Below are 115,343 nucleotides of genomic sequence, written 5' to 3'. Positions count from 1 at the left end.
TCATCTGCCCCTTGGTCGATCACTTTTAATACATCTTTGCGGCCAATCAGGCTGGCGGTCAATTGAATGCCACCGGTGCCCCAACCATAAGGCATCGGCATTTCCCGCCCGCCGAACGGCACTTGATAACCGGGGATCGCCACTGCTTTTAGCAGCGCGCGGCGTAAAGTCCGTTTGGTTTGCTCATCCAGGTATCCCAGATTATAACCGGTGAGAACCTCAGTCATGGCGTGGTTCCTGTTCTTGAGAGGATGGCTGTTGCGAGGCGAGTAAGTGCTCACGACGCAGGCGTTTTAGCAATTCCAGTTCCGCTTGAAAATCTACGTAATGCGGCAGTTTAAGATGAGAAACAAACCCCGCGGCTTCGACATTATCGGCATGGGAGAGCACGAATTCTTCATCCTGCGCCGGGCTGGTGACCTTTTCGTCATATTCGCGGCTTTGTAAGGCTCTATCCATCAGCGCCATCGACATCGCTTTGCGCTCACCACGGCCAAACACCAGACCATAACCACGTGTAAAGTGCGGAGGTTCTGATTCCGGGTTGACAAAGCCATTCACCATCTCGCATTCGGTCAGTAAGATTTCGCCGATATCAATAGCAAATCCCAGTTCTTCAGGCTGAATTGAAACGGTCAGGTGACCGGTGCGGATCTCGGCGGCAAAGGGATGGGTGCGGCCATAACCACGTTGCGTGGAATAGCTCAGCGCCAGCAGAAAGCCTTCGTCACCACGGACCAATTGTTGCAGCCTGGCCGAGCGATTGCAGGGATAAACGGGGGGATTGCGGGTGATATCTTCCGGCGGAGTACCGTCATCTTGCTCTGTCAGGGCAAGTTGCTCTTGAACTAATAAATCAAACACATGGGCACAGTTATTGCGTAATAAGTCATCGGATAATGTTTCGCCATCGTTGCGCGCTTGCGGTGCATCGCCTGCGGCCAGCAGGGTAAAATCCAGCAGCCGGTGGGTGTAATCATAGGTTGGGCCGAGCACTTGCCCGCCGGGCAAGTCTTTGTAAATGGCCGAAATACGGCGCTCTAGCCGCATATGCTCGCTTGCTAGCGGTTGGCTGACGGCCAAACGGGGCAAGGTTGTGCGGTAAGCGCGTAGTAGGAAAATGGCTTCTACTAAATCGCCGCTGGCTTGTTTAATTGCCAGTGCAGCCAGCTCGCGATCATAGATGCCCCCTTCGGTCATCACCCGATCAACCGCCAGACCGAGTTGTTGCTCAATTTGCTCACAATCGATCGCCGGGATCTGGCTGTCGCCACGCCGTTGCTGTTCCAGCAATTGATGGGCTGCTGCAATCGCTTTTTCGCCCCCTTTGACTGCAACGTACATCAGCACACCTCCACATGGGTGGTTCGTGGGATTGCCATCAGGTTCTCGCCACAGGTAAACAGAAAATCGATGCCAGCCGGAAATGCAGCAGGGCGGTTAAGCAGATAATTCAAGACGGTGGCGGGCAGGTGTGGTGCAACAGTGCGGCTGTGTTCAATACCTGGCCCGCGTAACCGTAATGGCATGCCGTGGTGTAGGCTGTCGGTCTGAATCACCACCGTAGTGGATTGTTCCGGTGACAGTTCATTACCTGCCGGGCAGGTGGCGAGTTGCTCTGCTGTTATCTCATTATTAAATAATGAAAAAGAGGATTTATCACCGCATGTCGTTAGGGGCGCACCGGTATGAAAACGCACATTGTGTTGCACGCTGTCACTATTAAGTGCTGCGTCGAGATAGAGTGGCGTCTCTTGGTCGGCCAGCGTGAGCAAAACACTGGTGGTTGCTGGGTTCAGTGGTTGCCAGCCGGTAGCATGGGGCAGTGTTACCAGCACGCCCGGTTCACTCAACGCTTTGAGAATACGACGAAAAGTGTGCTGCGCATCATCCACCGGATGCTCAAAATGGGTTAATAAGTTCATCAGTCCTCTCCCCGCACCAAGGTGAAGAAATCAACCTTACTGGCGGTGATAGCATCAGCGCGTAATTGCCGCCGTTCTTGTTGTATTGCGGCCAGTGGGTGAATCACGGTTTTCAGCAATAATTCATTCAACCCGGCGGGTTTACCCTTGACGGTGGAGAGTTGTAACAAGGCATCCAGCACGGCGCACAGCTCGGCATGAGGCTTATTACGCCCGGCAATGTAGCTGTAACCATAAATATCCGTGCTGTCGTTAAGCTTGATAACGGCACGCGTTATGGTCATATCACCAAGGATAAAACGGCGACCAGTAGCCCCCATCCGGGCCTGTAATTGGTTTAAACCTATCTCTGGGGCGCGGATCACCTGATATTCCGGTGATAAATTCAAGGCTTGCCAGTGAGCGAGCAACTCTGCTGGCTGGCAGTGGGCTAACACCGACATCCAGTTTTGCCGAGTGGTATGGCGAGTTTCCATTCAGTGCTCCATCGTCAATTCAATCATGTCGGCCCGCGTCAGGCTGACGGAGTATTCCGCCACCTGCTGGCTATCAACACAGATATTTAAGGTTCGCACACAGAGCAGCGGCGCATGAGTCGCAATCTCGAGTAAGCGGCTCTCTTTTGCCTGCGCACGACGTGCGCTGATGCGGGTTTGGCTACGACTCAGTGGTTGTTGTAAATGCTGGGTGATGAATTGATGCAATGAACCGGAGTTGAATTGTTGTAAAGCAGGCCACCAGCGCAGGTCTGGCAGGTAGTGATCGATAACACAGACTGGTACGCCATTAACCCGCCGCAGAGTACGTAAATGGATCACGGTGGTGCCTTCTGCCAGTGAGAGCGCTTTGGCTACATGCTCTATACACGGGCGCAAGACTGCGAGTAAGCGCTCACTGGTGGGGTCACTACCTTGATCCAGCAAGTTCTGGCTAAAGCGAGCATTAGCATGCAGTGGATAGTCATACGGGCGCATTAATACCAGCGTGCCGATGCCCTGGCGGCGTTGTAGCCAGCCACGTTCAACCAGTTCATCCACTGCCCGACGCAAGGTATGGCGATTAACTTGATAGCGATCAGCCAGTTGTTGTTCAGAAGGCAGGTAATCGCCACAACGATAGGCACCACGCAATTCCTGTTCTAATTGGGCCGCAATTTGTTGATAGCGGGTGGGGTAGCTGGTCGGTGGTCTAGATAAGTGCATGGTAGATATACCCTCTCAGTGCTATCCCCCTCATGGCCGTTTCTAGCCGCAGCGAAGCAACAGAAGTAGCAAAACGGACGAGCAGATGGCGGATAGTCATAGTGATAACCGGTAAGTGATCTCACCGCTATGCTGGCTGTTTTTGATGACAGTAGGGTTAAGCTGAGATGGTGGAACGATGAAGTTTTTGCGTTTATCGGTGCGGGTTTTATTGAGAAAATAGAGATTTTTATAAGAAAAAGTTTTATCGCATTATCAAAATGATACATATCCAGCCGATAAATTTTCATTTAAAACAAAAAATAAACATTACCTTAACCTGAGTGAAACATAAGTGTCTCTTATAGTTATTTTACGCCGCTGTGGCGTTCTCTCTGGGGGGTTATGCTATGAGCCCTAATAATATCAGCCGTCTGAGCACAATCAGTTTGGTAATATTGCTTGCCAGCTCACTTGCGGCATGTAGTGGAAGTGGTGGTGGTTCTCACAATACTGCGAAGAATAATGCGGGTCAGGCCGCCGGTGGAACTGGTTCTGGTAGTGATGGCAGTGGCGGCGATGGTAATGGTGGCACTGGCTCTGGTGGCGGCTCTGGCGGCGGAACGGGCGGAGGAACAGATAACGGTGGTGGGACAACCGCGAATAATTCCGCGGTCGGGAATGTGGTTAGTGGTGTCGGTACCGCCGTAGATGGTGTCGGCAATACGGTCAGTGATGTTGTCAGCCAAACACCTGTCGGCAGCTTGCCAATCGTCGGTGGTGGTTTGGTCACCGTGGTTGACAGTGCAGGTAATGCAGTCAGTGAGGTTGGGACCGGATTACAGAATGGCGTCGGCCAATTAGGAAATAATCCTAATGCTTTAGGCACGACAGCCGCCAGTGTACCGAAAGCAGTCGCTGATGTCGGTACTGGTGTTTCAGGATTGGGAGGCACGGTCTCAGGTATCGCTGCTAATACACCATTGGGCGGTGTTACTAGTACGGCAGGTGGGCTGGTGGATAAGACCGGTGGTGCGGTAACGTCCATTGGTAATGGGCTGGCGCAAGACCTGCAAACCGGTACCACCAGTAAGTTGACGACCGCAGCGACCGGCATAGTGACGCCGGTGGTGGGTCAGGTACAAGACATTACGCAAACCGTAGGTGGAACCACGGGGATTGGCGCGCCGGTTAATAACTTATTGACCGCGGTCGGCGGCACCGTTGCGGCGACGGGGACACAAGTGGGTACGAGTGTGCCAACCTTAGCGGGCGTGGGCCAGGTATTACAAGGCACCGGGCAGGCAGTTGAGAAGGCCGGTGGTCTGGTCACTCCTCCTGCGTCAACTGGCGGTTCGAATGGCTTATTGGCGGGCGTTACCACGACCTTGACTCCCAGCACCGGTGGCAGTAATAGCGGGTTGCTGGCAGGTGTGACTAACACCGTTGGTGGCATTACCGGTGGGTTGACTGCGGGCGTCTCCGCTAACGCAAATGCCAGTGCGGGGGGAGGCTTGGGCGGAATATTAAAACCAAAAACCAATTAAAAATATAATGAGATTTGCTCTCCCTTACTCTCTGGGGAGAGCCTCGCTGTCTGACGATAATAAAAATAGGCTATTAAAATTATAATTTAATGTGCGCATAAGGAAATATTCTATGAATAATAGAGTGTGGCTGTTATTGTTATTTGGCACTGGTGGTATATGGCAATATAGTGCATGGGCCAATACGGTTCCCATGTTGATTGATCAGAATAATCCGTCCAGAATATCACGTGACATTGCTAAGCCCCAAACCACACGAACAGTACCACCTGCTATTTCAGTGTCTGCTCCCAATGCTAAGTTAACACTTGAAACCTTAATTGATGTGCAGCATATTCAATTTATTGGCGGTACACGTTATGATCTTAAGTTACTTCGTGAACCGTTCAACGGTTATATTGGTAAAAAAGTACCGTTAAAGAATTTATTGGTGGCAACTCAATCTATTACTACATTATATCAGCAAGACGGTTATATTCTCTCTTATGCTTATTTACCCTCAGATAACTTTATTAATGGCACGGTAAAAATAGGCTTGGTTGAGGGTTACATTGCCAATACGCGGATTCAAAGTGAAAATGTTGCGATAGGCCGCTGGCTAACCAAGCTATCACAGCGCATCATGGCAGAGAAGCCACTGACGCAGGACACCTTTGAACGCTACAATATTTTGATGAGCCGGACCCCGGATACCAAAATCATTGCCACGGCTAAAAACCCGGATAATATTTATGGCGCGACACTACTGGACGTTAAAGCCGAACATCCACGTAACTGGAATGTTAGTACTGCGCTGGATAGTCGCAAAGGAGTATACAGTGGTGTACTTAATGCAACCTTAAGTGGATTTACACCCTATGCCGAACAATTTGGTGTGGCAACGTTATTACCGCTCGACAGTAAAAATCGCGACCAATATCTTGGTTTAAACTATCAACAATATCTAGGGAGCAATGGATTATTACTACAAACCCGTGGCAGCTATTATAAGCAGGTTCCCAAAGACTATACCGATGTACTGACATTGTATCCGCAAGATATTACCTTATCAACGCGTTCCGAGCAGACGCAATATACCGGTGGTGTGGTATTGAGTTATCCATTGCAATTAACGCGCAAGCGGCAATGGACCCTGAGTGGTGGCGTAGATTATCTAGAGAAAAGTTACAATTTAAAAACTCGCGCCCGATTTAATACTGTTAATAATTATTTGCTGGATTTAGAAGAGCAGAATCAGCGAATGCGTTATCCGGCGGCTGAATTAGCACTGGCGGGTTATCAGGAATATACCCAATCTTATTGGAGCACCCGCGCCAGTGTGCGCAAAGGGATCAATGGTGCTCTGGCATCCAGTTCGGTACCGTGGGGCGACTTGGGCTTTACCCGCTGGAAACTCACCGGTGACGGGGCATATCTGATGGACGAGAAATGGCGCTTGAGTGCCTCGGCAGAAGGGGATTGGTCGGACAATGATTTACCCGAGGCCGAGCATGTCACTTTTGGCGGACTGCGCTTCGGCCGTGGTTATCCAGACAGTGACGCAACCGGGGATTATGGTTATGGCGGGCAGGTAGAAATGCGCTATCTGCATAACCGGGAACAGGGCAACTGGTTGAAGACGGTCCAACCTTATGTGGTTTTGGATACAGCCCACACGTGGTACAACTCTGCCATTTTCCCCGCGAAGAAGCTGGCTTCATATGCCGTTGGGGTGACCTTTGGTGACAACAAACACTATTCACTGTCATTGGAAGGGGCGAGGCCGATTGGCGACCTCCCCAGTGATAGCACACGCCGTGATTGGCGGTTTAATGCTACTTTGACCTATAATTTTGCCAATTAACGCAGGTGATGGATAACCTGATTACCGCTGCCACGCCAGATAAGCGAGGGATCTTTTAGATCTTGCACGAATTTGCCGTCAACCAACACGTTGATCAGATCAACCACTTGCTGTTGTTCGTCGGTCAGTTCAGCCAGGGTGTAGCCCGTCCAGACCCAAATATCTTTGCTATCGCACTCATTACGCACTCGCTTAACCAGTTGCAGTATCGCAGACAGGTTTTGCGGGTGCAGCGGATCACCGCCGGAGAGGGATAACCCTTGCCGATGGATGCGGGCGTCATTGAGATCAGCCACTATCTGATCCTCTAGTTCACGAGTAAATGGCTTACCCGAATTCAGTCGCCAGGTACTTTTGTTATAACAACCCACACACTCGTGCATGCAGCCAGAGACGAACAGCGTGCAGCGGGTGCCGGGGCCGTTGATGACATCGACCGGGTAGTATTGATGGTAATTTATAATCAGTGCCTCCCTTTGTACTTGGCGCTGCGGGGGTGTTGGCTGAGTTCGCAAACCCGAATCACTTGACTACTATGTAAGTTCATCGGGATGAGTTCGCTTGCCGGCTACCTGCAACTCCAATTACTTTGGGTAATATCGTATTAAGTGGTTAGCCCAGTTGTCCGTTCGCCAGATGTTTCACGCGCCGCTTCACTTCTTCTTGCTTACCGGCATTGAATGGTCGTGCATCCGGGCTCCCCAGATAGCCACATACTCTGCGGGTTACCGAGACTTTCGATGGCTCATGATTGCCACATTTCGGGCAGGTAAAACCTTTACTGGTACAAGAGAATTCACCGGTGAAGCCACATTCGTAGCACTCATCAATTGGCGTGTTAGTACCGTAATAAGGCACCCGACTGTAGCTGTAGTCCCAGACATCTTCCAACGCTCTGAGGTTGTGCTGCAAGTTAGGGTATTCGCCGTAACAAATGAAGCCACCGTTCGCCAATGGTGGGTAAGGTGCTTCGAAGTCCAGTTTGTCGTATGGGTTAACTTTCTTCTCAACATCCAGATGGAAGCTGTTGGTGTAATAGCCTTTGTCGGTGACGCCGTCCACCACACCAAATTCAGCGGTATCAAGGCGGCAGAAACGGTCACACAGGTTTTCACTTGGTGTGCTGTACAGGCTAAAGGCGTAGCCGGTTTCATTTTTCCAGCTATCTGTTGCTTGTCTCATCCGTTCGACGATAGCCACGCCTTTTTCACGCAACTTTTCGTCATCAAAGACATGGGTCTGATGACCAAACAGCGCATTAACCGTTTCATGAATACCGATAAAGCCCAGCGAGATGGATGCGCGGCCATTTTTAAAGATCTTAGAAACGTTGTCGTCGGCTTGTAAGCGCACGCCGCAAGCCCCTTCCATATACAGAATCGGAGCCACACGGGCTTTAATCCCTTCCAGACGGGCAATACGGGTCATCAGGGCTTTCTTGGCTAACAGCAGGCGTTCATCCAGTAATTGCCAGAACTGGGCTTCATCGCCTTTGGCTTCCAGCGCAATACGTGGCAGGTTGAGACTGATAACCCCGAGGTTATTACGGCCATCGTGGATCTGTTTACCCTCTTCTTCATACACTCCGAGGAAGCTGCGGCAACCCATTGGTGTTTTAAAGGAACCGGTTACTTTTACTACTTGGTCGTAATTTAGAATGTCCGGGTACATGCGTTTAGTCGCACACTCCAGCGCCAGCTGTTTGATATCGTAATTGGCATCGCCAAACTTGTGATTAAGACCGTCACGGATAGCAAACACCAGTTTCGGGAATACCGCGGTTTTGCGATTTTTGCCCAAACCGGCAATACGGTTACGCAGAATGGCCTGCTGGATCATGCGCGATTGCCAACTGGTGCCTAAGCCAAAACCGAAAGTGACAAAGGGGGTCTGACCATTGGCGGTGTGGAGGGTGTTAACTTCATATTCCAGCGACTGGAAGGCGTCGTAACACTCTTTCTCGGTGCGCGACATGGCATAACCGGCGGCATCAGGAATTTGCCACTCTTGAGCCACAGATTTATGTTTGTTAAAACTTTCAGTGACAAACGGGGCCAGAATTTCATCGATACGGTTAATGGTTGTACCACCATAGATATGGCTGGCAACCTGCGCGATAATCTGTGCGGTCACTGCGGTGGCGGTAGAAATGGATTTCGGTGGTTCAATTTCCGCATTACCCATTTTAAAGCCTTGGGTTAGCATGCCATCGAGATCAATCAACATACAGTTGAACATTGGGAAGAAGGGCGCGTAATCCAAATCGTGATAGTGGATTTCACCACGTTCATGCGCTAACACCACATCCCGTGGCAAGATATGCTGTTTGGCATAGTGTTTCGCCACAATACCGGCCAGCAGATCGCGCTGGGTGGGGATCACTTTACTGTCTTTATTGGCATTTTCGTTAAGCAGCGCTTTGTTACTTTGCTCAACCAATCCACGGATTTCCTGATTCAGGCGACCACGCAGCTCCCGCGAGATATCCCGGTCATGGCGATATTCAATATAGGCGCGGGCTAACTGCTTGTATTGACCGGCCATCAGTTGGTTTTCTACCGCAGTTTGGATGTCGCGGATATCAACTTTAGGCTGGTTTTCCATCGTCTGAGCGACCACACGGGCAACAGTTGCACAATAATCTGCGTCCACAACGTCAACAGCCAAGGCTGCGCGCTCGACGGCTTCCTTGATCCGCACCTCATCAAAAGGTACCTGACAACCGTCCCGTTTAATCACTACTGTTTTCACAATGCCTGCTCCTGTAGCCGGTAATAATTATCCACAAGAAATCTTATCCACAAGGCAAGCCGCAGCGGGTAAGGGCTGCGAGGGAGGTGTGGATGGTTTTGTGGATAACTACTACATATAGATGTTTGAATTCCTACAACCACTATATATGGGTAATGGCAGAAGTGACAGTCAACTAATTTGACTTAGAACAAGGAAATCGACGTTAGGTCTATTCCCTGCTCAGTGCGTCACAAAAACGATATTTTTATGTGACTTATTGTGCGGATAAAGCGTGATGTGGGCCGAAATGTTTTAACAGGAAATCAACCCAAACACGGACTCTGGGTGGTAAATCGGCAGAAGCATAATAAAGCCATACTGGGGTCGGGGCGGGCCAGTAACTCACCAATACCGGCATAAGGCTGCCATCGGCAAAGTGTGGCGCTGCATGCCATTGTGCCACATAGGTGATCCCCATATCCGCTAATGCGGCATGTAGCAGCATATCCGGCTGGGAAGAGATCAAACGACCTGATAACTCTAAGGATTGAACCTCATTATTCTGCTGCAATTGCCATTTTACTCTCCGGCCATTTGATGGATTACGGTGTATTAAACACTGATGTTGATAGAGATCCTGTGGGTTGGCGGGTGAACCATTGCGGGCCAGATAAGCAGGGGATGCCGCCAGCAGCATTTGCATTGGGTAAAACTGACGAGCAATCAAGCGGCTATCGGGATCGATGCGAGTGCCGATGCCGACATCAAATCCTTCTCCGACCAAATTCACCACTCTGGCCTCCAGTGAAAGATCCAAATCAATCTGCGGATAACGCGCCATAAATTTTGGAATAAGTGGCATCAACAGTTGGCGGCCAAAGCCGGGAATGACACTGACCCGCACCGTACCACTGGGTTGTTGCTCATCATTACGTACCGTATCCAGAGTGTTGGAAAGTGCCTGCCACAGTGGTGCCACTCGTGCCAATAATGTTTTGCCTTCATCCGTTAGCACCACGCTGTGGGTATTGCGCTGAAACAGACGTAGCGCCAGTTTTTCTTCCAGTACACGAATATTCTTGCTGACCGCAGCAGGTGTGATACCTAGCTGCCTGGCTGCGGTGGAGAAGTTGTCACTCTGAGCTGCGGTGAGAAAAGCGGGCAGTAAACGATGAATATCCAGAGGCAGCGACATAGTGGTTGATACCTTTAGTTGAAATTAATGTGACTGATAGCAGCCTACACCGACCAGCCGGAAAATGAAAAAATAGGTTTATCAAACTGGTTGGAGAAGTGCTATGCCCGCTATTTTAGTCTTAACATCCCATCGTCACCCGGATGAGTCTCGTATTAACCGTCGGTTGATAGAGGCCATCCGCCCATTAGCGAATGTCACGGTGCATGAATTGATGCGTGAATACCCTGATTTTCAGATAGATGTGGCGCGGGAACAGGAGTTGTTGAAGTCACATGATGTGATTGTGATGATGTTTCCGTTTTACTGGTACAGCTCACCGGCTATTTTAAGTGAATGGCAGGATGCGGTATTAACCCATGGTTTTGCCTACGGCAGTGGTGGCAATAAGCTACAGGGTAAGCCGTTGCGGTTGGTGGTCTCCACTGGAGGGAAGGCTCAGGATTATACGCCACAGGGATATAACCGTTATCCGGCGTTAGATCTGTTATTGCCCTTCCATGCCATGGCGAACCTAACCGGAATGGATTATTTACCACCGTTTTTGGTGCAGGGGGCAAATGAGATGGAGGAGGAGACGTTGGATGGCTATGTTCAGGGTGTGGTGGGGTTGATGAAGGGGTTTTAGTCACTAGTCCTGGTGGTAAGTGATCCGGTTCATTATTTTGGTTGATTTGGTGATTTGGTGATTTGGTGATTCGGTGCTCGGATTTGGTTGTTAGAGTAGATCGGATCATTATTTCGGTTGATAATCGTTCAGTGCTCAATTCATTTCCGCCACCTCAACCGAGTTAAGGCCCATAAGCGTGGGCCTTAACAATCCGCGCTTGCGCACGTATCGCTGGCCTGCTGCGCAGGTACCCTCAATCATCGTTCCGGCTAACGGACGGCTTTATTCGCGTCCCTGCTCATGACGCCTCAACCCGCCGTCCTTGGCGGGTTGCCTTGTCTACTCTCTTCACTCGGCGGCTCAAATGTGCTTTTAAACATCAAAACCTAAAGAAAAGGTTTTGATTTTGACGTTGGGCGCAATCAGGAATATTGCCGACAAAGATTGCAGGCCGAATGAGCTGCATGGACGCGGCGAAAGGGGCTGTCGAGCTGGGAGCGAGTCGGCCCCGGTTCGATTAGCCTGCAAGCGGCCGGAGGGCATGGCGAAGCCACAATATTTCGCGCAAGCGCGGGATTCCACAAGGGGGCGCGCCCGCCCCCTTTGGCGGTTGAGGCGACTAAGGTTAGGTTAGCCGTAAAGTTATAACAACCGAATCCGAGCACCGAATCAACCGAAACAGTGATCCGATCTATTCTATAAACCAAAACTTAACCCTCGAGTGAACGGCAAAACGCTATCCCATAAAATGCTCAGCCAGCTCTAAATCCCGCCGGGCAAACTCTCTTACTATCTTCCCGCTCTCCATCAGGGCCGCACGTTCAGACATATGGGCCACCACATCGCTGTCGTGGCTGACCAATAAATACGTCATGCCATGTTCGCGTTTCAAGTGATTGAGCAAATTGAGGATTTCCGCCTGAACCGACATATCTAATGCTGAAGTAGGTTCATCCAACAACAACAGTTTAGGGCGCAGCAGCAAGGCGCGGGCAATAGCAATGCGTTGGCGCTGGCCGCCAGAGAACTGATGAGGGTAACGCTGGGCGGCAGAAGCAGGCAGACCTACTTGCTCTAATGCACTTACAATTCGCTGCTGGATATTCTTTTCACCGTGAATCTGTAATGGCTCACCCAATGTGCGTTGAATATTATGCTGAGGGTGCAGCGAGGCATAGGGGTCTTGAAACACCATCTGCACATCTTTACGCAGTTGGCCGGTGAAACGTTGCCCTGGCCGTAACGGCGTACCCAGCAAGGTTATCTCTCCTTGCCATTCTCGCTGTAGACCGGCCAAAGTACGTAATACTGTAGATTTACCACAACCGGATGCGCCGATCAGGCTGAAGGTTTCACCCGCTTCAACCGCAAAGCTTACTGATTCAACTGCGGTTTTCACCTGATTTCTCTGCGGAAAACTGACCCGGAGATTATTGACTTCAATCAGTGCCATGGGAACCTCCAGAGAAATCAGCGCTGCGATCTAATACTGGCAAGTCAGTGCCATAGGTACCGGCACTCGGACGGCAGGCCCATAACGTATGGGTATAAGGATGAGTTGAATAAGGCAAATCTGCCGCCGCCCCTTGATCGACCAGTTTCCCTTGATACATCACCAGCACGCGATGGCAATGCTCAGCGACCAACGGCAAATCGTGGCTTATTAACAGTAAACTCATATTGCGCTGCTCGGTTTGTTCAACAATCAATTCAAGAATTTGATTACGCAGTTTGGCATCCAAGGCTGATGTTGGTTCGTCGGCAATTAATACTCGTGGGTTATTCACCAACGCTATAGCTAACATTGCCCTCTGGCCCATTCCGCCGGAGAGTTGACCAGGATAGCTGTGGTAAGCACCTTCATTCAGCCCGACGGCGGCCAGTGCATTTAATACTCGTTCATGAGCATCGGCCCCTGAAAGAGCATTATGTAACAGCAGGGATTCTTCAATTTGCTTACCCACGGTTCGCACCGGATTCAGTGCGTAGCGGGGATCTTGCAGCACCATAGCAATTTCACTGCCACGTAACGCCCCCCACTGTTTCGGCTTAAGGGATGTCAAATCGTGTTCGACGATCTTACCGGGATTTCCTTGTTCATCGGTATTGTCAGAGTAATAACTCAGCTTTTTGGCGCTGACTTTGCCCGGTGAGCGAACTAACCCCATCAGTGCTCTGGCAGTAATGGATTTACCGGAACCGGATTCACCGACCAGTGCTACGCGCTCATGGCCGAGCTGGAAGGAGATATTATCCACCACCCGCTGTTGTTTAAAGTCGACACTCAAGCCTTCAACGGCGAAAATTTTATCAGTCATGGTGAGGGTCCAAAATATCGCGCAGGCCATCGCCTAACAGATTAAAAGCCATGCTGCTGAGCAAAATGGCGCAGCCTGGAATCGCGGCGATCCACCATTGATCGAAGATAACCTGCATTCCGTCGGCAACCATTGATCCCCATTCGGACATGGGCGGTCTGGCTCCTAGCCCGAGGAAACCTAACCCGGCAGCGGCCAAAATAATGCCAGCTAAATCCAGCGCCAGACGCACCACCGCCGAGGGGAGACACATGGGTAAAATATGGCCCCACAACAGCCGAAGACCTTTAATTCCCATCATTTCAGCGGCGGCCAGATAATCACTTTTGCGCAATAATTGGATCTCGGCTCTGGCCTGACGGGCATAGGCCGGCCAGGTAGTCAGCGCCAATGCCAATGCACCGTTAATCAAACCGGGGCCGAGCATCGCCACGAAGGCAAAGGCCAGAATCAGCCGTGGCATCGACATCACTACATCAGTGATGCGCATCAAAATGCGTTCGAGCCAGCCACCGTAATAGCCGGACAGCACGCCGACCAGCAACCCCAATGGTAGCGTGATCACGGTAACCAGCAGTACCAGCCCTAAGGTTGGGCGGGTGCCGTAAATCAGGCGCGACAGCATATCGCGGCCATAACTATCAGTACCGAGCCAGTGGTGTGCACCTGGCGGTAATAAACGGTCGGCTGCGTTTTGCCAGTTGGGATCTTGTGGCGCTAACCACGGAGCGAAAATCGCAATGATCACCAGCGAGGAGAGAATAAACAGCCCAATGCTGGTGGAGGGGGAACGCTTTAGCGCGTGGCAGAAGGTTATCATCGACATATCAACGCGTTCTCGGATCCAGCAGGCGGACCAGCAGATCCGTCACATTGTTAATCAAAATAAAGCAGATACCTAGCAGCAGTGTCCCGCCCATAATCGCGGTGGTATCGCCAGCAAATAGTGCGCTGGTCAGGTAACGGCCAATACCCGGCCAGGCAAAAACGGTTTCGGTTAACACCGCGCCTTCCAACATACTGGTATAGGCCAGCGCAATCACGGTCAGTAATGTGCCACGGATATTGGGTAGTACATGCATCAGCAGAATTCGCATTTCGCCCGCGCCTTTCGCTCGCGCCAATGTAATGTACTCTTTATTCAACTCGCTCAGACAGGCTGAGCGGGTCAGGCGGGTGATACTGGCTAGGGCATAATAAGAAAGCAGGGAAACCGGCAAAATTAAATGGGCGATGGCATTACTAAAGGCACCAGCATCATCGGAGCGCCAGGTGTCGATCAGCGCAAACCCCGTCTTCGCTTCCACAGTATATTGATAAATATCGTCAAGGCGGCCGGGGCCCGGGCTCCATTGCAGGCGCGCATAAAACAACAGCAACATCAGCAGGCCAAGCCAAAATATAGGTACCGAGTTACCCAGCAGGGTGATAAAGCGAATCGTGGCATCCAGCTTGCTGCCTGCCCAGCGGGCGCACAACAAGCCGAGGATAACCCCCAGTGCTGCGCCAATCACTAATGACAAGGTGGCCAATTCTAACGAGGCAGGGAAAACTGTCAGCAGATCCTGTAACACCGGTTGGCCGCTGGCACTGGCAGTACCCAGATCGCCATGCAGCAGCCGCACCAAATAGTGCCAGAACTGTACGGCTAATGGCTGATCCAGCCCAAGTTGGTGTTTAACTTGCTGATAGGTAGCCTCACTGGCGTGGTCCCCCACGATTTGTAATACCCTATCTACCGGCGACAGCGCCGACAGGAAAAAGGTAATTACCAGCAGACCGAATAAGGTCAGGGCCAGGGTAAATAAACCCTGTAAAAACCCCCAAAGACGACGCCGGGATTGGGTTCCCGGCGTATTATTTAGTGCTACAGACATCGACTAGCAACTCACTATTTCACAAATAAATTTATCAATATATCAACCAGCTATGCCCAAGATCTTGGCGTTACAGGTAGGCGGCAAGTGAACGAGTCCCGATGAGCTTACACTGGTAAGTGATTCGGGTAAGTTCACGCAGCTAACAACCCTGCAACTTCAAGTACGCAGGGAATAGGCTATTTGCTGACACGGTCATAATAGACCATATCCGCATTCAGACCTTGCTGGTAGCCTTTTACGTTATCGCGCAGCACAACTTGTGCTTTGGCTTGATCAATAAAGATATAAGGCGAGTTCTGTTGCAGCTCTTGTTGCAACTGGGTATAGAGCGCAGTGCGTTTCGCCGGATCGGCTTCTGCGACGGCGGCCAGTGTTTGTTTATTCAGCTCAGGAATAACCCAACCGTTTAAACCGGCAACAGTGCTGCTCTTGCCGTCGTTATAGGCAAAGGCGCTGGCATTGGAGTGCGCATCAAAGTAATCCGGGATCCACAAGCGGATAGCCGACTGATGTTGTTTAGCGCGGACTCGACCATATACTTGGCTGCCTGCTGCTGGCAGTAACACCAGTTTCACGCCACCTTGGGCAAAGCTTGCCTGTAACGACTGAGCGATAGTGATAAACGGAGGTTTGTTCTCAACATCCAGTGTCAATGTGGCATCTTTAATGCCTGCTTTGGCCAAAATCTCTTTAGCTTTAGCCGGATCAAAGGTGAATGGATTGCTTTCGAGAGCACCTGGTAAACCGACCGGCAGGAAACTTTGATGCACGAAATATTGGCCTTTCAGCAGATCTTTGGTAATTCCTTCATAATCAACCAAATAGCGTGAAGCGAGCCAAAATTCAGGTTTGCTCAATAGTGGGTTAGCAGGGTTGGCGGTGTTGAATACCAAATAGTTTTGTTCCGCTGAAGGGATCTCAACCACCTTAACGCCAGCTTGTGTTTTCAGCGCGGCGGTCTGATCTGGTCCCAATTCACGGGCAATATCGGCATCACCCTGCTGAATAAGCAGGCGGCGGGCACTTGGGTCCGGTACGTTCTTGATAATAATATTTTTAATCAGCGGTTTATCACCCGGAGATGTCGGGTTGGCATCCAGCACGATGGCTTGGTGCGGCTGATATACCCGCATTTTGAACGGACCACTACCGGCGGAATGCATTTTCAGCCAGGCATTACCATAGTCGTTTTCTTTAACATTGGCGGTGACGGCTTTCTTATCAACAATTGAGGCGATTGGGGTTGATAAGATATTCAGAGCAACCGCTGGGCTGACATCAGCGCTCCAGCTCAGTTGAACGGTCTTGTTATCAATCTTTTTCAGATGTTGATCGATGTTGCTAGCATCCCAGCCCAGTACGTTAAGGATGAAAGCCGGTGAACGGTTCATTTTTATCGCACGGGTAAAGGAGTAAATCACGTCATCGGCCTGCACTGGATTACCAGAAGCAAATTCAGCCTGCGGACGTAATTTCACGGTAAGGGTTTTGGCTGCGGCATCACCTTGCCAACTTTCAGCAAGGATCGGCACCACTTTTGCCGGATCATCACGATCAGCCTGTACCAGCCGCTGGTAGAGACTTGGAACCGTTTGAATACTCGACAGTTCATTACTTTCAGCCGGATCAAGGCTGACGATATCATCCAGGGATTGTACTACGACCAGAGTATCTGGTGGCGTTGCTGCCAATGCACCGCCAGATAGTGCTGTCAAAACCAATAATGACAGAATTTTAGCTTTCATTGTGACTCCCCGAAATGGGCTACAACCACGAATGTTTTTCGCGTTAATAGCAAGTATAGATAGTTAACATCGCTAGGAAATTATTGTTTTTTCGACTATTTCATCGCAGTTTCTCACGATAATGGCTTTACTGTCTGTGGTCAAAGTCTCAACAGTTATTTGTTATAACAATTAGTGATAAAAAAATTTTACAAAAACGTAATGATTATTAATTCGCCCAGCAGCAGCACAATCTTTATTCCAGATTAATAAATGTTAAACACTTCCCACTAAATGAACAGTGAACTGGTTATAATGAAACGTTATTTCATTTTATTTACACGAAAGGGAAAGCCATGATTACCGGAAATATTCATCATTTGGAATTGTTGCCTTATCTGCCTGCACAATTAAAAGAAGCTATTGAGTATGTGAAGAGCCATATCACCGCAGAAACCCCATTGGGTAAGCATGATATTGATGGTAATAATCTATTCGTATTGATCTCCAATGACTGCACGGATTATCTGGAAAATCGCCGTGCGGAATATCACGCTAAGTATCTGGATATTCAGATTGTTTTGGCGGGCGTCGAGGGGATGACGTTCAGTAATCAGCCTGCCGGTAAGCCGGACACTGACTGGTTAGCGGACAAAGACATCGCTTTTTTACCGGCGGGTGTTGATGAGAAGCAGTTTGTCATGCAGACCGGTGATTTTGTTGTGTTCTACCCAGGTGAAGTGCATAAACCACTGTGTGCGGTGGGGGAACCGGCTAATGTGCGTAAAGCTGTTGTGAAGATATCTGTAAAATAAGCTATTTCACTTGTCAGCTTGAACTTCGGGCAGTGCTCGCCGCCGTCACATACTCCGTGTATGCTCCGTTGGCTGCGCGCTGTCCGCACTCAATCTGCCTGCGCCAATAACGCTTATTGATTAGATGTGAAAATAATTAAAAGCCGACACATCAGATGATCGGCCCTGTTATGTTTAGTCTTGACCCAATGTCGCGACCATCACTGCTTTGATGGTATGCAGGCGGTTTTCTGCTTGATCAAATACGATGCTGTGAGCAGATTCAAACACCTCTTCGGTAACCTCCATTCCCCCCGGCAAATCATACTGTTCGGCCATTTGTTTGCCCACGGTAGTTTGGTCATCGTGGAACGCAGGCAGGCAGTGCAGGAATTTGACCTGCGGGTTACCAGTGAGTTTTACCACCTCCATATTGACCTGATAAGGTTTCAGTAAGGCAACACGTTCTTGCCACACCTCTTTCGGCTCACCCATTGACACCCAAACATCGGTGTACAGGAAATCAGCGCCTTTTACCCCTTCGGCAATATCTTCTGTCAGTGTTATTTTTCCGCCCGTTTTCTGTGCCTGCGCCCGACAAGCCGCCACCAGACTGGCCTCTGGCCAACATGCTTTTGGTGCAACCAGGCGTAGATCCATCCCGACCAGCGCCGCCGCCTCCAGCATGGTGTTACCCATGTTGTTACGTGCATCTCCAAGATAGGCAAATTTCATTTCACTCAGCGCCTTACCCGGCAAATGTTCTTGCATGGTCAGCAAATCAGCCAGTAGCTGGGTTGGATGGAATTCATTTGTCAGACCATTCCATACCGGGACGCCGGCAAATTCGGCCAACGTTTCAACGATTTGTTGCCCGTGACCGCGATATTGGATACCGTCATACATGCGGCCTAGCACTCTGGCGGTATCTTTAATTGATTCTTTATGCCCAATTTGGCTCCCACCTGGGCCGAGGTAAGTCACGCGAGCACCTTGATCATATGCGGCAACTTCGAAAGAGCATCGGGTACGAGTTGAGTCTTTTTCGAAGATGAGCGCGATATTCTTACCTGCTAATTTTTGCTGCTCACAGCCTGATTTCTTGGCTTGCTTGAGTTCAGCAGCTAGGTCCAGCAGGGCCGTAATCTCGGTGGGGGTAAAATCCAGTAACCTTAGAAAGTGACGTTTATAGAACTGACTCATCTGTTCATCTCCATTTGCCCTTCATATTTGCTGTCTGGCTACAACACCAATTATTGGGGGGATTAATTGAACTTCAATGTGAATTTAAATTCAATTTATACGTATAAATATTCAATTACAACCCTAATCAATAAATCTTTCTCGTTTATAGTGGAGGCATTAGCGTGGGTGTGGGAAAATAGCATCATACAAAGCCCATTGACTGAGGATAAAGGCATGGCAAACCGCGAAATGCTGGACGAACAACGTGACGAGACCCGCCTGATCATCGAAGAACTGCTAGACGATGGCAGTGACCCAGATGCGCTATACACCATTGAACATCACCTTTCCGCTGAGAAGTTCGACGTGTTGGAGAAGGCTGCCGTTGAAGCATTCAAGCTGGGTTATGAAGTGACAGATGCTGAAGAGCTGGAAGTGGAAGATGGCTCATTAGTGATGTGTTGTGACGTGATCAGTGAAGTTGCACTAAATGCTGAAATCATTGATGCACAGGTTGAACAACTTATTGCACTGGCCGAAACCTGTGGCGTTAACTACGATGGTTGGGGCACCTACTACGAAGACCCGAACGCCGAAGATGACGAAGACGGTGATTTCGACGGTGAAGAGTTGGTGGACGAAGACGACGACGGTAAGCGCCACTAAATTACCCTTCGTCCTTGACGCTATAGCGGTGTTAGCTGCACTCACTCACCCGAATCACTGACTTGAGTCAGCTCATCGGGATTTGCTCGTTTGCTGCCTTGCTATAGCGCCAATGACTTTGGGTAATTGCCTTGGTGCTTGATGCTATAGCGGTGTTAGTGGCTCTTACTCACCCGAATCACTGACTTGAGTCAGCTCATCGGGATTTGCTCGTTTGCTGTCTTGCTGTAGTGCCAATGACTTTGAGGAATCCCCTTTGCTCTTGGCGCTATAGCCGCGTTAGCGGCATTTTCCAGCTAATACTATCAGGGCGCTTGATGCGCCCTGAATAATCACAGTTTTTTTAGCATCGTCACTTCGCAGTCCACATGGCCGGTATTGCCCATCGAACAGTCAATATGCTCAAAACCCAATTTCTCATATAAGCCAATGGCGCTGGTCAGGCTGGCAGTGGTTTCCAGATAGCAGCGACCAAAACCCTGCTGACGAGCAAACGCCAACGCTTGTAACGCTAACTGTTTTGCCAAACCTTTACCGCGTAATATGGGCAGGAAATACATTTTCTGCAATTCACACAGATCGGCTTCGCCACCTGACAACGGTGCTACGCCGCCGCCGCCAGCGATATTACCGTCGACCTCGATCACCCAATAAGCGCTACGTGGCTGACTATATAGCTCAAACAAGTGATCCAGATTAGGATCAGATACGGTATAGCCTTTATCTGCGGTCAAGCCGAATTCAGCCGAAACATCACGGATAACATTGGCGATAGCGAGATTGTCTGCGACGGTGATAGGGCGCACCAGCAGACGGATCGGTGTGGCAGTGGTCATGGCGTATTACTCTATAAACCAATGGGTAATAACATAGTAATAATCTGTAATACCATCTATACCCGTCATACTTCAAGCTGTATGTGCGTTGGTTGCACTCAATAACCCGAATCACTTACTACCAGTAAGCTCATCGGGATGAATGAGGCTCATCCTGCGAGCTAGCATAAATGCTGTTCAAATCGGTTCCCGACCGATTTGTCTCTCGCTTGCCGTCTTCCTACAACTCGGATTATTTATGGTATGACACTGAATGAATGTAATGATAAAAAAAACAGCGGCTAAATAATTAGCTCGCTGTTCTTATCAGGCTGTCGGGACTCGGGTTAATTACAGAGCAGCGATGACTGCCTGCTGTTCAATTAACTTTTGTTTGGCTTCAGCACAGGCCGCCATTCTTTCACGCTCTTTGGCAACTACCGCTTCAGGCGCGCGCGCCACAAAGCCTTCGTTACCCAGTTTGCTTTCGATACGCTCAATCTCGGCTTCCAGTTTTGCGACTTCCTTAGCCAAACGATCCAGCTCAGTAGCTTTATCGATCAAGCCCGCCATTGGAATCAGCACTTCTGCGCCTTCAACCAGTTTGGTCACCGACACCGGGCCTTTATCACCATCAGCGAGCAGAGTGAGAGAGGACAAGCGTGCCAGCGACTGGATGAAACTCTGGTTTTCCAACACACGGCGCTGAGCTTCAGCACTGGCTCCACGCAGTATGACTTCCAGCGGCTTACCTGGCGCGATGTTCATCTCTGCACGGATATTACGCACCGCAATGATGGTTTGCTTGATCCACTCCAAATCACTCAGGGCTTTCTCATCTACCTGGCTGGCATCATATTCTGGGAAAGGTTGTAGCATAATGGTATCTGCTGTAATGCCTTTCAGGGTTTTAACCCGCTGCCAGATAGTTTCAGTGATGTAAGGAATGATTGGATGCGCCAGGCGCAGCAATGCTTCCAGCACCTCAATCAGGGTATGACGGGTACCGCGCAGTTCAGCATCAGAACCACTGTTCATCACCGGCTTGGTCAGCTCCAGATACCAGTCACAGAACTGGTTCCAGGTAAACTCATACAAAATACCCGCCGCTAGATCGAAGCGGTAAGTATCCATCGCTTCACGGTAGGCTTTGATGGTCTGATTGAATTCCGCCAGAATCCAGCGGTCAGCCAGTGATAGCACCATTTCGCCGCCGTTCTGCCCGCAATCTTGTCCTTCAGTATTCATCAGCACGAAACGGCTAGCATTCCACAGCTTATTACAGAAGTTACGATAGCCTTCCAGGCGTTTCATGTCCCAGTTGATATCACGGCCGGTAGAGGCCAGCGCTGCCAGCGTAAAGCGCAGGGCATCAGTGCCGTGCGGTTCAATACCGTTCGGGAACTGTTTCTCGGTGCGCTTGCGGATTTTTTCCGCCAACTGTGGCTGCATCATGTTACCGGTACGTTTTTCCAGCAACTCTTCCAGTGAAATACCGTCAACCATATCCAGTGGGTCGATGACGTTACCTTTCGACTTGGACATTTTCTGCCCTTCGTCATCGCGAATAAGACCGGTCATATAGACGGTCTTAAACGGCACCTGCGGTTTACCATTTTCATCTTTCATAAAGTGCATGGTCATCATGATCATGCGGGCAATCCAGAAGAAAATAATGTCGAAACCACTGACCACAACACTGGTCGGGTGGAAGGTTTTCAAGGCATCGGTTTGCTCAGGCCAGCCCAATGTGGAGAATGTCCACAGACCGGATGAGAACCAGGTATCCAGCACGTCTTCGTCTTGACGCAATGCCACGTCTGCGCCCAGATTGTTTTCGCGGCGCACTTCAGCTTCATCGCGGCCGACGTACACTTTACCTTGCTCGTCATACCAGGCCGGAATACGGTGGCCCCACCACAGTTGGCGAGAGATACACCAATCCTGAATGTCGCGCATCCATGAGTAATACATGTTTTCGTACTGCTTAGGCACGAACTGAATTTCACCGTTTTCTACCGCTTCAATGGCAACTTTAGCCAGCGGTGCCGTGCGTACATACCATTGGTCGGTCAGCATCGGCTCGATAACCACGCCGCCACGGTCGCCATAAGGCACCGTCAGGTCGTGCGGTTTAACCTCTTCCAGCAGGCCAAGTTTATCAAATTCAGCGACGACAGCTTTACGGGCAGCAAAACGTTCCAGACCCTGGAATTGTTCTGGGATTGCACCGCTGCAAGCATCGGTAGCTTCACCGTTAGTATCAAACACTTCAGCTTCAGCACGGATATCACCGTCGAAAGTCAGAATGTTGATCATCGGCAGGGCGTGACGTTTACCTACTTCATAGTCATTAAAATCGTGCGCTGGGGTGATTTTCACGCAACCAGTGCCTTTTTCCATATCGGCATGTTCGTCACCGAGGATCGGAATACGGCGGCCAACTAACGGCAGGTAAACTTCTTTACCGATCAGATCTTTATAGCGCGGATCTTCCGGGTTCACTGCAACACCGGTATCACCCAATACGGTTTCCGGGCGAGTGGTGGCGACCACCAGATAATCTTTACCTTCGGCGGTTTTGGCACCATCGGCTAGCGGATAACGCAGATGCCACATGGAACCTTTGGATTCGCGGTTTTCTACTTCCAGATCAGAAATAGCGGTGCGCAGTTTTGGATCCCAATTCACCAGGCGCTTGCCACGGTAAATCAGATCTTCTTTGTGCAGGCGAACAAACACTTCTTTAACTGCATTAGACAGGCCATCGTCCATGGTGAAACGCTCACGTTCCCAATCCACAGAGTTACCCAGACGGCGCATCTGGCGAGTGATGGTGCCGCCTGACTCGCCTTTCCACTGCCAGATTTTATCTATAAACGCATCGCGGCCATAATCGTGGCGGGTTTTGCCTTCTTCTGCGGCAATCTTACGCTCAACCACCATTTGGGTTGCGATACCAGCATGGTCGGTACCCGCCTGCCAGAGGGTATTTTTCCCCTGCATGCGCTGGTAGCGAATCAAGGTATCCATAATCGTCTGCTGGAAAGCATGGCCCATATGCAGGCTGCCGGTTACGTTTGGCGGCGGGATCATGATGCAATAGCTTTCTTTACTGGTATCGCCGTTCGGTTTGAAATAGCCCTGTTTTTCCCAGTGTTCATACAGCGGCTGTTCGATTTCTTGCGGGCTGTATGTTTTATCGAGGGACGGCTCAGTTTTGTCGATATTAGAAGGTGTGTTTTCCATTTTCTTTTTATTTCAATTAGTTGGCGGCGTTGCCGTAGTCAAGTGGAAGCCGACGCTGCGATAAGACTTATATCGGTCGCGCGCCAACTGTTTCAAATTTTCTTCGTAAGGGACGAAGTCTACCACTTCATGGAAAGCGGTGGCAAAACCTGCGAACTCTGGCAGCAGGCTGATAAGCAGGTCGCGGGGTGAATTACCGCGCCGTTCCGGCCAGGCAAGTTCGACTGGCGCGCCATATTTTGGCCCTTCACCGGCCAGATTGTGTGGCACAAATTGGTCTGGTGCTCGTTGCCACAGGGCTTCATCCAGCCGCTGAGCCTGTTCCTGACTTTCACAGGCGATTAGCACCCGTTTGCCCGCCCGCCAATGGACAGCTGCAACTTCGCAGGCCAACGCCTCATGAGCACGTAGTTCACCGGCGGGCGTGTCGTGTTCGAGCAGGTAGAAGGTGGCGTTTTTCATAGGTTCTCAGCACTCTTCGTCCTTGACGCCGCAGGGGTGTTGGTTGCACTCACTCACCCGAATCACTTACTGATGTAAGCTCATCGGGATGAGTTCGTTTGCCGCCTACCTGCAACCCCAATGAGCTTGGGTGTATATCAAATGGAATACATCAAACGATTAATCGTCGCCGTTTAGTCCTGCACGATTTAGCAGGAACTGAGACAACAACGCGACCGGACGGCCTGTTGCACCTTTGTTCTTGCCTGAACGCCATGCAGTGCCGGCGATATCCAGATGCGCCCAGCTATATTTACGGGTAAAGCGCGACAAGAAGCAGCCTGCGGTAATGGCTCCACCAGCACGGCCGCCAATATTTGCCATATCGGCAAAATTGGAGTCCAGTTGCTCGGCGTATTCATCACCCAGCGGCAAGCGCCATGCACGGTCACCGGCTTGTTCGGACGCCCCAATCAGCTCATGAGCTAATGGATTATGATTCGACATTAAACCGGTAATGTGGTGCCCTAATGCCACCACACACGCGCCGGTCAGTGTAGCGATATCAATCACCAGTTCTGGATCAAAACGCTCAACGTAGGTCAGCGCATCGCACAGTACCAAACGGCCTTCAGCATCGGTATTCAACACTTCGACTGTTTGGCCGGACATGGTGGTTAGAATATCACCAGGGCGATAAGCACGGCCACCCGGCATATTCTCACAACCCGCCAATACACCAATTACGTTCAACGGCAATTGCAGCTCAGCCACCACCCGCATCACGCCATAAACGGTTGCTGCACCGCACATGTCGTATTTCATCTCGTCCATGCCTTCGGCCGGTTTGATGGAAATACCACCAGAGTCGAAGGTCAGCCCCTTGCCTACCAGCACAATTGGCTTAGCGTCAGGGTTCGGATTACCCTTATATTCTATCACCGACATTAATGATTCATTCTGCGAACCATGGCCAACAGCCAGATAAGAGTGCATTCCCAGCTCTTTCATCTGCTGCTCACCAATGACGCGAGTAATGATATTGGTGCTAAACGCATCGGCCAGTTGGCGCGCCTGAGACGCCAGATACGCGGCGTTACAGATGTTGGGTGGCATATTGCCCAAGTCTTTAGCGGCTTTGATACCAGATGCCACAGCCAGACCGTGCTGTATTGCGCGCTCACCGCTGGTCAATTCGCGGCGGGTTGGCACATTGAACACCATTTTACGCAACGGGCGGCGAGGCTCGGTTTTATTACTTTTAAGTTGATCGAAGGTGTAAAGCGTTTCTTTGGCTGTTTCTACCGCCTGACGCACCTTCCAATAAGTATTGCGGCCTTTAACATGCAGTTCAGTCAGGAAGCAGACTGCCTCCATTGAACCGGTGTCATTAAGGGTATTGATGGTCTTCTGGATCACTTGCTTGTACTGGCGTTCATCAAGCTCACGCTCTTTACCACAACCAATTAACAAGATGCGCTCGGAGAGAATATTCGGCACATGGTGCAGTAACAGCGTCTGCCCGACTTTGCCTTCAAGTTCACCACGGCGCAATAAAGCGCTGATGTAGCCATCACTAATTTTGTCGAGTTGTTCGGCAATTGGAGATAGACGACGAGGTTCGAAAACGCCGACTACAATACAGGCACTGCGCTGTTTTTCCGGGCTGCCGCTCTTTACACTGAACTCCATGCACTCTCCTGAATCTTAAAGACAAAGGCGGAAGCTACCGCTAGAATGTAGCGCTCCGCAACGATCTCTCTCCGTTGTGTTAACGACGTGTGTTAACCTTAACGGCATAAGTTGTTTTGTTTTGGCGACTATAAGCATGTTCCTATAGGACACCTAAACGCTAGATGCTGTAATACTATTTTAGCTGTGAAGGTTGCCATATGATGAGAATAAATGGCGGATTAACGATGAAACTATCGATTTTCCTGCAAAAAGACAAGTTTTCACAGGCGTATTAGCGTGATCATCATTAGATATCTGGTACGGGAAACACTTAAGAGCCAAATTGCGATTCTGTTCATCCTGCTATTAATCTTCTTTAGTCAGAAGTTAGTACGGATATTAGGCGCTGCGGTCGATGGTGAAATACCGACAAACCTGGTTTTATCCCTTTTAGGGCTCGGTGTGCCGGAAATGGCACAACTTATCCTGCCATTGAGCTTATTCCTTGGCCTGCTGATGACGTTGGGCAAATTGTACACGGAGAGTGAAATCACCGTGATGCATGCCTGCGGCATGGGCAAAAAATCCCTCATAATGGCTGCATTGATTCTGGCGCTGGTGACTTCTGCTCTGGCGGCGGTTAATACCATCTGGCTTGGTCCGTGGTCTTCTAAACATCAAGATGAAGTATTGAACGACGCCCGCGCTAACCCAAGTTTGGCCGCTTTGGCCGGTGGGCAGTTTAAGTCTTCAACCGATGGCAATTCAGCCTTATTTATCGGTAATGTGACAGGCAAAGAGTTTAACCGTGTATTTTTGGCACAATTGCGGCCAAACGGTAACCAACGCCCCTCTGTGGTTGTAGCAGATAGCGGCCATATGACCGAACGACCAGATGGCTCACAAGTGGTTATTTTAAACAAAGGTACCCGCTATGAAGGCACCGCGTTGTTGCGCGATTTCCGCATCACTGATTTTGTTGATTACCAAGCAATAATCGGCCATCAGGAAGTGCAACAAAACAACAATGTGGCTGAACAGATGACTATGAAACAGCTATGGCGTGCAAATGAACCCGATGCCCGCGCAGAGTTTCATTGGCGTCTGACACTGATTGTATCGGTGATTATCATGGCGCTGTTGGTGGTGCCACTGAGTGTTGTCAATCCACGTCAGGGGCGAGTGCTGAGCATGTTGCCGGCAATGTTGCTGTATTTGATTTTCTTCCTGTTACAAAGCTCCCTGCGCTCTAATGCAGGTAACGGCAAGCTGGACCCACTTGTCTGGATGTGGACCGTAAACGGTGCATATCTGGCGGTTGCGGTGGTATTGAACCTGTGGGATGGCCTGCCGGCTCGTAAGTTACGTGCGCGATTGAGAGGTGCTGCCTGATGTTTGGTGTATTAGACCGTTATATCGGACGGACTATCCTCAATACCATTTTGATGACGTTATTCATGCTGGTATCGCTCTCTGGCATCATCAAGTTTGTCGATCAGCTACGTAAAGTTGGGCAGGGTGACTACTCAGCAGTTTCCGCTGGCATGTACACTCTACTGAGTATCCCTAAGGATATTGAGATCTTTTTCCCGATGGCGGCGCTATTAGGCGCATTGCTGGGTCTTGGGTCATTAGCGACTCGCAGTGAACTGGTGGTGATGCAGGCATCAGGTTTTACCCGCATGCAAATTGCCGCGTCGGTGATGAAAACCGCGATTCCGCTGGTATTGTTGACAATGGCGATCGGCGAGTGGGTTGCGCCTCAAGGTGAGCAGATGGCGCGTAATTTCCGCGCTCAGCAGATGTATGGTGGTTCACTCTTATCAACGCAATCGGGTCTGTGGGCGAAAGACGGTTCTGACTTTATCTATATCCAGCGGGTATCGGGTGACAATGAACTGACCGGGGTTAACATTTACCATTTTGATAAACAAGATCGCCTGCTTTCAGTGCGTTACGCCGCAACAGCCACTTATGACGACAATATTTGGCGTTTATCGCAGGTTGATGAATCTGATCTTACCAATCCTAAGCAAGTGACTGGCTCTCAGACCTTGACTGGCGAGTGGAAGACCAATCTGACCCCAGAGAAACTGGGGGTGGTTGCGATGAATCCCGACTCGCTCTCCATTCGTGGTTTATACGATTACAGTAAGTACCTGCGGCAAAGTGGGCAGGAATCGAGCCGTTACGAGTTGAACATGTGGGGCAAGATATTCGCACCATTCTCAGTCGCGGTAATGATGCTAATGGCGTTGTCATTTATTTTTGGCCCATTACGTAGTGTACCGATGGGTGTTCGGGTGGTCACCGGTATCTTCTTCGGCTTTGTTTTCTACGTACTGGATCAGATTTTTGGTCCACTTAGTTTGGTTTACAGCATTCCACCGGTCATCGGTGCGCTGTTACCGAGTATACTTTTCCTCCTAATCAGTGTTTATTTGCTGCTAAAACGGCGTTGATGGCGTTTTTTTCGACACTTAGACTAAACTTGGTGGGATAACAGTTGCATGCGGATCATTGCTAGGTATAATTCACCTCGTTCTCCGCATACTACTTCAGTGCCGAAGTGGCGAAATCGGTAGACGCAGTTGACTCAAAATCAACCGCCGCGAGGCATGCCGGTTCGATTCCGGCCTTCGGCACCATTAGTATGTAAATAGACCTCAACTGAGGTCTTTTTTTATGCCTAAAATCCAGTCCCAGCAAGGCTTTGCCCCGCTTTTCAGTCAACCGACGTCAATCTGAGTTACCCCACATCAACATGCTTGTGAGTATAGAACCGAGTATATATGCTGGTTCGATAATGCTTATATACTCACGGCAGCATATGGAAGGAATACCATCATGGCCCTGACTGATACCAAGGTGCGTTCGGCAAAACCTGAAGCAAAGGAATACTCGCTAGTAGACGGCGATGGCATGTTTTTGTTGATACACCCTAACGGCTCCAAATACTGGCGCTTTCGTTTCCGCTTTGGCGGTAAACAACATCTGATGGCTTTTGGTGTTTACCCAGAGACATCTCTTGCTGATGCCAGACATAAAAGAGAAGCTGCCAGAAAACTGGTTGCGGCAGGTATTGACCCTCGCGAACAAAAACGTGCAGTAAAAGAAGAGTTGGCTAAAGAAGTCTTCACCTTCGAAGTGGTTGCCAGAGAATGGCATGCGACTAATAAGAAGTGGTCAAAAGATCATAGCTCCCGAGTTTTGAAAACCCTGGAAGACTTTCTTTTCCCCTCTATCGGTAAATGCAATATTACCGAACTTAAAACCCGCGATTTGCTGGCACCCATCAAAGTGGTAGAGAAATCAGGGCGTCTTGAAGTGGCTTCGCGCCTACAACAGCGCACCACAGCAATCATGCGCTACGCCGTACAAAGCGGTTTGTAATGGTCAACTAAAACCGGACACGGATTTAGGCACATTGTTGTAATCGGCGTTCATATTCATTCGGCGATATATTGCCCAGCCGGTAATGCCGACGCTTCAGATTATAAAAACTGTCGATATAATCGATAACGTCCGCAATGCCCTGACTTCGGGTTTCATAGCGACGGTAGTTAACTCTCTCTGCTTTCAGGCTGCGGAAGAACCTCTCCGTAACGGCATTATCCAAACAGTTACCCTTGCGGCTCATACTGCCCGTCACATCAAGTTCCTGCTGGCAGGACTGGAACTGGGCGCTAGTATACTGAGCACCTTGATCGCTATGGAATACGACTGGGCCTGTTGGCCGTCGTTTATTAACCGCCAGTCGTAATGCCCGGATAGTCAGGGCGCTGTCCGGTTTGTCCGAGAAGGCCCAACTCACTATTTTTCTTGAACATAAGTCCATGACAATAGCCAGATATAACCAGCCCTGAGCGGTACGAAGATAGGTGATATCACCTGACCACCAGGTATTTAATGTCTCTGGATTAAACTGTCGATTCAACAGATTAGCCGCCACTACAGCCGGTTTACCACCACGTGGATAGCGATGACGTCCGGGACGCTTCGCAACCAGCATCAGGGTCTTCATTATCTGACGGACACGGTATCGGCCAACGTTAAAACCCTGTTCACGCAGCTCAATACACATGCGCCGACTGCCATACGTCGCATCCATTTCAGCATGAACATGCTTAGCCGCCGCATGAAGCATCAGAACATTTGCTCTGAGGGCTGGCCGCCGGCTTCGGGCGTAAAATACACTGCGCGTGAGCGACAGGCATCGACATACTTGCTGGATGTTTGCCCCGGCCTTCTTCAGCTTCACCGCGACTTTTTGTCGTTGTTCATTTCCATGGCGAAGAAGGCTGAAGCCTTTTTTAACAGGTCATTGTCGCTTTGCAACTGACGTACCTGCTTTTCAAGTTCCTGTATTCGTCGTTGTTCAGACGTGATCGCGGTGGCGATGGGAGTATCTCCCCTCACTTCTCCGCGATATTGGCGTAACCAGCGTTGTAATGTTGAAAGGCCTATATTCATCGTTTCAGCAGCCTGGGTCACCGGGTACTTATGCTGCAGAACCAAATTGACACATTCCTGCTTGAACTCATGGGTAAACGTTTTTCTTCGCATTTTCACCTCGTTAGCGTTGCTCATTATATCTCTAACAAAGTGTCCGAAATGATTAGACCATTACAGTTTGACCGATTATAATCCCGCGCAGGAAATGGCAGGAGCTGTCGCTACAGCAAAAAGGCAACATCGTGCCGCTTTAGAACTTAGCCGAACTTCTGAGCTCCTTCATCGTATTGACACATACACCGGTAGACCGCTCACTCGTTTAGCTATAGAAATAACGTTGCTTACCTTTATCCGTTCCAGCGAAGTGCGTTTCGCCCGTTGGTCAGAGATCGACTTCGAGACAGCAATGTGGACGATACCGGCAGATCGCGAACCATTGGAAGGGGTTAAGCATTCTCACCGTGGATCTAAGATGCGAATGCCGCACCTGGTACCGTTATCTCGTCAGGCCCTTGCAGTCCTTGAGAAAATAAAACGACTAAATGGTAATCGCGATTTAATTTTCGTTGGCGATCATGACCCGCGTAAACCAATGAGTGAAAATACGGTAAACAATGCACTCCGGGTGATGGGCTATGACACGAAAGTTGAGGTTTGCGGGCATGGATTTAGGACTATGGCATGTAGTTCGTTGATCGAATCAGGGATGTGGTCGAAGGATGCGGTCGAGCGGCAGATGAGTCATCAGGAGCGTAACTCTGTACGTGCGTCTTACATTCATAAGGCAGAGCACTTGGATGAACGCAGGTTAATGCTGCAGTGGTGGGCTGATTTTCTGGATGCGAATCGGGAGAAGGGGATTAGTCCGTTTGATTTTGCCAAATTAAATACAGGCTGATTAAGAAATCTATAAGGTATGTATCAGACATGCCTTTTTTTTGAAAAAAATTCAGGCTTCTACCGAACTGGAACCTTGCCAGACACATAAAAAATGCCATCTGCTGCGCAATGCCAAAAAACTCTTATTGTGAGCTTGGTTCGAGCGAGAGGGAGTTTTACACTGTGTCATCTTAAAAGCAGAATCCAAAAATTTAGCATGTGAGAAAGAAGCGTTCTTACTGTTATATCTAAGGCAGGAGCCATGACTAGTCGCCCGCAAATGATTATTAATGTTCTTCAAGCTAATCCTGACGAACAATTCACAGCTCGCCAGCTCGCCCAAAAGATCATAGATCACTATGGTGCAGAGCTTGCAGACAAGCGCCAAAACCCTCGTTTTGCCAGCGAAGAAGATTTCTTGAGTCAAATAGCAGCTGAAGTTGGTGGGAGCAGAACCGTGCAGGCAAAAGCAATGTGCCCCCAAGTTATGACGCGTGACAAGCCTCGACCTAGACTATTTTACTGGGGTAAGGAAATTGATAATGGTGTGCAACAAGAGTCATCTTTTGATTTCGCTCCGACTCCATCTGCTGAGACGGTAAGTTTTTCAGAGCATGCCCTTTACCCGCTTTTGATTGAATATCTTTCTGAAGAAGAAGAATTGCTTTGCCGCCGTATCGATGAAAAGCGTTCAAGTAACAATAAAGGCCTTGGGGCAAACCATTGGCTTTATCCTGATATTGTTGCATTGCAACCCCTCGATAAGGGCTGGGATACCGTAGTGCAAAACTGCGTTCGCCATAGCGAAGGGCGTTTAACCCGTCTGTGGTCGTTTGAAGTAAAACGCCAACTTAACCGTAGCAATGTTCGAGAATGTTTCTTCCAGGCAGTGAGTAATTCAAGTTGGGCCCACTTTGGCTATCTGGTCGCGACCGAAATTAATGAAGATAAGCAGCGTGGCGTTGAAAGAGAGCTGCAGATGTTGTGTGCATTGCATGGTATAGGTGTGATCCTGCTTAACCCGCAAGATCCAGGTAATAGCCAGACTCTCATCCCGGCACGAGAACGAACCAGTATTGACTGGCAATCCGTTAACCGTCTGGTGGTAGAAAACAAGGATTTTAAAGAATTTATCGATTTGGTTTCTGATTATCATCAGACAGGAAAAATACATAAAGCGTTGTGGAATAGATAACTCGACCCAAGATTTCAATCACAAATATAAAAATGAGATGGAAGTAAAATGGGAAATTTGCAATGAGTTAATAAGAAGATAAAAACTGTACATAGTTGAATCTAAGGTTTTTAAACTAGGTGACAGCTTGAACTGTCACCTTTATTTTGTTGATCGTTACGCCTGATGGACAAGCTATCTTACAGTAAACTTCCGCCTGATATGGGACTCATTGTTACCTAACGGTTACCTGTCCATTAATTAGCATCGGAAGCAGCCAGTCACGGAGTTTTATAAGCTGCTTATTCTCTCGCTCAAGATTCTCTTGACGACGGAATATATTAATGACAGTTTTAGTAAATTTATCTGTAATGTTTATTTCAGGAAGGATAATGTTGATTTCCTTGAGCGCTGAACCTGATATTTCTTTAAACGTAGATCCTGAAGCATGCTGTTCAATGATAGGAATACATTTCTTTACTGAATAATATACATATTCTGTAGAATATCCCTTGGTAGGGATAAAGGATTTAAAACCCTGATTGGTTGTAACTTCATTTATGGCAATTGCCATATAACCAATTGGCGCACGTGAGCTTAACAATACAGTCCCTGCTGGATATTTTTTCAGAGATGTTCCTTTAATCCCAGCCTCAGATACGTCCTGAGCTCCGTGAGATATAAACTTATATCCTTGGTTATTTGATAGATCATTTGGCGTAATCCAGGCAGTTCCATTTAATGTGAAATTTTCTGGATTATTTGTAGATGGGGTACTACCACCTACGATATGGCCTAAATCATCTAATGTTCCTGGTACCCAACCTATGGGAATTTCTCGTTTCAACTTCGGGTTATAAACCATCTTCCCACCCGAGTTTTTATACGGATTACCATTGATGTCAGGGAAATCAAACTGCACAAACCAGTATTCATACAGCATTTGTGCCATAGTCTCCAATTCGGTGTTGATACGGAGATTGAGATCGATTTTTTCTTCAATTAAATTAAAAAAATCAATAATTCTTTGCTGCTCTTCTACGCTCGGCAGTGGAACTTTGACATCATAGATCCTATCTGGTGAGGTGTGTTTTACCTTGGAACCTGATGATGTAAGTCTAATTTGCTCTCTGACTATATTTGTTCTAAATAGATGATAAATATAATCTTTAAGTAAGTATTTAGGATCTGTTGTTATTAATCCTAATCGCTGATTGTGCAAATAAATACCAGATTCAGGGATGCGCGCGCAACTCCCAAGCAGGCCTGGGGTTTGTTCTGTCATAGCAACAATCAAATCACCTTTTTCATGTAAATATCCTTCTGGAATTTCTCCCGAGTAATATTTTTCTTTCCCTGCTTGCCTCTTAAATCCCCCCTCTTCAAAGAAATTTCCAGGAGTTAATACAATGTAATCAGTCTCTTTTTCTGAAAAAAACTCGCCTTTAAAAGGGAAACCATGTTTTATGTTTATTTTGCCTTTCAGTTTTTCGATGTTCCAATTACTCATACTTCAATCCTGCTAGCTGATTATTAATATCCATCTCCAGATCGCGAGATTTACTAAATAAATTATTCAGATTATCGGTAAATCCTTTCATTTTCTCCGCAAACTGTTCCGGAGTTATATCGGTATATTCAATTTTTACATCAAAATATTGTCCGGCACTAAGTGAATACTTTTTGGCTGCAATGTCATCGTAAGAAACCACTACGGAGAAATCTTCTTCACTCCACTTTTTATTAAATACTTCGCAGATGTGCTGCTCTTCTTTTTCGCTTAATACCGTTTTCTGGTTTTTGCCATCTTTGACCTTTTCCCCTAAGCTAGAGGCGTCGATCAGTACCACTCCCTCTTTATTACTGTCATCGATAAACAGAATCGACACGTTTGTACCGGTAGTCGCAAAGATATTCGATGGCATAGAGACTACGCCCGCGAGCATCTTGTTATTTACCAGATGCTCACGAATACCTTTATCGATGCCAGATTGAGCAGTAATAAAGCCTGTTGGTACTACCACTGCAGCTTTGCCACCCGGTTTTAGCGAGTAAATGATGTGTTGCAGGAACAACTGGTAAATGGACATTTTGTCCTTTGCCGCTTTTGGTACTTTTGGGATACCGGCAAAGAAGCGTTCCTGATTCTCTTTACTGTCCAGAGCGTCACGGAAGTCGCTAAAATCCATCTTAAAAGGTGGGTTGGAGACAATATAATCAAAGCGTTTTATCTCCCGGCCGTCTTTGTGATACGGGTGCAAAATCGTGTTGCCCTGAACCACATTCGGGATGGAGTGCACCAGATTATTAAGGATTAAGTTTAAGCGCAGCAAGCTGGAAGATTTCTGTGAAATATCCTGAGCAAAAATACTGCAACGATCCTCGCCGATAGCGTGGGCTACGTTCATTAACAACGTACCGGAACCGGCTGATGGGTCATAACAACTCACGTCACGTACTTTGCCCTGTTGCTCTTTTGGCACCAGAATCTCAGCCATAATGCGTGCCACGGCATGCGGCGTGTAGTACTCGGCGTATTTGCCACCAGAGTTGCTGTTGTAGTCTTTGATCAGGTACTCAAAGATGGTGGCGTAGAAATCAAATTTTTGGGTAAAAATACGCTCAAAACTGAACTGACCGAGCTTATTGATGATGGCGCGGCAGAAGTCATCACGTTTTGATTCATCCGCAATGTATTGGCTAATGCGGTCAAACAGCACCACTTTCGCACCACCGTCAGTTTTCACCGCAAAGACATCATTGTTCGTTACGGCGATATCCAGCAAGGTATCGTCGAAAGTCTTAGCAAAATCAGCAGCATTTTGATTATTGAACAGATAGCTGATGAAGTGGTGCGGTTTCAGAGTTGCAGTATCCGCACTCATCTTGAGTTGCAGTTTGTTTAACTGCTCTTCACTCATGGCGCTTAGCACATCTTCCCAGCGCTTCTCATCAGCTAGCTTTGGATCAACTTTTTTCGCCTCAAAGGCAAATTTATCGTTCAGGAATTTGTACAGGAATGCCTGCGTGATGATTTTGAATTCGTTACCATCGTTACCCAGACCGTAGTTGGCGCAAATGCTTTTCAGGTTGTCGATTAGGGTCTTAGTTTTATCTCTAAATTCTAGCTCTACCACGTTCTTGCTCCGGTATTAAATTCGTTCAGGTACTCTGCGACAATCAGGCGGTTGATGTCTCTGGCTGCGTCGGCACTCAGGTTGATATGGTGCACATCTTCAAAATGGTTGATCACGCAAGACACCAACTGTTTTTCAAAGTAACTTTCGTTGTTCAGTATCTGGCTGTTGTTCAATACTTTTTCATCAGCATCCTGTTTCACACCAAACAACGCCTCAAAAATTCTACGCTCTGGCTCACCAAATGCGCCGCGCTCCTGTAACCGCTTATGAGTTCGGGCATACTTCCGGTCTCCCCGATACTTCTGGCGGAGCAGGTTGTTCTGGCGGTTCAGCTCCTTGATGCGGTCATGAATTCTATTGAGTGTGCCAATATTCGCAACCATTTCGTGCTGCGTGACGTCACTGAGTTTCTTTTTCTTAAACAGGCGTTCCAGCTCTTCTTTGAGCGTAATGAAGTGTGGGTCTTGCTGATCAAAGTTGCTGGCTAATGCTTCACGGGTACGGCGTAGAGTCTGCTTCAGCTTGTCGGCCAGAACCAGCTCCTCTTCGCCCACCTTCACGAACTCGAAAATGACATCTTCCAGCGCGCGATTTAGTAACCCGGAGATATCTTCACCCTGTTCCAGATTCTCTCTCAGATTGAGCAAGTCAAGGCGTGCACTGGCTACGCGGTAGAGGACATTGAGTCGGTTAAAATCAAGCTCAGTGAGGAAGTCGTAGTCACCCTGCAGACGAATAACGTTATATAGGCTTCTGGCATCGGCCAGAGCATTTTTGATCACCAGCGCGGTTTCACGATCCTGGATTTCGTTGATTTGGTCGGAGAAGATTTCGGCATTTTCGGTATCAAACTGGAACAGTACATCCTTGATGTGTTCGATTTCCTGGCGAATTTCCTCCTGAGATTTGAATAACTGGGAGTAGTTCGCCATCTCGTCGCCCAGTTCATCCTGCAGCTCTTCAAAGTAAGCTTTATTGGTGGCATCAAATTCTTGACTAATGTCGGCAAAATCCACCACATAACCATAACGAAAATTCTTGTAGGTTCTATTTACGCGGGTTAGCGCCTGTAAAAGACCATGTTTTCGGATCACGCGCCCGAGATAAAGCTTTTTCAGACGTTTTGCATCAAAGCCAGTAAGCAACATGTTGTAGACAAACAACAAATCGATTTTCCCGGCTTTAAAATCATCTACCCAATCTTTTCGCTCTTGCTTTGTGCCAACATCATGAAGAATTAAGGCAGCGTGCTTAATAGAGCTCTTCTTACGACCGGGAACGCTGTAAAGCGCCTGAGGCTCGGCAGCCTGAGGATAGCATACGATCTCTTGCTGTTCAGATTGCTTATCAGGAGAAGCAAACTCTTCATTAAAAAGTTCAAACATCTGTTTAGCCTGCTCAGAGCTGGAGCAGATAACCATCCCACCAATGGAGTCGTCATTGTAGGTTTTACGGCTATTTTCGAAATCAGTAGTAATGTAATCCAGCATTGGTTTAACAAAGCTTGGGTGCGAATAGACTTGAGTCTGCTGCCCGCTACCCATTTGTACCTCAGCATCTTTTAGCGCTTCCAGTAACACTATTCTGTAGTTACTGGCAATTTCTTCGCGGATAAGGCGCAGTGTATATCCGTCTGCAATAGAAGCATCGTAATAGTATTTGTGGATATATTCACCAAACAGTAACCGCGAGTTGTAGTCGCTTCCTAGAAGTGGTGTTCCGGTCAAGCCTATTTTAATCGCGTTGGTATCTGACAGGGTTAGATTGGCCAGGAAACTGCCCGTTGGATTATAACTACGATGAACTTCATCCAGAAAATAGACTCGCTGAATACTGACATCGTAATCTTTGGTCGTAACGATATCAGGGTCATCTTTAAATTTCTGAATGTTGACGACGGTGATTTCAGGCTTTCCAAGATGGTTATGAATAACCTGTGTTGCTTTAATATCACGAGAAAAGTCTTCACGAGAATCGATAAGATGAACCGTCAATCCTCGAGCTGTGAACTCACGATGCGCCTGTTGTAATAAATCCAGTCGGTCAACAATAAAATAGAATTTAGGGATCACCTGTTTTTTCTGAAAATAATCCGTCAGAAAGCTCACGTTGTAATAGGCCAGCGCAGTTTTGCCACTACCTTGTGTATGCCAAACGATTCCTTTTTTGAGTCCTGCATCTAACTTGCGTGCTATCGCCTTTGTAGCAAACAACTGCGGGTAGCGCATGATGTGCTTCTCAAGTCCAGTGGACTCTGTGACATAAACCAGCGCATAGCGCAGAATAAATGCCAGACGATCTCGGCTCAGGAGCGAAGTACAAATGCGATTAGTCGGTCGATTATAATCTTTATTGATCTGGAACTCAGGGCTGTTACGAATTACTTCAAGGTTATTGTCTTTTAACACAACTAATTCAGATTCTTCAGACAACGGCTTTAACATTGCCGTCAGGTCAAAAATCTCTTCTTCACGGAAATAGTTGAATACTGGCTTATGATACGAACTGCTGGCGTAGAATGCTCCTTGAATCGGTTCCGGATCGCCGTCGTCATACTCCATGTTATTGGAGAAAATCATAAATTGGGTGATGTTGGCAAAACGCCTAAATTTCGGGTTCTGAAAACGTTCGTTGATACGTCTTCGTTCATCTATAATGCCTTCCCGATTATTTGGCTTTTTAACCTCGATGAAAACCAATGGCATACCATTTATCAGCAATGTGATATCAGGGCGGAATTCTTCATCGCCATTTACACAAGTTAGCTCGGTAACAACATGGAAGCTATTGTTGTTGAAATTATCAAAATCAATAAGTTTTATATTAGAGCGGTCTGTTAGTTTTTCGAAAAATGCGCGCCCCAAATCTTCGTTATCTAGTAAGAGTGATATCTCTTTAAGAAAGCGCTCTACGTTATCCGGGCTAGTACTGGGGTTGATCCTGGCAATCGAGGTTTTGAAGATCTCAGGGAAAATATTAGTTCCCTTATCCCAATCCTGCCCTTTGAGTGACAGATAGGTATAACCCAACCTAATGAGATGAAGAATCGTTGGGATTTTTACGCGAGTATCTTCAGTAAATTTCCCTATTTTGGTAGGCGTTATCATTCCTCAAGTATCCTCTCAAACAATTTGCTTATGTCGCATTGGAAGAGTGCACAAAGCTTATCTACCGCCTCCAAATCAACCTTTTGAGCAGTTTCTTTGTACATCAGCGTTATGGTATTGCGGCTGATGCCGGTTTCTCTGACTACATCAGCGATGCGCATTTTGTGCTCACCCATTAGTCGGGCTAGATGGCAACGGATCATTGTTGTCCTACTATGCAAATGTGTTAGTGGCTATCGTAACACTATACGATTTTTTTTAGCCTTACCGAACATTTTTTCAGTTCAACTTAAATATTTCTTCATTATACGAATTTTTAGTTATGAAAGTGGTAGCCCGAGAGCATTTTTGACCCTACTCGGAGTTAGGAACATTCGGTGAACTCGCGTCGTGAAACAACGTGAGTTCTATCGAGTATTTTGGAGGGGACCGCGAGAAGCGAGTTGGTAAGACAATACATTCCAGCCAGTTGATTACGTGACCATTATTATTTAACCAGACTCAAATGTGGAGGGCGTTTACCAGAGGTTTGCTGAGATAAGCCTTCCCCATTGATGGAGCCCATAAAGAAGCTATTGCTGAAGGTAAGAGCACTTACTTCATCTGCAGGGAACCGTAGTTGTTCGAGGATCGTACTACGCTTGATCCCACTTGAACGCAGTGCTGAAAATACCTTTTCTAATACAAGTGATCTCTCACGATCGTCCATGCCTTGTGGTTCGCTGGTCCGATACCCCCGCCGAGCTAACTCAATTGATAACTGTCGATAATGCCATTCGGTAGATAAACCCACATCGAATGTGCGACGGACCAAAGCTGCGAGTGATACTTTCCAATTTTTTTTCATTGAGATAAGTAGATCCAGCGATGGCATTCTTGGGACTGTCGCCAAAACACTACGTTCAGGCATCAAAAAAGATGATGCAAAGCGGTCGGCATCTAGCTCAGCTTGCCTTCCATTATTGCTCGAATGTTTGTGAAGAACTAAATGACCTAATTCATGAGCTGCATCGAAGCGGCTACGCTCCGGTGTTTTCATTGTGTTCAGAAGAACAAATGGTTTTTCATCAATCCAAAACGAAAAAGCATCAACTTCAATGCAATTTTCAGCGAGCGAGAACACACGTACACCATTAGCTTCCAGAAGGTGAATTAAGTTAGAAATCGATAATTCACCGACTCCCCAGTGTTCTCTCACTGCTCGGGCGGCACGATCAGGTTCCGAATAACCATCGAAGCTGCAATCAGGAATATTGGGTTTCGGTAGTTTGAATTTTTCTTCAATCCAGATCGATAACTCCTGGGCAAGTTTGCCTGCACCAAGCGCTGAATCTCTCTTCTGTGCGCTTAGCTTAGACATTGCTCGAAAACTAACCGATTCAGGAGAAAGAGAAGGGACGTCTCCGTCGAGGAAAAACTCAACAGGGTAACCAAGAACAGTAGCGATTTTATCCATACTGTCACTGGCTACAGCGTCAAAGATACCGGCCTTCTCATAGTTCGAAATCGTTCTGCTGGTCAATTCAGCTGCTTCGGCTAAAGCCCTTTGTGTCAGACCTCTTCGTTCTCTTGCTATACGTAAACGCTCTGAATTAAACATGGTACATACTTAGCCTACTTTTAAAATGTCGAGGTCAATATCCGGCGTAAATAGTGGTGCATCATTACTCTGGATAATCGGCTCAGGTCCGTGGATATCAAGTATCAAACGCGTAGAAAAGCTATTAACTACATTTTTATCGTTGTACGAAATAGGCCGAGAAAGTTCTGCACGGATGCCGACACGGTGAAAGTCATCGATTTCATAAAAATCGTAGAGTAAAAACCATAAGTCCATTCCGATTTTATTTGGCAGGAGAGGGACAATATCGCCTTCGAGTAGATCAAGGTCCAACTTAAGTTGGTTATCGTCAAGTTTGAGAACTCCTTGCCCTGGGGTATTGTTGTGAATCAACCCCATCAGTTCGCAAGTAAAGTCACCTTTCTTCAGGCGAGATTCAGGGTATCCATGAAGAAGCCCAGTTTGATCGCAGCCACGGCATAGGTAAATTGCAACTTTATCGCTAACGGTTAATTCAACATTTCGAATAGATAGCCGTTTGTACCCTTTTGGCGCAAGAATCTCACGAGCGCCGCTAACTCCCTCACCATAAAAATACTGCCCACGTGAAATTGCAGGGTGGTTTTGGGTCGTTGAGTAACGGCCTGATAATCCTCTTTCGAGGATACGGCCAAGATCACCTTGGCTGAGATTCATAGGCTGCAGATAGGACTCAACGTCACCAGGGTCAGCCAGCACGACAGTTTTTGCGAGATTGTGAGAGTACATTGGCAGTGCCTCTTATGGATTTTCTATTTTTTATACCTCATTTGAGGTTTGAAAACAAGAAAATTACTGGATGCAATGCCAGTGGGTGCGTATTGTTCACCTAACCATTAAAGTGCGAGAACAGCAAAAGAATCGACAAAGCAATAACCCTAAAAAAATAGTGAGAAAAGTGACCTTTGCCCATATCTGAGGCAGAATAGAATTAGTTAATTGCCGCGCCTCAGGAGTCTTCACCGTTATGATTAGCCTTGTTTTTTCTTATTCCCATGTAGATGAAGCACTACGCAATGAGCTCGAGAAACATCTTTCGCCCCTCAAGCGGATGGGGAAAATCAGTACATGGCACGATCGCCGTATCGATCCTGGGCTGGAATTTGAACACCAGATTGATCATTATTTTTCCGAAGCCGATATTATTCTATTGCTCATCAGCAGCGATTTCATCGCCTCCGATTATTGCTATCAGGTTGAAATGACCAACTCGATGGACCGTCACAAGCGCGGTGAGGCAGTGGTCATTCCGGTGATCTTAAGAGAATGCGCTTGGCACCAGTTACCGTTCGGCAGCATTATGGCGGCGACAATCGACGGTAAGCCCATCACCAAATTTGCCAGCCACGATGAAGGTTATGTTCAGGTCTTTGATGCCGTCTCTCGCGCTATTGCCAGTATGGAAGCGAAAAAACCACAACAGAGTGTGCATGTTTCTTCTCCAGCTCCGGGGAATCCGGTGTATCAGGCAACAGAGACGGTTTTTACTCCACGTTCCAGCAATCTTTCTCTACCAAAGACCTTTACCGACCTTGATAAAGATCGAGCCCGACGTGAAGGTTTTGAGTATGTCGCCCGTTATTTTGAGAACTCTTTGGATGAACTCAAGAAACGCCATGCTGGATTAGACGTCGATTTCCACCTACTTGATGCGAATTCATTCACTTGCGCGGTGTATATCAACGGTAGCAAGGTTGGTCAATGTGGCATCTGGCGTGGCACCCAACACCATGGAATGGGAGATATCTGCTATAGCCAAGAAAACGTTGTCCGAAATAGCTATAACGAAAGCTTGACCCTTGTTGATAACGACCAAACTCTAGGGTTTCGTGCTCTGATGGGAGGCTTTAGTAGTGGCGCCTCACGGGAGGCGCTGTTGACGAACGAAGGGATGTCAGAACATCTGTGGGGAATGTTTTTCGGAGTAATCAAGCAACGCATGTCCCGTTGATTAATCGCCCCACAATCTTGTATCTAGCCCGATTTGACCGAAGCCGGTTCTGACAAATTACGATAAGGATTTAGTAATGGTACAACTTAATCTTGCCAAGGTGCTGTTACTGGGAGAGCAAAACAATGGGTATGTGCGTTACGAAATATTTTCAAAAGAAGGAGAGCGCGCGGACTATCCTGAAAAAATAGTGGTTTATCGTGAGAAGATACTGGAGGTGAATGGCGATAAATATTGGGCTAAAACGGATGAAATAATCAATCTGGAGCATCTTGGATTCCAGAAGGATGGATTTCAGATGGCAATTACTTACAACATGCGTCCTTCGCGGGATATGTTTTCGGCGATAGATGAATGCAAAAAACATTATTGTAAGAACTGCTAACACGAAGATTTTATAACGGATTCATCCAGAATAGTTGATTTAAGTTCTACTTCACTGCTGAAGCACAGAGTATTGAATGTCAAGTAGGACTTCAGCTGAGACAGTTTCGACGTTGCTTCCAATGACGCGAGCATTTGTTCATCGCGGTAGGATATAGATTGATGTATCGAGTTAGGGGTTGAAGGGTCCTGCATAAATCAATTATTGAAACTCGATAATAACGAATATAGTACCTCGTATAGTTGGAGCACCAGCACTGCTGTCTATCTCCAGAAGCCTGTCCACTCTTGTAATGGTCTAATCATTTCGGACACTTTGTTAGAGATATAATGAGCAACGCTAACGAGGTGAAAATGCGAAGAAAAACGTTTACCCATGAGTTCAAGCAGGAATGTGTCAATTTGGTTCTGCAGCATAAGTACCCGGTGACCCAGGCTGCTGAAACGATGAATATAGGCCTTTCAACATTACAACGCTGGTTACGCCAATATCGCGGAGAAGTGAGGGGAGATACTCCCATCGCCACCGCGATCACGTCTGAACAACGACGAATACAGGAACTTGAAAAGCAGGTACGTCAGTTGCAAAGCGACAATGACCTGTTAAAAAAGGCTTCAGCCTTCTTCGCCATGGAAATGAACAACGACAAAAAGTCGCGGTGAAGCTGAAGAAGGCCGGGGCAAACATCCAGCAAGTATGTCGATGCCTGTCGCTCACGCGCAGTGTATTTTACGCCCGAAGCCGGCGGCCAGCCCTCAGAGCAAATGTTCTGATGCTTCATGCGGCGGCTAAGCATGTTCATGCTGAAATGGATGCGACGTATGGCAGTCGGCGCATGTGTATTGAGCTGCGTGAACAGGGTTTTAACGTTGGCCGATACCGTGTCCGTCAGATAATGAAGACCCTGATGCTGGTTGCGAAGCGTCCCGGACGTCATCGCTATCCACGTGGTGGTAAACCGGCTGTAGTGGCGGCTAATCTGTTGAATCGACAGTTTAATCCAGAGACATTAAATACCTGGTGGTCAGGTGATATCACCTATCTTCGTACCGCTCAGGGCTGGTTATATCTGGCTATTGTCATGGACTTATGTTCAAGAAAAATAGTGAGTTGGGCCTTCTCGGACAAACCGGACAGCGCCCTGACTATCCGGGCATTACGACTGGCGGTTAATAAACGACGGCCAACAGGCCCAGTCGTATTCCATAGCGATCAAGGTGCTCAGTATACTAGCGCCCAGTTCCAGTCCTGCCAGCAGGAACTTGATGTGACGGGCAGTATGAGCCGCAAGGGTAACTGTTTGGATAATGCCGTTACGGAGAGGTTCTTCCGCAGCCTGAAAGCAGAGAGAGTTAACTACCGTCGCTATGAAACCCGAAGTCAGGGCATTGCGGACGTTATCGATTATATCGACAGTTTTTATAATCTGAAGCGTCGGCATTACCGGCTGGGCAATATATCGCCGAATGAATATGAACGCCGATTACAACAATGTGCCTAAATCCGTGTCCGGTTTTAGTTGACCATTACAAGCTACATATCCGGTTATATGTCATTGTCGTTATTTGGTCGTCGTGGGTGGCCATGCTCATGAGCGAAATATTGATTCAGCACCATCCCATAATATCTCCAAGCGAGGTTGATGGCCCGATAGTGATATTCTCATATAGCCCCCAAATTTTTGTGTCAGAGCAGCATAAATTTGACCTCTATCCCGATCATAATTTTTGTGCAGTTCGCATCTCAGGCCTGACTACAACCAAATGAGCGTTCCTCACTGCTGTAGATTTTAGTACGCTCTTTCGCTAGGTAACTTATGCGAAGGGTTAGTTTGTCCAACGCCTCCCGAAAATCATGGCGATTCACGTCTAGGAAATAAAGGGGATGTTCAGGAAAACGAGCTAGTCCGCGGCATTCTGAATAGTCACTCATTCCCAGCGCACTCAGCCAGGCCTCTTGGATAAGCGACGCCAGCCCGGTACCGTTATCGTCGTAGATTCCAAGTGTATTGAAGCATTCGGTACTCACAAACAGTACTGCATGGTAATGCTTCTTACCTAAAAGGTCGGCTTGCTCTCGGACCCAAATGTATCGTAAGGAATTACGATGTATTCGCTTTTCTCCTCTGGCTTTTCTTTTCCGATATGCTGCAATTTTGGCGTTCAACGACTCGATAAAGCGTGACATTAACCCTTTGCGAAGATCAGGGCTGTAGATAATACTGTCGCCAATATCACGGTATTCAGGCAGGCGAAGGTCCACCCGAATAACGGTCGTGCGTGAGTGATCGTTGAGGGCATTCCAGATAACTTTCATGATTTGTTGCAGGTAATGGGTATTGAAGGGTACCTGGCGTTTATCCAGTACCATTTCTTTGATTTCATTGAAAATTAACATAATAGTTTCCTCCACCTGTCGATTTTAGGCAAAGAGACGCCCTGCCGGGTCACAGACAGGCATAGTGGATATGTGGATTCGGATTTATGGGGCTGACAGGGATACGGGTTACTAGAGTTGTGATTTACTGCCGTACTCTACGCGACTGTCCTGCTGCTCACCTCTGGAATGTTGTTTAAGTGTTTGTATAGCAAGGAGTCGATATGACTGATATCTATGTTGATAACAGGTATTTTGATACCCATTCCGATAACAGGTATATATTACCTATCCGACACTCGCGCACTTTCGCATAACCTTCTGTCATGCCGATTAGATCACTGATTTATAAGATAAAACTACTCCGAAGTTAGCTGTTCCATACAATATGTATTTACCTTGGAATGGTGGTGTACCCCGTTAGCATTTCGAGTGCCTCAAATCAACGGTTCGAGTACTGTGCGGTACGCAAAGCAGACGTACTCATCCATCATGCTGGTGAGCCTGTGGTTCTCAGTCTGCCGGTCATTAACCCAGTTATTGACCTCCTCGCTTGATTTTAACTTCAGATTTTCAATCCAGTCAGCAAGACTATTTCCCAGCATCAAATCGTACCAGCACAGCCAGACAAGCTTTAGACGGAGCTCAGTTCCGCTGAACTGTTGAAACAGGCTGGTGAGTTTATTCGCCAGTGAACGTTGTTTTAAGCGGACACATTCAGAAAGCAGGATACCTTCCAGCATCGGATGATGAACGAGCAAATGCTCCTGCGTACATAAACTGACGCTCAGGTCGTCCTCAAGGGATAAGGATGCTGTCGATGCTTTACCGTAAATGATTCGGTGCAGGCATTGCGGAACAATCGCAATAACCGGGTCTTTCCCAGGAAATTGCAGACATCCTACTGTCAGGGCATGGGTGTAATAAATATTCTGATGGCACATACCCTGGCAAACGGCCAGTTTTGTAAAACCCATCAGCCAGGTTTGGTAATATTTATGGAGCTCTTCGTAACGGGATTTATAGTCTTTCATTCAATAATCCTTGGGGCCAAAGGGTATGCAGCCAGAAGCCGCCGATAGCATCGGACAGTGACTCTGACTGTCAGGGAATAGGGTTAATGGGGGGGGTACGGTGTGGGACGAAAAGGAACGGATGCGCTGATGCACGATAACACACTGTATAAATTAGGCTTTATTTGCGCCTCTACAGGCTCCTGCTACGTGATTAAGGGAAAACCCAGGCGTGTATGCCAGCAAGCGCCTACGGTCCTCTGACGGGTCAGTCCCCCACTGATGTTCCGCTGTGAGAGCGTGGTCGCGCGGCACGGTTATAACCTTCAGTCAGCATCGTCAGGTCCTGGTAGGCTTTCTGCTTCGCTGCCAGCCATTGACTCAGTGTGTCAGGAAGCCGTAAGTGCAGCGTATACCACTCACTCATCTCCGACCCTGCATAACCAGTTCACACCAGAACAGCAGTGTCAGGGCCTGCTGAATAGTCGGGGCATGCAACCGGAACATCATCTGTAACTGCTCCGCCAGCGTCCCTTTCTCCAAACGATAACATTCGTTGAGTAGCACACCGGAGAGTAGGGGCCAATCGGTCTGTTTGGTTATCTTAGGGGCAGCGGCACACGCGTCTACGCCAGGTGAGTGCGTTATCTGAAGCAGGCACTGCGGAATGACGATAACGATGCCCTCGGGGGTGAGGCAGGATGTCAACGCCAGCCGGTGCCATTGAGTGAGATCCTGCTGACACAAACCGTGCCAAAGGCTGATGCGGGTGAAATCATCAAGCCAGGTTTGATAATGGTTGAGTATCGGAGACGTGTTTTGCATGTTGGGTCCTTGAATGTCAGATTTTAGGTCGCCGTAACCCTCCGCATTGAGCGGATAGTGAAAATACGATTTTGAATGGGGTCACTGGGTGGAGTAGGGCTTACCGGCGGGACTGCGTTATGCGCTCCTGAAGCCAGACTTCGACTTCGCTTTTCAGCCAGCGAGAGCTACGGCCCAGTTTGATAGGTTTGGGGAACACACCATCTTTAATGAGTTTATAGAACCATTTATCGGTTAAACCGGTCAGTTGAGTGATGAATGCCATATTGACGAATTGATCTTCGAGTAGGGTAGGTTTAGTCATCATGATTTGATTCTCCGGTTGTTGTTAAGAGCGCCGGAATCGGAGTGATTTTCGTACTTTGTCCGCTCTGGCATAACAACCGGTGTTTCTGTAAAAAATGAGGAGCTCGGTTCGCTTACCTCAATTTGTCACTTTTAAATCTGTCCTTATCGAGCGTATGAGTGCTGGAGTCTGATTAGGACGCAGTACTTTCAGTCTCAGGAATTAAAGCAGGAAAATTACCGATATTTTTTACAAGTATGTTGATGGGGTAAGTATCTACTAACAATAAAATAATTTATTAAAAATCATCTCTAAGATATGGGTCGTTATTAATTATAATAAACTCAAAAATAACTTGCAGGGATGCTGTATAAATTAGACTCGTCTACTTACATCGACTCAGGATTAGCTCGGGGGATAATATATGGGTTGGAAAGGTTATTGTATTCATGACCTCTATAGCTTAGATGTGGAGATTAACGAAGGGTACTGAATGATTTAGTCCTTGGGCTTCATGGAGGAGTTCACCATGATGTTTATTTTTTTTAATTTTATTAGGGGTGTTTTTTTGTTATTTTTTTATGATATTTAAATTGTATTGTAGGTATCGGTAAGATAATGCTTGGTTTCGGAGTGGATGAAGTTAGTGGTAGGTGTTTTATCAAAAAAATAAAATTGAAAGGCAAAGTTAATTTCATGAGTTTTTTTTAAAAATTACCCATTGAGTGAAATGATTTAAGGTTAGAGAGGGTTTCTTTCTTTACATGCTGGGAAGTTAGAGGTTAGTTTTTTTATACAAAATAGGTCATCAGTTATGATTCGATAGTCACAAAATTCTACGGACCATCTTGAGTGCCAGTAATTGATGAGTGTCAGTATTTTCAGGTAGTAACAATGGAGATGTTTAATAGTCTGGTTTTTCGATAAATGGTGGAATTTAAGTCTGTTGGTATGAAATAAAAATTCTGAGTGTTCCAGTACCATAAAATTAGATTTTAAGCAGCAAGCTGCATTCCTCTCAATGGATTAAAGCAATTGCTATCATCTGATAATACATGAGCGTGACGAAAGCAATGGTATAAAAATAATCAGTGGTTTCTTTACCTCCTTATGTCGCCTGTTTTGTTACATTAATCTCTAGCTGAGCATCAGATAACGTACTAAAAAATGCCTCCTTACTTGCAAAAATAGACCGACTAGACAGAGTTTACATCAAGATATTGACATGAGAGTATCTACGCAAGAAACTACGTTAATGTCTACGTAGAGTTAATGGTGATTTTGATGGTAAAAATTATACCTTGCATGTATGAGAAGCGGCTTTCATTAATGGTTTTATATCTGGTTGGAAAGAGCGCCCACTTATCAGAGAATGATTTGGATATATTAATTAGTAAAGTTATGAATGGTGATTCAGTCGAGGGGAACTTACTTAATTTAGTCAATGATAAAGGAGGTTTGACAAACAATTTTCCTGAGAAAAAACTGGAGTTTTTTAAAATCCAGGCAAAAGATACATTGATACCTGAAGGTGAGCTTGCGTGGTTTAACAACCCTAGAGCGTTATCTTATGTTTTCGATATGCTTCATTTTGAATATCGGATGCTTTATAACAAAGAGGTTAATTTCTTTGACATTGTGTTGCCGGTTGGAGTTTTTAAGGAAAATGAAGATCGGATTATTCACGAAGCTGCTTTAAGGTTAATTGATAGGCTATGTGCAGCATCAAATAAACAACATATCCAATTATTACTTAATGAGCGAAAGCAAGTATGGGAAAGAATTCAAAGCAAATTCAAAAATCCATTTTGGTTTCCATCTGACAGATATAGCTCGCATTATGATTCTGATTATCGATGGCTATTATCATATTTTGAAAAAATTAAAATCACGGAAAAAAGTGTTGACATTTATAAGAAAAACCTCCCGCATTTAGTAATATTTTCATTGTTTGATCGGTGGGTTTCCAAACATACTGATTCTGAGGTTGAGCTGTTTATCATTAAACTCAAGAAGGCGTGGGGGCAAAAAAAATTTAGAGATGGTGTTAAAGATAAAAAGGTATTGAACACTTACATTGGCAAGGAGAGTAAAAAACAACTGGATTATCTTGTCAGAAAAAATAAAAGAAAAATAAATGAAGAGTTAGAGGTTCTCATCCATGATGCTTACATGAAAGCAATCATTAAATATTAACTGGCTATATTTAAAAGAATCTCAGATAGATATTATCCCCATGACCATTTCCCTTAAGCCCGCCAGAGTCTTTATGATTCTGGCGGGCTTTCTTTTTGTTGTCTGAGGTAGTTTCATGAATAAAGGTGAAGGCATTCATCGGATGGCGCAGTCTGTTAGTGTACTGCCGGATGCAGTTAAAGCGCACATCTTATTACACGTTTGCAGGCTTGGTGATTATGAGCCGGTGATTGGTCTTATGGGAAAAACGGGCTCCGGAAAATCATCATTGTGTAATGCTCTTTTTGCGAGTGACATTACGCCAGTCAATGATGTTATAGCCTGTACTCGTGAACCACTCCGTTTTCGCCTACGTATGGGGCGGCATAGTATGGTACTAGTTGACCTACCTGGCGTAGGTGAAAGCGCTGCGCGCGACCATGAGTATGCAGCATTGTATCAGCGCCTTTTACCGCGCATGAATCTTATACTCTGGGTAATCAAAGCTGATGACCGGGCTTTGTCGGTCGATGAACAATTTTACCGAGATGTCATCGGTGCTCATCGCGACAAGGTGTTATTTGTCGTCAACCAGGCTGATAAACTTGAGCCTTGCCATGAATGGGATAACGCAAGTCAAACACTATCCCCTCTTCAGAAAGTCAATCTCAGCCATAAATTACGCGATATCCGCTCTCAGTTTTCGCCTAACAATCCTGTCTGTGCAATTTCCGCGAAGCATGGATGGGGGCTAAGTCAAATGGTGGATAACCTGATGCGAGCTTTGCCCGCGAAAGCCAGTAGCCCTTTTCAAACCCAACTAAACGATAACCTCAGAAGTCATTCTGTCAAAGAGAGTGCGCGCGCAGACTTTGGCAAATCTGTAGGGGGTGTGCTTGATAAAGCGGCCATGCTGCCATTTATACCTGAAACTGTCAGAGCACTTATTCTCGGCGTGCGTGACACGGTGGTTTCAGTCGCCCGAGCCATATGGGACTTTTTCTTCTGAATTAACAATACCTCTCATCTCCCAATTTCAAAGGCCTGTTGCTCACGCAGCAGGCTTTTTTTATTTCATTTTGAATGACAACGAAGGAGTACTTATGGCCCGTTTATCTTCCCGATTTGGCTCTGCCAACATAATTCGCCGTGACCGTCCCTTAACTCGCGATGAATTATTTAGCGCCGTTCCCAGCATATTCAGCGAGGAAAAACATGCATCACGCAGTAACCGTTATACCTATATCCCTACAATTACCCTCCTCGACAACTTGCAGAAAGAAGGTTTTCAGCCGTTCTTTGCCTGTCAGACAAGGGTTCGTGATCCCGAGAAGCGCGAGCATACCAAGCACATGCTGCGCCTGCGTCGCGAGGGGCAGATAACGGGTAAACAGGTTCCTGAAATCATTCTTCTGAATTCGCACGATGGTTCAAGCAGTTACCAAATGCTGCGAGGGTTATTCCGCTTTGTCTGCCAGAACGGGCTGGTGTGCGGCGAAACGGTTGGTGAGGTGCGTGTACCACATAAAGGCGACGTCGTTGGAAAGGTCATCGAAGGCGCGTATGAGGTGCTGGGTATATTTGATCGTGTTGAAGAAAAACGTGAGGTCATGCAGTCATTAATGTTACCTCCACCAGCGCAACACGCGTTGGCAACAGCTGCCATCACTTACCGTTTTGGAGAGGACCACCAGCCGGTGAGTGCTGCACAGGCTCTGTCTCCTCGCCGCTGGGAAGATAAGTCTAATGACCTTTGGACGACTTATCAGCGGATCCAGGAGAACTTAATCAAAGGCGGTCTTAACGGGCGAAATGTAAAAGGTAAACCAGCCCGCACTCGTGCTGTTAACGGTATTGATGGGGATCTGAAGCTGAATAGAGCGCTTTGGGTGATGGCGGAGACTATGCTGGAACATACGCAAGGTCGTTTACCGATTTAAGTATTTGGCACTCCGGACACACCTTGTCCGATATGGGTAACGATAATCCCGCAGATGACCACGAGGAATCCGCTACCAACTCGCCCTGTATCTGGGTTCCCGTAGAAATAAAAATATTTTCCGGTGTGTCCATATCCTGTCCGCCCCCCTCGTTAAAATAATCACACCATTTTTCAGCCAGTTAACTTTCTACGGAGACCATGCAATGCCACAGCCTGAACGTCGCTATGATCGGCTGGCCGTGAGGTTGTCACTGATTATCAGCCGTCTGCTAAACGGTGAAACACTGAGCGTACGCATACTGGCGGTAGAGTTCGGAGTATCGGTACGTACACTTCGCCGGGATTTTCGAGAGCGATTGATGTACCTAGATTTGGAATATAAAAATGGTCTGTGTCGCCTGGTGCCAGGGAGCCACACTTCCTCAGCCGAGCGTGACGTACTCCACTTCGCCCGCCAAACGGGCGTCTCGGTGGTATTCCCGGTGCTTGATAGCCGTTTAGTGAACCTACTAATGAACAGCCGCGATGACTCACCATGCATTATTTACCAGACCCCATTACGAAGTGTGGCCGCCCCTTCTGAATGTTTTCATCTTTTAACGCGAGCAATAACAGAGCGGGCGCTAGTGACGCTTTTTTGTGGAGGACGGCAGTATGAGCGCTTAGCCCCTTATCGACTTATCTGTCTGGACGGTATTTGGTATCTGGTTTGTGAGTATCGCGGATATCTAAACGTATTCCTGGCTATTGAGATCACCGAGGTCAAGTTTCTTAAAGAGTCATTTTCCCGCCGCGATGATCTGAGCCGTCTCACCGCAGGTAGTGACTTCATTACTGCACTCCCACATTTCCGTTTCATCCATGACGTTTTGAAGGAATTCAATAGTCAAAAATCGGCTTAAAGATTAATGCGTTATCTCATCGTTTCATTTATACCAGACAACACATCCATTCTCAGGAGTGACAGATGAATACAACATTGAATAAGAAGTTGATAGTACTCGGGAGCCTGCTTTTAGCATTTAACGCACAGGCTTACAACGTCGTGGGGTCGGTAAAAGCCTGGTCGGATATGAGGCAAAGTGGATGGAAATCGGCAGATGGGTTTACCGATGAGCAATTAGGCATGCCACTTTATAAAGCTAGTGTCATTGAGAACTATCCCTGGACGGATCACTTTTTCATCAGAACCGGATGGCAGGGAAACTTTTTCCTGGCGGACAAGAGAAGTAAGACTATTAAATTAGTTAAGGCTCCCAACGATAAACCCGCTGATTTGACCGTAGTATATCAGGGAGAAGATACGGGGAAAGGATGCTATTTCAGCATCGTCGACTCACAAGCGGGGCAGAATCTTTCGAGGGAGTATAACGAGCAGGTTGCGCCAAAAATTTTAACGACCATTGCCGATAAGTGCATCAATAAAAAGCAACTGGCTGAGATCAAAGCCAAAGAATCATCTGACGACAGGCTGCTTAAACAATGGGTCGCGAAAGAGACACTCAATGAGCTATGCCGAAAGAAAGGGAATTGCTGACGCCATCTGGACTATCGTGTGCTTTCAAAATCAGGATTGTAGAAAATAAGGACGAATGGATGAGAATGCGACAATACGTTTTATCGGCATCACTTTGCTTACTCGCATCTCCTGCACTGGCTATTCCCAATATGTGGAGTAGCGGCTTCGGGCAGGGCAATGCGGAATACACCATCACCAGCACGGATAATGTTGCCTTCACGATCAACTGCACCGGCAATCCCGACAAGGATGGAATACTTGAGCATGGTGTAGCTGTCACGTTAGCCAATGGCACGACTGTATATCCTGGGGATCAAGATCCTAATATTGTTGTTGTAATGAATGACCAGCAGTATTGGATCCCATCCTCTCTAGGGTGGCGAAATGCAGATAATGCATGGGTATCGTTCATTGGAGATATTGCGAAGGCTCAGAGTTTCGATGTTTACATCAATGATAAGAAGGTGAGCACTTATCTGGTTAACCTGAAAAATGCCCAAAAGGTACTTCCACAAGAGGGGGAATGTACTGAAATTTATTACCGATAAAGAACGCCGAATTATCAACCCATTCTTTTATTAACCCCTGCCGCTTATGCGACAGGGGTTTTTCATTTTAAGGATCAGCTAAGGCTGTACAGCTAATGCTAGCCGCTGCAATAGCCCCATCAAAAAGCATTCACTCTCAGGCCATGCCTCCTTCGGGACGCATGGCCTTTTCCTTTTATGTCACTCTAATAAGGATTTAATCATGAAATTAGCCAGCCGCTTTGGAGCAGTTAACCTTGTACGCCGCGATAGGCCATTAACCCGTGATGAACTTGCGCACTTTGTTCCCAGCGTATTCAGCGAAGAGAAACACGAGTCGCGCAGTGAACGATATACGTATATCCCTACCATTTCACTTTTAGACAACCTGCAGCGTGAAGGCTTCCAGCCGTTCTTTGCCTGTCAAACCCGCGTACGTGACCCAAACAAACGCGAGCATACCAAGCATATGCTTCGCCTGCGCCGCGAGGGACAGATCACGGGTAAGCAGGTTCCTGAAATTATTCTGCTTAACAGTCACGATGGTTCGAGCAGTTACCAGATGTTGCCGGGATTATTTCGTTCAGTTTGCCAGAACGGCCTGATTTGCGGTGAGAGTTTTGGGGAAGTACGTGTGCCACATAAAGGAAACGTGGTGGAGAAGGTTATCGAAGGGGCGTACGAAGTGCTGGGGATATTTGACCGGGTGGAGGAGAAACGCGACGCCATGCAATCTCTGTTGTTACCGCCACCGGCACAGCAGGCGCTGGCAAAGGCTGCGCTAACCTATCGCTTTGGCGAAGAGCATCAGCCGGTGACCGAATCACAAATTCTCAGTGCTCGCCGATGGCAGGATGAAAGTACCGATCTCTGGACCACTTATCAGCGTATCCAGGAAAACCTGATTAAAGGTGGACTATCGGGGCGAACGACCAAAGGCAAGCTTGCGCACACCCGTGCTGTCAAAGGTATCGATGGCGATGTGAAGCTGAACCGGGCCCTTTGGGTCATGGCAGAAAACATGCTGGAGCTGGCCTCCTGATCTTCATCCTATCTATTTCTATTCACCTACTGAAATCCCGTTAAAGCCGCTATCTCACCGGATAGCGGCTTTGCTTTTAATGGAGTTATCAAGGTACTGGACCACGTGATTATCGGTCACGGTGAATCGATATCGTTTGCCGAACGCGGCTGGCTGTGAGGGGTGGCGATGACAGATGCCCTGTCTGACAGTGAAAAAGTCCACGGTCGCCTCATTGCTGATGACGATCTCTGTGCCGAGTGCTATTACCTCATCCATTACCCTGGCCGTTTATCGCTGTGCAGTCGATTAATCGGCGAAGAGCGTTGGCCCTGCGCCATCAGTGCGGACAACGACACGCTTTACTGTGAACGTTTTACCGACTATCGGGGATAGCGATATTACCCGGACGACGAGCCTCCTTTCCTACAACCTCTCAAGGAATACTTACATGATGCTGCCACTCACCCTGGTCACCCAGCCGACTGTCGCCCCAGCGGGTCCGCAATGGGGGCTGGTGCACAATATCACCCCGTGCTTCGGTGCCCGCCTGGTACAGGAAGGCAATCGGCTGCATTTTCTGGCTGACCGGGCAAGCTTCAACGGTGTATTCAGCGCCGACGACGCCCTGCGGCTCGACCAGGCATTTCCGCTGATAATGAAACAACTAGAACTGGCATTACTCTCCGGTGAGCTTGATCCCCGCCACCAGCGCAGTGTTACGTTGAACCATAATGGCCTGACTTGTGACGCTGATACCCTCGGGTCGCATGGCTACGTCTATATCATTATTTATCTAACACCTTCAGTGGCAGCATAACCCCCCCATTTATCATTAGGTTACCTCAACGCCCTCACAGTCCTTTTCCTTTCAAATTACGAGATAATAACTATGCAAACGTTACCCGTATCCCCGGCGGGGGAGGCCCAGCATTGCCCGTCACCCGTGGTCTTCTGGAAACAACTTCTGACGTACCTGTTTGAGCGCCATTACGGCCTGACGCTTAATGACACCCCGTTCCACTATGAGTCAGTTATTCAGGAACATATCGAATCCGGCATTTCGTTGAAAGATGCCGTGAATTTTGTGGTCGAGCGCTATGGCCTGCTGCGCATTGATCGCAGTGGTTTTTCCTTTAATGAGCCGTCACCGTTCATTAATTTTACCGATATTCTTCGAGCCAGACGAGCAACCGGACTGATGAATACGTAAATTTTCCGAGCCTCCTTCCTGATTTTACACCCGAACTTTCTCTTATTTCTACTCGCCGCATAATGCGCCAGCCATTCCCGGCTGGCGTGTTTGCTTTTGTGCATGGAAAACTAATTATGCAGACAGAGCCTGAAGTACTCACTGACCATACTGAACTCATCTGCTCGACCAATATCGAGCGGATCGTTTCCGGGCGTAACGCAGCGCTGGGACAGACTGAAGCCCTTATCTGCCAGCTTGAAGGCATCTCGGCAACCACCAGCAGCATTGGCGGTGGAATTGCAAGAGACTGGGCCATGCGACAAGACTTTCGCTGTGGCTGCTGGCTTATGGAGAAAGCAGAAACGGCAATGAAGGTGATTACCTGCAATCTTGATCGCGGTATATGGCGAGATTTGATGAAAAAATCGGGAATGCTCAGTTTGATGGACGCTCAGGCAAGGGACCAGTGGAACAAAAGCCTTGAGGGGGAGAATATTCCTGCCATCAGTGAAGCCAACATACTCAGTACCTTTGAGCAGTTGCATCAGAGCAAAGATGAGGTATTTGAGCGAGGAGTCATCAATGTTTTTAAAGGACTGTCCTGGGATTATAAAACCAATAGCCCCTGCAGCTTTGGAAAGAAAATCATCATCAACAATCTGGTGACTCACAATCGCTGGGGCTACAGTCTGAGTGGTGGCTGGCGGCGAGATCAGTTGGCCGATTTGGAAAGGATGCTATTTCTGCTGGACGGAAAATCCATTCCGGACAATCGTGGTGATATATCTACCCGGTTGATGGATCACATCAGTCTTCAGAAAGCATCACAACTCTATGAAGATGATTATTTCAATATTAGATATTTCCAGAAGGGTACCGGGCACTTGACGTTTAAGCGCCCAGAGCTAATCGACAAGATGAATGACATCATTGCGAAACACTACTCCGGAATGTTAGCGCAAAGCATCTAATCCAGGCATTTCTAAAATCTGTTTTTCTTCAGAAAAATCACGTAAAATCTCAAAACCGAAAATTCACTAACTCATTGATTTAATTTTGTTTTATGTAAAAATCAATTGAGTATATAAGTGAGTATACACGGTAGTGGTTTCTTAATTTATTTACTTATAATTCAGATGGTTGAAATTGATTGGCGAGTCCGGCCTTCGCACCATTAGTATGTAAAGAGACGTCTACGAGCGTCTTTTGTATATCTATAACCCAGCCCCCACGGGGCTTTCTCTCTTTTCAGTCCACCGATGTCAATCTGAGTTACCCCACATCAACCTGCTTGTGTATATGTAGGTTCGATAATGTTTATACTGCCGAGCTTGAAGCTAAAGCTTATAAGCCCACAGATGGCGACGTTATGGTTATGGTTGAAGGAATGCATAGAGAGGTAGATGAGCCATTAAGAACGTAGCTCTGTACGTGCGGCTTATATCCATAAAGCTGAGCGATCCAATGGGGGCTGATTATTTAGATGCCAACCGGGAACGGATGATTAGGCCGTTTGATTTTGCCAAGAAAAATGACCTGTAAAGATCACCGATGGCGGATAATTCTGATTAGTCAGCTGGTTAGCCATCGACAAAAGGGGCGTTAGCCCCAGTAGTTAATTAAGACGGAACTTATTTACGATCTTTATTCGCTTGTGCTAATACAGAGGCTGCTAGCTGCTTTGTCAATGCACAGGAATTTGGGTTATCAAGTGCAACCGATGCTTTATGTTCCATTTCTCCACTTGTCTGATTTGGTGTTCCTCGTTGGGAGAGAGCAGAACCAGCAAGGCTTTTCTGGATTGCAGAAGCGTTAGGGTCATTTAAAGTCTTCGCAGCAACGGAAGCTACATTGCCAGATGTTTGTTTTGTATTTTTACTCATGGCCTGAATCCTTATAAGAGAAGTATTGATGTAGCATATATGGTATCTTGTTTTTATATAGACACAATATATGGTGTTAATCCTAATATTTAGTGGTTAATTTTTCAATAGTAACTCAGACGGTTTACTGGACTAAATTACAGTTAGTAGAATGTTCAGTATTTTATGTTGAAAATATGACTTAAAATGATGTTATTTGGATTTGTTAACTACTTTATTGAGATGAGCGCACAGACTTGAATGTTTGGAGTCATAATTTAAATCTATGAAATGTGATGATCTAATTGATCCTGGATTATGCAAAATAATTGAGCTATAAATTAAATGTCAGTAAATTATTCATATCTAATACTGACATAGCGTTTAACAGCTTCGACCATCTGGGTTCCCGCTGTAGGTTCTCCAGTCCTTGTCCAATATCGCGTAAATATAACAGCTCTCCAGGCAGGGAGGGAAGGTTATAATACAGAAAATAATACACTAGCTATTAATATAAAATAATATGAGCGTGACGCAAAAATCTTCTTAGTCAATATATTGGATATATGAATATAAAAATAGTGTGCGCATTATGTTTATATAAACGTTACTTATAGTGTATTTTGTAGTGAGAGTACGATAATTAAAGTAGGGGTAATTGAATAATAAATGGTGTTAAAAAGAAATAAAGTAAATTAAATTACATTTAATTCATTATTTAATATGGCTCTGATCTTTATTCTCATGGAAGAGAGATTGTAAATCCGATGGTCGGTCGGCGGTCAACTCTTCCGACTTGCGACAATACAGAAATATTTATGCTGGACTGGTACTGAAACACGGTATTGAGTGCAGACTTACTGTTGGGGATCTCTCGACAAGCTTGAGCTCAAGCTCATAGTGAGTGGTAAATAAAAACGGAACGGCCAGTTTTTGACTAGGTAGACGGTAAATGAGCATATTAAGCAATAAAATTTATGGATTTTGGGGAGGATGAGCGGCCCCCCTTTGGCAAGTTAGCCTTGCTCTACAGGTGGAGCCGTGAGTTATTGATAGGTTTCCCCGATAAAGCCCTGGTGAGGCGAAATCAGTATTTGCAGACAGAGCAGGCCAAACAGATAACATTCACGAGATAAGTTGGTATTTTTTAGCTCTGTCACATTAAATATAAACACTTAACGCCATTGTGGGAACGGGTGAAAACCACTCTTGTAACACTTTAAGAAAAGTGATATTAAAATCAGTTGGAGTTTATTAATTTGATTGCAATTTGAATTATTAATATAGGAAGGTATGTTACGAAAATGAATATTAACGTCACGGATACGCCAAACCCACAAGACGAAGAGTATGTCATTGATAGTCTTTGGGCTCACAATAATAAAACTGAAGCTGTAGACATTCATCCGCTATTCTTAACGGTTACCAACGACAACGGCAAAATTGTAGCAGGATTGGTTGCCAGAACCTGGTGGGGTGGGCTTGAGGTCCAGTATCTTTGGGTCAGTGATGAATATCGTAAAAGTGGCTATGGTCGCCAATTAATGGAAAAAGCAGAAGAAGAAGCCATAAAACGCGGTTGTCATATGGCTTATGTAGATACTTTCGATTTCCAGGCCAGAGGTTTTTATGAAAAGTTAGGCTATCGTGTCTATGGCGATTTAGGTGGATATGCCAAAAAACATACTCGGCACTATCTGGCAAAAGAAATTTAACCGGTTTTAATCGGCGAGGTCGTAATGGATTTGCCCGATAAAAATAATGAAATTTATTTCAAGGGCCTTATTGCCATGATGGAGCACCTCAGTGAGCCATGGGGCATTAAAGATCTCAATTCCCGCCATATCTATATGAACAAGGCAGCCTATCTTTATACCAATACACCATTGAACTTTGAGATAGAGGGGAAGCTGGACGATGAGTTTCCTGCTAACTGGGCTGAATTTTCTCCCGAGTTTATGGAGCATGATAAGAGAACCGAAGAGTCACAAGATCGGGTTACTGTCATAGAAACACATTATTGGTATGGTAAAGATACTCTGACCCCCTTTATCAGTGAAAAACTGCCTATTTATAATGATAAAAAAGAAGTCATTGGTGTTATGTGGAGTGCCAAACCGCTTAATACGTTATCTCCACTCAAATACATAAACCAACAAAAACCAAGCGTCCTGACCACCGAAATTAATAGTAAGACTTTTACCCGCGCTGAGCTTGACGTTATATTTTTAATGTTGCAAAGACTTTCTGTTAAAGAGATCGCTAAGATATATAACATCAGCACTAAAACAATAGAAAACAGAATATATACTATTTATCAAAAATCTGATGTCCACACGTTGCAACAGTTTGAGGAGTTCTGCAAATTTGCACATTTGGATAATTATATTCCGGATCGACTGGTAGCAAAAGGAATCCAGTTTATCTGAACTACAAGGGTGCACTTTATCGTGATCAAAATTGAAGACTATCCATTAAGCCGCGTGCCACAGGATAAAAGGGTTTCATTTTTAAGCGTTGCCATCGTTCACATGGGTATGCTGACCGCGCTGGATCAATTTATGCTGGGGGCGGTGCTGGGTAACTCCATGACACTGACTGATGCATTCACCGCAATCCTTATTGGCAGCATAATATTTGGTGTGGTGACCTACGGTCTTGGGCTGGCCGGTATGCGTGAAGGGATCTCCGGTAGCCTGTTGGCTCGCTGGTGTGGCTTTGGTCGCTTAGGCTCAGTACTGATCGGGATTGTGGTGGCCGTGAGTTTATTGGGTTGGTTTGGTATACAAAACGCTATTTTTGCCAAATCGCTTGATTTCGCGCTGGGTAATAAACTGGGATTCGGATTCGCGGCAGCTTTATCGGGTAGCCTGCTGACTATCTTGGTGGCATTTGGTTTTAAGGCATTGCGCATCGCCGCACGTATTGCGGTTCCGATGTTTATTTTGCTGGTGGCTTATATCTCTATTAGTACGCTGTCCGGGCATAATTTGCATGAAATTATGCAGTTGATACCACCGGGTGATCCTCTGTCTATCAGCGCAGGTATCACTATCGTTGTCGGGGGCGCTATCGTGGCAAGCTTGATGACCCCTGACCTAACGCGTTATTCCAAAAATGGGAAGCATGTGTTGGGTGTGACGATTTTCACCATTGTGGCCGGGGAGTTCGTGGTCAATGGCCTGGCTATCTTGATTGCTAAAACGCTCGGAACGGCTGATGTGGTGACTATTATGTCTCAGGCCGCGGGTGGTGCAGGCTTGCTGGTGGTGGTGTTCTCAACATTAAGAGTTAATGACCTTAATCTGTACTCTTCGTCCCTCGGTATCGTCAATGCGGTCGAGGGGCTGACCGGGAAAAAACTGAAATACACCTTAACCACGTTAGTTATCGGCGTGCTGGGTACGACACTTTCCGTGTTAGGGATTTTGGATCGGTTTGTGGATTTCCTTACGGTGCTAGGCGTGGTATTCCCGCCGATTATCGGCATCATGCTGGTGGACTATTTTGTGTTGCGCTCTCATCGCAATATTCTGGATAAGAGTCGACTGGAAGGGAAACTCCCTGACGAAACCCAAACACCAGTTATCGGTTGGGTTGCCATTATTGCCAGTATTGTCGGCAGTGTTATCGGATTGGTGACTGAGTGGGGGATTCCAACCATTAACTCGCTGGTTGCCGCCAGCTTGATATATTGGCTATTCAAAGTGGCAGTCAGTCGTAATCAAAAAAGTATTGAATCAGAAAAAGCGATTTAACGGTATTCTGAATACTCCTCGCAGTGCGGGGAGTATTTGGAAATCCATTCATTACCTGCTCGCGCTCAAACTACTGATACAGCCTCGGTAAACTTTCAATCTACGCCTGCTATTCCATCTGATTCTTTTTGAGGATACTTTGCCGTTGCTAGCGTTGGCCCATGCTTCTTTCTACTATCGCCATAATCAACTCAAATAGCTCAGATTTTGCCTGTGAGGCGGTGATTTCGCCGCTAGCAGCAGAACACGATAACCCTTCTGCTGCACCTAGCAATGCCCATAGGCTGGCATCTGAAATCAGATTCCCTTTAGCATAGGGCGCGAGTATATTCCGGCATTTGTGGATGTACGCCTTAGAATATTCACGTTTCATCTCATCCAGCTCAGGCGTGCCTTTTAATGCTGCAATGACCCCAGAGATTTCCTGCCCCTGAAGCAGGACACAGTCAATATATGATGAGGCGGTCACAGTGGCGATAGCAGTGAGTGTTGGCTCGCATTGCGCAATGGCCGCATCCATCAATGTGGTTTGGCGGCTATCAAACTCTTTATAAAGTTCGGCAAAAAGTCCAGCTCGGGTGCCGAAATGGTCATAAACCACCGGTTTAGTGACGCCGGAGCGCTCAGCAAGGCGGCCTAGCGTCAGGGCTTCAGTGCCTTCTTCCCGCACCAGTTGCCATGCTGTATTCATTAATTGGTGGTAACGCTCTTCACGCGATAGGCGAAGTCGTGACGATACATTCTTTTTGCTAGTTGACATGCTTATATACCAAAGGTAACTTACCAACAGTAACTTACTAATGGTATATAGATTGCGCCAACGGCATTTTAATGGCAATCAGGAGTCAGATTATGCATTCACTTATCGTTACCTCACATCCGCTTCATGAATCACTCACTAACAGTGTTGCACGACAGATTGCAGCGGGGTTGGTTGCATCGGATTCTACACACACTTATGAGATTGCCGATATTGCTACCGAAGGTTTTGACCCAAGGTTTACCGCAGTGGATATTGCTGCTTTTAATCGGCAAGCTTCGCTGGCGGATGATGTGCTGGCGGAGCAACAGAGGATTGAGCGAGCAGATGCGCTGGTATTAGTGTTCCCAATTTACTGGTGGTCGATGCCCGCATTGTTAAAAGGATGGATTGATCGCGTGTTTTCCAATGGCTGGGCCTATGATGACGCGGGGGAGTTGATCAAAAAGCTGACGCATCTGCCAGTACATATCATTGGAATCGGTGCGGCCGCGCATAAGACTTATATCAATCATGGCTTTGCCGAAGCGATGAAAATACAGATTGAGCACGGTATTTTCAATTTCTGCGGTGCACCGGTGATGAGTTCAACCGTGTTACTGCTGCCAGACTTAGGTGGCCCTGGTCCGGTACTTGAAGCCGCATATAATATGGGTACTAATATCTTTGCCTGCGAGACCGCAGCAGGATGATGGCCTGAAAGTTAGTGATTCCACTTCCGTTTATCCTCCATGGAGAAGTGGAATCAACTAGATTTAATTACGCAATTGGCAACGTTTTTCGCGTTTTTTTAGGCTTCAGATAACGTGAAGGCCAGATCTCCGCAGGATGTAATTCCAGCACCTGTGCAATCAAGTTTTCGCCCTTCGGCCAATGGCGCAACAGCGTATTCGCCAGCGTTGAAGAGGCCAGCCCTGACTCTCGGGAAAGTGCCGCCATCGTTGTACCGCGTTTTTTCAAACCCGCGATAATATCTGCCGGATGCCAGTCTTGTTTATCCATAATGTTTAATCCTCCATGTGATGTGTTCGAGTAATTATCCTATCCGCGTAAAAATATCCCAAAACAGGATATTTTTGGGGTATGGATTGTTGTGGTTAATTTAGATTTTGTATGGTTATCCGAGTTAGGGCTGAAGATATATTGGGGAGGATAGGGTACCCATACCCCACAACACCTGGCATAGTTAACGCATTCAATAAAATGACTCACTAATTTTGGGTGACGATGCATGGCGGCGGTAAATCACTGGACGCGGGATCAATTGTTAGTTGCTTTTACACTGTATAGCCAAATTCCCTTTGGCAAATTGCATTCCAGAAATCCCGATATTATTCATTACGCCGCGTTAATTGGCAGAACCCCTTCGGCACTCGCGATGAAGTTGGTCAATTTAGCCAGTCTGGACCCTTTTATTACTGACTCAGGCCGCAGTGGTTTAACGAGTGTCTCTAAGGCCGACCGAGCTTTATGGCTGGAATTGAATGAGAATGCTGAAGTTTTTGAATTGCAATGCCAACAGGCGATGAGTGAGTTAGAAAAGCCGATTACCCAACTATTTGATAGTAATATTAAAGTTGATAATAGTATTAACGCTGACAGTGGTATTAAAGACTTTAGTGGCGGCGAAAGAACTACGATTATTAAAGCTAGGGTCGGTCAGCAATTATTTCGTAAAAATGTACTGCACATCTATGACAATCGTTGCTGTATTACTGAACTAGAAGTACCTGCATTACTCGTTGCCAGCCATATTCGCCCATGGAGTCACGGCGCTGAACATCGGCTTAATCCCAGTAATGGTCTGTGCCTTTCAAGCTTGCACGACCGGGCCTTTGATCAGGGATTAATCACCTTTAATGAGCATCTGGAAATGGTGTTATCCCCTCTGATCAAAAAACTCAAAAGCAGTATCAGTGAAGATAATTTCGCTAAATATGAAGGGCGGAAGCTGCGTTTACCGGTTAAGTTTTCCCCCGATGAAGGGCAGATGGCGTATCACCGCCAGAATATCTTCATAAAATAGAGCATGCTGACAAAGTGAAATGAAGGGGATACTTACTGTTGGGGCAATAGTGGCGTAAGCCACCGTGCACTCTGAGTGCGGTAAACCCTTCATTCACTGCGCCAGGAATCGCGTTGTTATAAACCTCAGTGTGTCAGGTTTATTTCAACAAGAACGACTGACCCTGTTTCAGCACTAAATCACAGGCTTTGGTTTTGATTTTTTCAGTGATTTGCTCACTGCCCAGATCGTTCAAATTCAAACTCTTACCTTCACCGGTTTTCAGTAATCCGCCTAAACCTTCCTGATAGTCCTGGCTCTTGGCATTTTCGGTACTGGTGATACCCAGTTTACTCATCAATTGGTCTTTAATCGCCGAAGTGCCATTGGCCGACAGTACATTATTTTGTACGCAATATTGCAATATACCGGCAGCATTGGTCATGGTGCTGGCACTTAGCCCTTTATCGCCACCATTGAGTAAGCCGGTCAATGACGACAATGAAGATGAGCTATCACCCGATTTACTGTATTGGTCAGCAGCACTTTTTACTGAATCCAATAGGCTATTGGCGTGAACGGTAGCCGTCAGCAGCGTGGTAGAAAAAGCCAAAGCCAGCGCCAGGCGATAAGTGATGTTCATAGAAACTCCTGTTTTACAGCGGCCTCACTGCCATGAGGCCGTGATACCACCAGAAAGACTGCTAATTATTTTCTTCGGCGCTAAGAATAACGCAAAGGAGACATTTTGCTGATAGGTGTTATCTGATAACGCGGCAACTTGCTGAATTACCACGGGCTTCATATCGCGTTTAAATTCCCCCTCTTAATGCCCATACCTTAGGCGCAAAACCTCCGGGTAAGGGTCAAAATAGCGCTGCTGGGCAAGATAGCTGTCGGGATATTCAGCTAAATAATGTTTGAGCAGGGTAATGGGGGCAAGCAGTGGCTGACTGCCTTGACGATAACGCAAAATCAGTTGTGCCAGCTCGCTGCGTTGCCGGGGGCTGAGTTGGTTGCTGAAATAGCCTTGGACATGCTGCAAGACATTGGTGTGACCACGGCGCGAGGAGTGTTGGCTCATCAGGGCCATCAGCCGGTTACGGTATTCAAAAGCACATTCATTAATTGAAGGCCATTGGTCGATAGCCGCAACGAAACGCCCTAATTCACGGTAGGCAGGTTGCGAATGAGCTAGTAATAACAATTTATAGCGGCTATGGAAAGCGATCAGCCGAGCGCGGCTCATGCCTTGTTGCCATAGCTGATTAAACTCATGTAAGGCATAGATTCGTGCCACAAAATTCTCTTTCAGCTCAGGGTCACACAGGCGGCCATCTTCCTCAATGGGGAGCCACGGTAGTTGGCGCATTAATTCTTGAGTGAAAATACCAGTACCACTTTTGCGGTTATTTTTGCCATCGGTTTCATACACCCGCACTCGCTCCATGCCGCAGCTAGGGGATTTGGCGCAAACCACATAGCCGCTTAAATGCTGCAATCCCGCAATTCTTTTCGCGGAGAAGTCCTGCATGGCGCGGGTCAGGTCGGTTTCTGGTTGGTTACTAAAGCTGAGACGAATATCATCAGCGCCTGCTTTAACCAAGCGCAGCGCTGGGCGGGGTGAAGGCAGCCCGATTGCCATCTCAGGGCAGATCGGCTCAAAATGAACAAAAGGGGCCAACTCGTCCACGGCAAATGTTAGACGTTTATGCCCGCCATCGAAACGTACTTTCTCACCTAACAGGCAAGCGCTGATGCCGACGGCGATTTTGTCTGACATGGTTTTGCCTCATGATTTATCGTGATTACACTTATCTACTTTCATTATAGTTAAGGTCTAAGCATTTCCGGTACTGGTGATGATCAGTTTACTCATTAAGCATTTTGTTGATAGGTGTCATCTTATAACGCGGAATATTTGATTGTGACTAACCCAATAAATCGGGGCCAATAATCCTATAATTATCAGCCCCGGAGTAATACGAGTCAGTTTTTACCCTTCATTAGCGGCTGGCTTTGATTGGCGGAATTTACGTACTACTCGCAGGATTGGCGGCAGCACCAACACCACCACGGCCAGTATTAGCAAGCTTTTTGCAATAGGGCTCGACCACAAAATAGTGTAATTGCCATTGCTAATGGACAGTGCACGGCGCAGGTTTTGCTCCAGCATTTCGCCCAGAACAAAGCCTAAAATCAGCGGGGACATGGGGAAGTTCATTTTTCTCAGCAGATAGCCAAAGATACCCAATCCAACCATGAGCATCAGGTCGAAAGTGGTGCTGTGCACCGCATACACCCCCACCGCAGAGACTGCTGCAATGGCGGGGACCAGGAACCATAACGGAATGGTTAACATGCGGGTGAAGAAGCCAACCAGAGGTAGGTTCATCAGCAGTAATATAACGTTGGCTATCAACAGCGAGGCAATTAACCCCCAGACAATATCCGGTTGCTCGGTGAACATCGCAGGCCCCGGTGTGATGTTATACAGGGTCAATGCTCCCATCATTACCGCCGTAGTGCCTGAGCCTGGAACGCCCAGAGTGAGCATAGGAATAAAAGATCCACAGGCAGAAGCATTATTCGCCGCTTCAGGTGCGGCAACACCACGAATATCCCCTTTACCAAAACTATCGCTGTTACCACTGATGCGTTTTTCGGTCATGTAGGTCAGCGCACTGGCGATGGTTGCCCCTGCGCCCGGCAAAATCCCAACAAAGAAACCGATCACTGAAGATCGCAGTGTTGGCCCAACACATTCTGCCGCCTCTTTGCGGTTGAACATCAGGCGACCGGTTTTACGCACCAGTTTCTGGCCGGTACTGGTACTTTCCAGCATCAACAAGATTTCACTGACCGAGAACAAGCCGATCACTACCACGATAAATTGGATCCCATCAGAGAGATGGACACTATCAAATGTGAAGCGATAAACGCCGGTGTTTGCATCAACGCCTACTGTCGCCAACCCCAAGCCGATTAAGGCGGCGAGCAGTGATTTCAAGGGATTTTGGCTCATCATGCTGCCAAGGCAGGCGATAGCGAAGACCATTAACGCGAAATACTCCGAGGGTCCGAATGCCAGTGACCACTGTGCCAGTAGCGGTGCAAACAGAATGATCCCACCAATAGCCAAGAGTGAACCAACAAATGAGCTAACTGCTGAAATGGATAGCGCTACACCGGCACGGCCCTGCTGCGCCATTGGATAACCATCAAGGGCGGTCATGATAGCCGCGGCATCACCGGGGACATTAAGTAATATGGATGAGATGCGCCCACCATATTCACAACCGATATAAACCGTAGCCAGCAAGATCAGGGCAGACTCGGCGGGCAGTTTTAGGGCAAAAGCGAGTGGCAGCAAAATGGCCACGCCGTTGATCGGCCCCAGTCCTGGGAGTAAGCCAACAATGGTACCGATAAAGCAGCCTATCAGGGCAATCATCAGGTTTTGTGGTGTTAATGCCACCTCAAATCCTTGCGATAAATACATCCAAGTTTCCATCACAGCCTCGTTAGTTCAGCCAAACGCCAAGTGGTAGGGTGACATCAAGTAAATAGTCAAAGGCATAGAATAATGACGCGCCCAGGACCACGCCGGACAGCGCAGCGACCCATATTTTTGCCTCAAATAACAATGCGATGCTAAATGTTAGCAGGGCTGTCGCCAGCGGGAATCCAAGCGACTCAAACCCCCAGGCATAGAGCACCAGCGTAATCACCATCACCAACAGGCGATGCAATACTTTGGCGTGCGGCCATGCGATAACGTCTGGTTTACGCAGCAGCAATAGCACCGCGCACAGTGTCATTAACGCCAGAATTGCCATCGGGAAAGGGCGCGGGCCTAGCGGCTCGTAACTGTATTCGCTTTGAATTCCCCAGCCGATAAATAAGCCGCTGATACAGAGTAGGATCCAGATACTGGCAAAAATACGATCGCTCATGATCTTTCTCCTTAATTATTTGGCCAGCCCGAATGCTTTAGCTTGTTCACGATATTGTTCAATCTGTTTTTTGACATACACATCCAGCTCTTTGCCGGTCAGGTTGAACTCAAATAAGCCGCGTAATTCGCGCTGTTTTTTGAACTCGTCAGTTTGTACCAAGGTGTTAAAGGTCTCCGTCCACCATTGATATTCGGCATCACTGACCTTCGGCCCGAGATAGAAACCACGAATAATCGGCCACACTAAATTGAAGCCTTGTTCTTTAGCCGTAGGAATATTAGCCAGTTGGCCAGGCAGGCGTTGTTCTGCATAAACAGCCAATATCCGTAGTTTGTCGCCTGCCAGATAGGGCACCATTTCACTTAAGTCCCCGGACACCGCCTGAATATGGTTACCTAACAATGCGGTAACCGGTTCACCGCCACCCTCAAAGGCCACATAGCGCATTTTATGGGGATCGACGCCCACCTCACGGGCCAGTAACGCCGTTTTCATCCAGTCCTGGCTGCCAATCGAGGCACCGGCCCCGAATACCACGCTGTTAGGATCTTGTTTAAAGGCATCCATCAGATCTGTTAGCGTTTTATAGGGAGAGTCAGCCCGCACGGCGATCATGCCGTAATCAGTGCCAACGGCCGCCAACCACTTCACATCGTCAGGGCTATAACGGCCAAATTTATTTTGTGCCAGATTAAGTAAAGAGCCGCCGGAGAACGCGACCACGGTGCCAAACTCTGCTGGCCGTTGCGCCACGATGGCGTTATAGGCAACCGCTCCGACACCTCCTGGCATATAGCTGACCCGCATTGGGCGATCAATTGCTTTAGTCTCTTGCAGGGAAACCTGAATCAATTTACAGGTAAGATCAAAGCCGCCGCCGGGTTTGGCCGGCGCAATACATTCTGTTCTGCCAGGTGCCTCGATAGCCTGTGCCATTTGTGCTGTCAGTATCAGAATCGAGGCGGCTAAAGTGCGGGTAATTATCCTTTTCATCTTATTCCCTCATTATTTTCGTCTAAATTGTGAGCCTTCCCGCGATTGCGAGGTTGCTGAATTGTTAATAGATTAACCTTTCAGTTACCTTTCAATGGGAAGGAAAAAGTACAGGATGTGATATGCGTCTCTTGTTGGTAGAGGATCACCCCGAGTTATCTCACTGGTTACAGAAAGCATTGACTCATGCGGGCTTCGCTGTGGATGTGGCAAATGATGGTGTTGCCGCCGATCATTTGCTGCAAAACGAAAATTACGCGCTGGTGGTATTGGATGTGGCGTTGCCACGTTTGAACGGGTTAGATTTGCTGGCCCGGCTACGTAAGCGTGGGCAAACGCTGCCGGTGCTGTTGTTGACCGCCAGAACGGAAGTGGCAGACCGGGTGAAAGGGCTGAACTTGGGGGCGGATGACTATTTGACGAAACCGTTTGAACTGGATGAACTGGAGGCGCGGATACGTGCTCTATTACGGCGTAGTGTCGGTGGAACCGGGCAGGCGGTGCAATTTGGTGAGTTGACCTATCACGACGAAGGTTACTTTCTGTTAGCGGATAAGCCACTGGCGCTGACACCGCGGGAATCGGCAGTATTAACCTCACTGATGCATCGCCGGGGTAGGCCAGTTGCCAAACAACAACTGTTTGAGCAGGTATTTACCTTATCCGATGATGCCAATCCAGAAAGTATTGAACTGTATGTGCATCGGGTGCGTAAAAAGCTGCATGGCAGTAATGTCTCTATCCAGACTTTACGCGGTTTAGGTTACAGCCTGGAATGCACTAATGGCATGCTCTAACACTACTGTGCCACGATGGTTTAAAGCCCCACGTTCGCTGTTTCATCAATTGCTGCTGTTTTTTGGTGTCCCACTACTGATTTTGGGCGGGATCTCTATTTATACCCATTATATCAGTGCGATGAATGCGGCTACGTTAGCTTATGACCGCACGTTATTAGCCTCTGCCCGGACGGTCGCGGAGCGGTTGGTTGTTCGTCATGGGCAGCTAGAGGTTGATGTCCCTTATATTGTCCTCGATAGTTTTGAGCGCAATATGAATGATCAGCTTTACTATCAGGTGATTACGCCAGAGGGGAAAAGTATAGCTGGCTACAATGATTTACCGCCTTTCCCGCTGAATACGCCACGATCCCTTCTCTACCCTGCATTGGTACATTTTTATGATGCCGAGTACCGAGGCAAACCAATACGTGTGGCTGCGCTTTATCAACCGGTTAATGAGTCTGGTGTTATGGGGATGGCGATGGTGCTGGTGGCTGAAACGCTAGCATCCCGCCATGATCTGGCACAGCAGATCATGATATCGGCAGTCTTGACCCAAGGTACGCTGGTGCTCTTGACGCTGGTAATGGCGTATATCTTACTCAAAGGTATCCTCAAGCCATTACGTAAGCTATCAGGCTTGATGCTGCGGCGTGATCCCGGTGAACTGACCCCGCTCCCCAAAGTGTTGCCATGGTCAGAAATGGAACCGTTGTTATTGGCCTTTGATCGCTACATCGAGCGTTTACGGGAAATGGTGGCACGTCAGGGGCGCTTTAGTGCTGATGCCTCTCATCAATTGCGTACACCGTTAACGGTGTTGAAAACGCAGGTGGCGGTGGCGCTGGCCAGTGACTCCCCACAACAATGGCGTGAAAGCCTATTGGCGATGCGCGGGACACTGGATCACACCGTTTCCCTGACGGATCGGTTATTGCAGTTATCACGGATGAAAGTACACGAGCGCAGACTACAACCGGTTAATCTCGGCCCACTATTACGCGACGCGTGTTTTGCACACCTTGCTCAAGCCCGCAGCAAGCAGATTGATCTGGGCTATGAGGGGGTGTCTGAGTGCTGGATCGAGGGGGATGCCTTATTGCTGACTGAACTGTGCGACAACCTGCTGGACAACGCGTTGAAATACACACCAAAGCAGGGCGTGGTGACGGTACGGTTGGTTATAGGCGGTGACACAGGGCGCTGTTGGTTAGAAATAGAAGACAGTGGCCCTGGTATTGCACAAGATGAAGCTGCGCAAGCGCTGATGCCATTCCACCGGTTGGATAATGTGGGTGAGCAGCAAGGGGCGGGGCTGGGGTTAGCATTGGTAAAAGACATTACGACCTACCATAAAACCCGCCCAGAGTTATTGCACAGTGAGTTACTAGGCGGTTTATGGGTGCGGATAAGTTTTAGCGTGTGCGCGTGATGTGGCTCAGTCGCTAAATTTGCCATGCGGCTCCAACATGCGGGCAGCGTAGGAAATCGGCTGCCCGTGTCGGCTAAGGCATCAGGCCGATAAATACTGTTTTCTTGCGTGGGCCGGTCATCAATCCCTCCAGTTGTTCGACACACTTCAGGTAATGGGGGGTTTGCTTATGTGCCGCCACCGCAGCTTCATCGGTATAAGCCTCATAGATATAAAAACGGGTTGGGATCGTCTCGTCCCTTAGCACATCAAAACGCAAGTTCCCCGCCTCGCGGATAGAACCCTGATGATTGGCGCGAAAAACCTCAATAAACTGCTCAACTTTGTCATCTTTCACATTAATTTCGACGAGAGTCACGTGCATATTTGTCTCCTGATTACCAAAGGTCTCCTTATTACCGAAGACCTCCTTGTCACGGCTTACCAGTCACTGACTGGCAGCGATGCCCACTCAACCTTTTTCATCTAAGAACAGCTTATAGGCTGTTTGTGCATTTTCATTTTTATGTACCACTGCATGAACCGCTTTCAGCATGGCAATTGGGGCTTCTGACTGGAAGATATTGCGCCCCATATCTACACCTGACGCTCCCTGATCAATGGCTTGATAGCACATTTCCAATGCATCGCGTTCTGGTAGTTTTTTACCACCGGCAATGACGATAGGCACTGGACAACCGGCAGCGATACGTTCAAATCCACTGTCAACATAATAGGTTTTGATCACCTGTGCGCCCATCTCAGCGGCAATTCGGGTGGCCAGAGAGAAGTAGCGCTGGTCGCGAGCCATGTCTTTACCGACGCCAGTCACGGCCATGGTAGGCATGCCGTAGCGCATTCCCTGATCAACTAATTGAATGATATTTTTAATCGACTGATGCTCGTGTTCAGTGCCGATATAGACTTGTGCCGCCACGGCGCAGGAGTTGAGCCGCAATGCATCTTCCATTGCCACCGCCACCGCTTCGTTGGATAAATCAGTCAGAATCGAGTTGGCACCAGATGCGCGCAGTACCACCGGGCGATTGGCCGACGCGGGGACGATACTGCGCAAAATGCCACGGGTACACATTAGGACATCGGCATATTCAAACAGCGGGGCGATATTGATATCAATCCGCTCCAGGCCCGTGGTCGGCCCCTGAAAATAACCGTGATCAAATGCCAGCATTACCGTGCGATTGGTTTTCGGATTGAAAATTCGCGCCAGCCGGGATTGCATCCCCCAATCCAGTGAACCCGAGCCTTTCAGTGTAAAGGCAGGATTTATCTGCGGCACGCCAATACCGAAATCTTTACCGTCTTTAATATCGTCTAAATCAGCCATCTGTTATTACTCCTTTAGTCCTGTTCCGGCCCGCCGGTGGACGGGCCGCCGAGATTAAAAATCGTATTTGTCGATGTTTTCTTTAGTGAAAATGACCCGCTGTGGCAGTAACACAATGCCGCTGCCTTTAGCCTCATGGTCATAGCCCTGAATGCTATTCGGTGCCACTTCAACCACGCCAATGTTCGGGATATCAATTTTATCGCCGACATTCAGGTCGCCTTTTTTCAGCATTTCATTGGCGACATAAACTGAAATCTTGCCTTGATTAACCACATCCCACAGACCGAATTCCTTGACCGTGCCGCGCTGAACATAAGGGCGCATCACGTTTGGAGTACTGAAGCCGACGATCGCCACATTGTCGCGTTTCAGGTTTTCTGCTGCTTGTGCCGCAGCGGGCAGGGCGTTGGCATCTGGGGCAATAATGGCATCCAGATCGCTATAAGCTTTTAAGATGCCTTCTGCGGTTTGCAGTGATTTTGTGGCATCGTTATAGCCGAACTGGGTGGTGACCACTTCCCAACCGGGGTGATCTTGTTGGATTTTTTTCTTCGCTTCATTGACCCATTGGTTCTGATCGGTAACCGTCGGGCTGGAATAGAAGAAGGCAACCTTGGCTTTATCTTTTTTCACTTGATTCGCGGCCATATCGACCAGCATCGAACCCAATTGATTCGGGGTACCTTGGTTGATGTAAATCGAGCGACATTCTGGTTTGGTATCAGAGTCCCAGGTCAAGATTTTGACGCCCCGTTGCATCGCGCGTTTTAACGCAGGGCACAGTCCATCCGGTGAGACTGCCGAAACCACAATGGCGTTGTAACCCTGATTGACGAAGTTATTGATTAACTGAACCTGGCCGGAAACACTCGGTTCTGTCGGGCCATCGTAGGTCACATCCACACCCAGCTCTTTACCGGCATCAACGGCACCTTTACCGCCGCTGGTGAAGAAGCCGACCCCGACCAGTTTCGGGATAAATGCGATGCGTTCTGCCGCTTGAGCAGTAGTGATACAGGCAAATCCAAGGGCACAAACCAGTGCCAGCTTTTTTAATCTTTGTGTTTTCATTGCTATCTCCGAAGAAGCTAGGGGTAGAGGTGTTGGCAATTTCACTACAAAAGAAAACAGGTATTAACTTAGGGTGTGTCTGCTGCGACGACGTTGCAGCCATTCATGAATCAGATGTCGGTGCAGGCTGATAGAGCGCCCAACCACCACTAGAATCAGCAATGCACCGGACAACGCACTCGATATCTGGTTTGGTGTGCCAATCATTTGCAAACCTTGCTGTAAGTAACCCACCAGTAATATCGCCAGTGCCGTCCCGAGGATGGAGCCAGAGCCGCCGTAGATGTTAGCGCCCCCCAGTACCACTGCGGTGATGGCTGGCATCAGGAACGAAGCCCCCAAATCAGAGCGTGCCGAACCGAAATAAGAGACCAATAGGACCGCGGCAATCGCAGACGCCACACCCGTCAGGGCATACAGGATGCATAAGGTACGCGCGACGGGCAGGGCGCTGTAACGGGCCACCCGACTGTTTTGCCCGATAAGGAATACGTTGCGGCCGCTATGAGTGCGGTGCATCAGTAGCCAGAACAGCAGCACGCAGACCATAAAGATAACCAGTGGGACGGGCAGGCCGAACAACGTTTGGTTGGCAAAATCGGTAAAGGCTGTTGGGAAACCGCCAATGCCCTCATAGCCGGTCGCGCCGGAAATGCCGGACAACAGCAAGGCGCTGCCGCCGAACAGGTACATGGTGCCTAGAGTTATGACCAACGGGTTGACGCCGGTATACAGAATCAGCCCGGCATTAATCAAACCGCATAACGCGCCAACCACCAGTGTCAGCGGGATCGCGACACTCATGGGGACGCCAGCTTGAAACATCACGCCTAGGAATATGGAGCACAATCCGATAGTTGAACCGAATGAGATGTCAATTCCGCCACTGACAATCACCATGGTCAGCGGCAAAGCTACAATGCCGATGCAGATGAAATCACTGGTACTGAACAGCAATACGTTGATATCCAGCATGCGAGAATTCGATAAACCAAACAGCAGGATTTCCAGCACTAACAGTGCAGCCAAGGCCAGTTCCCATCCATAACGGCGATATATATTCATCGCGCCACCTCTTTTTATACCCTTCATCTTTCAAATTGCAGGTGTGTTACCTACTCTCGTTTAGCCGAATCACTTACCACTGTATGCTCATCGGGATTCTCTCGTTTGCCGCCTTCCTGCATCATGAAATCTATTGGGTATAACGTTTTTCTTCTTATCCGAAGTTGTCGACTTACCAGAAACTGCCGGGCGAGCATTAAAGCGAGCATATTTCTGCTGGCGGATATTGCGCTCAATGGCACAGCGCAGGCGGCCATCGAACACCAGCACACCCAGCAACACCAGTCCGGCAATAAAGTCATTCCACCAAGCAGGCAGGCGCAGTAGCACCAGCACGCTGTCGATTTGTGTTAATAGGTAAGCCCCCAGAATGGCCCCAAGAATGGTGCCGGTACCACCGAGCAGGCTGATCCCACCGAGAACACAGGCGGCGATGGCTTTCATCTCTAACCCACTGCCCGTCTGATTAGGGATAAAGCCAATTTGGGAGGCGAAGACAATCCCTGCCAGCGCGGCCATCACCCCATTCATTGAGAAGGCAAAAATACGAATACTGTCGGTGCGGATCCCCAGTTGGCGTGCACCCTGCAAGTTATCGCCGGTAGCATAGAAACTGCGGCCAAAGGCGGTTTTACCTAGCAACAAGGCCATAGCTACAATCAGCAGCATAATTAGCCAGCCGATAGGAGAGATAGAAAACAGAATGGGGGTGGATAAACTTTTCAAGTCTGCTGGCAGCCCTTCTATCCATTTCCCGCCGGTTATCAATAGCATCAGGCCGCGATACAACCCCAGCGTACCCAGGGTGGCGACAATCGCCGGGATGCGCAGCCAGGTAACCAAAATGCCATTAAAGAAGCCCGTCACCATGCCGACCAGCAGAGCAAACAGGCAGGAGATTGCCAGCCCGAAACCAGCATTGAGCGCCATACCCACAGTGACGGCACATAAGCCGGTAATGGAGCCGACGGACACATCGATATTGCGGGTTAGCATCACCATGGTGGCGCCGATGGCTAACAGGATCAGGATCTGTGCGCTGCTGAAAATCATGGTGAAGGTTTGCAAGGTGAAGTAATTACTGTCGATCACACCAAGCAAGGCAAATAAAGCCAAAATCGCCAGCAGTGCGGTACCTTCACGATTGTTTTGAATAAATTGATAGCTTTGAATAAATTTCAACATGATGCGCCCTCGCTTTCAGCAGATTGGCGCGCATCGGTATTATGTTCACCAAAGGCCAGATGCATAATGGTATCGACATTCATTTCCGCCCCACTGACTGCGCCACTGATTTCACCCTGATGCATGACCAACACCCGGGAAGCCATCTGCACTACTTCTTCCAGATCTGACGAGATAAAAATGATCGCCACATGCTGAGAGGCAATACTGCGGATCAATTGATAAATATCGCTGCGCGCTGATACATCTACGCCACGAGTAGGTTCATCAATAATCAGTAGCAACGGATTGGCTTCAAGGCATTTCGCAATCAACAGCTTTTGTTGATTGCCACCAGACAAGGTGCGCACGGGTTGCTCAAGGTGGCTGAACTTAATGTTTAGTGCCCGCCGATAGCGTTCCAGAATGGCGGCTTCCTGTGCCGGATGTGTCCATAACCCCTGATTACCCTGGGTGAGCGAGCAGACATTCCAACTGAGCGGAGCATCCAGATAGAGGCCGGAGGCTTGGCGGTCTTCCGGCAGATAAACCAACCCGGTTGCCAGACGATTGACGGTTTTCATCAATGTGATATCAATCCCTTCCAGCCTGACGTGGCCACCGCTGGCGGGTCGTAAACCATAGAGTGTTTCAGCGAGTTCTGTTCTGCCCGCACCAACCACCCCCGCTAATCCCAGGATTTCACCGGCATGCACCTCAAAAGAGATATGGGCAAAACCTTCACCACTCAGATCGGCAACTTCTATCACCGGTTGATTGGACTGAGCACGCGCTTGAGAGCGGCGGTTACCGGGCAGTTCCAGCCATAGCTTCTGGGTATCAGATAATTCGCTGTTTTTGGCCTGTGGCTTAATGGCCTGAATAATCGTATCGATGGAGAAATCAGTGGTGGCGCCACTTAGAGCGATGCCACCATCGCGCATGACACTGACCCAATCTGCCAGTTGACGAATTTCAGGTAATTTGTGGGAGATAAATACCACTCCGACACCTTGCTGCAATAACATTTTGATTTGGCTAAATAGACGATTGGTTTCCGCCGGTGTTAGTGACGCTGTTGGCTCATCAAGGATCAAAATACGTGAGTCACGCATCAAGCCGCGCATAATTTCTACTAGCTGTTGATCTGCTACATCCAGTGAACCGGCGCTGACTGACAGATCCAAATGGCAACCCAGGTTTTTGAGTAATTGCGCCATCTTCTTCTTATCTGCCTGATGTTTGGGCAAACGAAACAGAATATTTTCTTGTACCGACAGATTGGCAAATAACATCGGTTCTTGGGGGACCAAATAGATACCGAGTTGATGTGCTTTTGCTGGGGTGAGATTAAGGCAGGGTTGCCCATTGATCTCGATGGTACCGCTGTCTGGTGGCAGCACGCCGGCGATGATCTTCATCAACGTCGATTTCCCCGCGCCATTTCCTCCCAACAGGGCATGTACCTGTCCTGGTTGCAGAGTAAAGTCGATACTCTTCAATACCACTACGCCGGAAAACTGCTTGCTGATACCACGAACCTGGAGCAGCGGTGGCGGATTGGTGTGCGGCATCAGTGGCTCCTGTTTATGAACAAAAATATTTTAAATTTAAAAGTGTTCAAAAAAGATAGCTGCATAATCCCATTTATGGCGTAATCAAGATCACATTTCCGTGAATAAAAAAATTTAAATTAAAATGTGTTCAAATGTATTGCCTAAGCTGTTAGCGTAGTTCTCAACTGAGATTTATACCCGTCATCTTTCAAGTTGTAGGTGTGTTGGCTGTGCTCAATCGCCCGAATTACTTACTTATGTAAGCTCATCGGGATTATGAACCTCATCAGAGGCTCACCCTACGGGCCAGCGCAAGCGCTGTTCAAAATGGTTTACAACCAATTTGTCTTTCGCTTGCCGCCTTCCTGCATCTTGAAATCTCTTGGGTATAGCATTTATCAGACCGTGGATTTTTGATCGATGATGAATCAATGAAGAATGAGAAAGCGGCAATAGGGATCACGGCTAATGATGAGAGAAAAATCAGTAACAAAAGAAAAACCCATGTCGTCTAACGATGAATACAAATATCCGGGTAATAGCATGAGTGAAGAGGAACTGCTCGCTCGCATTGCGTGGTTTTATTATCACGATGGCTTAACACAAGGGGATATTGGCGAACTGTTGGGGTTAACCCGACTGAAGGTCTCCAGATTGCTGGAAAAAGGCCGCCAGTCTGGGGTTATTCGGGTACAGATTAATTCGCGCTATGAGGGTTGTCTGGAACTGGAAAACACCTTGCAACAGCATTTCGGCCTCAAGCATATCCGCATTCTGCCTTCTCTGGCTGATCTCAGTATCAGTAGCCGGTTGGGGATTGGCGCTGCACATTTATTGATGGCATTGATACAACCACAACAACTACTGGCAGTCGGCTTTGGTGAAACCACCATGTGTGCCTTACAGCATTTAAGCGGTTTTATCGCTTCGCAGCAGGTCAGACTGGTGACGCTTTCCGGTGGGGTTGGCTCTTATATGACCGGTATTGGCCAGTTGGATGCCGCTTGTCAGGTCAGCATTATTCCTGCGCCGTTGCGTGCTTCCAGTGCCACAGTGGCGGAGACATTCCGTCAGGAAAACAGTGTGCGCGATGTGATGCTAGCCGCCCGAGCGGCTGATGTTGCCGTCGTGGGTATCGGTTCGGTCAATCAGCAAAAAGAGGCCACCATTTTACGCTCCGGCTATATCGGTGAAGGTGAACAACTGATGTTCAGTCGCAAGGGGGCGGTCGGCGATATCCTTGGCTACTTTATGCAAGCCGATGGCGCATTGGTGCCGGATATGCAGATTCACCAGGAGCTGATTGGCGTCTCACTGACAGATCTGACCAACATCCCGACAGTGATTGGTGTCGCCGGTGGCATTGAAAAATCAGAAGCGATTGTGGCTGCATTGCGCGGAAAATACGTGAATGCATTAGTGACGGATGAGCTAACAGCAAGATCAATCATCAAATTGATTTGATTGGCTATTTTACTTGCCAGCTTAGGCTTGCGCAGGGGTTCAAGAATTACGCCAATAGTTTTGATTATTCTTTTGAGAAAAAAGCAGTAGAGGACAGGTTTATTCATAAATTCATATAAAACAGAGGATAGCGTAATGAGTCAATTCTCTACGACCACATCGGCTGAATACCTGATGGCGCTGGATGCCGGCACCGGCAGTGTCCGGGCTGTCATATTTGATCTTAATGGTAATCAGATAGCGGCCGGACAGGCTGAGTGGCTACATTTGCCAGTACCTGATGTCCCAGGGTCGATGGAGTTTGATTTAGCGACTAACTGGAAGTTGGCCTGCCAGTGCATCCGCCAAGCATTGCATCAGGCTAAGCTACCGGCGAGTGCTATTCGCGCCGTGGCTGCCTGCTCAATGCGCGAAGGCATTGTGCTTTATGATCGCAGTGGCAAACCTATTTGGGCGTGTGCCAATGTGGATGCCCGTGCCAGCCGTGAAGTCAGTGAGCTTAAAGAGCTGCATAATGATGGGTTTGAATTCGAGGTTTATCAATGTTCAGGCCAAACTCTGGCACTAAGTGCTATGCCTCGGTTACTGTGGCTGGCGCATTACCGCCCGGATATCTATCGCCAGGCGGGTACATTAACCATGATAAGCGACTGGCTAGCCAATATGCTCAGTGGCGAACTGGCGGTTGATCCTTCGAATGCAGGAACCACCGGCATGCTGGATTTAGTCACCCGTAACTGGCAACCGAGCTTGCTGGAGATGGCTGGACTACGTGCCGATATTTTATCGCCGGTCAAAGAAACTGGAACACTGCTAGGCCATGTCACAGCACAAGCCGCAGAAGAGAGTGGTCTGCTGGCGGGAACGCCAGTGGTGATGGGCGGTGGTGATGTACAATTAGGTTGTTTGGGGTTGGGGGTCGTTCAACCGGGTCAGACCGCAGTATTGGGCGGCACCTTCTGGCAGCAGGTGGTTAATTTGCCTAAGCCGATTACCGATCCGGATATGAATACGCGTATTAACCCTCATGTTATTCCCGGTATGGTACAGGCTGAATCCATCAGTTTCTTTACCGGCTTGACCATGCGCTGGTTCCGTGATGCATTTTGCGCCGAAGAGAAATTACTGGCTCAGCGGCTGGGTATCGATACCTACAGTTTATTGGAGGATATGGCCGCCCGCGTACCGGCAGGGGCATACGGCATCATGCCGATTTTCTCCGATGTAATGCGCTTCAAATCCTGGTATCACGCCGCACCTTCCTTTATTAACCTTTCACTTGATCCAGAAAAATGCAACAAAGCTACCCTGTTCCGTGCTCTGGAAGAGAATGCCGCGATAGTCTCGGCCTGTAACTTAGCGCAAATTGCTGAGTTCTCCGGCGTCAAAGCAGCCTCAGTGGTATTTGCAGGCGGAGGTTCAAAAGGGAAACTGTGGAGCCAGATTTTGGCCGATGTGACCGGGGTTCCTGTACGAGTACCCGTTGTCAAAGAAGCCACGGCTCTCGGTTGTGCTATCGCCGCGGGTGTGGGGGTCGGGCTGTATGACGCGCTAGATAAAACCGGTGAGCGGCTAGTGCGCTGGGAGCGAGAATACACCCCGAACATCGAGCATCAGGCACTGTATCAAGCCGCAAAAGTAAACTGGCAAGCAGTGTATACCGATCAGTTGTCGCTGGTGGACAGTGGGTTGACGACTTCCCTATGGAAAGCCCCTGGCCTCTAAAATTGGCTATCTTACTTGCCAGCTTGAGCTTCGGGGCAGTGCTCGCCGCCGTCACGTACTGCGTGTACGCTCCGTTGGCTGCGCGGCTTTCCGCACTCAATCTGCCTGCGCCGATAACGCCAATTTCCTCTGATAATTATCTTACTTGCCAGCTTGAGTTTCGGGGCAGTGCTCGCCGCCGTCACGTACTGCGTGTACGCTCCGTTGGCTGTGCGGCTTTCCGCACTCAATCTGCCTGCGCCAATAACGCCAATTTCCTCTGATAATTATCTTACTTGCCAGCTTGAGTTTCGGGGCAGAATGATCATTACAATCATTCGTGGCTTTATAGAGTTAAGTAAGAAAGATATTGGTATGCTATACCCTAAATAATTCGAGTTGCAGGAAAGCGGCAACTGAGTAAATCCCCAGGAGCTTACTCAAGTAAGTGACTGGGGTGAGCGAGGGCAGCCAAAGCACATGAAGCTTGAAGTATGACGGATATAAAAGAATTGCCATGCAGCAAACACTTGGATAGCATTATTGCCCCCCTTCGTTGCCGATGATGGCGCATCCTATGATGAATACATCAAATAAGACAGAATCACCTGCCGGGCAACCTTCTGCTCCTGTTGCTACCGCCCAACAGCGAGCATTTAACCTGCCAGATACACTGCGGGACAAAAGTAACGTTCAGCGCATTTTAGTGATTAAATTACGCCATTTCGGCGATGTTTTACTCACAACGCCACTACTGAGTACCTTACAAGCCAACTACCCACAAGCAAAAATCGACGTGCTGCTGTATGGCGGAACGCAAGATATGCTGCGGGAGAACAAAACGGTCAATCATGCATTTATTGTTGACCGTGGCCTCAAGCATGCGGGTCTAAAGGCCCAAATCAGTGGCGAAAAAGCGCTGTTTAATGCATTGAAAGAACACCATTATGATCTGATTCTCAATTTATCCGATCAATGGCGAGCCGCAGCGTATTGCCGTTTATTAAAACCTGGCTTCAGTATTGGTTTTCATTATCCCAAACGCGATACCTGGCTATGGCGCTATTGTCATTCTACATTGGTTGATATCCCCAATGCGGCCAAAAGGCATACCGTACTCAATAATCTGGATATTCTCGCGCCACTGCAACTGGCTGATATTATTACTGATGTTACCATGTCTTATGGTGTGCACGATGTTGAACGGGTACAGAAATTGTGCCAACAACGCCATATCAATGACTATATATTGATCCAACCTTCTGCTCGCTGGAAGTTCAAAACATGGGCCAGTGAATCATTTAGCCAACTGGTAAATCATCTCACTGAGCAAGGTGAAACCATTCTACTTACCGGCGGCAAAGATCAGGCTGAATTGGATTATATTGCTGAGATCATTGCCGGATGCACACAACCCGAGAAGGTAGTTAATTTGTCTGGCCTGCTGGCGCTACCGGAACTGGCAGTATTTATCGATAACGCTAAGCTCTTTATTGGCGTAGATTCCGTGGCAATGCATATGGCTGCAGCCTTACAAACACCCGCAGTGGTTCTCTTTGGCCCCAGTAATCTTAACCAATGGCATCCGTGGCAGGCTCCACACACGCTGTTATGGGCCGGGCATTACCGCACGTTGCCACACCCTAATGAGATAGATACTGACACTACCGATCGGTATTTGAACGCCATTCCGGTGAGCGAAGTTATCAGTGCTGTTGATGCGTGGCGCGCCCAAAGCCATTAACGGGGGCGCATCAGTAACCTTATTTTCCGCTAACCAGCTTAAGCTGAGAGAATTATGACAATCCCATCGACTTCTTCACCGGCCGCTTTCACGGTCAACCGCCGTAGTGAAATGCTGGGGGGTATTGCAGCATTGCTGCTAGGTATCTCTTTACCGACATCCAACCCACTGATCAATATCTCGCTGGTTTTAATCCTGATCTGTTTGATAATTAATCGCAACACATTGCAATTCAAACCATTACTGACGAATCCGTTGGTTTACCTGCCTGCTGCGATGTTTGCATTGTTGGCATTGTCACTACTGTTTCATCACAACAGTTATGGCCCGGATATGGTGGGTAAAGATAAGAAATTTCTTTATGTATTACCGTTAGCCCTGTTTTTTATCAACCAACCACGGTTGATAAAATTGTTTGGAATCGGCTTCTTAGCGGCTAACGCGGTGGCATTAGCCGGAACACTGGCCGTTGGGGTGTTGCACATTCCCATTGGCAATGTAGATCCAACCAATCCGACTATCTTTAAACTGCAAATTACCCAAAACTTCTTTATGGCTTTGGCCGCCATGTTGTGGCTGGCACTGGCCTTTAAAAATCAGGGCTGGAAACGCTGGGGGTATGGCTTGCTGGTGGCAGCGGCGAGCTACAGTATTCTGTTCTTGGTATTGGGGCGAACCGGTTATGTGGCATTAGTTGTTGGGCTAGGGATATGGCTATTCTTCTCTCTGGGGCGCCGCCAACGCTGGCTATTGGTAGTGTTAGGGGCGATAGCCTTTGCTGCACTACTACTGATACCCAATAAAGCGACCGACCGTATCGTGCAGGGTGTCGATGAGATAAAAGTCTGTATGGCCGCGTCTGCGGATGATGTAAATGATGCTTGTCGTAGTTCGATGGGGCAACGTTCGGCCTTTGCCATTGAAGCGGTGCGGCTAATTAAAGAGTCACCTATTCTGGGGCACGGTGCTGGCGGCTTCTATTATGAGAACCCAGAGATCAATTACAAAATCAATAATCCACACAACCAATATCTGTTGGAAACGATCCAATCAGGCTTTGTTGGCTTAATTATCTTTTTGGCATGGATTGTTTGTTGTTATCGCGTTATTTGGCAACAAACACCGGTTTTACGCAATGTACTACTGGCTGTATTGACCAGTTATATGGCGTGTAATTTCTTTAATTCATTCCTGCTGGACTCATCTGAAGGCCATCTATTTATGATCTTCGTAGCAATTTTGGCGGGCTATTCAGTGACAGAGACGCAGCATGTATCGGATAAGCAATTGACATAACAGTTACACATTTCTGCTAATTTGACGTGCTATAAAACGGCTCCTAATGGGGGCCGTTTTTGTTGATTCCGTCATGATGATGCATGCTTTGAAGCTAAAAAGTGAATTTTAACGGAAAGGCTGACATCTCTATTTGAAATAGGAGGTCTTTAATAAAATGTACATATTACACACTAAATATACGTATTTTATTTACGCTTTCTTATACATTGTAGGAATAATAAGAGGAAAAATTGGCTTTTCCTACGTGATTTCATCATTATAACCCTATAAATGGTAAGATATTTCGACATTAAATATCAATGTTCCTAATGAAATTATGGGAAAGATGAATATATTCGCTATCTAAAGCACTTTTTTACTGGTGATTGATTCTGTGTTTTTTGATTTTTTAAAATTAAAGCACTGGTTTTATGTGATTTATTGGCGTTATCAAGTGACGATTTTCACTTGACTAGATGTAAAAATCGAATATTTAATGTTCACAATAAATCTAAATGAAATCTAAATGAAATCTAAATGAAATCTAAATGAAATCTAAATGAAATCTAAATGAAATCTAAATGAAATCTAAATGAAATCTAAATGAAATCTAAATGAAATCTAAATAATTATTGTAATAATACGATTTTTATTGATTTTATCTCTAATAGTAACTACGCAATAATGATTTAAAAAACTATTACATCCGTTTTATAAAAATTAAAACGGAGTATATAAATGTGGCTGTCATCTGATTGTCTGCGTCTGATTGATGGCGGATATAGGGGAGTAAATGTGAGCTAATAGAGAATTTTAATAAGACATTGCCTATTTTAACAATGGAATGGATTATTTTTAACTTATTGAAATTTAAGGATATTTAAATTATATTTTTAATGGTTAATCTATAAGCTTAGTTCATAGAACGAGAGTCCGCAAGATGGCAGGGACTCTCGTTCATATGTCTATTATTAAATTAATGCGGGTACTGGAATCATCTTAAATGATCCGTCTAATAAAAACAGATTTCTATGCTAATAGAATAGGTGGATTGCAGTGAATTAAACTGAAATGTCATTTTCTGAATATACAAAATGATGACTTTGAACACTGTTACAAAATTCTGATGTATGTGATAATTTTATCAAGAATTTACATATTGTAAGATTTGGTCTACTTTCCCGGCATTATGCAATAGTTTTAAAGGAAGCTATGATAACTATGTATTTATATTGATAAGTGGGTCTGGGTGAATCTGTTTGTAGGATAAGCAGAATTTACATTTAACTTAATTTATCCAATGTCATTGAGAGCATCATGGCCAATTCAACAACGAATAAATTATCTTTACCGGCCCTTACCTCTTTGGTGGTCGGTTCAATGATCGGGGCCGGTATATTTTCATTGCCGGCAACATTTGGACGAGCAACCGGTGGGTTTGGCGCACTTATCGCCTGGTGTATAGCGGGGGGTGGGATGCTAATGCTGGCTTTTGTTTTTCAAACATTAGCGCAGCGTAAACCTAATCTCGATTCTGGTGTATTCATTTACGCAAAAGAGGGCTTCGGGGATTATCTTGGTTTTGCTTCTGCATTAGGTTTCTGGGCCGGTACCTGTATTGGTAACGTCTCTTATTTTGTTCTTATCAAATCAACGTTAGGGGCATTCTTCCCTATATTTGGTGATGGTAATACTATTCCGGCGGTGTTAATTGCCTCCGTTATCTTGTGGGGATTCCATATCCTGATATTGCGCGGCGTTAAAGAAGCTGCAGCAATTAATACCATCGCCACCTTCGCAAAAATAATTCCAATCTTCATTTTCGTCATCGTACTGATTTTTGCCTTTAAAGGTGATGTTTTTGCGCTGAACTTCTGGGGTACGCCAGATGTGATTAAAGGTGCTGATTTATCCCATCTGAATGACTATGGCTATGTTGGTCATGCGGCGGCGGCAATCACCACGTCAGTTGAACCTGAGTCTCTATTCTCTCAGGTACGTAGCACCATGCTGGTCACAGTATTTGTATTCTTGGGTATCGAAGGTGCGAGTGTTTATTCACGTTATGCCAAAGAACGTAGCCATGTTGGTATCGCGACCGTTCTGGGCTTTATTGGTGTGCTGTGCCTGCTGGTATTGATCACCATGTTGTCTTACGGCGTGTTACTGCGCCCTGATTTGGCGGCATTACGCCAGCCATCAATGGCTGGGGTGTTAGAGGCGATAGTCGGCCGCTGGGGGGCAATATTTATCAGTGTGGGTCTGATTATCTCCGTGTTGGGTGCTTATTTATCATGGTCACTACTGGCAGCGGAAGTGCTGTTTTCGGCGGCTAAGAGTAACAGCATGCCAAAAATCTTCGCGACTGAAAACAGCAATGCTGTGCCTTCAGCAGCGGTTTGGCTGACCAACATCTTTATACAGATATTCTTAATTCTCACCTTGTTTACTGATTATGCTTTTCAACTGGCGCTGGAATTAACCAGTTCATTAACTCTGATCCCTTATCTGTTAGTAGGGGCTTATGGCCTGAAATTGGCATGGACCGGTGAGACTTACGAAACGAATAACCGTGGTCATAGAAAAGATTTGATTTTTGCCATCATTGCGACTTTCTACTCTGCTCTGATGATTTACGCCGGCGGCCTGAAATACGTGCTGTTGTCGGCCATTATTTACGGGCCGGGCACTATTTTGTATCTGATTGCCAAACGTGAACAGCATCAAAAAGCCTTTAATTCCTATGAAAGAATACTGTTTATTGTTCTGATTGTTGCTGCGGTGGCTGCGATTTATAGCATTGCTACCGGGATTATCACCATATAATTTATTGGAGTTCTTATGTCAGATAAAGCTAAGAAAACTCACGCTAAACCTAAGTTTGGTGTTCACTCTGAAGTCGGCAAGTTACATAAAGTAATGGTGTGCGCCCCAGGACGTGCCCATAACCGCCTGACGCCAAGTAATTGTGATGAATTATTATTTGATGATGTCCTGTGGGTAGAGAGAGCCAAGCGCGACCATTTTGATTTTATGACCAAAATGCGTGAACGCGGTGTTGATGTGGTTGAGATGCATAATCTGCTGGCTGAAACGGTCGCCATTCCAGCGGCGAAAAAGTGGATTTTGGATCAGCAAATTGTGCCGAATGAAGTGTCATTGGGCATTTTGCAAGAAACCCGCAGCTATCTGGAAAGCCTGGAGCCGCGCGTGCTGGCTGAAGTGCTGATTGGCGGCTTGTCCACCACCGAACTGCATAAAGACGGTAAATGTGACAAAGAAGAGTTGAAGCTGATCCGCGAAGCGGTTGGTATTACTGAATACTTGTTACCACCGTTGCCCAATACACTGTATACCCGCGATACCACTTGCTGGATCTATGGCGGTGTGACACTAAACCCACTGTATTGGCCGGCGCGTCATGAAGAAACCATCCTCACCACGGCTATCTATAAATTCCACCCGGACTTTGGTGACGCCAATGTGAAAGTGTGGTGGGGTGACCCGACGCAGCACCACGGCACTGCGACGCTGGAAGGCGGTGATGTGATGCCAATCGGTAATAAAACCGTGTTAATCGGCATGAGTGAGCGAACTTCGCATCAGGCAATCACGCAGTTGGCGCAATCGCTGTTTAAAAATAGCGAAGGGCAGGTGGAGCGCGTCATGATCGCGGCCATGCCTAAATTGCGTGCCGCTATGCATCTGGATACCGTGTTCACCTTCTGCGACCGTGATGTAGTGACGTTATATCCGGCGATTGTTAATCAGATCCAAACCTTCTCACTGCGCCCTGATAATGGCCCGACCGGCATTAAGTTAAGTCGTGATAAAGGCACCTTTGTTGAAGTAGTTGCTGGCGCGCTTAACCTGAAAAAACTGCGTGTGGTTGAGACCGAAGGTAATGATTACGATACAGAACGTCAACAATGGGACAGTGGTAATAACATGGTTGCTCTTTCACCAGGTGTGGTGCTGGCCTATGACCGTAATACCAAAACCAATACCCAGTTGCGTAAAGAAGGGGTCGAAGTGATTGAGATAGTCGGCAGTGAATTAGGCCGTGGGCGTGGGGGCGGTCACTGTATGACGTGTCCAATCATCCGGGATGCCGTCGACTACTAATCCCCTTCGGCCTTGAAGCCACAGGGGTGTTAGCTGCGCGCACTTACCCGAATCACTTACTTATGTAAGCTCATCGGGATTCGTTTGCTGGCTGCCTACCTGTGGCTCCAATGACTTTGGGGATGTCCTTCGGCCTTGAAGCCACAGGGGTATTAGCTGCGCGCACTTACCCGAATCACTTACTTATGTAAGCTCATCGGGATTCGCTCAATTGCCGCCTTCTTGCAACTCGAATTATATAGGGTATAGCGCAGTTGCTCTTAAAAAATAGCTGATAGTGAGTAGCAGAGTAGTGCTATTTCGCTATTGGCTATCTCTGTTTTAGCAGCCAGAGATTTGTATTTGGCAAGAAAGCACGACATTACGTTTTTAAAGCCGAGAAATGATGAACTAAGATGAAAAGGGTGATCAAGTGAAATACGTGTATTTAGTGTGCTTTTTGCTGATAGTGACCCTGATGACGCTTTTTGTATTTCAAAACAGCGGGCTAGTGAACTTATCTTTACTTTCCATGCAAATAACACTACCCATTTCGGTGCTAATTGTGCTGATCTATTTTCTAGGGATGTTTACCGGGGGATTATTAATCACACTAATAAGAGCGCTGGTGCGCCGTCTGTCACAAAAAAGTGAAGCCCAAAACAGATAAAGAAGTGTGAATAATTAATCTGCAATAATTATTAAAATCTGACTCAACGAGATCTTATAGTGAAGATAAAAACAGTAATCACTCTGCTATTAACGTTTCTTCTCGCTGCTTGCGACAGAACTCCCCCTGAAGTCGCAGAAAGTGTGCGCCCGGTAAAAATATTTACCGTTGAAGACAGTGGGCAAAATGGCACTCGCTATTTTCCAGCGCGATTACAAGCTGGCGATGAAACTCAGCTCTCCTTTAAGCGAAGTGGGCAATTGCAACAGTTGCTGGTGCGTGAAGGTGAGCAGGTGAAAAAAGGCCAAGTCATTGCCAGACTGAATGATACGGATTTGAACCTACGAGTCAGGGATCGTCAGTCTACCTTTAATCTGGCTCGCGATCAGTTTAACCGTTTCAATACCTTGCAAGGGCAAAGGGCGGTATCTCGTGCTGAGTTGGATGTACGTCGTGCTGAGATGGAATCGGCGCGTGCGTCCTTGGAAATTGCACAAAAAGAACTTAGTGATGCAACTATTACCGCACCTTTTGATGGCATTATTGCCAATGTGAATGTGCGTAACCATCAGGTCATGGCCCCAGGTCAGGCGGTTGCCACATTAAGTGCATTGGATACGTTAGATGTGGTGTTCAGTGTGCCGGAGCGCCTGTTTACTACGCTGGATATCAGCAATCGTAACTACAAACCAACGGTATTACTTAATCATATGCCGGGGCGCGAATTTATTGCTGAGTATAAAGAACACACCACCTCAACCACCTCTGCTTCACAGACTTTCCAGGTGACACTGACGATGAAGCGCCCGGCTGATATGCCATTGCTTTCAGGTATCAGTGGCCGGGTAAGAATCAACTCTGGCAATCTGTCTGGCACTGATCATCCGACGATTATCGTACCAGTGGAAGCCGTGTTTAACCCAGACACTGCCCAATTGAATGATGCAAGAGTCTGGGTTATCAAGAATGATGATGGTCAGATGCATGTTGAAGAGCGCAAAGTTCAGGTAGCTCAATTGACCGCCAACGGTATTCAAATCACCTCCGGTCTGGCTGATGGCGAGCAGATTGTCTCCGCAGGTACCGGTGAGCTTCGCCCAAATCAGGTTGTCCGGGCTTGGGTCCGTGAGCGGGGTCTCTGATGAAGCTGACTGACAATTTTATCAATAATAATACCCGTATCTGGCTAACGATTCTGTTGCTGGGTATTGGTGGCATTATTGCCTATCTCAATATAGGCAGGCTGGAAGACCCAGCCTTCACCATCAAAACGGCGGTAGTTGTCACCCGTTATGATGGTGCATCAGCACAGCAGGTAGAAGAGGAAGTCACACTCCCATTGGAGAATGCCATTCAGGAACTCTCTTATGTTGACGACGTCACTTCTATTTCCAGTGCCGGTTTATCACAAATAACTATCAATATTCGCGCACAATATGGCGCGAATGAGTTACCGCAAATCTGGGATGAACTGCGGCGTAAAATCAACGATAACAGTGTGCGTTTGCCACCGGGAGCCAGTGCGCCGATGGTCAATGACGACTTTGGCGATGTTTATGGCTTCTTCTTCTCACTCACGGGAGAGGGGTACAGTAACCAGGATTTACGTAATTTTGCCGAGCAACTGCGACGTGAACTGGTACTGGTACCCGGGGTAGGTAAAGTGGGTATTGTGGGTATTCTGCCTGAAGAAGTTCAGGTGGAGATTTCTCGTGCCCAGATGACCGCCGCAGGTATCACGCCACAGCAGTTATCCGATTTACTGAGCCGCCAGAATGTGGTGTCCGATGCGGGCCAGTTGCAGGTGGGCAGTGAGTCTATTCGTTTGCATCCAACCGGTGAATTCCAAAGTGTACAAGAACTGGGGAATTTACTGGTAAGTCAGCCCGGCAGCCCGAAAAGCGTGTATTTGCGTGATATCGCTACTGTCTCTCAAGGTTTTGGCCATTCACCGACCAATATTTATCGTGCCAACGGTAAACCTGCATTGGCACTGGGGATTTCGTTTGCCCCGAATGTCAACGTGGTAAACGTAGGTAATGCGATTAAAGCCCGGCTGGCGCAGCTTGACGGTGAACGCCCGTTAGGTATGCATATCAACGTGTTCTATGATCAGTCCCATGAAGTTGAAGGGGCGGTTAACGGTTTTATCCTTAACTTCCTGTTGGCACTATTGATTGTTGTGGTCACTTTGCTGATTTTCATGGGGGTGCGCAGCGGTATAGTGATTGCTATCTCGTTGGCACTTAACGTACTGGGTACGTTGCTCATTATGTGGCTATTTAATATCGAGCTACAGCGAGTGTCGTTAGGGGCGCTGATTATCGCGCTAAGTATGTTGGTGGATAACGCCATTGTGGTGGTGGAAGGTATCGTTGTTGGTCGCCAGCGAGGCGAAAGCATCTTTACCGCTATTAGCAATGTGGTGAAGCGCTCAATGATGCCGTTGTTAGGCGCGACTATCATTGCCATTCTGGCCTTTGCACCTATCGGCCTGTCCAATGATGCAACGGGTGAATACTGTAAATCGTTATTCCAGGTGTTGTTGATCTCGCTGATGTTAAGTTGGTTCACGGCACTGACGCTAACACCGGTCTTTGCTAAGTGGGCATTCCAAAACCAGAAACCGGCGAAAGTGGATGCCGATAAGCCGGCCAGACAACCTTATGATGGGTGGTTATTCCGCTATTATCGGGTGATATTGAATAAATTACTGCAACATCGCAGTATCACTTTGGTGCTGCTGGCGGCCATGTTAGTGGCATCGGTGGTGGGTTTTGGTCATGTTCGCCAGAGCTTCTTCCCGCCCTCTAATACGCCAATCTTCTTCGTTGATATCTGGCTGCCGAATGGTACTGATATCAATTACACCGAAGGGATAGCGAACAAGGTTGAGCAGTATATCAAGCAGCAAAAAGGGGTTGAGGACACCATGGTGACGATTGGTCAGGGCGCAATGCGCTTTATGCTGACCTACAATGCTCAACGTCGTTATCCTAACTATGCGCAGGTGATGGTTCGTACCGAGGACCTCAGCCAAATACCGGGTTTGATTGATGAAATCGAATCCTATATGCATGACGAATACCCGCAGGTTGATGCGCAGATAAAACGCATCATGTTTGGGCCATCCAACAACAGTTCCATTGAAGCACGCTTTGTTGGCCCGGATCCTGAAGTGTTACGAACCCTGGCAGCGCAAGCGGAAAAAGCGATCATTGCTGATCCGATGGCAGATGGTGCACGGCATGACTGGCAGGATCGTAGCAAAATGATCCGGCCACAATTCTCCGACTATCTGGGGCGCGAACTGGGGGTAGATAAACGCGAAGTTGATGGCACATTGCGCATGAGCTTTGGTGGCCTGCCGGTAGGATTATACCGTGATGGCACTCGCTTAATGCCGATTGTACTGCGCACACCGGATGCAGAACGGCTTAATGCAGAACGGCTGAATGATGTGATGGTATGGAGTCAGGCGCGCCTGGCCTTTATCCCGATCGATAACGTTGTCACCAGTTTTGAAACCGAGTGGGAAGATCCGCTCATTATGCGCCTGGATCGCAAGCGGACGCTGACGGTACAAACGGATCCGACCCAACAAGGCGGTGAGACCTCTGCTGAACTGTTGCGGCGTATCAAACCGGGTGTGGAAGCCATTCAGTTACCGCGCGGATACGAACTGGAGTGGGGCGGTGACTATGAAAGTACCAAGGAAGCACAACGGGGTATTTTCACCAGTTTGCCGATCGCGTTCCTGATTATGTTCATCGTAACGGTATTGATGTTCAGCTCGGTGCGCAATGCTATAGCGATCTGGCTGACGGTGCCACTGGCATTAATTGGTGTCACGGTAGGCTTCCTGTTGACGGGGATTCCATTCGGTTTTATGGCTTTGTTGGGGCTGTTAAGTCTGAGTGGTATGTTGATACGTAACGGCATTGTGTTGGTGGAAGAGATAGGCTTACAGCGACAGGAAAAACCACTGCGCGAAGCTATTATTGATGCCTCTACCGCCCGTTTACGGCCTATTATGTTGACGGCATTTACCACGGTTCTGGGGCTGGCTCCGCTGCTCAGTGATGCTTTCTTCCAGAGTATGGCGGTGGTCATCATGTTTGGTCTGGGCTTTGCAACGGTGCTGACATTGCTGGTGTTACCAGTGATTTACAGTTGTATGAATCCAGAACCTAAAGAGAAAGTGAGTGACGAACCCGTCAGTGAATAACGGTTAGTGTGGCGTTAGCACTACCGAGAATGACTAAAGCTGCCCCTTTTATTGGGGTGGCTTTTTTTATGGCTGGTGCCTATCGCGCGTAAACCTATTTCTATTTTACCTTCTTACACTGTTTGGCGGCTTCTGTGCGCCACTTCTCTTCCTGTCCCTGTGTTACGGCATTGTCGTTCCAATATGAAACCATGCTGAGATAACGGAGTTTCATAATGGAACGTTTTAACTGTTGGTTCTCAGCCTGTTTTTTGCGCTTATAGTGGATGCAGTTTCATCAAATTGACCCTAAAAATTATTTATTCTTACATTATCTCTTACGCTACAGGAGCAAGATATGCTGAAAGTCATTCAATCTCCGTCCAAATATATTCAAGGTGCCAATGCATTACAGTCCATTGGTGAATTTGCTAAGTTATTGGCTAATAACTATTTTATCATTGCTGATGATTTCGTCATGAAGCTGACTGCTGATACCGTCGGCTCCAGCCTGCAAGCCAGTGAGCTGGAACATCATTTCAGCCGCTTTAATGGCGAATGTTCCCGTCACGAAATTGAGCGGTTGACGGTTGAGCTGAAAAAGCACGGCTGTAATGGAGTGGTTGGTATCGGTGGCGGGAAAACCCTCGATACGGCTAAAGCGATTGCTCACTATCAGCATATCCCTGTCGTTGTGGTGCCTACTATTGCCTCTACCGATGCCCCGACCAGCGCCTTATCCGTTATTTATACCGAACAGGGCAAGTTCGCTGAATATATGATTTACCCGAAAAACCCTGACATCGTACTGATGGATTCCACCATTATTGCCAAAGCACCAGTACGTTTGCTGGTCGCTGGTATGGGCGATGCGCTGTCTACTTATTTTGAAGCACAAGCCTGTTTTGATGCTAAAGCTATCAGTATGGCTGGTGGTGCATCGACATTAGCGGCAGTTACACTGGCTCGCTTGTGTTACGAAACCCTGCTGGCGGAGGGCTATAAAGCCAAACTGGCGGTAGAGGCGGGTGTTGTGACCGAAGCGGTTGAACGTATTATCGAAGCCAATACCTATCTGAGCGGTATTGGTTTTGAAAGTAGTGGTCTGGCGGCCGCTCACGCCATTCATAACGGTTTCACCGTATTAGATGAGTGCCACCACTTGTATCACGGTGAGAAAGTGGCCTTTGGTACCCTGACGCAGCTCGTATTACAGAACAGCAGCATGGAAGAGATCGAGACAGTGCTCTCATTCTGCCAGCAACTGGGTTTACCAATCACATTGGCTGAGATGGGCGTTTCTCAGGATATTGAACGCAAGATCCATGATGTCGCCAAGGCCAGCTGTGCTGAGGGAGAAACCATCCACAACATGCCGTTCAAGGTCACACCTGACAGTGTCTATGCTGCAATTATGGTAGCTGACCGCTTGGGTCAGGCTTTCCTCAACTAATCTGTGCGGCAAATACGTTCTGAGTTGAAAATCGACCGAGTCTGCCGGTGTTTCTCATCATCGGCAGCTCTGTTCTCCAGCCATTCCCGTTCGCGGAGCATAAAATGAAAAAATTAATTAACAGCGTTGAGAGTGTGTTACAGGAGCAAATTCAGGGGCTGGTTGCGGCGCATCCTGAGCTAACATTACATCAAGAGCCCCTTTTCATCACCCGTGCAGATGCGCCAGTGAGTGGCAAAGTTGCATTGATGTCCGGTGGTGGCAGTGGTCACGAACCGATGCATTGTGGCTTTATTGGCGAAGGCATGTTGGATGGCGCCTGCCCGGGTGAGATTTTTACCTCGCCGACCCCCGATCAAATGTATGAATGCGGCCAAGCCATTGATGGTGGGCCAGGTGTGCTGATGCTAATTAAGAATTACACTGGCGACATTCTAAACTTTGAAACTGCCGCCGAGCTGTTGCATGCCGGTGGCACCGCTGTTGCTACCTTAGTGATAGACGATGATGTGGCGGTCAAAGATAGCCTGTATACCGCCGGGCGGCGTGGGGTGGCGAACACGGTCATTATAGAAAAATTACTCGGTGCTGCTGCGGCACGTGGTGATTCATTAGATGAATGCGCACTACTGGGGCAGAAAATTAATAATCAGGGGCATTCTATTGGTATCGCGCTTGGTGCTTGTACTGTACCCGCTGCCGGTAAGCCGTCATTTATTTTGGCTGAAAATGAGATGGAATTTGGTGTGGGTATCCATGGCGAACCGGGTATTGAGCGTCGGCCATTTACTTCACTGAATAACACGGTAGACGCCATGTTCCAGACCTTGATTGATCACGGCAGCTATCAGCGCACATTACGCCACTGGGATCGACAAGCCGGTGACTGGAACGAGACGCGCCAGAGTAAGCAACCCTTAGCCAAAGGCGATCGGGTCATTGTTCTGGTCAATAACCTTGGCGCGACCCCCTTATCGGAACTTTATGGTGTCTGGCACCGTCTGGCGGAGTGCTGTACACAATTCGGTTTGACCATCGAGCGTAAATTGATTGGTTCTTATTGTACGTCATTGGATATGCAGGGTATGTCCATCACCGTGCTGAAAGTTGATGATGAACTCCTGTCATTGTGGGATGCCCCAGTAAGTACCCCCGCGCTGCGCTGGGGTTGCTGATATCTCCTTGGTACTTGAAGCCGCAGGGATGCGCGACTTTCACCAACCCGAATCACTGAGTTTAATTCAGCACAAGTGCTGAAAATAATCTTACAAAACAATGCGCCAGGAGAAGAACATGGGACTCACCAAACAACAAATTGTCAGTTGGTTACAGTTATGTGCTGAAGTTTTCAGCGAGCAGCGAGATTTTTTGACGCAGTTGGATACTGAAATCGGCGACGGCGACCACGGCCTGAACATGAATCGCGGCTTTAATAAAGTGGTCGAAAAGTTACCGACCTTTGCCGATAAAGACATTGGTTTTATCCTGAAAAATACCGGTATGACACTGCTTTCAAGTGTTGGCGGCGCCAGCGGCCCGCTGTTTGGCACGTTTTTTATTCGCGCAGCACAAAGCACGAATGCTAAGCAGAGCCTCGATCTGACGGCGGTTTGTCAGATGTTTAAAGATGGAGTGGAAGGGGTAGTGATGCGCGGTAAAGCGGAACCGGGCGATAAAACGATGTGTGATGTTTGGTGGGCGGTAGTGGCGCAACTCGAACAGGCAAATCAGCAGGGAGTCACGGTGGTAGATGCATTGCAGCAGGCCGTTGAACGTGCCCAGCAAGCATTGGCCGGCACTATTACTATGCAGGCCCGCAAAGGCCGTGCCAGCTATCTGGGCGAACGGAGTATTGGTCATCAGGACCCAGGGGCAACATCAGCCATGCTGATGATGCAGGCGTTATGGCAGGTTGCCAGTCATTAATCAGGCTGGACTGACACGTTTATCAGGAGGAAAGATGGTCAATCTCGTTGTAGTTTCTCATAGCGCGCTGCTGGCTCAGGGTGTGGCCGAACTGGCACAGCAAATGACACAAGGGAGCTGCCAGTTAGCGGTTGCTGCCGGTGTAGACGACCTGGATCATCCTATTGGCACGGATGCCATTAAAGTGATGGAAGCCATTGAGTCGGTTTACACCCCATCTGGGGTACTGGTTTTGATGGATTTAGGCAGTGCCTTACTCAGCGCAGAAACGGCACTGGAGCTATTAGACCCCGATATGGCGCAACATGTGCAACTCTGTGCCGCACCACTGGTGGAAGGGACTCTCGCTGCTGTCGTCGCTGCATCATCTGGCGCTTCACTTGCCGACGTCCGTGCTGAAGCAATGGGGGCGTTGATAGCGAAAGCCACTCAGCTAGGGGAAGAAGCCGTGGTACCTGCCAGTAATGCGGTGGCTAAGGCGGCAGCGGATGCTCAGAGTGTCAGTTGGGTGGTGCGCAATCCTAACGGGTTACATGTGCGACCGGCGGCTAAATTGGTCGAAGCATTGGCTCCGTTCGCGGCAGATTTACTGCTGGAAAAAAATGGTCAGTGTGTGAATCCACGCAGCCTGAACCAGCTCGCAATATTGCAAGTTCGTAAAGGTGATACCATTCGTTTGCTGGCCAGTGGTGAGCAAGCAGGCGAGGCGCTAGATGCTTTTATGCAATTGGCGCGGCAACATTTTGGCGAATTCGTCACCACCACCAGTGAGGGGGAATTTACTGGTGTCATGGTGCCTCGTGGCGCGATTAGTGCACCATTGTTGCAATGGTTACCCGCCATTCCGGTTTTTTTACCTCAAACAATCAATGCTGAACAGGTAGCTAAAGAGCAGCGGCGTTTACAACAGGCGTTGGCGCAAACTGTGGCTGATTTGCAGCAGTTGGCACAACAGGCAGAACAGCAGATTAGCCCTGAAGCAGCGGCTATTTTTAACGCTCATGTGATGCTGATTGATGATGGGGAACTGCATCAGGCGCTGGATGCGCGCGTAGAGCGTCAGTTAGTTTGTGCAGAATCGGCATTGCAGGATGAATTGATGACAATGGTGGAAGATTATCTGGCTCTGGATGATGAGTATCTACGCGTTCGGGAATTAGATATCCGCGATATACTTAACCGCACATTGGGCCATTTGACCGGGCTACCACCAGTTTCTCTTTCAGTTAGTGGTGAAATTATATTATTAGCCGAGGAATTATTGCCTTCACAAATGGTTGGGCTGAACCACCGGCAGGTAAAAGGCATCTGTTTAAGCAAGGGGCATATCATGTCTCATAGCGCTATTCTGGCTAAAGAGTTGGATATTCCAATGTTAGTCGGTGCCATGGGTTGCCTGGAAGCCAGCCGTAATGGGCAAAATGCAATATTAGATACCGCAATCGGGGCACTGAAACTGCAATAAAAAATCACCGCCAAAATGCTTAACTGAACATTGTAGCTCTGCATCAGTCCAGAGCTGCAATTTGCGGAATCAGATATCTCAGTGGAGACAAAATCTGGTTTCGCCAGTTATAGCGCTCTTCTATTAATGTAGCTCCGGCTTGTCTGATTTTATCTATTTCGCCGTCGGTTAATTGGCAAATCTGGCGTATTATTTCCGCTAAACTTGCTGCGTTCCCGGGGATGTGAAGGAACCCATCGATCCCATGTTCAACTTGCTCACTCAAACCGCCGGAGTCGGCAACAATTAACAATGCTCCCTGCTGTCTGGCCAGCCAACGTGATTCCATCGGAATCAATCCATTAGGTTCATTCTCAGCAGAAAGAACGCAAACCCGCGTATTACGCCATTGAATAAGACATGCCATTAGTTCGCGATCAAAAGAATTGATCAGAGAGGCAGAGATATCGAGTCGGCTCGCTAAGGCAGATAACTCCGGCAAAATCGGGTCACTCATAATAACGGGATGAATATCATTACCCAGATAACAGGCTGCTCTGAGCAACAGATCATGGCGTTTGTAATGAACCCCTCTGCCTAAAGTGATAGCTAATGAGTGATCCAGCGATATTCCGTGTGATGAGAGTGTGTCACTGATTTCCTGATCACTGCGTATTCGAAACCAGGGGTCATTGATATTTATTCCTGCAGGTGTCGGTATAAATGATTGTGGGTCAGCACCGTATTGTGCCACTAAGTGCATTGCCAGGAAGTTGCTGATATTACCGAGCTTGATATTAGAATCAATCTTGGCCCAGTGAACAGCCAATGATTCAGCCATAATACGTTCAGGATTCGGTAATGGCATTTCATGATTAAATGCCGTGCCATGGGAAATATAGATAATTTTTAGATTACGTTTCTCAATAGCCGCATGCAAACGAGCAATTAGCGGCGTGAACGAAAACGGCAATTCATGACAAAAGGCCAGAGTGATATCGTAATGGCTACTGAGATCAATAATTTTTGCCGCCCCTGCAGCAGAGGAGATTTGCCAGTTCTGTAAGTTACCAAGAAAAGCATCACCGTAGGGCCATGAACAATCAACGCCTTTCCCCAATGTCATGTCTGGTACAGTTGAAAAGGTCCCCCCCATATTATGAATTTGGTTAATAAAATAACCATAATTACTGGTGTCAAAAAAATAATTATATTTACTGGAGGCAATTTCAATAAAATGAGGTTCTAAGCTGATATTATTATCAGCCAGTAATTTAATTACCTCCGGTAATGCCATAATTTGCCCTCTGATATAAGAACCTACTCCGCCGACAAAAAGTTGTACGCCTTCGGTTATTAAATGGATAATGCCAATTTTTAGGCTGTTATTATCACCAATAGATGATTTATCTTCATGCATAGAAATCTCATATTTTTAACATACAGATATGATTTACAGTTGTATTAATACAAAGAGATTAATGACGTGTTTTTCTTGTATATCATGTAATTGTTGATGAACAGGAAATCTAGCCCACAGTTTAAGAATAAATTGACGGCATCCTTAGGGGTTTCCACTATTGGCATTCCTTTGGTGTTCAAAGAGGTATTTAGTAATATAGGCACGCCAGTCTCGGCAAAAAAATAATTTATTAAGGTATGGAATTTTTTATTCATCTCCTTTTTGACAGTTTGCACGCGGGCACTACCGTCTACATGGACAATCGAAGGTAGTGCTGCTCGATATTTTTCTTTGACATAGGCAATAAATAGCATGTGATCACTATCATGGTTCAAGTCGAAATAGTCATTCGCTTTTTCATGTAAAACGGCAGGAGCAAAAGGGCGAAAATCCTCGCGATATTTAACGTTAGTATTAATATGATCTTTCATTCGAGGGTTACGGGGGTCCGCTAAGATACTTCTGTTTCCTAAAGCGCGAGGGCCAAATTCAGACTCCCCTTGGAACCAGGCAATAACATTACCTGCCACGATGGATTTTGCGGCAATAGCTTCAATATCATCATAGTAAGTATATTCAATTTTATCGGCATGCTTTTCAAGCTCTGCCATAACACTAATATCATCATATTTTTTGCCAAAGTATGTTGAGCCAGAGTGTTTTACTCGCTCTTTCTTCAGCACTTCCAACCAGCCATAATAGCAACAACCAATTGATAGCCCGTTATCTCCCGCCGCAGGTTGGATATAGAGACGCTCAAACTCACTATTAGTAATGAGCTTTTCATTTGCGGTGGCATTTAATGCAACCCCTCCGGCATAAGCAAAGTTTTTCATAGGATAAAGTTGGTAGTAATGGCTGAACAGATAAAACAGTGCTTCCTCGAGTTTGGTTTGCGCCCAATAGGCTAAATCGGCGTAATATTGGAAGTTGTCACGAAAATGAGTAGGACCAGAGTTTAACAGAGGGTCTATTTTTGCCCACCAGTCACTACGCAACACCACTTTGCCGGAATCGAAGTAGAACGGTATCCAATCGATTACATTCGGCCTTCCGTAAGGGGCTAATCCCATCAACTTACCTGCGCAATCCAGCTCGCCAAAAATATACAGCGCTATCCCTTCATAAAACTCACCAATAGAATTTTCTATTTCCCAGCTCGAAACAGGATAGTCTTTGCGATTCTTTCGATTAACCCACCTGGAGAAGTCTTTGAAGATAGGCTTGATTTTACTATCTTGATAAACGTAGTAGCTGCATGTTTCCCAGTAACGGTAACGATTGTTAACGTGGATACTATTCGCACCTTTGATATCCTCAACAATGTCATTACAACTGTCTAAGCTACCTCCATGGCCATCAATAACCACAATACCCATATCTGTAATGGTCAACTAAAACCGGACACGGATTTAGGCACATTGTTGTAATCGGCGTTCATATTCATTCGGCGATATATTGCCCAGCCGGTAATGCCGACGCTTCAGATTATAAAAACTGTCGATATAATCGATAACGTCCGCAATGCCCTGACTTCGGGTTTCATAGCGACGGTAGTTAACTCTCTCTGCTTTCAGGCTGCGGAAGAACCTCTCCGTAACGGCATTATCCAAACAGTTACCCTTGCGGCTCATACTGCCCGTCACATCAAGTTCCTGCTGGCAGGACTGGAACTGGGCGCTAGTATACTGAGCACCTTGATCGCTATGGAATACGACTGGGCCTGTTGGCCGTCGTTTATTAACCGCCAGTCGTAATGCCCGGATAGTCAGGGCGCTGTCCGGTTTGTCCGAGAAGGCCCAACTCACTATTTTTCTTGAACATAAGTCCATGACAATAGCCAGATATAACCAGCCCTGAGCGGTACGAAGATAGGTGATATCACCTGACCACCAGGTATTTAATGTCTCTGGATTAAACTGTCGATTCAACAGATTAGCCGCCACTACAGCCGGTTTACCACCACGTGGATAGCGATGACGTCCGGGACGCTTCGCAACCAGCATCAGGGTCTTCATTATCTGACGGACACGGTATCGGCCAACGTTAAAACCCTGTTCACGCAGCTCAATACACATGCGCCGACTGCCATACGTCGCATCCATTTCAGCATGAACATGCTTAGCCGCCGCATGAAGCATCAGAACATTTGCTCTGAGGGCTGGCCGCCGGCTTCGGGCGTAAAATACACTGCGCGTGAGCGACAGGCATCGACATACTTGCTGGATGTTTGCCCCGGCCTTCTTCAGCTTCACCGCGACTTTTTGTCGTTGTTCATTTCCATGGCGAAGAAGGCTGAAGCCTTTTTTAACAGGTCATTGTCGCTTTGCAACTGACGTACCTGCTTTTCAAGTTCCTGTATTCGTCGTTGTTCAGACGTGATCGCGGTGGCGATGGGAGTATCTCCCCTCACTTCTCCGCGATATTGGCGTAACCAGCGTTGTAATGTTGAAAGGCCTATATTCATCGTTTCAGCAGCCTGGGTCACCGGGTACTTATGCTGCAGAACCAAATTGACACATTCCTGCTTGAACTCATGGGTAAACGTTTTTCTTCGCATTTTCACCTCGTTAGCGTTGCTCATTATATCTCTAACAAAGTGTCCGAAATGATTAGACCATTACATATCATCAAAAGGTGATGTTCCTATGGCACTGTAGGCATGTGCCAAGTGATGAGAAAGTGTGATGATCGGCACCATGGGGGGTAAAACCCTATTTTTCCGCTGTTCTAATGATTGGCTAAATAATGGATTATAAGAGTTTTGTTCTACTATCAATGAGAGGTCCTTATATTCAATACCCGCAGCATCTAAACAATATTGAATAGTTGAATTATCATTAAATCCATCATGTTTTACTCGGGATATTCTTTCCTTCTCAATCGAGAATATAATTTTGCCATCTTTCATTAGACATGTTGAGCCATCATGCGATAGAGCAGTACCGAGAATATAAATTGGATTACACATAAAAGTAATATCCTTATTAATTTAGCCTTCTGTTAATTAAGAATGTAAGCAAGTCGACGTGATAGTGCGAGTGTTGTTAACGATGGATTAGCCGCACCTGGTCGTGGGAATGTACTTGGGCCAACAGCATATAGATTTTTGATATGATCAAATTCATGATTTTCATTCAATATTTCTCCCAGTGGCAGAGTACTACTTTCATGGTTTTCCGTTCCAAGTGGGCTTATCCATGTGACGGGTTTGTTGGCATGGACTACCCTCGATGGGGAATGAAATTCATGATAGACATCCCCCATGGTTCTGGCATGGACAGTAAAACCGCCTTCAAAAACTAATGGGGAAAAGGGGATTGATATATTTTCACAAATTCCATGCCAGAATATATTTAGTTCATCCCGCTGTTTTTGTATCAATACATTATCATCATTATTTAAACCACTATAAATTGATAAAGGCATGTTCTCATCATTTCTATTTATGAAAATATATCCGTGATCGGAGGGGATCTGTTCGCCCATTGTCCATACTTCTAATTCAATGCCAAAATCTGATTGGGTGATAGTGAAAAATAAATTAAATCTTTCTCCTGCGGAACTATGGCAAAAGAATATAGTGTCAGATTTATATTCAATTAACTCTCTCAGCATATCGGATAGTTTATAATACTCAAATGTCACATTAAACCCCTGAACAATGTGATCGACGAGTCCAGTTATTTTTTCCTCAATTAAATGTCCCGAATCATAAAGTACTTGCGCTGCCAAACGTGTATTCTCAATGGTACCTAAGGCGAGAACACATTTATCAGCGAAGATGGTATGTACCTCATTAGAGCCAATATGTCTCAACTTAGCGCCAATACAGTGACCATTTTTAACGATGAGTGACATAACTTCATACCCAGGAATTATTTTCGGGTTAGATCTTAATTGGTTATCTTCTTTCCAATAGGAAAGTGGTGAATAAGATTCCCAGCCACCTGATGAATTAATATTACGAATAACCTGAGGTGTTATTTTAAACTCAAAACCAGAAAGCTGAAGAGAGTAATCTATATCGTGATTCTTATCTGCCCATGCGAGCATTTCAGACTGCACCTGTGTGTAAAGTGATGGTCCACCTAACCAACTTTCAGTAAGATCATGGGCAATATTTGAAGGCCAGAATTTAAGTGTCTCAGCCTCTATTGGTAAAATAACACCATGCCAATAAAGGGATCTACCGCCGACTCTACGACGTAGACAAGTTCCTTTAGCAAAATGAGGTTCATTTAAAGAATGCCATGAACGGTAGGAGTATTTATCAGATCCTTCATTTTTCCAATATTCATTGGCTCGTTCATATTCACCTCCTGCATTTATATGGTTGTAATCATCTGCTGGACCAGCTTCTATAACGACGATGTCTTTTATTCCTCTACAATTTAAATGCTTAGCTAACTCTAAACCCGACATTCCAGCGCCGAGTATTAAAATTTTTATTTTGGGTGGTATTTCATTTTTATTTTTGCGTATGTTTATATCTATAATATTCATTATATATTCCTTTGAAGTGAGTTTTTTTTGAAAGTAATAATCTCTATTTATAATAATTTATGCATGAATTTACTCCACGGTTCTCTAGGGAATTTTGATTGAACAAATTTTTTATTATTAGCTAATAGCGTTTTAATCTCGTCAGCCCCGGCAGCATGTAACTGCATCCATTCAAATAACTGTTGTGCAGCATCCCTGGGGTGTTCTGGGATTACTTTAATGTGATGGTACTCAGTGCCATAAAACTCAGTGAAGGCCGTATACTGTGTTACTGCGCAGGGAATACCTGCAATAGCAGCAAGTGCTGGACCTAAACCGACACTTTCCACGTTCTCTACATTAGGTGTAAATAAAACTGCGCCGGATAACGTATGGCAAATGATAAGTAAGTCAATTTCATCTAAATGCCATTTGTTGTCTTTATCTTTATATGTTTTTATCGGTACTTCATCTAAAAATATAATACTATTGTCTAGGTTGTATTTTTTTACCTGCTCTTTTAAATCATGAGCATACTCAGGATCTTCATTCATGTTCCCGAATATCAACAGTTTCGGCGTGGGTAGTTTTTTTTCTTTATAAATATCAAGTAGCTTATTAAAAACACTTATTGATATTTCGATACCCTTGACTCTAAATACTCTAACGGGAACTATAACAATAGATGAACCTATAGCTATATTATATTGGTTTAAAAAATCAATGTGAATATTGCTAAAAGCAGACACATCGATTGACGGTAATATATTAGGAATGACATCAGGTACCAATTCTGTTGGATAGTCTCTACTTTCCTTCGCCAAGGCTTCAGACGCAACTATCCATTTAGTATAGGTATTATCTTGTGGTATGGGTGTCAATATATTGGGTTTTTCAGGATATAGTCTTTCTTCATGTTCATAAATGGCATAACTACCAAATAGGTCATGATCCCAAAAAATAATACCGCCGTTATCTTTTTTAGCCCAATACCTTCTCGCTGCGTTGTGCAGTGCCAGGCTAACAGGAACGGCATCCGAAAGGGTAATATTTAAGCAAAACACCCAATCGACCTTATTATCTTCAAACCAACTTAGGAAATAATCCTCATAAATTTTAGCAATAGAATTAATATCTTGATTGATCTGTTTAATTTCTTCTCCTGTTAATGATTTATATCTTGCTACCCTCTTTCTGATATGAGTAAAACAGTGCCCATGATCGCTATCATAAGAGTATTTTTGATGGATAGAACTTATTCTCATCCATGTTGGATATTGTGATTCTGTACTACCATGAGGGAAAAATTTTTTTTTGTCCGGCCGCCAAGAAAATCCTAAATCGGCGGGTATTTCATTTATAATATCATTGTTTTTTATAGCTATTTCTGCAACATTTCTAAAAATAGTGAGTAGACCACTCGTTGGGAGTCCATCCCCTGATATGATAGCCCACTTTGTTTTTTTCATTATCTATCTCCTGAGGTTAACTGTTTAATTAGTGTATTTGATAGTGTATTAATTAATAAGAATGCCAGTACGCAACTAACCAATATCATAATCAATGCAGTTCTTAATGATGTCATGTCGGCTAACATCCCTATTAACGGTGGGAATATAAGTAGGCCAACTCTTGATATCCAAGTTGCGAATGCGATTCCACTCGTCGAGTTTATATTGGGTATTTGGCCAATAAATGAAATTGTTAATGGGAATACCACCGACATCCCTAATCCGATTAGTGAAAAACCTAATATTGAAACAATTGGTGAATGAATGGTTATCACAATTAAGATTCCCAATGCTGCCATTAGAATTCCGTATCTTAATACTGGGATATTACCCAATTTATTGGTCAGGTAATCACCAAATCCTCGCCCTATAACCATTGATACCTGACATGCTAAATAAGGTAAACCTGAAATTACAGATGGAGCTTGATAGTAATCATTCATATAGATAGCACCCCAAACACTTGCTGTTTCCTCTATGCCGCAAGTGAATGTTAGCAAGATTAACGCAATGATATACAGTTGAGTACCTGTGGCGCCCATACTTTTTTTAATATTTTCACGAAGGGAAAGTTCATCAAATGAATCCCCCTTTCGGAAAAATATCATATAATTAATTAATATTATTAGATTCATAAGCAATACGGAAAAACTAAATTGTCCCATAGAAAGTCCGAATCCAATTGCTGATATGGCGATGCCCCCCCCATTATTGTGCCGATACTTTCTGCACCATGAAATCTATTAATCAAGCTTCGGCCATATAATCTTTGTATGTTAAGTGCCTGCACATTCATACAGGTATCTGCCCAAGCATCGAAAACCCCAAACAGGAAGAGCAGCAGTGTTATTTCATACCATGATGATGCAAATGGTATTATTGATATGATAATTATAAAAAATAAAAATGTTATAATTGTCGCCCAATATAATCCAATGGTGTTAATAAAATTCTTGGACAATAACCCCATAATAATTGCTCCTGCTGGGATTGCAGATATCATTATTCCAACCATATAATGACTTAGATGAAACTTTTCTTTTATGTCTGGAATCCAGGGTACGATACTCGCGTAGGCTATTCCGTGGATGAAAAACAGTAATGATAGTGTAATATTTTGTTTTGTTTTTATTTGATTAATTTTCATTAAATTAATTTCACATGAGTTTATTGTTGCTGCATATAGTTTAAATCGAATCCTAATATATTTCTGTAACCTGTTTTTATTAATGGGTCTTTTAATTTTATAGGGGTCACTTTGTGCCAAATGGTTGAATTTCTATCGATATGAAACAAACCTTCACCACAGTTCAATGTTTGTGATTTAATAAACTCTTCTCTCTCTGTACAGTAGAGTTTACTCGTTCCTCCGTCAATGTTGTATTTATCAATAATTAATGCTGATACAATATAGTCACATCCATCCTGATGTAAGCCCTCTGGTGAATTGCAGACCGAATTCATTGTATTATCAATAATTAAAGACATCTGATGACAGGTAACTTCAACTGTTTCTATTTTTTGCCCATGCTCACATTCGCACAGCATTTCGACGAAACTCCTTATGAGCTTTCTTAATATAAGTGAATGACTTATTGCCGGGTCCATTGGCGGGAATTGACGTTTTAATTGCCTTAAATCTGAGGGATAGTCAGCATGTTGAGTAAAGTTAGTTAATTCTGGGCAGGCAATATTACTGACTTCCCATTGATTATTAATGTGTTTAACAATAAATCGGCTAATGCTTCTTTTTCTAAAGGGTTTATAGGAGTAAAAAAAATGTCTATCTATATCAGATAAACGCAATATGAGTTTTTGAATGTTTGGTGGTGGACATCTTTCATCCAGATAACGTTGAGCCTCCTGAAAGATGATGATTTTATCGTTATAAAATTTTCTGGCCAAGAATTTTAATTGAGATAGTTTTATATCATTAGTATCCCACGCTAATGATTTAAATGACAAGGTATTTTTAACGTGATTTATATCCATCCCAAGCTCATTGATATTAAACTGAATGATTTTATATTTAATCCCCATAATGAAAATATCCTAGTAAGTTAATTTGTTATTGATAAATTACATTGATGAAAATAAGCCATATAAACGCACATGTATTAGTGGGCCTGTTTTTATTGATGACTTGCTATTTTTTATTGTTTCTTTCTTTTTTATATATCAAAGATCCCTTTTCGGCAAGTTTTTATCAATATCTATCATTGTATCTATATTTAGCTAATAATATGTTTTTGATTAAATATTGTTTTTATTGGTGGTTGCTTTATATAAATTAGTAACGCGAGTGAATAAAATGCAGTTGTTACTGATAGGCTTGCCAGATGAGTTGAAAATTATCCATACTTTCAATATAGGGTGGTTTTTTATGATTTAACTATAAATGTCAAAAATGTGATCTACGTAAATAGAACATCGTTCCATTTTTAGTATTATGCCGTTTTACCATAGTGTAACTGGCTTTTCTTAATCGATAATAACCTAAAACCATTTTAATCTGGCGAGCATTAATAACTAAGGATCATGTAATGCCAATTAATTTTCTGGGTAAAACGCTATTGTTAGGATTGATGTCAATTGCTGTATTGGGGCAAGTCAGTGCTGCCCAGTATAATGCTGTGGTTTCTACTGCGCCTCAGGATAATGAGTTTCCCTCGATTAATACTGCGTTAAAATCAGCACCAGCGGATAATTCGCTGTTTGTGATTTTCCTGAAAAATGGCATTTATAACGAAAGGCTAGAGGTCAATCGTAATAACGTTACTTTGAAAGGGGAAGACCGTGATGGTACGGTGATCAGTGCCAATACGGCAGCGGGTATGCTTAACCCGCAAGGAGAGAAATGGGGAACATCTGGTAGTAGTACGGTACTGGTTAATGCGGCAAATTTTACGGCTGAAGAACTTACTATTCGTAATGATTTTGATTTCCCAGCCAATAAAAAGAAAGCTGACAGCGATCCGACGAAGTTAAAAGACACTCAAGCTGTGGCATTATTATTAGCTGAAAACAGTGATAAGGCGCGCTTTAAGCAAGTAAAACTCGAAGGTTATCAGGATACGCTGTACAGCAAAACGGGCAGTCGTAGCTATTTTACTGATTGCGAAATCAGTGGTCATGTCGATTTTATTTTTGGCTCAGGTATTACGGTATTTGACCGATGTAATATTATTGCCCGCGATCGTCGTGATATTGAGCCACCCTATGGCTATATTACTGCCCCCAGTACATTAAACACATCACCTTATGGTTTGATTTTTCTCAATATTCGTTTGACCAAAGAACCCGGTGTTCCAGCCAAAAGTTTCGCTTTAGGGCGTCCGTGGCATCCGACCACTGCCTTTGATGATGGCCGTTATGCTGATCCTGCGGCCATTGGCCAGACGGTATTTATAAATACGACGATGGATGACCACATTTACGGTTGGGATAAAATGTCTGGTAAAGATAAGCAAGGCGAGAAAATCTGGTTCTATCCACAAGATTCACGTTTCTTTGAAGCAAACAGTCAAGGGCCGGGCGCAGAGATTAATGCACAGCGGCGTCAACTCTCTGCTGAGCAGCTAAAAGCATTTACTTTGCCGATGATTTTCCCTGACTGGGCGGTGCATTGAGATTATGACTCGCCACCCTTAAATTGGCTGATATCCAGCCGATGAAGTTTTACTTTTCGCCATAAGGTTGTGCGGCCTATCCCTAATAAGGTCGCCATTTCATTTAGCTGACCTTGGCACACCAGTGCCGCACGAATAATGGCCTGTCTTTCTAATTCTTGTAGTGATAAGACAGGCTGAGGTTGCGGCATCTCCGGTTCTAATAACAGCCTTTCCCCCAGTAGATGCTCTGGCAAATCATTGAGGTTAATGCGGTTATTGCGGCAAGCCATGGCGGCCCGCTCCACCACACTTTTCAGTTCCTGATCATTCCCGGGCCATGGGTATTGGCATAACTGACGGATAACACTCTCATCTGGCTGGTATTGGCAGTGGAAATGTTGCCCAATGCTTGCCAATGTATGCTGTACCAGTGGGGGGATATCCTGTTGACGCTGACGCAGTGGTGGAATATGTAATTCGAAAGATTGTAGGGTATAAAATAGCTGGCGGCGAAAACGCCCTTGTTTAACCAATAAGGGCAAATCTGCCCCGGTGGCGGTAATAATCCGGACATCGACTGGGATCACCCGATTAGAGTTGACCCGCATTACCATGCCAGTTTTGACGATTTGCAGCAGAGCTGACTGCATTTCCGGCGACAGATATTCAACTTGTTCCAGATATAAGGTGCCACCGTTAGCCAGTTCAAATTTGCTGGGTTGGCCGGATTCCCCTTCACTGGCATCACTACCAAGAAATTCTCGCGCCATGAAATTTTGTGGCAATGCCTGACAATTTAAGACGATATAAGGGCCATCGGCGCGATTGCTGGCATTATGGATTGCTTGCCCCAACTGCTGTTTACCGACCCCTTCTTCCCCGTGCAGTAAAATCGGATGCCGACCTTTGGCAGCCTGCTTGCCATAACGCACCAGGCGGCGCATTTCTAGTGAAGCAACCGGCATATCATCAAAAGTACAATTAGCCCCCCCTAATTGGTTGTGCACCATTTGCCGCAGTAATTCTTGTGGATGGAGTAATGCAATAAAGCCGCAGCGGTTACCATCTGGGATGGGTTTGAGGGTTAAGAGAGCCGGAATAAATTGCTGCTGATTCTCAAAGGTCACCTCGACGTGGCTGAGGGGATTACGGTGTAAAATGGCGTGGGTCAGTAAGGAGGGTAAGGTCAGCAAATCTGTGACCGGCTTGCCGAGGCTACTGGTTTCATCTAGTTGTAAAATAGCCGCAGCACGACGATTGAGATACAGCAGGCAACCGCGTTGGTCCCATGCCATGACACCATCGTCCACACCATCGAGTAGGGCATTGAGTTCATTCAGATGACGGTTAGTTTCTGCTAATAAGCTATCTGCGTGGAGATAATTGCCAATTTCGCGGGCGATAGCCAATGTCAGAGGCAAATCACTTGCCGCATGTTCGGTGAGCAGGCTACCTAAAACAATGACCGCCCGTTGGCGGCCACTGTTGTCATACACCGGAGTAGCGCAAAAGCGCCACGGATGCAGCGCCTGTTTAAAATGCTGCTGGCCACTGACTTGTATCGGGTTGCCTTCAGCAATTGCCAGCGCCGGGGCATTGGTACCCATTAGCCCTTCTGCCCAATAACTGCCGCAATCAATCCCTAATGCCTGTAGCTGACTTATCGTTTGTGGATGCCCGCATTTCCATAGAGTACAGCCACTTTCATCCAGAATCAGCAGCGCACAAGGGCGTGATTCCATATATTCGTAAGCATCTTCCAATGCCGCCTGACCTAATACCAGCAAGTCATTTTTGCGCTGACAAATTGACTGGAACGTCGCACCCACGGCCCGGTGAGGTACTCGCCATTGGTGGGCTTGCATCAATTTTTGGCAGCGCCGCCAGGAGTCGGCTAATGCAGGGGTGGTCACCGGTTCAGTGTTGCTCATTAAGCGCCTTAGAACCCGGATGGCGCCAATGGATCTGCCCTGGCAGAATCAGTTGATTTTGCGCCAGTGCCGATTCAGCAATCAAGCTGGTGATCATCTCAAAGCTGTGGCGTGCCAGCCCTTGGCAATCTTGTGCGATGGTATCTATTTTCAACGGCAGGCAATCAAACAGATAGTGATCGTCAAAACTGCATAAATGAATCTCACTGTCCATTAATTGATGCTGATTGAGATAGCGCAGTACACCTTCCAACAGCCCGCAGGCGGCAGTAAACACCGCTTTAGGTGGGCGGCCTAATTGTGCACAGAGTTGGGCAATCATTTCATAACCGGAACTGGGCAGGTAATGGCCATTTAGGACCCACTCGGGGCGGCAGGTAACCCCTGCCTGTTGTAGCCCCTGCTGAAAGCCAGCCAGCCGATCGCGAGTAGGGGAGATGCGTGGCTGACCACCAAGAAAATAAAACTCATCAGGATGTTGGCGGGCAACGTTTTCAACCAGTATGGCGGTGGAGGCTACCGAGTCAGTGATAACCAGCGGCAACTCTGATTCACCAATTAATCGATCCATCTGCACCACTGGCAGGCGGGCATTGATCTTTTGATATTCGCTGTCATTGAGCTGGCTGGAGGCGACAATCAGGCCATCGACCTGACGTTGTACCAGGCTATTGACCGCCATCATTTCCTGACCGGGGTTTTCATCGGTACAAGCAATAAGTAGCTGTAATCCGGCTTCGCGACACAGCATCTCCAGCTCACGTGAAATCAGGGCAAAACCGTGGTTGGTCATCTCCGGGACCACCAATCCTATGGTGTGGCTGCGGGTTGAGCGTAGCGAGCGGGCATGGAAGCTCGGTTGATAGTTATGTTCGTTGGCCAAGGCAATAATACGATCCCGCGTTTCATCGGAAACACGATACTCCTTGCTACGCCCATTGAGCACCAAACTGGTGGTCGATTTCGACACACCAGCCAGTTTGGCAATATCGTTAATGGTAATTCGTTTATGATTTTTCACAGGTTATTGTTTTTCACTGAGTGAATCTGTCGCCTTGAAAGATAGTTCATTCTAACATGGGCGAAGACAACAACCAGTGTTGCAGACACAGTTCAGCATTTCCGTTAAAGATTGCTATCGGGTCTTCAGTCGGGAAGTAGCATGTAGTCATTACCGCCTCTCCCTGATTGATAAATATCTCTATGCTGCAACTATCGCAGAGCAGTTGTAACTGCTGCAATTGACCGCGCCAATAACGGAACTCTTGCAGCCCGGTACGCAGATTGCGGCGGCTTAGTGTGATACGTTCACCATCCCATATCAGCATCATTTCATCGCCTAATTCGAGGATAAATGGCGCACTAACCTCGACTATCATTTCAGCACTGCGGATGGAGAGTGCCGGTGCCTGTTGAGCACGACCTTGCCACTGACGATGTTCACGGCGCAATGCCTGCAATTCACGCGCGGGTCGTTGAATGACTTTGCCGTCAACCAGACTCAGCTCTCGTGGGCAGGTCATGGTATGGATCCAACCATGGGCTACGGTGGGTTGATAAAACTCATCTTCATCCGGGATGCCCATCCAGGCGAATAACAGGCGGCGGCCATCTGCGGCCAGCGTGGTTTGTGGCGCGTAGAATTCGAAGCCGAGATCCAGTTCGTGGAACGCCTGATGGTTGAATGCTGCCTTGGTATAATCCAATTGGCCCAGTAAATAGCCAGCCTGGAAGGTATTACGATAACGCTCTGCTTCAGCAGCGATGCCCTGCGGGCAGAAAATCAGCACCTCCTGATCCGCTAACCTGAATATGTCAGGGCATTCCCACATATAGCCAAACGGGCCTAATCCGCCCAGACCAGAACCGGCAATTTCACCCAGATTATGCCATTTACGTAAATCATCGGAGCGTAATAGCAGCACTTTCCCTTGCAGTTGCTTATCTTGCGCGCCTAAAACCATGTACCACTGACCGTCGTGCTGCCAGACTTTCGGGTCGCGAACATGGCCGGTATAGCCCGCAGGTAATGGGAGCACTGGTCCTAATTTGTCGTATTCCCCTCGCTCATTCTCCTGTGCCAGACATTGGAATGCGGTGCGCGAGCCATCAGGATATTTCACATTACCGGTGTAAATCAGCGTGATTCGGTCATCAGCAATAACGGCAGAACCTGAGTAGCAGCCGTGGCTTTCATATTCTTCACTGGGCACCAATGCGACAGGCTGATGTTCCCAATGAATCAGATCGGCACTACGCCAATGGCCCCAGTATTTACTGCCGTGGCGGCAATCTAACGGGTTCCATTGATAGAACAAATGATAATAGCCAGCATGATAAATAAACCCGTTGGGATCATTCAGCAGCCCGACACTGGGGGCCAGGTGCCAGCCTGGCCGATGAGGGTCACGCGATGCGCGGATTTGGCCACGCATCACTGCCAGCGTAAGTTGTTTTAGCAAACTGACTTCTTGCATTATTCGCTGTCCGTTTTGTACTTAAGCAGTAGAGAGATAATAAATGCAGCGCCAAATGCAATAACCAATCCAATCAGATAATTAACAATTGAATTGCCTTGTACGATAGCGATGCCCGGGATACCGGTTAAGCCCACCGCAGTCATATTGACATGATTCGCGACGACCCAAGCGCCTCCTAATGCACCACCTGCCAGTGCAGCAAGGAAGGGTTTGATAAAGCGCAGATTAATCCCGAAAATTGCCGCTTCGGTAATACCCAGCATGGCAGAAAATGCCGATGGGATGGCGATGGCTTTAATTTTAGCATCGCGGGTTTTAAAGTAGACTGCCAGGCAGGCTCCGCCTTGCGCCACGTTTGCCATTGACCAGATAGGTAACAAGAAATTGACCCCGATATTCGGATTACCCAATAGCCCGGCCTCGATGGCGTGGAAGCTATGATGGATGCCGGTTATCACTATCACGGAATAAAGCCCGCCGAACAGTAACCCGGCCAGCCAGCCAGCATGGGTTATCAGTGTGCTAAGTACCAGCGAGATCCCATCACCCAATACTCGCCCGGCAGGGCCGATAAATAACAGCGCGACAAAACCGGTAATGATTACGGTCAAAAACGGTGTGAGGATCAGGTCCAGCGCATCAGGTATCACTTTGCGCAGGCGTTTTTCCAACATACTCATAAACCACACTGCCAGTAGCACCGGGAATACTGTGCCCTGATAGCCAATCATCGCCACCTCCATACCGAAGAAATTCATAGTATGGAAACCGCCCGCCACCCCCCAGGCATTGGTTAGCGCTGGGTGCGTCAAAATGCCGCCCAGTGTTGCCCCCAGATACGGGTTACCGCCAAATTCTTTGGCCGCGGTGAAACCAATCAAGATAGGTAGAATGATAAAGGCAGCGGAGCTGAACATATCCAGCATGATAAACAGCGCGCTGTCAGCATCGGCCCAGCCATAGGTTTTTACCATGCCGAGCAAGCCCATTAACAGGCCGGACGCCACGATTGCCGGAATGATCGGGACAAAAATATTGGATAGCAGGCGGGCAATGCGCTGGAACGGATTGAGTTTACGCGCCGCCACAGCGGCAGCTTCAGATTTACTGGCTTCGTTTACACCCGCTACCTTGATAAATTCGGCATAAACTTTATTGACCAACCCGGTACCGAAAATCACCTGTAACTGCCCGGCATTGCTGAAGCAGCCCTTAACGCCATCGAGTTTTTCTACCGCTGATTTTTGCACTAAAGAATCATCTGCCAGAACCAAGCGCAGGCGAGTGGCGCAGTGTGCAGCACTGACGATATTCTCTTTACCACCAAGCAATGGGAGCAGAGCCGTTACGGTCTCATTGATATTCATGATATCCCTCGCAAATTTATTTTGATTCCTGCATGCCGAGGATCGTCACGGCAGCAGGCGGTATTCGTCGTGATTACCGCGGTGCGTAATAGTTAGAACCAGGTTTCCATTTGGATACCAAAGTTCCATTGCCCACCGGCGGCAAAACCATCTTTACCGAAGGAATCATCCTTGGCGTAGTTATCCAGATCTTGGCTCCAATCCATATAGGTGGCGAACACCCGTATTTCTGGTCGGCTGAAGAAATTACTGATATCACCAGCTTTAAAGGTTGGGGCGAAGGTCAATTTATAGAAACCACCACTGACTTTGTGATAATCCTTATAGCCCTGCGGATCCAGATTCATGTACTGATAACTACCTTCATAAGCTAATGCAAAGTTCTCGGTGATTTCCTGAATCAGGCGGGTGTTGAATGTTATCCACTTATAGCTATCGCCCGAGACATAACGATCCTTACTTTGTTGCGCCAATATTGCTGGGGCTAGACTCCAGTTTTTACTTAATGCGGTGGTGCCGTAAGTCGCCAAACGCCAGGTATCTGCGCTGCTGGTTAAGTTGCCATCGGACCCGATAGATTTTACTTCAGCCCCTAAACCATGGCCGTACAGCAGCGCGGTTTTTGACGTACCATCACGTAGCCCATAGAAGCTGTCACCGTGATAGGCCAACATGCTGTGAATACCTTTATCTGTGGCATTAGTATTAACGGCTTCACCGCTATTTTGGCGCGCCTCATTATCTTTGGCGCGCAACCCGCTCACCATCCACTGGAAGGGGCCGCTATAGTTATTGGCAGTGAAAATATAGCTTTGGATATCGCTATTAACATTCTCGATCTCACCATAATTACGGCCATATAACGAGAAGTTACTCTTCAGGTTATCGGTCCATTTGATGTCATAAATACCGCCACCGGTACCGGCAAGGAATACCACGTCGGAATCCAGCCAGTGAATATCGAAGTTATCGCGATCGAAACGTTTACCGGCCCACAATGTACTGTCTTTAAAAATACCGTTAAAGGTTGGCAAGGTGCCAAGTTCGACAAATGCCTGGCGCACATTGAGGTCACTGCTGTCGGCTGTCCAGTCGTTATAGCTGCGCTGACCATCAGCCAGCATCACTTTATAGCGGGTGGTGGCACCGTTATCCAGCTTCTGCTTTTTCTCCAAATTGACTTCAACATAAGTTTCTGTCTCATTACCCAAGCGGCCAACTGCCCCTCCGGTACTGCCGGCTGGCGTAACATACGGGCCACCTTGGGTGCCGGTGCCAGAGTCGTTCATTAGCAGGCCGGAACGGGCATAACCATGAAACTCAAAACCGTTGCCATCCTGTGTTTTGCTTTCCAGTTTATCTGTGCGCTTAGCCACCTGAACGGTCTTTTCTTCTGCCTGACGCGTTCGAGTTTC

104 protein-coding genes, 1 tRNA gene and 5 pseudogenes (2 of these 110 cut by a window edge) are annotated in these 115,343 nt (G+C 47.0%); 49 read left to right on the top strand and 61 right to left on the bottom strand.

The genetic code is table 11. The features are described 5' to 3' along the window. The 5 genes in view from V2A84_RS16510 to phnF are tightly spaced (each overlapping or abutting the next) and all read right to left on the bottom strand, a layout consistent with a single transcriptional unit that may run on beyond the window. Positions 1–227, bottom strand: partial view of an alpha-D-ribose 1-methylphosphonate 5-phosphate C-P-lyase PhnJ gene (locus tag V2A84_RS16510; RefSeq protein ID WP_083160858.1) — the beginning only. 631 nt of this gene lie to the left of the window's left edge; the window shows 227 of its 858 coding nt (coding positions 1–227); its start codon is at positions 225–227; its stop codon lies off the left edge, out of view. Continuing rightward, positions 220–1,344, bottom strand: coding sequence for a carbon-phosphorus lyase complex subunit PhnI (locus V2A84_RS16505; RefSeq protein ID WP_442848194.1), 1,125 nt, complete (start codon positions 1,342–1,344; stop codon positions 220–222). Before V2A84_RS16505 ends, V2A84_RS16510 begins: the two co-directional genes overlap by 8 nt. Beyond that, positions 1,344–1,925 (bottom strand): phosphonate C-P lyase system protein PhnH, encoded by a 582-nt coding sequence (gene phnH, locus V2A84_RS16500; RefSeq protein WP_083160854.1) that lies wholly within the window; start codon positions 1,923–1,925, stop codon positions 1,344–1,346. Before phnH ends, V2A84_RS16505 begins: the two co-directional genes overlap by 1 nt. After that, positions 1,925–2,401: a phosphonate C-P lyase system protein PhnG gene (gene phnG / locus V2A84_RS16495; RefSeq protein ID WP_083160852.1), complete on the bottom strand. Its 477-nt coding sequence runs from the start codon at positions 2,399–2,401 to the stop codon at positions 1,925–1,927. The genes phnH and phnG overlap by 1 nt, the downstream gene beginning before the upstream one ends. Next, positions 2,402–3,127: a phosphonate metabolism transcriptional regulator PhnF gene (phnF, locus tag V2A84_RS16490; protein WP_083160850.1), complete on the bottom strand. Its 726-nt coding sequence runs from the start codon at positions 3,125–3,127 to the stop codon at positions 2,402–2,404. It lies immediately after the preceding gene. A 389-nt stretch (positions 3,128–3,516) separates the two neighbouring features. Between phnF and V2A84_RS16485 the strand changes: the two genes are divergently transcribed. After that, positions 3,517–4,653 carry a collagen-like triple helix repeat-containing protein gene (locus V2A84_RS16485; RefSeq protein WP_083160848.1) on the top strand — a complete coding sequence of 379 codons (1,137 nt, stop codon included), beginning with the start codon at positions 3,517–3,519 and terminating at the stop codon, positions 4,651–4,653. Between the two features lie 112 nt (positions 4,654–4,765). Further along, positions 4,766–6,496 (top strand): ShlB/FhaC/HecB family hemolysin secretion/activation protein, encoded by a 1,731-nt coding sequence (locus V2A84_RS16480; protein ID WP_442821304.1) that lies wholly within the window; start codon positions 4,766–4,768, stop codon positions 6,494–6,496. Here the strand turns inward: V2A84_RS16480 and nrdG are convergent. From nrdG to V2A84_RS16465, 3 genes are all read right to left on the bottom strand, one after another. Further along, the gene (gene nrdG / locus V2A84_RS16475) at positions 6,493–6,957 is read right to left on the bottom strand and encodes an anaerobic ribonucleoside-triphosphate reductase-activating protein (protein ID WP_083163906.1); all 465 of its coding nucleotides are present in this window, start codon (positions 6,955–6,957) and stop codon (positions 6,493–6,495) included. The two genes, V2A84_RS16480 and nrdG, sit on opposite strands and share 4 nt — an antisense overlap. 151 nt (positions 6,958–7,108) lie before the next feature. Continuing rightward, a complete protein-coding gene (gene nrdD / locus V2A84_RS16470) occupies positions 7,109–9,247 on the bottom strand; it encodes an anaerobic ribonucleoside-triphosphate reductase (protein WP_083160844.1) in 2,139 nt (712 codons plus the stop codon). A 256-nt stretch (positions 9,248–9,503) separates the two neighbouring features. Continuing rightward, complete coding sequence (locus V2A84_RS16465; protein ID WP_083160842.1) at positions 9,504–10,424, bottom strand: LysR family transcriptional regulator; 921 nt, start codon at positions 10,422–10,424, stop codon at positions 9,504–9,506. A gap of 103 nt (positions 10,425–10,527) precedes the next feature. Here V2A84_RS16465 and V2A84_RS16460 point away from each other — a divergent pair, with 103 nt between their 5' ends. Further along, on the top strand, positions 10,528–11,052 hold the full coding sequence (locus V2A84_RS16460; RefSeq protein WP_083160840.1) for an NAD(P)H-dependent oxidoreductase: 525 nt from the start codon (positions 10,528–10,530) through the stop codon (positions 11,050–11,052). Between the two features lie 718 nt (positions 11,053–11,770). Here the strand turns inward: V2A84_RS16460 and V2A84_RS16455 are convergent. The 5 genes from V2A84_RS16455 to V2A84_RS16435 all read right to left on the bottom strand — a co-directional run bounded on the left by V2A84_RS16455 (position 11,771) and on the right by V2A84_RS16435 (position 16,977). Then, positions 11,771–12,487: an ABC transporter ATP-binding protein gene (locus tag V2A84_RS16455; RefSeq protein ID WP_083160838.1), complete on the bottom strand. Its 717-nt coding sequence runs from the start codon at positions 12,485–12,487 to the stop codon at positions 11,771–11,773. Next, positions 12,474–13,352, bottom strand: a complete 879-nt coding sequence (locus V2A84_RS16450) for an ABC transporter ATP-binding protein (RefSeq protein WP_083160836.1) — start codon at positions 13,350–13,352, stop codon at positions 12,474–12,476. Before V2A84_RS16450 ends, V2A84_RS16455 begins: the two co-directional genes overlap by 14 nt. Beyond that, positions 13,345–14,178, bottom strand: coding sequence for an ABC transporter permease (locus V2A84_RS16445; protein ID WP_005186584.1), 834 nt, complete (start codon positions 14,176–14,178; stop codon positions 13,345–13,347). The genes V2A84_RS16450 and V2A84_RS16445 overlap by 8 nt, the downstream gene beginning before the upstream one ends. A 1-nt stretch (position 14,179) precedes the next feature. Beyond that, entirely contained in the window at positions 14,180–15,229 is a 1,050-nt protein-coding gene (locus tag V2A84_RS16440) for an ABC transporter permease (RefSeq protein WP_083160834.1), read from the bottom strand. A 179-nt stretch (positions 15,230–15,408) separates the two neighbouring features. Next, complete coding sequence (locus tag V2A84_RS16435; RefSeq protein WP_083160832.1) at positions 15,409–16,977, bottom strand: ABC transporter substrate-binding protein; 1,569 nt, start codon at positions 16,975–16,977, stop codon at positions 15,409–15,411. Positions 16,978–17,312: 335 nt separating this feature from the next. Between V2A84_RS16435 and V2A84_RS16430 the strand changes: the two genes are divergently transcribed. Next, the gene (locus tag V2A84_RS16430; RefSeq protein WP_083160830.1) at positions 17,313–17,771 is read left to right on the top strand and encodes a YhcH/YjgK/YiaL family protein; all 459 of its coding nucleotides are present in this window, start codon (positions 17,313–17,315) and stop codon (positions 17,769–17,771) included. 174 nt (positions 17,772–17,945) lie between these two features. On the opposite strand, the gene argF is transcribed toward V2A84_RS16430, so the two are convergent. Then, positions 17,946–18,953 (bottom strand): ornithine carbamoyltransferase, encoded by a 1,008-nt coding sequence (gene argF, locus V2A84_RS16425; RefSeq protein ID WP_083160828.1) that lies wholly within the window; start codon positions 18,951–18,953, stop codon positions 17,946–17,948. Between the two features lie 216 nt (positions 18,954–19,169). Between argF and rraB the strand changes: the two genes are divergently transcribed. Then, the gene (gene rraB / locus V2A84_RS16420; RefSeq protein WP_083160826.1) at positions 19,170–19,601 is read left to right on the top strand and encodes a ribonuclease E inhibitor RraB; all 432 of its coding nucleotides are present in this window, start codon (positions 19,170–19,172) and stop codon (positions 19,599–19,601) included. 332 nt (positions 19,602–19,933) lie between these two features. Here the strand turns inward: rraB and V2A84_RS16415 are convergent, their stop codons facing one another. From V2A84_RS16415 to pepA, 4 genes are all read right to left on the bottom strand, one after another. Beyond that, positions 19,934–20,437 carry a GNAT family N-acetyltransferase gene (locus V2A84_RS16415; protein ID WP_005186590.1) on the bottom strand — a complete coding sequence of 168 codons (504 nt, stop codon included), beginning with the start codon at positions 20,435–20,437 and terminating at the stop codon, positions 19,934–19,936. Between the two features lie 330 nt (positions 20,438–20,767). After that, positions 20,768–23,665, bottom strand: a complete 2,898-nt coding sequence (locus tag V2A84_RS16410; protein ID WP_083160824.1) for a valine--tRNA ligase — start codon at positions 23,663–23,665, stop codon at positions 20,768–20,770. 12 nt (positions 23,666–23,677) lie between these two features. Next, positions 23,678–24,127 (bottom strand): DNA polymerase III subunit chi, encoded by a 450-nt coding sequence (locus V2A84_RS16405; protein WP_004704882.1) that lies wholly within the window; start codon positions 24,125–24,127, stop codon positions 23,678–23,680. A 159-nt stretch (positions 24,128–24,286) separates the two neighbouring features. After that, complete coding sequence (gene pepA / locus V2A84_RS16400; protein WP_005186600.1) at positions 24,287–25,798, bottom strand: leucyl aminopeptidase; 1,512 nt, start codon at positions 25,796–25,798, stop codon at positions 24,287–24,289. Between the two features lie 279 nt (positions 25,799–26,077). Here pepA and lptF point away from each other — a divergent pair, with 279 nt between their 5' ends. The 4 genes and pseudogenes from lptF to V2A84_RS16380 all read left to right on the top strand — a co-directional run. Then, positions 26,078–27,172 (top strand): LPS export ABC transporter permease LptF, encoded by a 1,095-nt coding sequence (gene lptF / locus V2A84_RS16395; protein ID WP_083160822.1) that lies wholly within the window; start codon positions 26,078–26,080, stop codon positions 27,170–27,172. Beyond that, the gene (gene lptG / locus V2A84_RS16390; RefSeq protein ID WP_083160821.1) at positions 27,172–28,242 is read left to right on the top strand and encodes an LPS export ABC transporter permease LptG; all 1,071 of its coding nucleotides are present in this window, start codon (positions 27,172–27,174) and stop codon (positions 28,240–28,242) included. The genes lptF and lptG overlap by 1 nt, the downstream gene beginning before the upstream one ends. 101 nt (positions 28,243–28,343) lie before the next feature. Beyond that, positions 28,344–28,428 (top strand) — tRNA-Leu (locus V2A84_RS16385). 199 nt (positions 28,429–28,627) lie between these two features. Next, positions 28,628–29,170, top strand: a pseudogene (locus V2A84_RS16380) (tyrosine-type recombinase/integrase); the annotation flags it as partial. Between the two features lie 28 nt (positions 29,171–29,198). On the opposite strand, the gene V2A84_RS16375 reads toward V2A84_RS16380, so the two are convergent. Together V2A84_RS16375 and V2A84_RS16370 are read right to left on the bottom strand one after the other, a co-directional pair. Then, entirely contained in the window at positions 29,199–30,041 is an 843-nt protein-coding gene (locus tag V2A84_RS16375) for an IS3 family transposase (RefSeq protein ID WP_442848611.1), read from the bottom strand. Beyond that, a complete protein-coding gene (locus V2A84_RS16370) occupies positions 30,038–30,370 on the bottom strand; it encodes a transposase (protein ID WP_442848610.1) in 333 nt (110 codons plus the stop codon). The genes V2A84_RS16375 and V2A84_RS16370 overlap by 4 nt, the downstream gene beginning before the upstream one ends. Before the next feature lie 43 nt (positions 30,371–30,413). On the opposite strand from V2A84_RS16370, the pseudogene V2A84_RS16365 reads away from it, so the two are divergent. Beyond that, positions 30,414–31,133: pseudogene (locus tag V2A84_RS16365) on the top strand (tyrosine-type recombinase/integrase); the annotation flags it as partial. A gap of 243 nt (positions 31,134–31,376) precedes the next feature. Beyond that, complete coding sequence (locus V2A84_RS16360; RefSeq protein WP_442848979.1) at positions 31,377–32,309, top strand: COG2958 family protein; 933 nt, start codon at positions 31,377–31,379, stop codon at positions 32,307–32,309. Between the two features lie 214 nt (positions 32,310–32,523). Here V2A84_RS16360 and V2A84_RS16355 read toward each other — a convergent pair whose 3' ends face one another. The 6 genes from V2A84_RS16355 to V2A84_RS16330 all read right to left on the bottom strand — a co-directional run bounded on the left by V2A84_RS16355 (position 32,524) and on the right by V2A84_RS16330 (position 40,864). Continuing rightward, positions 32,524–33,798 carry a restriction endonuclease subunit S gene (locus V2A84_RS16355; protein ID WP_442848978.1) on the bottom strand — a complete coding sequence of 425 codons (1,275 nt, stop codon included), beginning with the start codon at positions 33,796–33,798 and terminating at the stop codon, positions 32,524–32,526. Further along, on the bottom strand, positions 33,791–35,425 hold the full coding sequence (locus V2A84_RS16350; protein WP_442848977.1) for an HsdM family class I SAM-dependent methyltransferase: 1,635 nt from the start codon (positions 35,423–35,425) through the stop codon (positions 33,791–33,793). Before V2A84_RS16350 ends, V2A84_RS16355 begins: the two co-directional genes overlap by 8 nt. Further along, positions 35,419–38,535: a type I restriction endonuclease subunit R gene (locus tag V2A84_RS16345; protein WP_442848976.1), complete on the bottom strand. Its 3,117-nt coding sequence runs from the start codon at positions 38,533–38,535 to the stop codon at positions 35,419–35,421. Before V2A84_RS16345 ends, V2A84_RS16350 begins: the two co-directional genes overlap by 7 nt. Continuing rightward, complete coding sequence (locus tag V2A84_RS16340; protein WP_261109885.1) at positions 38,532–38,738, bottom strand: helix-turn-helix domain-containing protein; 207 nt, start codon at positions 38,736–38,738, stop codon at positions 38,532–38,534. Before V2A84_RS16340 ends, V2A84_RS16345 begins: the two co-directional genes overlap by 4 nt. 284 nt (positions 38,739–39,022) lie before the next feature. Beyond that, positions 39,023–40,135, bottom strand: coding sequence for a helix-turn-helix domain-containing protein (locus tag V2A84_RS16335; protein WP_442848975.1), 1,113 nt, complete (start codon positions 40,133–40,135; stop codon positions 39,023–39,025). A 9-nt stretch (positions 40,136–40,144) separates the two neighbouring features. Further along, a complete protein-coding gene (locus tag V2A84_RS16330; RefSeq protein WP_442848974.1) occupies positions 40,145–40,864 on the bottom strand; it encodes a hypothetical protein in 720 nt (239 codons plus the stop codon). Between the two features lie 238 nt (positions 40,865–41,102). Here V2A84_RS16330 and V2A84_RS16325 point away from each other — a divergent pair, with 238 nt between their 5' ends. The 4 genes from V2A84_RS16325 to V2A84_RS16310 all read left to right on the top strand — a co-directional run bounded on the left by V2A84_RS16325 (position 41,103) and on the right by V2A84_RS16310 (position 43,972). Continuing rightward, entirely contained in the window at positions 41,103–42,086 is a 984-nt protein-coding gene (locus V2A84_RS16325) for a toll/interleukin-1 receptor domain-containing protein (RefSeq protein WP_442848973.1), read from the top strand. 76 nt (positions 42,087–42,162) lie between these two features. Beyond that, positions 42,163–42,471: a hypothetical protein gene (locus tag V2A84_RS16320; protein WP_442848972.1), complete on the top strand. Its 309-nt coding sequence runs from the start codon at positions 42,163–42,165 to the stop codon at positions 42,469–42,471. Between the two features lie 329 nt (positions 42,472–42,800). Beyond that, positions 42,801–43,133 carry a transposase gene (locus V2A84_RS16315; protein ID WP_442848610.1) on the top strand — a complete coding sequence of 111 codons (333 nt, stop codon included), beginning with the start codon at positions 42,801–42,803 and terminating at the stop codon, positions 43,131–43,133. Further along, positions 43,130–43,972 (top strand): IS3 family transposase, encoded by an 843-nt coding sequence (locus V2A84_RS16310; protein ID WP_442848611.1) that lies wholly within the window; start codon positions 43,130–43,132, stop codon positions 43,970–43,972. Before V2A84_RS16315 ends, V2A84_RS16310 begins: the two co-directional genes overlap by 4 nt. A 242-nt stretch (positions 43,973–44,214) precedes the next feature. Here the strand turns inward: V2A84_RS16310 and V2A84_RS16305 are convergent, their stop codons facing one another. The 5 genes from V2A84_RS16305 to V2A84_RS16285 all read right to left on the bottom strand — a co-directional run bounded on the left by V2A84_RS16305 (position 44,215) and on the right by V2A84_RS16285 (position 46,992). Beyond that, positions 44,215–44,868: an inovirus Gp2 family protein gene (locus V2A84_RS16305; protein WP_442848971.1), complete on the bottom strand. Its 654-nt coding sequence runs from the start codon at positions 44,866–44,868 to the stop codon at positions 44,215–44,217. A 416-nt stretch (positions 44,869–45,284) separates the two neighbouring features. After that, a complete protein-coding gene (locus tag V2A84_RS16300; RefSeq protein WP_167311676.1) occupies positions 45,285–45,881 on the bottom strand; it encodes a hypothetical protein in 597 nt (198 codons plus the stop codon). A gap of 247 nt (positions 45,882–46,128) precedes the next feature. Next, positions 46,129–46,287, bottom strand: a complete 159-nt coding sequence (locus tag V2A84_RS16295; protein WP_442848970.1) for a hypothetical protein — start codon at positions 46,285–46,287, stop codon at positions 46,129–46,131. Beyond that, positions 46,284–46,685 carry a secretoglobin family protein gene (locus V2A84_RS16290; protein WP_442848969.1) on the bottom strand — a complete coding sequence of 134 codons (402 nt, stop codon included), beginning with the start codon at positions 46,683–46,685 and terminating at the stop codon, positions 46,284–46,286. The genes V2A84_RS16295 and V2A84_RS16290 overlap by 4 nt, the downstream gene beginning before the upstream one ends. A 100-nt stretch (positions 46,686–46,785) precedes the next feature. Further along, positions 46,786–46,992, bottom strand: coding sequence for a helix-turn-helix transcriptional regulator (locus V2A84_RS16285; protein WP_442848968.1), 207 nt, complete (start codon positions 46,990–46,992; stop codon positions 46,786–46,788). A 1,263-nt stretch (positions 46,993–48,255) separates the two neighbouring features. On the opposite strand from V2A84_RS16285, the gene V2A84_RS16280 reads away from it, so the two are divergent. The 12 genes and pseudogenes from V2A84_RS16280 to V2A84_RS16225 all read left to right on the top strand — a co-directional run bounded on the left by V2A84_RS16280 (position 48,256) and on the right by V2A84_RS16225 (position 56,321). Beyond that, positions 48,256–49,167, top strand: coding sequence for a hypothetical protein (locus V2A84_RS16280; protein ID WP_442848967.1), 912 nt, complete (start codon positions 48,256–48,258; stop codon positions 49,165–49,167). 115 nt (positions 49,168–49,282) lie between these two features. Further along, a complete protein-coding gene (locus V2A84_RS16275) occupies positions 49,283–50,155 on the top strand; it encodes a GTPase family protein (RefSeq protein WP_442848966.1) in 873 nt (290 codons plus the stop codon). Between the two features lie 94 nt (positions 50,156–50,249). Continuing rightward, the gene (locus V2A84_RS16270) at positions 50,250–51,086 is read left to right on the top strand and encodes a DUF932 domain-containing protein (protein ID WP_442848965.1); all 837 of its coding nucleotides are present in this window, start codon (positions 50,250–50,252) and stop codon (positions 51,084–51,086) included. 205 nt (positions 51,087–51,291) lie between these two features. Then, on the top strand, positions 51,292–51,990 hold the full coding sequence (locus V2A84_RS16265; RefSeq protein WP_050085530.1) for a DeoR family transcriptional regulator: 699 nt from the start codon (positions 51,292–51,294) through the stop codon (positions 51,988–51,990). Positions 51,991–52,055: 65 nt separating this feature from the next. Next, positions 52,056–52,625, top strand: coding sequence for a hypothetical protein (locus tag V2A84_RS16260; RefSeq protein ID WP_442848964.1), 570 nt, complete (start codon positions 52,056–52,058; stop codon positions 52,623–52,625). Positions 52,626–52,684: 59 nt separating this feature from the next. Next, on the top strand, positions 52,685–53,155 hold the full coding sequence (locus V2A84_RS16255) for a hypothetical protein (protein WP_442848963.1): 471 nt from the start codon (positions 52,685–52,687) through the stop codon (positions 53,153–53,155). A 199-nt stretch (positions 53,156–53,354) separates the two neighbouring features. Beyond that, positions 53,355–54,176 (top strand): DUF932 domain-containing protein, encoded by an 822-nt coding sequence (locus V2A84_RS16250; protein WP_442849140.1) that lies wholly within the window; start codon positions 53,355–53,357, stop codon positions 54,174–54,176. A gap of 67 nt (positions 54,177–54,243) precedes the next feature. Beyond that, positions 54,244–54,335: pseudogene (locus tag V2A84_RS16245) on the top strand (JAB domain-containing protein); the annotation flags it as partial. A 9-nt stretch (positions 54,336–54,344) separates the two neighbouring features. Continuing rightward, on the top strand, positions 54,345–54,551 hold the full coding sequence (locus V2A84_RS16240) for a hypothetical protein (RefSeq protein WP_213051426.1): 207 nt from the start codon (positions 54,345–54,347) through the stop codon (positions 54,549–54,551). A 58-nt stretch (positions 54,552–54,609) separates the two neighbouring features. Beyond that, complete coding sequence (locus tag V2A84_RS16235; RefSeq protein ID WP_442849139.1) at positions 54,610–54,975, top strand: type IV toxin-antitoxin system YeeU family antitoxin; 366 nt, start codon at positions 54,610–54,612, stop codon at positions 54,973–54,975. A gap of 72 nt (positions 54,976–55,047) precedes the next feature. Further along, positions 55,048–55,368, top strand: coding sequence for a TA system toxin CbtA family protein (locus V2A84_RS16230; protein ID WP_442848962.1), 321 nt, complete (start codon positions 55,048–55,050; stop codon positions 55,366–55,368). A gap of 116 nt (positions 55,369–55,484) precedes the next feature. Continuing rightward, positions 55,485–56,321, top strand: a complete 837-nt coding sequence (locus tag V2A84_RS16225) for a DUF4942 domain-containing protein (RefSeq protein WP_442848961.1) — start codon at positions 55,485–55,487, stop codon at positions 56,319–56,321. 660 nt (positions 56,322–56,981) lie between these two features. On the opposite strand, the gene V2A84_RS16220 is transcribed toward V2A84_RS16225, so the two are convergent. Both V2A84_RS16220 and V2A84_RS16215 read right to left on the bottom strand, forming a co-directional pair. Beyond that, on the bottom strand, positions 56,982–57,233 hold the full coding sequence (locus tag V2A84_RS16220) for a hypothetical protein (protein WP_372557899.1): 252 nt from the start codon (positions 57,231–57,233) through the stop codon (positions 56,982–56,984). Between the two features lie 313 nt (positions 57,234–57,546). After that, on the bottom strand, positions 57,547–57,714 hold the full coding sequence (locus V2A84_RS16215) for a POTRA domain-containing protein (protein ID WP_193784737.1): 168 nt from the start codon (positions 57,712–57,714) through the stop codon (positions 57,547–57,549). Positions 57,715–58,516: 802 nt separating this feature from the next. On the opposite strand from V2A84_RS16215, the gene V2A84_RS16210 reads away from it, so the two are divergent. From V2A84_RS16210 to V2A84_RS16200, 3 genes are read left to right on the top strand one after another with little or no spacing between them, the layout of a single operon-like run. After that, positions 58,517–58,927 (top strand): GNAT family N-acetyltransferase, encoded by a 411-nt coding sequence (locus tag V2A84_RS16210; protein WP_083160793.1) that lies wholly within the window; start codon positions 58,517–58,519, stop codon positions 58,925–58,927. A gap of 24 nt (positions 58,928–58,951) precedes the next feature. After that, positions 58,952–59,641 (top strand): helix-turn-helix transcriptional regulator, encoded by a 690-nt coding sequence (locus tag V2A84_RS16205; RefSeq protein ID WP_083160791.1) that lies wholly within the window; start codon positions 58,952–58,954, stop codon positions 59,639–59,641. A gap of 21 nt (positions 59,642–59,662) precedes the next feature. Continuing rightward, positions 59,663–60,970, top strand: a complete 1,308-nt coding sequence (locus tag V2A84_RS16200) for a cytosine permease (RefSeq protein WP_372568624.1) — start codon at positions 59,663–59,665, stop codon at positions 60,968–60,970. A gap of 148 nt (positions 60,971–61,118) precedes the next feature. Here the strand turns inward: V2A84_RS16200 and V2A84_RS16195 are convergent, their stop codons facing one another. Then, the gene (locus tag V2A84_RS16195; protein ID WP_227746605.1) at positions 61,119–61,661 is read right to left on the bottom strand and encodes a TetR/AcrR family transcriptional regulator; all 543 of its coding nucleotides are present in this window, start codon (positions 61,659–61,661) and stop codon (positions 61,119–61,121) included. Positions 61,662–61,822: 161 nt separating this feature from the next. Between V2A84_RS16195 and V2A84_RS16190 the strand changes: the two genes are divergently transcribed. Continuing rightward, entirely contained in the window at positions 61,823–62,422 is a 600-nt protein-coding gene (locus tag V2A84_RS16190) for an NAD(P)H-dependent oxidoreductase (protein WP_083160787.1), read from the top strand. 67 nt (positions 62,423–62,489) lie between these two features. On the opposite strand, the gene V2A84_RS16185 is transcribed toward V2A84_RS16190, so the two are convergent. Next, positions 62,490–62,732 carry a helix-turn-helix domain-containing protein gene (locus tag V2A84_RS16185; RefSeq protein ID WP_083160785.1) on the bottom strand — a complete coding sequence of 81 codons (243 nt, stop codon included), beginning with the start codon at positions 62,730–62,732 and terminating at the stop codon, positions 62,490–62,492. Between the two features lie 229 nt (positions 62,733–62,961). Between V2A84_RS16185 and V2A84_RS16180 the strand changes: the two genes are divergently transcribed. Continuing rightward, on the top strand, positions 62,962–63,756 hold the full coding sequence (locus tag V2A84_RS16180; protein WP_083160783.1) for an HNH endonuclease: 795 nt from the start codon (positions 62,962–62,964) through the stop codon (positions 63,754–63,756). Positions 63,757–63,895: 139 nt separating this feature from the next. Here V2A84_RS16180 and V2A84_RS16175 read toward each other — a convergent pair whose 3' ends face one another. The 6 genes from V2A84_RS16175 to V2A84_RS16150 form a co-directional block, all read right to left on the bottom strand. Then, positions 63,896–64,378 carry a DUF2501 domain-containing protein gene (locus tag V2A84_RS16175; RefSeq protein ID WP_083160781.1) on the bottom strand — a complete coding sequence of 161 codons (483 nt, stop codon included), beginning with the start codon at positions 64,376–64,378 and terminating at the stop codon, positions 63,896–63,898. Positions 64,379–64,402: 24 nt separating this feature from the next. Then, complete coding sequence (locus V2A84_RS16170) at positions 64,403–64,540, bottom strand: hypothetical protein (RefSeq protein WP_193784736.1); 138 nt, start codon at positions 64,538–64,540, stop codon at positions 64,403–64,405. Positions 64,541–64,561: 21 nt separating this feature from the next. Then, positions 64,562–65,518 (bottom strand): YbgA family protein, encoded by a 957-nt coding sequence (locus V2A84_RS16165; RefSeq protein WP_083160780.1) that lies wholly within the window; start codon positions 65,516–65,518, stop codon positions 64,562–64,564. Positions 65,519–65,731: 213 nt separating this feature from the next. After that, positions 65,732–67,249 carry a tripartite tricarboxylate transporter permease gene (locus V2A84_RS16160; RefSeq protein WP_083160779.1) on the bottom strand — a complete coding sequence of 506 codons (1,518 nt, stop codon included), beginning with the start codon at positions 67,247–67,249 and terminating at the stop codon, positions 65,732–65,734. A 10-nt stretch (positions 67,250–67,259) separates the two neighbouring features. Next, positions 67,260–67,691, bottom strand: coding sequence for a tripartite tricarboxylate transporter TctB family protein (locus V2A84_RS16155; RefSeq protein ID WP_083160778.1), 432 nt, complete (start codon positions 67,689–67,691; stop codon positions 67,260–67,262). A gap of 15 nt (positions 67,692–67,706) precedes the next feature. Then, positions 67,707–68,687 carry a Bug family tripartite tricarboxylate transporter substrate binding protein gene (locus tag V2A84_RS16150; RefSeq protein ID WP_372568625.1) on the bottom strand — a complete coding sequence of 327 codons (981 nt, stop codon included), beginning with the start codon at positions 68,685–68,687 and terminating at the stop codon, positions 67,707–67,709. Between the two features lie 122 nt (positions 68,688–68,809). Here V2A84_RS16150 and tctD point away from each other — a divergent pair, with 122 nt between their 5' ends. Continuing rightward, positions 68,810–69,484 (top strand): transcriptional regulator TctD, encoded by a 675-nt coding sequence (gene tctD, locus V2A84_RS16145; RefSeq protein WP_083160774.1) that lies wholly within the window; start codon positions 68,810–68,812, stop codon positions 69,482–69,484. Continuing rightward, entirely contained in the window at positions 69,471–70,901 is a 1,431-nt protein-coding gene (locus V2A84_RS16140) for a sensor histidine kinase (protein WP_083160772.1), read from the top strand. Before tctD ends, V2A84_RS16140 begins: the two co-directional genes overlap by 14 nt. Before the next feature lie 73 nt (positions 70,902–70,974). Here V2A84_RS16140 and lsrG read toward each other — a convergent pair whose 3' ends face one another. The 6 genes from lsrG to lsrA form a co-directional block, all read right to left on the bottom strand. Beyond that, entirely contained in the window at positions 70,975–71,265 is a 291-nt protein-coding gene (gene lsrG / locus V2A84_RS16135; protein ID WP_083160770.1) for a (4S)-4-hydroxy-5-phosphonooxypentane-2,3-dione isomerase, read from the bottom strand. Positions 71,266–71,352: 87 nt separating this feature from the next. Next, the gene (lsrF, locus tag V2A84_RS16130) at positions 71,353–72,228 is read right to left on the bottom strand and encodes a 3-hydroxy-5-phosphonooxypentane-2,4-dione thiolase (protein WP_083160768.1); all 876 of its coding nucleotides are present in this window, start codon (positions 72,226–72,228) and stop codon (positions 71,353–71,355) included. A gap of 54 nt (positions 72,229–72,282) precedes the next feature. Continuing rightward, complete coding sequence (gene lsrB / locus V2A84_RS16125) at positions 72,283–73,302, bottom strand: autoinducer 2 ABC transporter substrate-binding protein LsrB (protein WP_083160765.1); 1,020 nt, start codon at positions 73,300–73,302, stop codon at positions 72,283–72,285. A 63-nt stretch (positions 73,303–73,365) separates the two neighbouring features. After that, positions 73,366–74,367 (bottom strand): autoinducer 2 ABC transporter permease LsrD, encoded by a 1,002-nt coding sequence (gene lsrD, locus V2A84_RS16120; protein ID WP_083160763.1) that lies wholly within the window; start codon positions 74,365–74,367, stop codon positions 73,366–73,368. Positions 74,368–74,454: 87 nt separating this feature from the next. Next, positions 74,455–75,552 carry an autoinducer 2 ABC transporter permease LsrC gene (gene lsrC / locus V2A84_RS16115; protein ID WP_083160759.1) on the bottom strand — a complete coding sequence of 366 codons (1,098 nt, stop codon included), beginning with the start codon at positions 75,550–75,552 and terminating at the stop codon, positions 74,455–74,457. Then, the gene (gene lsrA / locus V2A84_RS16110) at positions 75,546–77,105 is read right to left on the bottom strand and encodes an autoinducer 2 ABC transporter ATP-binding protein LsrA (RefSeq protein WP_083160757.1); all 1,560 of its coding nucleotides are present in this window, start codon (positions 77,103–77,105) and stop codon (positions 75,546–75,548) included. Before lsrA ends, lsrC begins: the two co-directional genes overlap by 7 nt. 453 nt (positions 77,106–77,558) lie before the next feature. On the opposite strand from lsrA, the gene lsrR reads away from it, so the two are divergent. The 14 genes from lsrR to dhaM all read left to right on the top strand — a co-directional run bounded on the left by lsrR (position 77,559) and on the right by dhaM (position 97,102). Continuing rightward, on the top strand, positions 77,559–78,551 hold the full coding sequence (gene lsrR, locus V2A84_RS16105) for a transcriptional regulator LsrR (RefSeq protein WP_083163898.1): 993 nt from the start codon (positions 77,559–77,561) through the stop codon (positions 78,549–78,551). Positions 78,552–78,686: 135 nt separating this feature from the next. Next, the gene (gene lsrK, locus V2A84_RS16100) at positions 78,687–80,276 is read left to right on the top strand and encodes an autoinducer-2 kinase (protein WP_193784734.1); all 1,590 of its coding nucleotides are present in this window, start codon (positions 78,687–78,689) and stop codon (positions 80,274–80,276) included. A gap of 2 nt (positions 80,277–80,278) precedes the next feature. Then, positions 80,279–80,539, top strand: coding sequence for a hypothetical protein (locus tag V2A84_RS16095; protein ID WP_193784733.1), 261 nt, complete (start codon positions 80,279–80,281; stop codon positions 80,537–80,539). Positions 80,540–80,832: 293 nt separating this feature from the next. Continuing rightward, entirely contained in the window at positions 80,833–81,999 is a 1,167-nt protein-coding gene (rfaQ, locus tag V2A84_RS16090; RefSeq protein ID WP_083160755.1) for a putative lipopolysaccharide heptosyltransferase III, read from the top strand. A gap of 54 nt (positions 82,000–82,053) precedes the next feature. After that, on the top strand, positions 82,054–83,295 hold the full coding sequence (waaL-ps, locus tag V2A84_RS16085) for an O-antigen polysaccharide ligase WaaL-ps (protein WP_083160753.1): 1,242 nt from the start codon (positions 82,054–82,056) through the stop codon (positions 83,293–83,295). A gap of 1,299 nt (positions 83,296–84,594) precedes the next feature. Continuing rightward, positions 84,595–86,103: an amino acid permease gene (locus V2A84_RS16080; RefSeq protein ID WP_083160751.1), complete on the top strand. Its 1,509-nt coding sequence runs from the start codon at positions 84,595–84,597 to the stop codon at positions 86,101–86,103. Between the two features lie 15 nt (positions 86,104–86,118). Further along, complete coding sequence (gene arcA, locus V2A84_RS16075) at positions 86,119–87,402, top strand: arginine deiminase (protein WP_083160749.1); 1,284 nt, start codon at positions 86,119–86,121, stop codon at positions 87,400–87,402. A 412-nt stretch (positions 87,403–87,814) separates the two neighbouring features. Next, positions 87,815–88,051 (top strand): lipopolysaccharide assembly protein LapA domain-containing protein, encoded by a 237-nt coding sequence (locus tag V2A84_RS16070; protein ID WP_083160747.1) that lies wholly within the window; start codon positions 87,815–87,817, stop codon positions 88,049–88,051. Between the two features lie 59 nt (positions 88,052–88,110). After that, positions 88,111–89,193 carry an efflux RND transporter periplasmic adaptor subunit gene (locus V2A84_RS16065; protein WP_083160745.1) on the top strand — a complete coding sequence of 361 codons (1,083 nt, stop codon included), beginning with the start codon at positions 88,111–88,113 and terminating at the stop codon, positions 89,191–89,193. Beyond that, the gene (locus tag V2A84_RS16060; RefSeq protein WP_083160743.1) at positions 89,193–92,279 is read left to right on the top strand and encodes an efflux RND transporter permease subunit; all 3,087 of its coding nucleotides are present in this window, start codon (positions 89,193–89,195) and stop codon (positions 92,277–92,279) included. Before V2A84_RS16065 ends, V2A84_RS16060 begins: the two co-directional genes overlap by 1 nt. Before the next feature lie 337 nt (positions 92,280–92,616). Beyond that, the gene (locus V2A84_RS16055; protein WP_083160741.1) at positions 92,617–93,711 is read left to right on the top strand and encodes a glycerol dehydrogenase; all 1,095 of its coding nucleotides are present in this window, start codon (positions 92,617–92,619) and stop codon (positions 93,709–93,711) included. A 104-nt stretch (positions 93,712–93,815) separates the two neighbouring features. Next, positions 93,816–94,886, top strand: coding sequence for a dihydroxyacetone kinase subunit DhaK (gene dhaK, locus V2A84_RS16050; RefSeq protein WP_083160739.1), 1,071 nt, complete (start codon positions 93,816–93,818; stop codon positions 94,884–94,886). A gap of 118 nt (positions 94,887–95,004) precedes the next feature. Further along, on the top strand, positions 95,005–95,637 hold the full coding sequence (gene dhaL / locus V2A84_RS16045; protein ID WP_083160736.1) for a dihydroxyacetone kinase subunit DhaL: 633 nt from the start codon (positions 95,005–95,007) through the stop codon (positions 95,635–95,637). 34 nt (positions 95,638–95,671) lie between these two features. Continuing rightward, positions 95,672–97,102, top strand: a complete 1,431-nt coding sequence (gene dhaM, locus V2A84_RS16040) for a dihydroxyacetone kinase phosphoryl donor subunit DhaM (protein WP_083160734.1) — start codon at positions 95,672–95,674, stop codon at positions 97,100–97,102. Positions 97,103–97,145: 43 nt separating this feature from the next. Here dhaM and V2A84_RS16035 read toward each other — a convergent pair whose 3' ends face one another. The 9 genes and pseudogenes from V2A84_RS16035 to V2A84_RS15995 form a co-directional block, all read right to left on the bottom strand. Then, on the bottom strand, positions 97,146–98,501 hold the full coding sequence (locus V2A84_RS16035) for a glycosyltransferase family 4 protein (RefSeq protein WP_227746565.1): 1,356 nt from the start codon (positions 98,499–98,501) through the stop codon (positions 97,146–97,148). 44 nt (positions 98,502–98,545) lie between these two features. Continuing rightward, complete coding sequence (locus V2A84_RS16030) at positions 98,546–99,922, bottom strand: carbamoyltransferase C-terminal domain-containing protein (RefSeq protein WP_442849138.1); 1,377 nt, start codon at positions 99,920–99,922, stop codon at positions 98,546–98,548. A 33-nt stretch (positions 99,923–99,955) separates the two neighbouring features. Beyond that, positions 99,956–100,798 carry an IS3 family transposase gene (locus V2A84_RS16025; protein WP_442848611.1) on the bottom strand — a complete coding sequence of 281 codons (843 nt, stop codon included), beginning with the start codon at positions 100,796–100,798 and terminating at the stop codon, positions 99,956–99,958. Further along, positions 100,795–101,127 (bottom strand): transposase, encoded by a 333-nt coding sequence (locus tag V2A84_RS16020; RefSeq protein WP_442848610.1) that lies wholly within the window; start codon positions 101,125–101,127, stop codon positions 100,795–100,797. The genes V2A84_RS16025 and V2A84_RS16020 overlap by 4 nt, the downstream gene beginning before the upstream one ends. Before the next feature lie 39 nt (positions 101,128–101,166). Continuing rightward, a pseudogene (locus tag V2A84_RS16015) lies at positions 101,167–101,514 on the bottom strand (carbamoyltransferase N-terminal domain-containing protein); the annotation flags it as partial. Between the two features lie 32 nt (positions 101,515–101,546). Further along, positions 101,547–103,049 (bottom strand): GMC family oxidoreductase, encoded by a 1,503-nt coding sequence (locus V2A84_RS16010; RefSeq protein WP_442848154.1) that lies wholly within the window; start codon positions 103,047–103,049, stop codon positions 101,547–101,549. 47 nt (positions 103,050–103,096) lie between these two features. Beyond that, positions 103,097–104,497 (bottom strand): hypothetical protein, encoded by a 1,401-nt coding sequence (locus V2A84_RS16005; RefSeq protein WP_442848960.1) that lies wholly within the window; start codon positions 104,495–104,497, stop codon positions 103,097–103,099. Further along, positions 104,497–105,686, bottom strand: a pseudogene (locus tag V2A84_RS16000) (MFS transporter). The gene V2A84_RS16005 and the pseudogene V2A84_RS16000 overlap by 1 nt, the downstream one beginning before the upstream one ends. A 20-nt stretch (positions 105,687–105,706) precedes the next feature. Then, positions 105,707–106,579: a 2OG-Fe dioxygenase family protein gene (locus tag V2A84_RS15995; RefSeq protein ID WP_083160724.1), complete on the bottom strand. Its 873-nt coding sequence runs from the start codon at positions 106,577–106,579 to the stop codon at positions 105,707–105,709. A gap of 503 nt (positions 106,580–107,082) precedes the next feature. Here V2A84_RS15995 and V2A84_RS15990 point away from each other — a divergent pair. Further along, positions 107,083–108,168 (top strand): pectinesterase family protein, encoded by a 1,086-nt coding sequence (locus tag V2A84_RS15990; RefSeq protein WP_442848959.1) that lies wholly within the window; start codon positions 107,083–107,085, stop codon positions 108,166–108,168. A 2-nt stretch (positions 108,169–108,170) separates the two neighbouring features. On the opposite strand, the gene dhaR is transcribed toward V2A84_RS15990, so the two are convergent. The 5 genes from dhaR to V2A84_RS15965 form a co-directional block, all read right to left on the bottom strand. Beyond that, positions 108,171–110,081 carry a dihydroxyacetone kinase operon transcriptional regulator DhaR gene (dhaR, locus tag V2A84_RS15985; RefSeq protein ID WP_083160720.1) on the bottom strand — a complete coding sequence of 637 codons (1,911 nt, stop codon included), beginning with the start codon at positions 110,079–110,081 and terminating at the stop codon, positions 108,171–108,173. Next, entirely contained in the window at positions 110,068–111,102 is a 1,035-nt protein-coding gene (locus V2A84_RS15980; protein ID WP_083160718.1) for a LacI family DNA-binding transcriptional regulator, read from the bottom strand. The genes dhaR and V2A84_RS15980 overlap by 14 nt, the downstream gene beginning before the upstream one ends. A 46-nt stretch (positions 111,103–111,148) precedes the next feature. Further along, on the bottom strand, positions 111,149–112,558 hold the full coding sequence (locus tag V2A84_RS15975; protein WP_442848958.1) for a glycoside hydrolase family 32 protein: 1,410 nt from the start codon (positions 112,556–112,558) through the stop codon (positions 111,149–111,151). After that, positions 112,558–113,928: a sucrose-specific PTS transporter subunit IIBC gene (locus V2A84_RS15970; RefSeq protein WP_032907263.1), complete on the bottom strand. Its 1,371-nt coding sequence runs from the start codon at positions 113,926–113,928 to the stop codon at positions 112,558–112,560. Before V2A84_RS15970 ends, V2A84_RS15975 begins: the two co-directional genes overlap by 1 nt. 92 nt (positions 113,929–114,020) lie before the next feature. Continuing rightward, on the bottom strand, positions 114,021–115,343 hold the 3' portion of the coding sequence (locus V2A84_RS15965) for a carbohydrate porin (protein WP_083160713.1). 213 nt of this gene lie beyond the right edge of the window; the window shows 1,323 of its 1,536 coding nt (coding positions 214–1,536); the start codon falls outside the window, past its right edge; its stop codon occupies positions 114,021–114,023.

Origin of the sequence: Yersinia sp. 2553 StPb PI (genome assembly GCF_052217105.1) — a bacterium.
Classification (GTDB): Bacteria; Pseudomonadota; Gammaproteobacteria; order Enterobacterales; family Enterobacteriaceae; genus Yersinia; species Yersinia enterocolitica_E.
Note: the sequence above shows the minus strand (reverse complement) of the source record. Positions and strands in the feature narration are given on the sequence as shown.

Excerpts from the sequence above, each read along its gene's own strand:
- phnG (WP_083160852.1), bottom strand. The coding sequence starts at position 2,401 with ATGGAAACTCGCCATACCACTCGGCAAAACTGGATGTCGGTGTTAGCC.
- V2A84_RS16435 (WP_083160832.1), bottom strand. The coding sequence starts at position 16,977 with ATGAAAGCTAAAATTCTGTCATTATTGGTTTTGACAGCACTATCTGGC.
- phnF (WP_083160850.1), bottom strand. The coding sequence starts at position 3,127 with ATGCACTTATCTAGACCACCGACCAGCTACCCCACCCGCTATCAACAA.
- V2A84_RS16190 (WP_083160787.1), top strand. The coding sequence starts at position 61,823 with ATGCATTCACTTATCGTTACCTCACATCCGCTTCATGAATCACTCACT.
- V2A84_RS16275 (WP_442848966.1), top strand. The coding sequence starts at position 49,283 with ATGAATAAAGGTGAAGGCATTCATCGGATGGCGCAGTCTGTTAGTGTA.
- V2A84_RS16255 (WP_442848963.1), top strand. The coding sequence starts at position 52,685 with ATGAGAATGCGACAATACGTTTTATCGGCATCACTTTGCTTACTCGCA.
- V2A84_RS16325 (WP_442848973.1), top strand. The coding sequence starts at position 41,103 with ATGATTAGCCTTGTTTTTTCTTATTCCCATGTAGATGAAGCACTACGC.
- V2A84_RS16320 (WP_442848972.1), top strand. The coding sequence starts at position 42,163 with ATGGTACAACTTAATCTTGCCAAGGTGCTGTTACTGGGAGAGCAAAAC.
- V2A84_RS16345 (WP_442848976.1), bottom strand. The coding sequence starts at position 38,535 with ATGATAACGCCTACCAAAATAGGGAAATTTACTGAAGATACTCGCGTA.
- lsrD (WP_083160763.1), bottom strand. The coding sequence starts at position 74,367 with ATGAATATATATCGCCGTTATGGATGGGAACTGGCCTTGGCTGCACTG.
- V2A84_RS16480 (WP_442821304.1), top strand. The coding sequence starts at position 4,766 with ATGAATAATAGAGTGTGGCTGTTATTGTTATTTGGCACTGGTGGTATA.
- V2A84_RS16175 (WP_083160781.1), bottom strand. The coding sequence starts at position 64,378 with ATGAACATCACTTATCGCCTGGCGCTGGCTTTGGCTTTTTCTACCACG.
- arcA (WP_083160749.1), top strand. The coding sequence starts at position 86,119 with ATGTCAGATAAAGCTAAGAAAACTCACGCTAAACCTAAGTTTGGTGTT.
- V2A84_RS16450 (WP_083160836.1), bottom strand. The coding sequence starts at position 13,352 with ATGACTGATAAAATTTTCGCCGTTGAAGGCTTGAGTGTCGACTTTAAA.
- V2A84_RS15975 (WP_442848958.1), bottom strand. The coding sequence starts at position 112,558 with ATGCAAGAAGTCAGTTTGCTAAAACAACTTACGCTGGCAGTGATGCGT.
- V2A84_RS16415 (WP_005186590.1), bottom strand. The coding sequence starts at position 20,437 with ATGACCACTGCCACACCGATCCGTCTGCTGGTGCGCCCTATCACCGTC.
- V2A84_RS16240 (WP_213051426.1), top strand. The coding sequence starts at position 54,345 with ATGACAGATGCCCTGTCTGACAGTGAAAAAGTCCACGGTCGCCTCATT.
- V2A84_RS16505 (WP_442848194.1), bottom strand. The coding sequence starts at position 1,344 with ATGTACGTTGCAGTCAAAGGGGGCGAAAAAGCGATTGCAGCAGCCCAT.
- V2A84_RS16460 (WP_083160840.1), top strand. The coding sequence starts at position 10,528 with ATGCCCGCTATTTTAGTCTTAACATCCCATCGTCACCCGGATGAGTCT.
- V2A84_RS16335 (WP_442848975.1), bottom strand. The coding sequence starts at position 40,135 with ATGTTTAATTCAGAGCGTTTACGTATAGCAAGAGAACGAAGAGGTCTG.
- V2A84_RS16080 (WP_083160751.1), top strand. The coding sequence starts at position 84,595 with ATGGCCAATTCAACAACGAATAAATTATCTTTACCGGCCCTTACCTCT.
- V2A84_RS16195 (WP_227746605.1), bottom strand. The coding sequence starts at position 61,661 with ATGAATACAGCATGGCAACTGGTGCGGGAAGAAGGCACTGAAGCCCTG.
- lsrR (WP_083163898.1), top strand. The coding sequence starts at position 77,559 with ATGAGAGAAAAATCAGTAACAAAAGAAAAACCCATGTCGTCTAACGAT.
- V2A84_RS15970 (WP_032907263.1), bottom strand. The coding sequence starts at position 113,928 with ATGAATATCAATGAGACCGTAACGGCTCTGCTCCCATTGCTTGGTGGT.
- V2A84_RS15990 (WP_442848959.1), top strand. The coding sequence starts at position 107,083 with ATGCCAATTAATTTTCTGGGTAAAACGCTATTGTTAGGATTGATGTCA.
- V2A84_RS16170 (WP_193784736.1), bottom strand. The coding sequence starts at position 64,540 with ATGAAGCCCGTGGTAATTCAGCAAGTTGCCGCGTTATCAGATAACACC.
- V2A84_RS16440 (WP_083160834.1), bottom strand. The coding sequence starts at position 15,229 with ATGTCTGTAGCACTAAATAATACGCCGGGAACCCAATCCCGGCGTCGT.
- V2A84_RS16315 (WP_442848610.1), top strand. The coding sequence starts at position 42,801 with ATGAGCAACGCTAACGAGGTGAAAATGCGAAGAAAAACGTTTACCCAT.
- V2A84_RS16300 (WP_167311676.1), bottom strand. The coding sequence starts at position 45,881 with ATGAAAGACTATAAATCCCGTTACGAAGAGCTCCATAAATATTACCAA.
- dhaL (WP_083160736.1), top strand. The coding sequence starts at position 95,005 with ATGGGACTCACCAAACAACAAATTGTCAGTTGGTTACAGTTATGTGCT.
- V2A84_RS16355 (WP_442848978.1), bottom strand. The coding sequence starts at position 33,798 with ATGAGTAATTGGAACATCGAAAAACTGAAAGGCAAAATAAACATAAAA.
- V2A84_RS16150 (WP_372568625.1), bottom strand. The coding sequence starts at position 68,687 with ATGAAAAGGATAATTACCCGCACTTTAGCCGCCTCGATTCTGATACTG.
- V2A84_RS16455 (WP_083160838.1), bottom strand. The coding sequence starts at position 12,487 with ATGGCACTGATTGAAGTCAATAATCTCCGGGTCAGTTTTCCGCAGAGA.
- V2A84_RS16405 (WP_004704882.1), bottom strand. The coding sequence starts at position 24,127 with ATGAAAAACGCCACCTTCTACCTGCTCGAACACGACACGCCCGCCGGT.
- V2A84_RS16430 (WP_083160830.1), top strand. The coding sequence starts at position 17,313 with ATGATTACCGGAAATATTCATCATTTGGAATTGTTGCCTTATCTGCCT.
- V2A84_RS16020 (WP_442848610.1), bottom strand. The coding sequence starts at position 101,127 with ATGAGCAACGCTAACGAGGTGAAAATGCGAAGAAAAACGTTTACCCAT.
- V2A84_RS16060 (WP_083160743.1), top strand. The coding sequence starts at position 89,193 with ATGAAGCTGACTGACAATTTTATCAATAATAATACCCGTATCTGGCTA.
- rraB (WP_083160826.1), top strand. The coding sequence starts at position 19,170 with ATGGCAAACCGCGAAATGCTGGACGAACAACGTGACGAGACCCGCCTG.
- rfaQ (WP_083160755.1), top strand. The coding sequence starts at position 80,833 with ATGATGAATACATCAAATAAGACAGAATCACCTGCCGGGCAACCTTCT.
- V2A84_RS16210 (WP_083160793.1), top strand. The coding sequence starts at position 58,517 with ATGAATATTAACGTCACGGATACGCCAAACCCACAAGACGAAGAGTAT.
- V2A84_RS16370 (WP_442848610.1), bottom strand. The coding sequence starts at position 30,370 with ATGAGCAACGCTAACGAGGTGAAAATGCGAAGAAAAACGTTTACCCAT.
- lsrF (WP_083160768.1), bottom strand. The coding sequence starts at position 72,228 with ATGGCTGATTTAGACGATATTAAAGACGGTAAAGATTTCGGTATTGGC.
- V2A84_RS16280 (WP_442848967.1), top strand. The coding sequence starts at position 48,256 with ATGGTAAAAATTATACCTTGCATGTATGAGAAGCGGCTTTCATTAATG.
- V2A84_RS16485 (WP_083160848.1), top strand. The coding sequence starts at position 3,517 with ATGAGCCCTAATAATATCAGCCGTCTGAGCACAATCAGTTTGGTAATA.
- V2A84_RS16220 (WP_372557899.1), bottom strand. The coding sequence starts at position 57,233 with ATGAGTAAAAATACAAAACAAACATCTGGCAATGTAGCTTCCGTTGCT.
- V2A84_RS16445 (WP_005186584.1), bottom strand. The coding sequence starts at position 14,178 with ATGTCGATGATAACCTTCTGCCACGCGCTAAAGCGTTCCCCCTCCACC.
- V2A84_RS16330 (WP_442848974.1), bottom strand. The coding sequence starts at position 40,864 with ATGTACTCTCACAATCTCGCAAAAACTGTCGTGCTGGCTGACCCTGGT.
- waaL-ps (WP_083160753.1), top strand. The coding sequence starts at position 82,054 with ATGACAATCCCATCGACTTCTTCACCGGCCGCTTTCACGGTCAACCGC.
- V2A84_RS16055 (WP_083160741.1), top strand. The coding sequence starts at position 92,617 with ATGCTGAAAGTCATTCAATCTCCGTCCAAATATATTCAAGGTGCCAAT.
- V2A84_RS16205 (WP_083160791.1), top strand. The coding sequence starts at position 58,952 with ATGGATTTGCCCGATAAAAATAATGAAATTTATTTCAAGGGCCTTATT.
- lsrC (WP_083160759.1), bottom strand. The coding sequence starts at position 75,552 with ATGTTGAAATTTATTCAAAGCTATCAATTTATTCAAAACAATCGTGAA.
- V2A84_RS16340 (WP_261109885.1), bottom strand. The coding sequence starts at position 38,738 with ATGATCCGTTGCCATCTAGCCCGACTAATGGGTGAGCACAAAATGCGC.
- V2A84_RS16225 (WP_442848961.1), top strand. The coding sequence starts at position 55,485 with ATGCAGACAGAGCCTGAAGTACTCACTGACCATACTGAACTCATCTGC.
- tctD (WP_083160774.1), top strand. The coding sequence starts at position 68,810 with ATGCGTCTCTTGTTGGTAGAGGATCACCCCGAGTTATCTCACTGGTTA.
- V2A84_RS15995 (WP_083160724.1), bottom strand. The coding sequence starts at position 106,579 with ATGGGGATTAAATATAAAATCATTCAGTTTAATATCAATGAGCTTGGG.
- lsrB (WP_083160765.1), bottom strand. The coding sequence starts at position 73,302 with ATGAAAACACAAAGATTAAAAAAGCTGGCACTGGTTTGTGCCCTTGGA.
- V2A84_RS16285 (WP_442848968.1), bottom strand. The coding sequence starts at position 46,992 with ATGATGACTAAACCTACCCTACTCGAAGATCAATTCGTCAATATGGCA.
- dhaM (WP_083160734.1), top strand. The coding sequence starts at position 95,672 with ATGGTCAATCTCGTTGTAGTTTCTCATAGCGCGCTGCTGGCTCAGGGT.
- lsrG (WP_083160770.1), bottom strand. The coding sequence starts at position 71,265 with ATGCACGTGACTCTCGTCGAAATTAATGTGAAAGATGACAAAGTTGAG.
- V2A84_RS16410 (WP_083160824.1), bottom strand. The coding sequence starts at position 23,665 with ATGGAAAACACACCTTCTAATATCGACAAAACTGAGCCGTCCCTCGAT.
- V2A84_RS16230 (WP_442848962.1), top strand. The coding sequence starts at position 55,048 with ATGCAAACGTTACCCGTATCCCCGGCGGGGGAGGCCCAGCATTGCCCG.
- lptG (WP_083160821.1), top strand. The coding sequence starts at position 27,172 with ATGTTTGGTGTATTAGACCGTTATATCGGACGGACTATCCTCAATACC.
- V2A84_RS16360 (WP_442848979.1), top strand. The coding sequence starts at position 31,377 with ATGACTAGTCGCCCGCAAATGATTATTAATGTTCTTCAAGCTAATCCT.
- V2A84_RS16010 (WP_442848154.1), bottom strand. The coding sequence starts at position 103,049 with ATGAATATTATAGATATAAACATACGCAAAAATAAAAATGAAATACCA.
- V2A84_RS16030 (WP_442849138.1), bottom strand. The coding sequence starts at position 99,922 with ATGGGTATTGTGGTTATTGATGGCCATGGAGGTAGCTTAGACAGTTGT.
- V2A84_RS16465 (WP_083160842.1), bottom strand. The coding sequence starts at position 10,424 with ATGTCGCTGCCTCTGGATATTCATCGTTTACTGCCCGCTTTTCTCACC.
- V2A84_RS16160 (WP_083160779.1), bottom strand. The coding sequence starts at position 67,249 with ATGGAAACTTGGATGTATTTATCGCAAGGATTTGAGGTGGCATTAACA.
- V2A84_RS16185 (WP_083160785.1), bottom strand. The coding sequence starts at position 62,732 with ATGGATAAACAAGACTGGCATCCGGCAGATATTATCGCGGGTTTGAAA.
- V2A84_RS16265 (WP_050085530.1), top strand. The coding sequence starts at position 51,292 with ATGCCACAGCCTGAACGTCGCTATGATCGGCTGGCCGTGAGGTTGTCA.
- argF (WP_083160828.1), bottom strand. The coding sequence starts at position 18,953 with ATGAGTCAGTTCTATAAACGTCACTTTCTAAGGTTACTGGATTTTACC.
- V2A84_RS16260 (WP_442848964.1), top strand. The coding sequence starts at position 52,056 with ATGAATACAACATTGAATAAGAAGTTGATAGTACTCGGGAGCCTGCTT.
- phnH (WP_083160854.1), bottom strand. The coding sequence starts at position 1,925 with ATGAACTTATTAACCCATTTTGAGCATCCGGTGGATGATGCGCAGCAC.
- pepA (WP_005186600.1), bottom strand. The coding sequence starts at position 25,798 with ATGGAGTTCAGTGTAAAGAGCGGCAGCCCGGAAAAACAGCGCAGTGCC.
- V2A84_RS16305 (WP_442848971.1), bottom strand. The coding sequence starts at position 44,868 with ATGTTAATTTTCAATGAAATCAAAGAAATGGTACTGGATAAACGCCAG.
- V2A84_RS16180 (WP_083160783.1), top strand. The coding sequence starts at position 62,962 with ATGGCGGCGGTAAATCACTGGACGCGGGATCAATTGTTAGTTGCTTTT.
- V2A84_RS16270 (WP_442848965.1), top strand. The coding sequence starts at position 50,250 with ATGGCCCGTTTATCTTCCCGATTTGGCTCTGCCAACATAATTCGCCGT.
- V2A84_RS16295 (WP_442848970.1), bottom strand. The coding sequence starts at position 46,287 with ATGAGTGAGTGGTATACGCTGCACTTACGGCTTCCTGACACACTGAGT.
- lsrK (WP_193784734.1), top strand. The coding sequence starts at position 78,687 with ATGAGTCAATTCTCTACGACCACATCGGCTGAATACCTGATGGCGCTG.
- dhaR (WP_083160720.1), bottom strand. The coding sequence starts at position 110,081 with ATGAGCAACACTGAACCGGTGACCACCCCTGCATTAGCCGACTCCTGG.
- V2A84_RS16235 (WP_442849139.1), top strand. The coding sequence starts at position 54,610 with ATGCTGCCACTCACCCTGGTCACCCAGCCGACTGTCGCCCCAGCGGGT.
- V2A84_RS16165 (WP_083160780.1), bottom strand. The coding sequence starts at position 65,518 with ATGTCAGACAAAATCGCCGTCGGCATCAGCGCTTGCCTGTTAGGTGAG.
- dhaK (WP_083160739.1), top strand. The coding sequence starts at position 93,816 with ATGAAAAAATTAATTAACAGCGTTGAGAGTGTGTTACAGGAGCAAATT.
- lsrA (WP_083160757.1), bottom strand. The coding sequence starts at position 77,105 with ATGCCGCACACCAATCCGCCACCGCTGCTCCAGGTTCGTGGTATCAGC.
- V2A84_RS16140 (WP_083160772.1), top strand. The coding sequence starts at position 69,471 with ATGGCATGCTCTAACACTACTGTGCCACGATGGTTTAAAGCCCCACGT.
- V2A84_RS16290 (WP_442848969.1), bottom strand. The coding sequence starts at position 46,685 with ATGCAAAACACGTCTCCGATACTCAACCATTATCAAACCTGGCTTGAT.
- V2A84_RS16155 (WP_083160778.1), bottom strand. The coding sequence starts at position 67,691 with ATGAGCGATCGTATTTTTGCCAGTATCTGGATCCTACTCTGTATCAGC.
- V2A84_RS16005 (WP_442848960.1), bottom strand. The coding sequence starts at position 104,497 with ATGAAAAAAACAAAGTGGGCTATCATATCAGGGGATGGACTCCCAACG.
- V2A84_RS16035 (WP_227746565.1), bottom strand. The coding sequence starts at position 98,501 with ATGCATGAAGATAAATCATCTATTGGTGATAATAACAGCCTAAAAATT.